This window comes from Bradyrhizobium sp. 170 (assembly GCF_023101085.1).
Lineage (GTDB): Bacteria > Pseudomonadota > Alphaproteobacteria > Rhizobiales > Xanthobacteraceae > Bradyrhizobium.
This window is the reverse complement of sequence record NZ_CP064703.1, coordinates 4,905,410-5,016,011: the sequence shown is the minus strand read 5'-3', so window position 1 is coordinate 5,016,011 and position 110,602 is coordinate 4,905,410. Positions and strand designations below refer to the sequence as shown.

At 63.1% G+C, this 110,602-nt stretch carries 120 protein-coding genes and 1 pseudogene (2 of these 121 cut by a window edge); 53 read left to right on the top strand and 68 right to left on the bottom strand.

The window, feature by feature from the left end:
* The 6 genes from rsmA to lptF form a co-directional block, all read right to left on the bottom strand.
* Positions 1-256, bottom strand: partial view of a 16S rRNA (adenine(1518)-N(6)/adenine(1519)-N(6))-dimethyltransferase RsmA gene (gene rsmA / locus IVB05_RS23440; RefSeq protein WP_247778274.1) — the 5' end (the start) only. It extends 611 nt beyond the left edge of the window; the window shows 256 of its 867 coding nt (coding positions 1-256); the start codon lies at positions 254-256; the stop codon falls past the left edge of the window.
* A complete protein-coding gene (gene pdxA, locus IVB05_RS23435; protein ID WP_247778273.1) occupies positions 253-1,332 on the bottom strand; it encodes a 4-hydroxythreonine-4-phosphate dehydrogenase PdxA in 1,080 nt (359 codons plus the stop codon). Before pdxA ends, rsmA begins: the two co-directional genes overlap by 4 nt.
* Before the next feature lie 13 nt (positions 1,333-1,345).
* Complete coding sequence (locus IVB05_RS23430; protein ID WP_247786860.1) at positions 1,346-2,287, bottom strand: SurA N-terminal domain-containing protein; 942 nt, start codon at positions 2,285-2,287, stop codon at positions 1,346-1,348.
* A gap of 72 nt (positions 2,288-2,359) precedes the next feature.
* Positions 2,360-4,777, bottom strand: a complete 2,418-nt coding sequence (locus IVB05_RS23425; protein WP_247778272.1) for an LPS-assembly protein LptD — start codon at positions 4,775-4,777, stop codon at positions 2,360-2,362.
* Positions 4,778-4,854: 77 nt separating this feature from the next.
* Positions 4,855-5,952, bottom strand: coding sequence for an LPS export ABC transporter permease LptG (lptG, locus tag IVB05_RS23420; protein ID WP_247778271.1), 1,098 nt, complete (start codon positions 5,950-5,952; stop codon positions 4,855-4,857).
* Positions 5,949-7,118: an LPS export ABC transporter permease LptF gene (gene lptF / locus IVB05_RS23415; RefSeq protein WP_247778270.1), complete on the bottom strand. Its 1,170-nt coding sequence runs from the start codon at positions 7,116-7,118 to the stop codon at positions 5,949-5,951. Before lptF ends, lptG begins: the two co-directional genes overlap by 4 nt.
* Before the next feature lie 348 nt (positions 7,119-7,466).
* On the opposite strand from lptF, the gene IVB05_RS23410 reads away from it, so the two are divergent.
* The 3 genes from IVB05_RS23410 to IVB05_RS23400 all read left to right on the top strand — a co-directional run bounded on the left by IVB05_RS23410 (position 7,467) and on the right by IVB05_RS23400 (position 10,100).
* Positions 7,467-8,969: a leucyl aminopeptidase gene (locus IVB05_RS23410; protein WP_247778269.1), complete on the top strand. Its 1,503-nt coding sequence runs from the start codon at positions 7,467-7,469 to the stop codon at positions 8,967-8,969.
* Between the two features lie 15 nt (positions 8,970-8,984).
* Positions 8,985-9,437: a DNA polymerase III subunit chi gene (locus tag IVB05_RS23405; protein ID WP_247778268.1), complete on the top strand. Its 453-nt coding sequence runs from the start codon at positions 8,985-8,987 to the stop codon at positions 9,435-9,437.
* Between the two features lie 168 nt (positions 9,438-9,605).
* On the top strand, positions 9,606-10,100 hold the full coding sequence (locus IVB05_RS23400; RefSeq protein ID WP_247786859.1) for a hypothetical protein: 495 nt from the start codon (positions 9,606-9,608) through the stop codon (positions 10,098-10,100).
* 320 nt (positions 10,101-10,420) lie between these two features.
* On the opposite strand, the gene IVB05_RS23395 is transcribed toward IVB05_RS23400, so the two are convergent.
* The 5 genes from IVB05_RS23395 to IVB05_RS23375 form a co-directional block, all read right to left on the bottom strand.
* Positions 10,421-10,858: an SgcJ/EcaC family oxidoreductase gene (locus IVB05_RS23395; RefSeq protein ID WP_247778267.1), complete on the bottom strand. Its 438-nt coding sequence runs from the start codon at positions 10,856-10,858 to the stop codon at positions 10,421-10,423.
* Positions 10,859-11,021: 163 nt separating this feature from the next.
* Positions 11,022-11,444 (bottom strand): hypothetical protein, encoded by a 423-nt coding sequence (locus IVB05_RS23390; protein ID WP_247778266.1) that lies wholly within the window; start codon positions 11,442-11,444, stop codon positions 11,022-11,024.
* Positions 11,445-11,612: 168 nt separating this feature from the next.
* Positions 11,613-13,487 (bottom strand): ABC-F family ATP-binding cassette domain-containing protein, encoded by a 1,875-nt coding sequence (locus IVB05_RS23385; protein WP_247778265.1) that lies wholly within the window; start codon positions 13,485-13,487, stop codon positions 11,613-11,615.
* Positions 13,488-13,601: 114 nt separating this feature from the next.
* Positions 13,602-13,775, bottom strand: a complete 174-nt coding sequence (locus tag IVB05_RS23380; RefSeq protein WP_247778264.1) for a hypothetical protein — start codon at positions 13,773-13,775, stop codon at positions 13,602-13,604.
* Positions 13,776-13,985: 210 nt separating this feature from the next.
* Complete coding sequence (locus IVB05_RS23375; RefSeq protein ID WP_247778263.1) at positions 13,986-14,237, bottom strand: sulfur globule protein precursor; 252 nt, start codon at positions 14,235-14,237, stop codon at positions 13,986-13,988.
* A gap of 327 nt (positions 14,238-14,564) precedes the next feature.
* On the opposite strand from IVB05_RS23375, the gene ndk reads away from it, so the two are divergent.
* The 3 genes from ndk (at position 14,565) to IVB05_RS23360 (ending at position 18,382) form a co-directional block, all read left to right on the top strand.
* Positions 14,565-14,987: a nucleoside-diphosphate kinase gene (ndk, locus tag IVB05_RS23370; protein ID WP_247778262.1), complete on the top strand. Its 423-nt coding sequence runs from the start codon at positions 14,565-14,567 to the stop codon at positions 14,985-14,987.
* 63 nt (positions 14,988-15,050) lie between these two features.
* Positions 15,051-15,887: a TerC family protein gene (locus IVB05_RS23365; RefSeq protein WP_247778261.1), complete on the top strand. Its 837-nt coding sequence runs from the start codon at positions 15,051-15,053 to the stop codon at positions 15,885-15,887.
* 167 nt (positions 15,888-16,054) lie between these two features.
* Positions 16,055-18,382 carry a xanthine dehydrogenase family protein molybdopterin-binding subunit gene (locus IVB05_RS23360; RefSeq protein ID WP_247778260.1) on the top strand — a complete coding sequence of 776 codons (2,328 nt, stop codon included), beginning with the start codon at positions 16,055-16,057 and terminating at the stop codon, positions 18,380-18,382.
* On the opposite strand, the gene IVB05_RS23355 is transcribed toward IVB05_RS23360, so the two are convergent.
* A complete protein-coding gene (locus tag IVB05_RS23355; protein ID WP_247778259.1) occupies positions 18,379-19,347 on the bottom strand; it encodes a LysR family transcriptional regulator in 969 nt (322 codons plus the stop codon). The two genes, IVB05_RS23360 and IVB05_RS23355, sit on opposite strands and share 4 nt — an antisense overlap.
* A gap of 124 nt (positions 19,348-19,471) precedes the next feature.
* Here IVB05_RS23355 and IVB05_RS23350 point away from each other — a divergent pair, with 124 nt between their 5' ends.
* The 3 genes from IVB05_RS23350 to IVB05_RS23340 all read left to right on the top strand — a co-directional run bounded on the left by IVB05_RS23350 (position 19,472) and on the right by IVB05_RS23340 (position 22,717).
* Positions 19,472-20,428 carry a hydroxymethylglutaryl-CoA lyase gene (locus IVB05_RS23350; protein ID WP_247778258.1) on the top strand — a complete coding sequence of 319 codons (957 nt, stop codon included), beginning with the start codon at positions 19,472-19,474 and terminating at the stop codon, positions 20,426-20,428.
* The gene (locus tag IVB05_RS23345) at positions 20,425-21,642 is read left to right on the top strand and encodes a CaiB/BaiF CoA-transferase family protein (protein ID WP_247778257.1); all 1,218 of its coding nucleotides are present in this window, start codon (positions 20,425-20,427) and stop codon (positions 21,640-21,642) included. Before IVB05_RS23350 ends, IVB05_RS23345 begins: the two co-directional genes overlap by 4 nt.
* Before the next feature lie 79 nt (positions 21,643-21,721).
* On the top strand, positions 21,722-22,717 hold the full coding sequence (locus IVB05_RS23340; protein WP_247778256.1) for a tripartite tricarboxylate transporter substrate binding protein: 996 nt from the start codon (positions 21,722-21,724) through the stop codon (positions 22,715-22,717).
* A gap of 22 nt (positions 22,718-22,739) precedes the next feature.
* Here the strand turns inward: IVB05_RS23340 and IVB05_RS23335 are convergent, their stop codons facing one another.
* The 6 genes from IVB05_RS23335 to IVB05_RS23310 are packed head-to-tail and all read right to left on the bottom strand — an operon-like array spanning position 22,740 to position 25,475.
* Positions 22,740-23,177, bottom strand: coding sequence for a DUF1801 domain-containing protein (locus IVB05_RS23335; protein WP_247778255.1), 438 nt, complete (start codon positions 23,175-23,177; stop codon positions 22,740-22,742).
* Positions 23,178-23,230: 53 nt separating this feature from the next.
* Positions 23,231-23,971, bottom strand: a complete 741-nt coding sequence (locus tag IVB05_RS23330) for a DUF695 domain-containing protein (protein ID WP_247778254.1) — start codon at positions 23,969-23,971, stop codon at positions 23,231-23,233.
* 7 nt (positions 23,972-23,978) lie between these two features.
* The gene (locus tag IVB05_RS23325) at positions 23,979-24,446 is read right to left on the bottom strand and encodes a DUF1801 domain-containing protein (RefSeq protein WP_247778253.1); all 468 of its coding nucleotides are present in this window, start codon (positions 24,444-24,446) and stop codon (positions 23,979-23,981) included.
* A 23-nt stretch (positions 24,447-24,469) separates the two neighbouring features.
* Positions 24,470-24,676 carry a hypothetical protein gene (locus IVB05_RS23320; protein WP_247778252.1) on the bottom strand — a complete coding sequence of 69 codons (207 nt, stop codon included), beginning with the start codon at positions 24,674-24,676 and terminating at the stop codon, positions 24,470-24,472.
* Positions 24,677-24,723: 47 nt separating this feature from the next.
* Complete coding sequence (locus tag IVB05_RS23315; protein WP_247778251.1) at positions 24,724-25,155, bottom strand: SRPBCC domain-containing protein; 432 nt, start codon at positions 25,153-25,155, stop codon at positions 24,724-24,726.
* Positions 25,152-25,475, bottom strand: a complete 324-nt coding sequence (locus IVB05_RS23310; RefSeq protein WP_247515881.1) for a metalloregulator ArsR/SmtB family transcription factor — start codon at positions 25,473-25,475, stop codon at positions 25,152-25,154. Before IVB05_RS23310 ends, IVB05_RS23315 begins: the two co-directional genes overlap by 4 nt.
* 265 nt (positions 25,476-25,740) lie before the next feature.
* Here IVB05_RS23310 and IVB05_RS23305 point away from each other — a divergent pair, with 265 nt between their 5' ends.
* Positions 25,741-26,364 (top strand): class I SAM-dependent methyltransferase, encoded by a 624-nt coding sequence (locus IVB05_RS23305; RefSeq protein ID WP_247778250.1) that lies wholly within the window; start codon positions 25,741-25,743, stop codon positions 26,362-26,364.
* A gap of 24 nt (positions 26,365-26,388) precedes the next feature.
* Here the strand turns inward: IVB05_RS23305 and IVB05_RS23300 are convergent, their stop codons facing one another.
* A complete protein-coding gene (locus tag IVB05_RS23300) occupies positions 26,389-26,793 on the bottom strand; it encodes a four-helix bundle copper-binding protein (protein WP_247778249.1) in 405 nt (134 codons plus the stop codon).
* A gap of 229 nt (positions 26,794-27,022) precedes the next feature.
* On the opposite strand from IVB05_RS23300, the gene IVB05_RS23295 reads away from it, so the two are divergent.
* The 8 genes from IVB05_RS23295 (at position 27,023) to IVB05_RS23260 (ending at position 35,645) form a co-directional block, all read left to right on the top strand.
* Entirely contained in the window at positions 27,023-27,397 is a 375-nt protein-coding gene (locus IVB05_RS23295) for a hypothetical protein (protein WP_247778248.1), read from the top strand.
* A gap of 78 nt (positions 27,398-27,475) precedes the next feature.
* Positions 27,476-27,883 carry a FixH family protein gene (locus tag IVB05_RS23290; RefSeq protein ID WP_247778247.1) on the top strand — a complete coding sequence of 136 codons (408 nt, stop codon included), beginning with the start codon at positions 27,476-27,478 and terminating at the stop codon, positions 27,881-27,883.
* On the top strand, positions 27,880-29,283 hold the full coding sequence (locus IVB05_RS23285; RefSeq protein WP_247778246.1) for an efflux RND transporter periplasmic adaptor subunit: 1,404 nt from the start codon (positions 27,880-27,882) through the stop codon (positions 29,281-29,283). Before IVB05_RS23290 ends, IVB05_RS23285 begins: the two co-directional genes overlap by 4 nt.
* Positions 29,280-32,504: an efflux RND transporter permease subunit gene (locus tag IVB05_RS23280; RefSeq protein WP_247778245.1), complete on the top strand. Its 3,225-nt coding sequence runs from the start codon at positions 29,280-29,282 to the stop codon at positions 32,502-32,504. The genes IVB05_RS23285 and IVB05_RS23280 overlap by 4 nt, the downstream gene beginning before the upstream one ends.
* A gap of 5 nt (positions 32,505-32,509) precedes the next feature.
* Positions 32,510-33,067: a sigma-70 family RNA polymerase sigma factor gene (locus tag IVB05_RS23275; RefSeq protein WP_247778244.1), complete on the top strand. Its 558-nt coding sequence runs from the start codon at positions 32,510-32,512 to the stop codon at positions 33,065-33,067.
* The gene (locus tag IVB05_RS23270) at positions 33,064-33,705 is read left to right on the top strand and encodes a DUF1109 domain-containing protein (protein ID WP_247778243.1); all 642 of its coding nucleotides are present in this window, start codon (positions 33,064-33,066) and stop codon (positions 33,703-33,705) included. The genes IVB05_RS23275 and IVB05_RS23270 overlap by 4 nt, the downstream gene beginning before the upstream one ends.
* A gap of 547 nt (positions 33,706-34,252) precedes the next feature.
* Entirely contained in the window at positions 34,253-34,969 is a 717-nt protein-coding gene (locus IVB05_RS23265; protein WP_247778242.1) for a cytochrome c family protein, read from the top strand.
* Between the two features lie 64 nt (positions 34,970-35,033).
* Positions 35,034-35,645, top strand: coding sequence for a class I SAM-dependent methyltransferase (locus IVB05_RS23260; RefSeq protein ID WP_247778241.1), 612 nt, complete (start codon positions 35,034-35,036; stop codon positions 35,643-35,645).
* A gap of 30 nt (positions 35,646-35,675) precedes the next feature.
* On the opposite strand, the gene IVB05_RS23255 is transcribed toward IVB05_RS23260, so the two are convergent.
* The 5 genes from IVB05_RS23255 to IVB05_RS23235 all read right to left on the bottom strand — a co-directional run bounded on the left by IVB05_RS23255 (position 35,676) and on the right by IVB05_RS23235 (position 43,161).
* Positions 35,676-37,784 (bottom strand): HAMP domain-containing methyl-accepting chemotaxis protein, encoded by a 2,109-nt coding sequence (locus tag IVB05_RS23255; protein ID WP_247778240.1) that lies wholly within the window; start codon positions 37,782-37,784, stop codon positions 35,676-35,678.
* Positions 37,785-37,984: 200 nt separating this feature from the next.
* Positions 37,985-39,487, bottom strand: a complete 1,503-nt coding sequence (ppx, locus tag IVB05_RS23250) for an exopolyphosphatase (protein ID WP_247778239.1) — start codon at positions 39,485-39,487, stop codon at positions 37,985-37,987.
* A 12-nt stretch (positions 39,488-39,499) separates the two neighbouring features.
* Positions 39,500-41,695 (bottom strand): RNA degradosome polyphosphate kinase, encoded by a 2,196-nt coding sequence (locus IVB05_RS23245; protein WP_247778238.1) that lies wholly within the window; start codon positions 41,693-41,695, stop codon positions 39,500-39,502.
* A gap of 147 nt (positions 41,696-41,842) precedes the next feature.
* Positions 41,843-42,520, bottom strand: a complete 678-nt coding sequence (locus IVB05_RS23240) for a DnaA/Hda family protein (RefSeq protein WP_247778237.1) — start codon at positions 42,518-42,520, stop codon at positions 41,843-41,845.
* Between the two features lie 98 nt (positions 42,521-42,618).
* The gene (locus IVB05_RS23235) at positions 42,619-43,161 is read right to left on the bottom strand and encodes a CDP-alcohol phosphatidyltransferase family protein (protein WP_108519281.1); all 543 of its coding nucleotides are present in this window, start codon (positions 43,159-43,161) and stop codon (positions 42,619-42,621) included.
* A 150-nt stretch (positions 43,162-43,311) separates the two neighbouring features.
* Here IVB05_RS23235 and purM point away from each other — a divergent pair, with 150 nt between their 5' ends.
* From purM to IVB05_RS23215, 4 genes are all read left to right on the top strand, one after another.
* Positions 43,312-44,385 carry a phosphoribosylformylglycinamidine cyclo-ligase gene (purM, locus tag IVB05_RS23230; RefSeq protein WP_247778236.1) on the top strand — a complete coding sequence of 358 codons (1,074 nt, stop codon included), beginning with the start codon at positions 43,312-43,314 and terminating at the stop codon, positions 44,383-44,385.
* On the top strand, positions 44,382-45,035 hold the full coding sequence (purN, locus tag IVB05_RS23225) for a phosphoribosylglycinamide formyltransferase (RefSeq protein ID WP_247778235.1): 654 nt from the start codon (positions 44,382-44,384) through the stop codon (positions 45,033-45,035). The genes purM and purN overlap by 4 nt, the downstream gene beginning before the upstream one ends.
* A 62-nt stretch (positions 45,036-45,097) precedes the next feature.
* The gene (locus IVB05_RS23220) at positions 45,098-45,829 is read left to right on the top strand and encodes a glutathione S-transferase family protein (protein WP_247778234.1); all 732 of its coding nucleotides are present in this window, start codon (positions 45,098-45,100) and stop codon (positions 45,827-45,829) included.
* A 216-nt stretch (positions 45,830-46,045) separates the two neighbouring features.
* Positions 46,046-47,185 (top strand): autotransporter outer membrane beta-barrel domain-containing protein, encoded by a 1,140-nt coding sequence (locus tag IVB05_RS23215; RefSeq protein ID WP_247778233.1) that lies wholly within the window; start codon positions 46,046-46,048, stop codon positions 47,183-47,185.
* A gap of 153 nt (positions 47,186-47,338) precedes the next feature.
* Here IVB05_RS23215 and rnd read toward each other — a convergent pair whose 3' ends face one another.
* Positions 47,339-48,487: a ribonuclease D gene (rnd, locus tag IVB05_RS23210; RefSeq protein ID WP_247778232.1), complete on the bottom strand. Its 1,149-nt coding sequence runs from the start codon at positions 48,485-48,487 to the stop codon at positions 47,339-47,341.
* 613 nt (positions 48,488-49,100) lie between these two features.
* Entirely contained in the window at positions 49,101-50,573 is a 1,473-nt protein-coding gene (locus tag IVB05_RS23205; protein ID WP_247778231.1) for a protein adenylyltransferase SelO, read from the bottom strand.
* Between the two features lie 190 nt (positions 50,574-50,763).
* On the opposite strand from IVB05_RS23205, the gene aspS reads away from it, so the two are divergent.
* Entirely contained in the window at positions 50,764-52,539 is a 1,776-nt protein-coding gene (gene aspS / locus IVB05_RS23200; protein ID WP_247778230.1) for an aspartate--tRNA ligase, read from the top strand.
* A 13-nt stretch (positions 52,540-52,552) separates the two neighbouring features.
* On the opposite strand, the gene IVB05_RS23195 is transcribed toward aspS, so the two are convergent.
* Positions 52,553-54,532, bottom strand: coding sequence for a hypothetical protein (locus IVB05_RS23195; RefSeq protein WP_247778229.1), 1,980 nt, complete (start codon positions 54,530-54,532; stop codon positions 52,553-52,555).
* Between the two features lie 259 nt (positions 54,533-54,791).
* Between IVB05_RS23195 and IVB05_RS23190 the strand changes: the two genes are divergently transcribed.
* Entirely contained in the window at positions 54,792-57,101 is a 2,310-nt protein-coding gene (locus tag IVB05_RS23190) for an NADP-dependent malic enzyme (RefSeq protein ID WP_247778228.1), read from the top strand.
* A gap of 236 nt (positions 57,102-57,337) precedes the next feature.
* Complete coding sequence (locus tag IVB05_RS23185) at positions 57,338-57,790, top strand: DoxX family protein (protein WP_247778227.1); 453 nt, start codon at positions 57,338-57,340, stop codon at positions 57,788-57,790.
* A gap of 69 nt (positions 57,791-57,859) precedes the next feature.
* Here IVB05_RS23185 and IVB05_RS23180 read toward each other — a convergent pair whose 3' ends face one another.
* From IVB05_RS23180 to IVB05_RS23145, 8 genes are all read right to left on the bottom strand, one after another.
* A complete protein-coding gene (locus tag IVB05_RS23180) occupies positions 57,860-58,303 on the bottom strand; it encodes a hypothetical protein (RefSeq protein ID WP_247778226.1) in 444 nt (147 codons plus the stop codon).
* Between the two features lie 130 nt (positions 58,304-58,433).
* Entirely contained in the window at positions 58,434-59,852 is a 1,419-nt protein-coding gene (locus IVB05_RS23175; RefSeq protein ID WP_247778225.1) for a TRAP transporter large permease subunit, read from the bottom strand.
* Entirely contained in the window at positions 59,849-60,442 is a 594-nt protein-coding gene (locus tag IVB05_RS23170) for a TRAP transporter small permease subunit (RefSeq protein WP_247778224.1), read from the bottom strand. Before IVB05_RS23170 ends, IVB05_RS23175 begins: the two co-directional genes overlap by 4 nt.
* A 66-nt stretch (positions 60,443-60,508) precedes the next feature.
* Positions 60,509-61,585, bottom strand: a complete 1,077-nt coding sequence (locus tag IVB05_RS23165; RefSeq protein ID WP_247778223.1) for a TRAP transporter substrate-binding protein — start codon at positions 61,583-61,585, stop codon at positions 60,509-60,511.
* A gap of 300 nt (positions 61,586-61,885) precedes the next feature.
* Entirely contained in the window at positions 61,886-62,395 is a 510-nt protein-coding gene (locus IVB05_RS23160; protein ID WP_247786857.1) for a dihydrofolate reductase, read from the bottom strand.
* 61 nt (positions 62,396-62,456) lie between these two features.
* A complete protein-coding gene (locus IVB05_RS23155; protein WP_247778222.1) occupies positions 62,457-63,401 on the bottom strand; it encodes a polysaccharide deacetylase family protein in 945 nt (314 codons plus the stop codon).
* Positions 63,402-63,557: 156 nt separating this feature from the next.
* Positions 63,558-64,130, bottom strand: a complete 573-nt coding sequence (locus tag IVB05_RS23150) for a glutathione peroxidase (RefSeq protein WP_247778221.1) — start codon at positions 64,128-64,130, stop codon at positions 63,558-63,560.
* Between the two features lie 184 nt (positions 64,131-64,314).
* Positions 64,315-66,078, bottom strand: a complete 1,764-nt coding sequence (locus tag IVB05_RS23145) for a L,D-transpeptidase family protein (RefSeq protein ID WP_247778220.1) — start codon at positions 66,076-66,078, stop codon at positions 64,315-64,317.
* 339 nt (positions 66,079-66,417) lie between these two features.
* Here IVB05_RS23145 and IVB05_RS23140 point away from each other — a divergent pair, with 339 nt between their 5' ends.
* Positions 66,418-66,966 carry a CreA family protein gene (locus IVB05_RS23140; protein WP_247778219.1) on the top strand — a complete coding sequence of 183 codons (549 nt, stop codon included), beginning with the start codon at positions 66,418-66,420 and terminating at the stop codon, positions 66,964-66,966.
* An 89-nt stretch (positions 66,967-67,055) separates the two neighbouring features.
* Here the strand turns inward: IVB05_RS23140 and IVB05_RS23135 are convergent, their stop codons facing one another.
* Positions 67,056-67,304, bottom strand: a complete 249-nt coding sequence (locus IVB05_RS23135) for a hypothetical protein (protein WP_247778218.1) — start codon at positions 67,302-67,304, stop codon at positions 67,056-67,058.
* A gap of 385 nt (positions 67,305-67,689) precedes the next feature.
* Here IVB05_RS23135 and IVB05_RS23130 point away from each other — a divergent pair, with 385 nt between their 5' ends.
* The 4 genes from IVB05_RS23130 to IVB05_RS23115 all read left to right on the top strand — a co-directional run bounded on the left by IVB05_RS23130 (position 67,690) and on the right by IVB05_RS23115 (position 70,096).
* Complete coding sequence (locus tag IVB05_RS23130; protein ID WP_247778217.1) at positions 67,690-67,845, top strand: hypothetical protein; 156 nt, start codon at positions 67,690-67,692, stop codon at positions 67,843-67,845.
* A gap of 44 nt (positions 67,846-67,889) precedes the next feature.
* A complete protein-coding gene (locus IVB05_RS23125; RefSeq protein WP_247778216.1) occupies positions 67,890-68,285 on the top strand; it encodes a hypothetical protein in 396 nt (131 codons plus the stop codon).
* Positions 68,286-68,382: 97 nt separating this feature from the next.
* Complete coding sequence (locus IVB05_RS23120) at positions 68,383-69,609, top strand: serine hydrolase (RefSeq protein ID WP_247778215.1); 1,227 nt, start codon at positions 68,383-68,385, stop codon at positions 69,607-69,609.
* Positions 69,610-69,646: 37 nt separating this feature from the next.
* Positions 69,647-70,096, top strand: coding sequence for an ester cyclase (locus IVB05_RS23115; protein ID WP_247778214.1), 450 nt, complete (start codon positions 69,647-69,649; stop codon positions 70,094-70,096).
* A 72-nt stretch (positions 70,097-70,168) separates the two neighbouring features.
* On the opposite strand, the gene IVB05_RS23110 is transcribed toward IVB05_RS23115, so the two are convergent.
* From IVB05_RS23110 to IVB05_RS23100, 3 genes are all read right to left on the bottom strand, one after another.
* Complete coding sequence (locus tag IVB05_RS23110) at positions 70,169-70,423, bottom strand: DUF6719 family protein (protein ID WP_247778213.1); 255 nt, start codon at positions 70,421-70,423, stop codon at positions 70,169-70,171.
* A gap of 11 nt (positions 70,424-70,434) precedes the next feature.
* Positions 70,435-70,587 carry a hypothetical protein gene (locus IVB05_RS23105; protein ID WP_247778212.1) on the bottom strand — a complete coding sequence of 51 codons (153 nt, stop codon included), beginning with the start codon at positions 70,585-70,587 and terminating at the stop codon, positions 70,435-70,437.
* 82 nt (positions 70,588-70,669) lie between these two features.
* The gene (locus IVB05_RS23100; RefSeq protein WP_247778211.1) at positions 70,670-72,175 is read right to left on the bottom strand and encodes a PLP-dependent aminotransferase family protein; all 1,506 of its coding nucleotides are present in this window, start codon (positions 72,173-72,175) and stop codon (positions 70,670-70,672) included.
* 77 nt (positions 72,176-72,252) lie between these two features.
* On the opposite strand from IVB05_RS23100, the gene IVB05_RS23095 reads away from it, so the two are divergent.
* Positions 72,253-72,978: a pyridoxamine 5'-phosphate oxidase family protein gene (locus IVB05_RS23095; protein WP_247786855.1), complete on the top strand. Its 726-nt coding sequence runs from the start codon at positions 72,253-72,255 to the stop codon at positions 72,976-72,978.
* 56 nt (positions 72,979-73,034) lie between these two features.
* Positions 73,035-74,312 carry an ArgE/DapE family deacylase gene (locus tag IVB05_RS23090; protein ID WP_247778210.1) on the top strand — a complete coding sequence of 426 codons (1,278 nt, stop codon included), beginning with the start codon at positions 73,035-73,037 and terminating at the stop codon, positions 74,310-74,312.
* Between the two features lie 97 nt (positions 74,313-74,409).
* Here the strand turns inward: IVB05_RS23090 and IVB05_RS23085 are convergent, their stop codons facing one another.
* Positions 74,410-75,201 (bottom strand): cobalamin-binding protein, encoded by a 792-nt coding sequence (locus IVB05_RS23085; RefSeq protein WP_247778209.1) that lies wholly within the window; start codon positions 75,199-75,201, stop codon positions 74,410-74,412.
* 165 nt (positions 75,202-75,366) lie between these two features.
* On the opposite strand from IVB05_RS23085, the gene IVB05_RS23080 reads away from it, so the two are divergent.
* The gene (locus IVB05_RS23080) at positions 75,367-75,765 is read left to right on the top strand and encodes a PaaI family thioesterase (protein ID WP_247778208.1); all 399 of its coding nucleotides are present in this window, start codon (positions 75,367-75,369) and stop codon (positions 75,763-75,765) included.
* Here IVB05_RS23080 and IVB05_RS23075 read toward each other — a convergent pair whose 3' ends face one another.
* The 3 genes from IVB05_RS23075 to IVB05_RS23065 all read right to left on the bottom strand — a co-directional run bounded on the left by IVB05_RS23075 (position 75,766) and on the right by IVB05_RS23065 (position 78,973).
* Entirely contained in the window at positions 75,766-76,815 is a 1,050-nt protein-coding gene (locus tag IVB05_RS23075) for a phenylacetaldoxime dehydratase family protein (protein WP_247778207.1), read from the bottom strand.
* Positions 76,816-76,841: 26 nt separating this feature from the next.
* Positions 76,842-77,855, bottom strand: a complete 1,014-nt coding sequence (locus tag IVB05_RS23070; RefSeq protein ID WP_247778206.1) for a carbon-nitrogen hydrolase family protein — start codon at positions 77,853-77,855, stop codon at positions 76,842-76,844.
* A 164-nt stretch (positions 77,856-78,019) separates the two neighbouring features.
* Complete coding sequence (locus tag IVB05_RS23065) at positions 78,020-78,973, bottom strand: helix-turn-helix domain-containing protein (protein WP_247778205.1); 954 nt, start codon at positions 78,971-78,973, stop codon at positions 78,020-78,022.
* Positions 78,974-79,232: 259 nt separating this feature from the next.
* Between IVB05_RS23065 and IVB05_RS23060 the strand changes: the two genes are divergently transcribed.
* Entirely contained in the window at positions 79,233-79,853 is a 621-nt protein-coding gene (locus IVB05_RS23060) for a GNAT family N-acetyltransferase (protein ID WP_247778204.1), read from the top strand.
* A 163-nt stretch (positions 79,854-80,016) separates the two neighbouring features.
* On the opposite strand, the gene IVB05_RS23055 is transcribed toward IVB05_RS23060, so the two are convergent.
* The 3 genes from IVB05_RS23055 to IVB05_RS23045 all read right to left on the bottom strand — a co-directional run bounded on the left by IVB05_RS23055 (position 80,017) and on the right by IVB05_RS23045 (position 81,406).
* Complete coding sequence (locus IVB05_RS23055; RefSeq protein ID WP_247778203.1) at positions 80,017-80,319, bottom strand: hypothetical protein; 303 nt, start codon at positions 80,317-80,319, stop codon at positions 80,017-80,019.
* An 88-nt stretch (positions 80,320-80,407) separates the two neighbouring features.
* Positions 80,408-80,707, bottom strand: a complete 300-nt coding sequence (locus IVB05_RS23050; protein ID WP_247778202.1) for a putative quinol monooxygenase — start codon at positions 80,705-80,707, stop codon at positions 80,408-80,410.
* Between the two features lie 21 nt (positions 80,708-80,728).
* The gene (locus tag IVB05_RS23045) at positions 80,729-81,406 is read right to left on the bottom strand and encodes a DUF2161 family putative PD-(D/E)XK-type phosphodiesterase (protein ID WP_247778201.1); all 678 of its coding nucleotides are present in this window, start codon (positions 81,404-81,406) and stop codon (positions 80,729-80,731) included.
* Positions 81,407-81,596: 190 nt separating this feature from the next.
* Between IVB05_RS23045 and IVB05_RS23040 the strand changes: the two genes are divergently transcribed.
* Positions 81,597-82,310, top strand: coding sequence for a GrlR family regulatory protein (locus tag IVB05_RS23040; RefSeq protein WP_247778200.1), 714 nt, complete (start codon positions 81,597-81,599; stop codon positions 82,308-82,310).
* Positions 82,311-82,349: 39 nt separating this feature from the next.
* Here the strand turns inward: IVB05_RS23040 and IVB05_RS23035 are convergent, their stop codons facing one another.
* From IVB05_RS23035 to fabG, 3 genes are read right to left on the bottom strand one after another with little or no spacing between them, the layout of a single operon-like run.
* Positions 82,350-82,658: a hypothetical protein gene (locus tag IVB05_RS23035; protein WP_247778199.1), complete on the bottom strand. Its 309-nt coding sequence runs from the start codon at positions 82,656-82,658 to the stop codon at positions 82,350-82,352.
* Entirely contained in the window at positions 82,655-82,864 is a 210-nt protein-coding gene (locus IVB05_RS23030; RefSeq protein WP_247778198.1) for a hypothetical protein, read from the bottom strand. The genes IVB05_RS23035 and IVB05_RS23030 overlap by 4 nt, the downstream gene beginning before the upstream one ends.
* Positions 82,865-82,912: 48 nt before the next feature.
* Positions 82,913-83,593: a 3-oxoacyl-ACP reductase FabG gene (fabG, locus tag IVB05_RS23025; RefSeq protein WP_247778197.1), complete on the bottom strand. Its 681-nt coding sequence runs from the start codon at positions 83,591-83,593 to the stop codon at positions 82,913-82,915.
* A gap of 135 nt (positions 83,594-83,728) precedes the next feature.
* Between fabG and IVB05_RS23020 the strand changes: the two genes are divergently transcribed.
* The 3 genes from IVB05_RS23020 (at position 83,729) to IVB05_RS23010 (ending at position 84,808) form a co-directional block, all read left to right on the top strand.
* Positions 83,729-84,043 carry a hypothetical protein gene (locus IVB05_RS23020; protein WP_247778196.1) on the top strand — a complete coding sequence of 105 codons (315 nt, stop codon included), beginning with the start codon at positions 83,729-83,731 and terminating at the stop codon, positions 84,041-84,043.
* 76 nt (positions 84,044-84,119) lie between these two features.
* A complete protein-coding gene (locus tag IVB05_RS23015) occupies positions 84,120-84,653 on the top strand; it encodes a hypothetical protein (RefSeq protein ID WP_247778195.1) in 534 nt (177 codons plus the stop codon).
* Positions 84,653-84,808 (top strand): hypothetical protein, encoded by a 156-nt coding sequence (locus IVB05_RS23010; protein WP_247778194.1) that lies wholly within the window; start codon positions 84,653-84,655, stop codon positions 84,806-84,808. The genes IVB05_RS23015 and IVB05_RS23010 overlap by 1 nt, the downstream gene beginning before the upstream one ends.
* A 20-nt stretch (positions 84,809-84,828) precedes the next feature.
* Here the strand turns inward: IVB05_RS23010 and IVB05_RS23005 are convergent, their stop codons facing one another.
* Positions 84,829-85,575, bottom strand: coding sequence for a tyrosine-protein phosphatase (locus IVB05_RS23005; protein WP_247778193.1), 747 nt, complete (start codon positions 85,573-85,575; stop codon positions 84,829-84,831).
* A 92-nt stretch (positions 85,576-85,667) separates the two neighbouring features.
* On the opposite strand from IVB05_RS23005, the gene IVB05_RS23000 reads away from it, so the two are divergent.
* Complete coding sequence (locus IVB05_RS23000) at positions 85,668-85,988, top strand: MliC family protein (protein ID WP_247778192.1); 321 nt, start codon at positions 85,668-85,670, stop codon at positions 85,986-85,988.
* Positions 85,989-86,080: 92 nt separating this feature from the next.
* Here IVB05_RS23000 and IVB05_RS22995 read toward each other — a convergent pair whose 3' ends face one another.
* Entirely contained in the window at positions 86,081-86,278 is a 198-nt protein-coding gene (locus IVB05_RS22995; RefSeq protein ID WP_247778191.1) for a DUF2735 domain-containing protein, read from the bottom strand.
* 570 nt (positions 86,279-86,848) lie between these two features.
* Here IVB05_RS22995 and IVB05_RS22990 point away from each other — a divergent pair.
* The 3 genes from IVB05_RS22990 (at position 86,849) to IVB05_RS22980 (ending at position 89,492) form a co-directional block, all read left to right on the top strand.
* Positions 86,849-87,886 carry a glutamine synthetase beta-grasp domain-containing protein gene (locus IVB05_RS22990; protein WP_214491259.1) on the top strand — a complete coding sequence of 346 codons (1,038 nt, stop codon included), beginning with the start codon at positions 86,849-86,851 and terminating at the stop codon, positions 87,884-87,886.
* A 209-nt stretch (positions 87,887-88,095) separates the two neighbouring features.
* Entirely contained in the window at positions 88,096-88,800 is a 705-nt protein-coding gene (locus tag IVB05_RS22985) for a hypothetical protein (protein ID WP_247778190.1), read from the top strand.
* A gap of 5 nt (positions 88,801-88,805) precedes the next feature.
* Positions 88,806-89,492 carry a substrate-binding domain-containing protein gene (locus IVB05_RS22980; RefSeq protein WP_247778189.1) on the top strand — a complete coding sequence of 229 codons (687 nt, stop codon included), beginning with the start codon at positions 88,806-88,808 and terminating at the stop codon, positions 89,490-89,492.
* 3 nt (positions 89,493-89,495) lie between these two features.
* Here the strand turns inward: IVB05_RS22980 and IVB05_RS22975 are convergent, their stop codons facing one another.
* Positions 89,496-89,951, bottom strand: a complete 456-nt coding sequence (locus IVB05_RS22975; RefSeq protein WP_247778188.1) for a DMT family transporter — start codon at positions 89,949-89,951, stop codon at positions 89,496-89,498.
* Between the two features lie 126 nt (positions 89,952-90,077).
* Between IVB05_RS22975 and IVB05_RS22970 the strand changes: the two genes are divergently transcribed.
* Both IVB05_RS22970 and IVB05_RS22965 read left to right on the top strand, forming a co-directional pair.
* Positions 90,078-90,227 carry a hypothetical protein gene (locus IVB05_RS22970; protein ID WP_141686549.1) on the top strand — a complete coding sequence of 50 codons (150 nt, stop codon included), beginning with the start codon at positions 90,078-90,080 and terminating at the stop codon, positions 90,225-90,227.
* 82 nt (positions 90,228-90,309) lie between these two features.
* Positions 90,310-91,014 carry a GrlR family regulatory protein gene (locus tag IVB05_RS22965; protein WP_247778187.1) on the top strand — a complete coding sequence of 235 codons (705 nt, stop codon included), beginning with the start codon at positions 90,310-90,312 and terminating at the stop codon, positions 91,012-91,014.
* Positions 91,015-91,134: 120 nt separating this feature from the next.
* Here IVB05_RS22965 and IVB05_RS22960 read toward each other — a convergent pair whose 3' ends face one another.
* The 4 genes from IVB05_RS22960 to IVB05_RS22945 all read right to left on the bottom strand — a co-directional run bounded on the left by IVB05_RS22960 (position 91,135) and on the right by IVB05_RS22945 (position 95,124).
* The gene (locus IVB05_RS22960; RefSeq protein ID WP_247778186.1) at positions 91,135-91,452 is read right to left on the bottom strand and encodes an avidin/streptavidin family protein; all 318 of its coding nucleotides are present in this window, start codon (positions 91,450-91,452) and stop codon (positions 91,135-91,137) included.
* A gap of 96 nt (positions 91,453-91,548) precedes the next feature.
* On the bottom strand, positions 91,549-91,749 hold the full coding sequence (locus IVB05_RS22955; RefSeq protein WP_247778185.1) for a hypothetical protein: 201 nt from the start codon (positions 91,747-91,749) through the stop codon (positions 91,549-91,551).
* On the bottom strand, positions 91,746-92,849 hold the full coding sequence (locus tag IVB05_RS22950) for a PepSY-associated TM helix domain-containing protein (RefSeq protein ID WP_247778184.1): 1,104 nt from the start codon (positions 92,847-92,849) through the stop codon (positions 91,746-91,748). Before IVB05_RS22950 ends, IVB05_RS22955 begins: the two co-directional genes overlap by 4 nt.
* 55 nt (positions 92,850-92,904) lie before the next feature.
* On the bottom strand, positions 92,905-95,124 hold the full coding sequence (locus IVB05_RS22945) for a TonB-dependent siderophore receptor (RefSeq protein WP_247786854.1): 2,220 nt from the start codon (positions 95,122-95,124) through the stop codon (positions 92,905-92,907).
* Positions 95,125-95,516: 392 nt separating this feature from the next.
* On the opposite strand from IVB05_RS22945, the gene IVB05_RS22940 reads away from it, so the two are divergent.
* Both IVB05_RS22940 and IVB05_RS22935 read left to right on the top strand, forming a co-directional pair.
* The gene (locus IVB05_RS22940) at positions 95,517-96,392 is read left to right on the top strand and encodes a S1C family serine protease (RefSeq protein WP_247778183.1); all 876 of its coding nucleotides are present in this window, start codon (positions 95,517-95,519) and stop codon (positions 96,390-96,392) included.
* On the top strand, positions 96,389-96,766 hold the full coding sequence (locus IVB05_RS22935) for a helix-turn-helix transcriptional regulator (protein ID WP_247778182.1): 378 nt from the start codon (positions 96,389-96,391) through the stop codon (positions 96,764-96,766). The genes IVB05_RS22940 and IVB05_RS22935 overlap by 4 nt, the downstream gene beginning before the upstream one ends.
* A 10-nt stretch (positions 96,767-96,776) precedes the next feature.
* On the opposite strand, the gene IVB05_RS22930 is transcribed toward IVB05_RS22935, so the two are convergent.
* The 5 genes from IVB05_RS22930 to IVB05_RS22910 form a co-directional block, all read right to left on the bottom strand.
* The gene (locus tag IVB05_RS22930; protein ID WP_247778181.1) at positions 96,777-96,926 is read right to left on the bottom strand and encodes a hypothetical protein; all 150 of its coding nucleotides are present in this window, start codon (positions 96,924-96,926) and stop codon (positions 96,777-96,779) included.
* Positions 96,927-97,013: 87 nt separating this feature from the next.
* On the bottom strand, positions 97,014-97,514 hold the full coding sequence (locus IVB05_RS22925) for a hypothetical protein (RefSeq protein WP_247778180.1): 501 nt from the start codon (positions 97,512-97,514) through the stop codon (positions 97,014-97,016).
* Positions 97,511-97,735, bottom strand: coding sequence for a hypothetical protein (locus IVB05_RS22920; protein ID WP_247778179.1), 225 nt, complete (start codon positions 97,733-97,735; stop codon positions 97,511-97,513). The genes IVB05_RS22925 and IVB05_RS22920 overlap by 4 nt, the downstream gene beginning before the upstream one ends.
* Before the next feature lie 15 nt (positions 97,736-97,750).
* Positions 97,751-97,924: a hypothetical protein gene (locus tag IVB05_RS22915; RefSeq protein ID WP_247778178.1), complete on the bottom strand. Its 174-nt coding sequence runs from the start codon at positions 97,922-97,924 to the stop codon at positions 97,751-97,753.
* A gap of 88 nt (positions 97,925-98,012) precedes the next feature.
* Entirely contained in the window at positions 98,013-98,462 is a 450-nt protein-coding gene (locus IVB05_RS22910; RefSeq protein ID WP_247778177.1) for a DUF2267 domain-containing protein, read from the bottom strand.
* Positions 98,463-98,699: 237 nt separating this feature from the next.
* Here IVB05_RS22910 and IVB05_RS22905 point away from each other — a divergent pair, with 237 nt between their 5' ends.
* Entirely contained in the window at positions 98,700-100,322 is a 1,623-nt protein-coding gene (locus IVB05_RS22905; protein WP_247778176.1) for an ABC-F family ATP-binding cassette domain-containing protein, read from the top strand.
* A gap of 91 nt (positions 100,323-100,413) precedes the next feature.
* Here IVB05_RS22905 and IVB05_RS22900 read toward each other — a convergent pair whose 3' ends face one another.
* Positions 100,414-101,388 carry a glycerophosphodiester phosphodiesterase family protein gene (locus tag IVB05_RS22900; RefSeq protein WP_247778175.1) on the bottom strand — a complete coding sequence of 325 codons (975 nt, stop codon included), beginning with the start codon at positions 101,386-101,388 and terminating at the stop codon, positions 100,414-100,416.
* A 160-nt stretch (positions 101,389-101,548) separates the two neighbouring features.
* Here IVB05_RS22900 and IVB05_RS22895 point away from each other — a divergent pair, with 160 nt between their 5' ends.
* Together IVB05_RS22895 and IVB05_RS22890 are read left to right on the top strand one after the other, a co-directional pair.
* The gene (locus tag IVB05_RS22895; protein ID WP_247778174.1) at positions 101,549-102,424 is read left to right on the top strand and encodes an MBL fold metallo-hydrolase; all 876 of its coding nucleotides are present in this window, start codon (positions 101,549-101,551) and stop codon (positions 102,422-102,424) included.
* A gap of 73 nt (positions 102,425-102,497) precedes the next feature.
* Positions 102,498-102,650: pseudogene (locus IVB05_RS22890) on the top strand (nitroreductase); the annotation flags it as partial.
* 94 nt (positions 102,651-102,744) lie between these two features.
* Here IVB05_RS22890 and IVB05_RS22885 read toward each other — a convergent pair.
* Positions 102,745-104,829: a HAMP domain-containing methyl-accepting chemotaxis protein gene (locus tag IVB05_RS22885; protein WP_247778172.1), complete on the bottom strand. Its 2,085-nt coding sequence runs from the start codon at positions 104,827-104,829 to the stop codon at positions 102,745-102,747.
* A gap of 161 nt (positions 104,830-104,990) precedes the next feature.
* On the opposite strand from IVB05_RS22885, the gene IVB05_RS22880 reads away from it, so the two are divergent.
* Entirely contained in the window at positions 104,991-105,740 is a 750-nt protein-coding gene (locus IVB05_RS22880) for an NAD(P)H-binding protein (protein ID WP_247778171.1), read from the top strand.
* Positions 105,741-106,603: 863 nt separating this feature from the next.
* On the opposite strand, the gene IVB05_RS22875 is transcribed toward IVB05_RS22880, so the two are convergent.
* Entirely contained in the window at positions 106,604-106,858 is a 255-nt protein-coding gene (locus IVB05_RS22875) for a hypothetical protein (protein WP_247778170.1), read from the bottom strand.
* Between the two features lie 218 nt (positions 106,859-107,076).
* Here IVB05_RS22875 and IVB05_RS22870 point away from each other — a divergent pair, with 218 nt between their 5' ends.
* Positions 107,077-107,316 carry a hypothetical protein gene (locus tag IVB05_RS22870; protein ID WP_247778169.1) on the top strand — a complete coding sequence of 80 codons (240 nt, stop codon included), beginning with the start codon at positions 107,077-107,079 and terminating at the stop codon, positions 107,314-107,316.
* 125 nt (positions 107,317-107,441) lie between these two features.
* On the opposite strand, the gene IVB05_RS22865 is transcribed toward IVB05_RS22870, so the two are convergent.
* Positions 107,442-107,864, bottom strand: a complete 423-nt coding sequence (locus IVB05_RS22865) for a hypothetical protein (RefSeq protein WP_247778168.1) — start codon at positions 107,862-107,864, stop codon at positions 107,442-107,444.
* A gap of 175 nt (positions 107,865-108,039) precedes the next feature.
* On the opposite strand from IVB05_RS22865, the gene IVB05_RS22860 reads away from it, so the two are divergent.
* Positions 108,040-108,828, top strand: coding sequence for an SDR family oxidoreductase (locus IVB05_RS22860; protein ID WP_247778167.1), 789 nt, complete (start codon positions 108,040-108,042; stop codon positions 108,826-108,828).
* 96 nt (positions 108,829-108,924) lie between these two features.
* Here IVB05_RS22860 and IVB05_RS22855 read toward each other — a convergent pair whose 3' ends face one another.
* Together IVB05_RS22855 and IVB05_RS22850 are read right to left on the bottom strand one after the other, a co-directional pair.
* A complete protein-coding gene (locus IVB05_RS22855) occupies positions 108,925-109,080 on the bottom strand; it encodes a hypothetical protein (RefSeq protein WP_247778166.1) in 156 nt (51 codons plus the stop codon).
* Positions 109,081-109,090: 10 nt separating this feature from the next.
* Positions 109,091-109,324, bottom strand: a complete 234-nt coding sequence (locus tag IVB05_RS22850; protein ID WP_247778165.1) for a hypothetical protein — start codon at positions 109,322-109,324, stop codon at positions 109,091-109,093.
* 239 nt (positions 109,325-109,563) lie between these two features.
* On the opposite strand from IVB05_RS22850, the gene IVB05_RS22845 reads away from it, so the two are divergent.
* Positions 109,564-109,749 (top strand): hypothetical protein, encoded by a 186-nt coding sequence (locus tag IVB05_RS22845; RefSeq protein WP_247522190.1) that lies wholly within the window; start codon positions 109,564-109,566, stop codon positions 109,747-109,749.
* A 197-nt stretch (positions 109,750-109,946) separates the two neighbouring features.
* On the opposite strand, the gene IVB05_RS22840 is transcribed toward IVB05_RS22845, so the two are convergent.
* Positions 109,947-110,602, bottom strand: the 3' portion of a protein-coding gene (locus IVB05_RS22840) for a hypothetical protein (RefSeq protein WP_247778164.1). Its footprint extends 355 nt past the window's final position; only the last 656 of its 1,011 coding nucleotides appear in the window; its start codon lies off the right edge, out of view — the gene reads right to left on this strand; its stop codon occupies positions 109,947-109,949.

Below are 110,602 nucleotides of genomic sequence, written 5' to 3'. Positions count from 1 at the left end.
GCGGGGCCAGCGCGCGCTCGTCGCGTTCTACCGCGATGACGCGCTTGGCGCCCAGCGCCAGCAGCGCGCGCGTCAGGCCGCCGGGGCCGGGGCCGACCTCGATGATCGTGGCGCCTTCGAGCGGGCCTGCGGCACGCGCGATCCGCGCGGTGAGGTTGAGGTCGAGCAGGAAATTCTGGCCGAGGGATTTCCGTGCCGACAGGGAATGTTCGCGAATGACGTCGCGCAGGGGCGGCAGATCGTCGATCGCGCTCATGAAGGTTTGGTCGTCGCCATGCGCGCGGCGAGCCGCAACGCCGCGGCGAGACTGGACGGGTTGGCCTTGCCGGTGCCGGCAATGTCGAAGGCCGTGCCGTGATCCGGCGAGGTGCGGATGAACGGCAATCCCAGCGTGACGTTGACGGCGTCCTCGAACGCAATCGTCTTGATCGGGATCAGCGCCTGGTCGTGATACATGCAGATAGCGCAGTCGTAGGTCTTGCGGGCCGCTGCGTGAAACATGGTATCCGCCGGCAAGGGGCCCCTGGCGTCGATGCCGTCCTTGCGCAGTATGTCGACGGCCGGCGCGACAATGTCGATGTCTTCGCTGCCAAGCGAGCCGTCTTCGCCGGCATGCGGATTGAGGCCCGATATCGCAAGCCGCGGTTGGGCCAGGGCGAAATGCGCTTTCAGGTCCGCGACCGCAATCCGCGCCGTTGTGACGATCAATTCGCTCGAGAGCTGGGCCAGCGCCTCGCGCAGTGAAAGATGGATGGTGACGGGAACGACGGCGAGCGCCGGCGACCACAGCATCATCACCGGCTGCGGCGCGCGGTCGCCATCAGCGGCAAGCTCGGCGAGAAACTCGGTGTGGCCGGGATGGCGGAATCCGGCGCGGTACAGCACGCTCTTGGCGATTGGGTTGGTGACGACGGCGCCGGCTCGCCCCGTCCTGACATGGTCGACGGCGTGGCGAATGGAGGCCAGCGCAGCGTTCGCGCTGGTCTGATCGGGCTGTCCGGGCCGTGCAGTGGCGATTTCGCCCGTCGCCACGATGGGCAAGGCTTTCGCAAATGCCGCGCTCGCTTCCTCAGGCACGGCATCGGCGAGGTCGACCTGCAATCCCAGGATTTTCGCCCGGTCGGCGAAGAACGCGCGATCGCCGAGCAGATAGAACGGCGGAAGATCCAGCTCACCGCGGCGCAGCCAGGCGGCGAGGGCGATGTCGGGGCCGATGCCCGCGGGCTCGCCGGATGTCAGCGCGAGAGCCTTGGTCCTCAGAGCCTCGGAATTTAGAGACTCGTTCTTCAGAGCCTCGGTATTTAGAGACTTGGTATTCAGAGTCTTGGCCATCAGAGCCTGGCCATCAACGACATTCGATCATCGCGGCTTTGCGCAGGTCGTTCAGATAGGCCTTCGACTTCGCCTCGTATTTCTGGGCGTACATCTTTTCACGGATTTCCCGCTTCTTCGGCGTGTCGATCTTGGTGGGTTTCCGGTCGCACAATGCCACCATCTCGACGCCCTGTTTGGTGATCTCGGGCGGGGTCAAACGGCCGACCGGCGTCTTGTCCAGGAGCTCGCGAAGCGGGCCGGGAATGTCGGCCGAGGTCTTGGTGACCGTCTCGCGGATCGCGGCATTCTGCATCGACTTGAAGTAGGAGTTGGCCTGCTCGCAGGTCTGGACGCGCTCGCGCAAGGATTCCGCTTCCTTGCGCCGCTGGTCGACCGCCGCCGGCGCCGAACCGCGCGGCACGATCAGGACGATCGGCTGCAGCTTGTATTCGAACGCCTCGGTCTGGGTCGGTTCGCCGCTTTGCTCGGCGGCGGCCGCAACGTCTCGCTCGCCGACTTGCAGGCTCTCCTTGAAGCGGCCGCGCACCAGACTGCCCCAGACCATCTCGGCCTTGAGGCGGGCCTTCAGCGCTTCCGGCCGGACACCCTGGCTCTCCAGGGATTTGGTGAGCTGTTCGGGTGTGATGCGCATCCGCTGGCTCATTCCCGCAAAGGCTTGATCCATATCGCCAGCGGAAGGATCGACGCCGAATCGCTTGCCCTCCTTGATCTTCACCTTGTCGTTGGTCAGCTCTTCGAGCACTTCCTGCCGGGGCATCTGCTTGCGCGTGGTCAGGAAGTTGAGCTTGGTACGCTGCTCGATATCGAGACTGGTGATGGGTTCGCCGTTGACCATGCAGGCAATGGACTGCGCCGGCAGCGGTGAAACGCCGCCGGCCAGCACGGCCAGCGCGATGGCGCAGCCGGCGGCAAGGGACCAACGTCGGCGGGAAAGGAGCTTGATGGTCGTCATGGTCATGTCAGCCGTATCAACCAATTCGTACCGCGTTGCGCTGGGTACTTTCCGGCAAGGTCAGGCCTCACGCTACTGAATGCCGGTGCTGCCGGCGGATGAGGACGAGTTCGCGATGGTCCGCAGGCCGATCTGCAGCATGAACGCGTGGCTGAGCACCGGCGGCGTCGTCCCGGCGGAGTAGCTGTAGGACGTGACGTAATTGGCCGCCAGCACGAAGCAGTCATCCACATAGCCGGCGCCAACGATGTACTGGTTCAGCTTGTTGGCTTCAAGATCCCACCGCGCCGAGCCCGACACGACCCAGTTCGACGCCACCTTGACCGACGCGCTGCCGAGCAGGCCTTCGCGCCGGGTCAGATAGCCGAGTTCCGGCTGCGCGGCGTAATTGCCGTAAATCATGCTCACCGACCAGCGGTCGAACGCGGCGCGTCCTTCGGCCTCGAAGCGGTTGATGTTCTGCGTCGCTTCGTCCATGCGCGAGCGCACGCTGAACGTATAGGTCCGGTTCGGCGAATAATTGATGCGGGCGACGTAGTCGGACCGGGGGGTCTGCAGGCCGGAATCGAGCCCGGTATTGGTCACGTCGTGCACGGCGTACGAATTCAGCCCGAACAGCTGGTAGGATTGTCCGAACAGCACGTTGACGCTGCCGCCACGATCGAACTGCGTGGTCGCCTGGACGCCGACATTGGCGCGTCCGCCGCCTTCGATGCGGTCGTAGCCCGAGAACTTGTCGACCGCAAACAGGTTGCTGGCGTCGAACACCATGCTCTGGGCGTCTTCGTTGGGCAGCTTGCCGGCGTAGGTCTCGTTGGGACGAGCGATGATCTGCGCGATCGGCTCGATCGTGGTGGTGCCCCAGGGCTGAACGTTGATGAAGGGGTAGCGATATTCGAGGCCGACCGCCGGCATCAGGCGAACCGCCTGGGTGTCGCCCACGGGCAGGAAGTTCGAAACGCCGGGCTGGTTCGAGATCGAGGCGTCGATGGCGTCGGCGCGCATAATCGCAAACGGCGTCCAGATCTGGCCCATGGGATCGGTGAACGACTTCCGCCACTGCGCTTCAGCCGTCAGCCGCGTATAGGTGCCGGGGATGCCGCGCAGCAGGCACTGCGAGGGAATCCGCGCCAGCGGATCGGCCGTCGCGTTCAGGCACAGTCCATTGGTGTTTGCCAGCGTCGTGATCGGGTCGAACGCCGCGGTCGTACGCGACAGGCTGGTGAAGTTCGTCTTGTAGCTGACCTCACCGCCGAGGACCGGGTGGTTGATGACGTTGTTGTAGTCGATGACCGGATGAATCACCGGCACCTTGTCCTGGCTGCCGGAGAAGGAGAGGTAGTAGATCGTGCGCGCGTCGAAGTAGCTGCGGCTGCCGACGCCGGTCAGATAAAGCTGCGAGATCGCTTCCGTCGGCAGGCTCAGGAATGAGCCCAGCGGGTCCTTGTACTGGGCCAGCCGGTAGTCCGAGAAGAAGTAGTAGTCCGACAACAGAACGCCGTCCCAGCCCCAAACCCATTTGTCGTTGAGCGCGAACTGGCCCTTGGTGTCGACGCCGCCGCGGAACTGGCGGTCGCCGGGCTGACCGGCGTAGGCGCCCTGGTCGAGCTGATCGATGCCGTAGGCGCGGATCTGGTAGGAGCCGTTGATCAGGCGCTGGCGGAATTCGCCCTGGAACAGCACGCCCTGCCGGGTGGTGAAGCGCGGGTTGAAGGTCGCGTCATAGTCCGGCGCGATCGCCCAGTAGAACGGGGTTTCCACGCCGTACCCGTAACCGGTGACCGTCGTGTAGGACGGCATCAGGAAGCCGGTCTTGCGCTTGACGGTCGGATCGGGCGTCGAAAAATACGGCAGATACGCCATCGGCACGCCGAAGAACTCGAGCTGCGCGTTTTCGAAGTACAGCATCTTGTCGGTCTGGTCGTGGATGATGCGCGCACCCTTGACCTGCCACAGCGGCGGCTTCTTCGGATTGTCCTTGCAGGGCGCGCAGGCGGTATACACGCCGTTTTCGAACACGGTGTAATTGCCGGCGGAGCGGTCGGCGCGCGTCGCCGCCATCCGCGTGGCATCAGCGGTATCGACGCGGAGCGAATCGACGAACCCGTCACGGTAGTCGTCGCTCAGATCCATGATGTTGGCGTAGGTGACTTTGCCTTCCGCGTCGGTCAGGCGGATGTTGCCTTCCGCATGCAGCCGCTTGGTCTTCTGGTCATAGATGACCTTGTCGGCCTCCACGCTGGTGCCGTTGTAGAACATCTGCACGTTGCCGACCGCCGACACGCGCTGGTTGTTGTAGTCGTAGTCCACCTCGACCGCTTGCACGAGCATCCTGCCGTCGTTGTTGGCAGGCCGTGGCGGCGGCTTGGGCGGCCGCGGATTGTAGGTGAAGCTTTGCGCCGAGGCCGGCACCGTCAGGGCAAGCTCGATCGCGCCCGCGAAAACGAATCCCGCGAGCAGCGCAAACATAGAAACGCCAAAGGCAGCCATGCGGGCTCGACAGCGACGCACATCGGTGCGCCGCCTGAACGCAGGCGACCTCAATTGGCGGGCGGCGACAACGGCCACTACCCGTCCTCCTGGTACAACAAGGCCAAAAAGCCGGTGAGGCCACCCACACAGACGGGCAACCACGCCGCAGCGATCGGATGCATCAACTCAGCCTTGCTCAAATCCTCAGTAACTTTCGATAAAACGTAGAGCAGAAAGCCTGCGCCCACGCCACTCAAAACCATCTTTTGCACGCCGCCCATCCGGAAGAAGCGAAGGCTGACGGAAGCCGCCAGCATCACCATTGCAGCCAGCAAAAATGGCTGTGCGATGAGCTTATGGTACTGCAGACGGTAGCCTGCGGTCGCGAAGCCCGAGCTTTCGGAAGAGCGGATATAGCCGGGCAGTTGCCAAAAGGACACGGTTTCGGGGGTGGAGAAACTGTTGCGAACCTGGGCCGGGGTGAGGGTGGTCGTCAGGTAATAGTTGTCCTGATCAACCGGAGGTTTATCCAGGGAGTACCTGCGTACCGATTTGAAGGCCCAGCGGCCTTCCTCGAGGGTGGCTTCGCGGGCTTCGATTCGCTCCTTGAACTGCAGATCGGTATCGAACCGGAACACGGTCAGTCCCGTCAGCCGGACACCCTGCTGCTCGCTGCGCGCCGCATTGATGATCGACTGGCCGTCGCTGTTGATCTGGTTGAGCCAGAAACCGGATGCATCCTGGATGCCGCCGCCGGGCGCCGAGCCGAACAGTTCGGCCTCCATCCGTTTGGAGAGTTCGCGCAGGTTCGCTGACATCGGGTTGTAGGCAACGGTCGCCACAATGCCGAGGATGATCGAACTTGCCAGCGCAGGCGAGATGAACTGCCAGGCGGATACGCCGGCCGCACGTGCGACCACCAGTTCGAGCCGCCGCGACAGTGCGAGGTAGCAGGTCATCGCGCCGATCAGGACGCAGAACGGCATCAGCTTTTCGAGCAGTTGCGGCACCCGGTAAAGCGACGTCTGCGCCACCGTGATCGCCGATGCCGATGCCAGCCCGGAGGTCTTGCGGACCATTTCGATGTAGTCGACCAGCACGAGCAGCACGAAAATGCTCGCAAACACGCCCACCGCCGCGACCAGGAAGCGGCCGGCAAAGTATCGCCCGAGCGTGTTGGTCATCATGCTCATGCCGTGGCCGGCCGTCCAAAGAGCCGCGCAAGCCGCGCGTTCGACCGGTTGATGGCCTCCATCAGCGCCGCCGGCGGCTCCACCACGACGCCGCCGATGATCATCCACAGCCCGATGCCGATCGAAGCGAACAGCATCGAGTACTGAACCAGAGCCATGCCCGGCGTCTTCACCGTCATTACCGAGCAGGCGAATCCCGCCATGCGCAGGCCAAACACCGCAAAGATCGATCCGCCGATCGAAAAATTGCGGCTCTGGCGCGTGGTGCGCGGAGTGCCGAGGAAGGCAAAGGTCAGGACGGCGAACGCGAACGGATAAATCGGCGACATGAAGCGGTCATGCAGTTCGGCGCGAAACTGGCCGGACAGTTGCTTGAAGACCGGATCGTCCTCCGAGGGCGAAACCAGCTCCCAGAGATAGCGTTCGCGAATTCCCAGGGCGACGTCGCGGCCGCGATTGGAGAATTTAGACATGTCGAAGGCATAGCGGGCGAAAGCCACCAGCGCCGGATCGCGCTTTCCCGCCTCGAAACGTTCGAGGTTGCCGTCCTCCAGCACCAGATAAGAGCCGCTCTCGTTCTTCAGCACCGTGCCATGGTCGGCAATGATGGTGACGCGCTCCTTGGGATCGCGGCGGTCGTCGACGAAGATACCGGCGAGCACGCCGCCCGGCTGTCGTTCCCGGATGCGAATCGTCAGGTTCTGGTCGAGCTGGGCGAAACGCCCGGGCTGCAGGATGTTGGTCAGCACGTCGGCCGTGATCTCGGCGTCCCATTGCTTGATCCGGCGCAGGCCGTCGGGAGCGAGATAGGCGCCGATGAAGGTAACCAGCATCGCCACGACACAAGTGGCGAAGAAAAACGGGCGAAACAGCCGGTATGGGGAAAAGCCGGCGGCGTTCATCACGATGATTTCGGAATCGGTGGCGAGCTTGTTCAGCGTGTGGGAGATCGCGATCATCAGCGCGATCGGCGCGATGATCAAAACCAGCGCCGGAATCACCAGGCTGGTGATGCCGAGAAAGGTGATGATGGTCTGGCCCTGGCTCGTCATCAGGTCGATGCCGCGCAACGCCTGCGTAATCCAGATCACGCCCGTGAGGCTGACCAGAATCAGCGCAAACGACGCGAGCGTCGTGCGGAAAATGTACCTGTCGATCGACCCCATCGTTACCGCACGGTCCCACTTTGCACGCCCAAAGAGCGGCTTCCGACCAACCCTTGTTTGAGGGTTCCCCTTGGTCGGGCCGCCAATCGTCAGCCGTCTACACTCTCACCACCATCCCTTTGATCCGTCAACAAAATGGCCGGGCCGTGGCGTGCTTCCGATATGACTAATAATTCACTTCATGTGGCCTTCCGGCCACTGCGGCGCTTGGCAGCGCTGTGGCTGACAGGCCATAGTGGCCAAAGCATCAGGTCCCGAGCGATTTGGGCCGTTACTGAAGAGAAACATTCCATCGTACGGGCCGATCCCGCGCCCGCAAGACAGCCCTGAATTCTGGAGGATTTACCCATGTCCGACGCCGTCAAGGTCGGCTTTGTCGCTTTTTCCGCCGCACCCCGTGGCGTTCTCGTGGTGTTTTGCGATGACGCATTGAAGTTCGGCGAGGCGACGCGGAAGGCGCTGGGGAAGGCGGCGGATACGGTCAAGCGGGCGGCGGCCGCCAACCAGTTCAAGGGCAAGAGCGGATCGACGCTCGATATCCCGGCGCCGGACGGAATCAAGGCGGAGCGCCTGATCGTGGTCGGTGTCGGCAAGGCGTCCGACATCAAGGAGAAGGATTTTCTCAAATTCGGCGGAGTGACGGCGGGCAAGCTCAACGGCGCCAGCGAATCGGTCACCGTGATCGCCGAATTGCCTGAGGCGGCGATGCAGGACGATGCCGCCGCCGCCATCGCGTCGGGCCTCCGGCTGCGCGCGTATAAATTCGACCGCTACAAGACCAAGAAGAAAGACGGCGAGAACGGCGCGCTTCGCGCCGACGTTTCGATCGCCGTTGCGGATGTCGCCGCCGCGCGCAAGGCATTCGCGCCGGCATCCCATGTCGTGGACGGCGTGGTGATCGCGCGCGAACTCGTCAACGAGCCGCCGAACGTGCTGTACCCCGTGGAGTTCGCGCGCCGCGCGAGCCAGCTCAAGAAACTCGATGTCGAGGTCGAGGTGCTCGACGTCAAGGCGATGAAGAAGCTCGGCATGGGCGCATTACTCGGTGTCGCGCAGGGCTCGACGCAGCCCGGCCGCACCGTGATCATGCGCTGGAACGGCGGCAAGAAGGGCGATCAGCCGGTGGCCTTCGTCGGCAAGGGCGTTTGCTTCGATACCGGCGGTATTTCCATCAAGGGCGCCGCCAGCATGGAAGACATGAAGGGCGACATGGGCGGCGCGGCCTGCGTGGTCGGACTGATGCATGCGCTGGCTGCCCGTAAAGCAAAGGTCAACGCGGTCGGCGCCATCGGTCTGGTCGAGAACATGCCTGACGGCAACGCCCAGCGCCCCGGCGATATCGTCACTTCGATGTCGGGGCAGACCATCGAGATCATCAACACCGATGCTGAGGGCCGGCTCGTGCTCGCCGATGTGCTCTGGTATGTGGCCAAGAAGTTCAAGCCCAAATTCATGGTCGATCTTGCGACGCTCACTGGCGCGATCATGGTTGCACTCGGAACCGAATATGCCGGCATGTTCTCCAACAACGACGAACTGGCGGAACGGCTGAGCAAGATCGGAACCGAAACCGGTGAGCGCGTCTGGCGCATGCCGCTTGGTCCCGAATACGACAAGCAGATCGATTCGCAGTTTGCCGACATGAAGAATACCGGCGGACGCCATGGCGGTTCGATCACCGCCGCGCAGTTCCTGCAACGTTTCGTCGACGACACGCCGTGGGCGCATCTCGACGTCGCCGGAACCGCGATGGGCGCGCCGAAAACCGACATCAACCAGAGCTGGGGATCCGGTTACGGCGTTCGCCTTTTGGACCGGTTGGTCGCGGAATATTACGAAGCCACGAAGTAATCTGGTCGCAGCCGGATGACGGAAATCCTGTTCTATCATTTGCAGGGCATGTCGCTCGAAAGCGTATTGCCGCCGCTCCTGGAAAAATCGCTCGAGCGCGGCTGGCGCGTGGTCGTGCAATCGACTTCGCCGGAGCGTACCGAGGCGCTCGACGCGCATTTGTGGACCTACAGCGACGATTCGTTCCTGCCGCACGCCACATGGCGCGCCGGCGATGCGCAGGACCAGCCCATCATTCTCTCGATCGAGGAGGGCAACCCGAACCGGGCCAATGTCAGGTTCCTGATCGACAACGCGGCCTTGCCGGCCGATTGCGACAGCTACGAGCGGGTGGTGCTGGTCTTCAACGGCGACGATGACGACGCGCTGACCGCGGCGCGCGGTATTTGGACTGATTGCAAGGCGCGGGGATTCGAGCTGACGTATTGGCAGGCCGATGAGCGGGGCCGGTGGCAGCGGCGGCAATAGCGATTCATACGAATTAATGATAATCTGCGGATTCTTAGCCGGACCTTGCGGGCAGCCATGGTCGTGCCGCAAAGTGATGGTCGGACAAATAGTTACAGTAAGGGTGGGGAGCCGGGGTCTAGCGTGCGACGCGGAACGATCGATCGAAAGCCACTGCTGACGTTGTTGCTGCTCGGGCCTGCGCTTGCAGGCTGTTCCGGCGCGACGGACCTTATGTCGAAGGATGCGGACTGGTTTTCGCGCACCGGACGCGTGTTCATTCGAAACGTGTCGATCGAAACGCCTCCGCTCAGCCAGGAAAAGGCGGTTACGCCGGATGAACTGGTCAGCGCCGACGGCGGTTGTCCGGGAATGGCGGCGCCGGGGGCCGGTGCAAACGCGCTGGCGGACGGCGCTGCAGGCAGCCCGCCTCCCTCGACGACGGGAAGGGTGGCGCTTGGGCACACCGAATGCGACGTTGTGCGTGGCATTGGTGCACCCGACAACGTCAATTTTTCCAACAATGCCCGCGGCGACCGCGTGGCGGTCGTCAACTATTCACGTGGCCAGCGTGCCGGCATCTACACCTTCACCGCGGGACGCCTGACGTCGATCGAGCGTGCACCGGAGCCGGTGGCGCCGGCCAAGGGCGCCAAGCCGAAGAAGAAGCCGGCCGCGACGTAAGCCGTGCCACGCTTGCGCCTCGCGTCGGTCTATCGCGTTTTCGAGCGAAGTGGATGCCGGTTCGCGTTAAGGAAAACGCGTCAAAGCCCGCTAGACTGATGCTCTGAATTTACTTCCGCCTTCGGCGGCATAGCGGACATGGCCGGACTTGCAACTGGGTCGCCCCTGTAGCGATTGACCCACAACGGACCTCTCAGTTTGCTCTGCTAATTTGGACACTTACCGTTGCGGGCCAGGATGATCTTGCCAAACACGATTGCAACGGCGAGCCAAAACATCACGAGCGGCAGTGTTGTGATCGGCCAAAAACCGCGAGAAGCCTACTTACCATCGTTCCAAATATCGGTCGCGAGTTTCCAGTCATTTCCGACCTTTTCCCAAACCACAACATACTTCCCGCTCACTTCCTGTGGCGTCGGGCCCTTAGTCTTCAGGCTGAAAGTCCCGATCTCGCGTGCCGCGGAGGGGCCGAGCGGCTTGACGTCCAGGGTTGTGAGTTTTGGATCGCTAACTTGTTCGGCCATGCCTTTCCACATTGCCTCGATCGCCGCTCGGCCCTGCACCATCGCAGAACCGGGCGGAAGTGCGATGGCATCAGCAGTGTAGAATGACGCGATCCCGGCGAAATCGCCCTTGTTGAAGAATTCGGTCCATTTAGCGTTTGCCGCCTCAATCTCTGCCTTCTGTGCCGATGCCGGTCCGATCAACGCCAGCACGAATGCAATCACCAGTGCCATCCTGCTCATGATCAGCTCCATTTTTGAAATGCATCAAATGTCGAATGCTTGAAGTCTCAGCTTCAGTAAGCCATCCGCTTGGCGCTCGAATATGTGCATCGCGACACCGCTGAGAGGCGTCGGTTTGCAGTCTTTGTCCTTGCCCGTTTAGCGGACTTGGTCGTTCGCGTTTGCTCGGTGTGGATCATCCCCCCGGTCCCGGAATGAAGCAGCGCCACCTAGGGGTCATTCTTCCATCGATGCTGTCGTAGGACGGCCACCACCAAACCATCGCGATGCCGCTGAGGTTCGGCTGGTCGATCACGACGGAGTATGGCACGTCGAACCATTGCCCCCGTTCGGTTGGCCTGTGCGGATGCTTCAATAAGACCTTGTACCCGCCCTTTGCCATATCCCACTCGACTTCCGCGGGCTGGCCATCTCCGGTGTCACAGCACGGTTCGCCCGCCTTATTCTTGAGACTTTGGAACCACGCGCGGAGCTCTGGTCGCAGCGGGTCATGCGGATAGGCTGTGCCGATCCCGAGAAAAGTAACCGCACTCAATCCCATCATGCAGACGATCAACGGGTAAAGACGCGTCAGCCGGCTTCCATTGAGAATGGTCATGGGAACCTCCGTTCCCCCAAACCCACTTCTGTGGGTCATCGGAACTGCGAGGAGGTTCAACCGCCACTTCCGAATCTGGCACATCGCGTAGTTTCGCTGCACCGCGGAGCTATCGGGGCGCAGTGGAATCAAGCAAGCCGTCCACCCGGCGATCTATGGGTTCACGGCCTAACCCGCCGCTTCGTCAAATTCCGAACTGGCCTCAAGCCAAACTTCCTCCGCCCGGCGCAGCGCGCTTTCGGCGCCGGCCCGCGCCTTGCTGAGCTGGGCGGCCTGCTTCGGATCGCGCGTGAACAGATCCGGCAAGGCAAGCGCGGTGTCGATCTTGGCGATGATGCCGTTGATGCGCTCGATTTCGGCCTCGGCCACGGCGATCCGCTGCTTCAGCGGCGATCGCCTTTCGCTTTTGCCGCGCTCGGGCTTTGCGCTTTCCCTGACACGCTCGCTGCTGCGCTCGCGCGAACCGCCGCGTGCGTCGCCAATCGACAACACCATGCGCCTGTATTCGTCGAGGTCCCCGTCGTAGGTCGTCACCGTCTGATTGGCGACGACCCACAATTGATCGGCGCAGGCCTCGATCAAATAGCGGTCGTGCGAGACCATGATGACGGCGCCGGGAAAATCGTTGATTGCCTCCGCCAGCACGGCGCGGCTGTCGATATCCAGATGGTTGGTCGGCTCGTCGAGGATGATCATGTTCGGGCCGAAGAATGTGGCGAGCCCGAGCAACAGCCGCGCCTTCTCGCCGCCCGACAGGCTCTTGACCAGGGTATCGCCGGCCTTTCCGGAAAACCCGATCGCGCCGGTGCGGCCGCGCACCTTGGTTTCCGGCGCATCGAGCATCAGCTTGCGGACGTGATCGTAGGGCGAGCCGTCGAGGTTGAGTTCGTCGACCTGATGCTGCGCGAAATAGCCGACCGAGAGTTTTTCCGCCCGTGTGACCCGGCCGGAGAAAGGCTGCAGCTTGTTGGCCAACAGCTTGACCAGCGTCGACTTGCCGTTGCCGTTGGAGCCGAGCAGGGCGATGCGGTCTTCGGTGTCGATACGCAGCGTGACGCGATTGAGCACCGGTTTCTTCGGATCGTAGCCGACCGAGACGTCATCGACCGCGATGATCGGCGGCGACAGCATTTTCTCCGGCGTCGGAAACGAAATTTCGCGCACGTCCTGGGTCACCAGCGCGGTGACCGGTTTCATCCGCTCCAGCATTTTCACGCGGGATTGCGCCTGACGCGCCTTGGAAGCCTTGGCCTTGAAGCGATCGACGAACGCTTGCAGCCGCTTGCGTTCGTCGGCCTGGCGCTTGGCGTGCTTGGCGTCCAGCATTTCGCGCGTGGCGCGCTGTTCCTCGAACGAGGAATAGGTCCCCTTGTAGAGCGTCAGCTTGCCGCGATCGAGGTGCAGGATCTGGTCGACCGAGGTGTCGAGCAGATCGCGGTCGTGGCTGATGACGATCACGGTGCGCGGATAGTTGGCCAGATGGTCTTCCAGCCACAGCGTGCCTTCGAGATCGAGATAGTTGGTCGGTTCGTCCAGCAGCAGAAGGTCCGGCGCCGAGAACAGCGTCGCCGCCAGCGCCACCCGCATGCGCCAGCCGCCGGAGAATTCCGAGCACGGCCGCGCCTGGTCGGCGGTGGAAAATCCAAGGCCGCTCAGAATCGCGGCCGCACGCGCCGGCGCGGAGTGGGCGTCGATGTCGACCAGACGGGTCTGGATCTCGGCGATCCGGTGCGGATCGTCAGCGGTTTCGGCTTCATGGAGCAGCGCGTGGCGTTCGAGATCAGCCTTCAGCACGACGTTGATGAGACTTTCCGGGCCGTCCGGCGCTTCTTGCGCCAGGCTACCGATGCGCCAGCGCGGCGGTAGAGTAATGCTGCCGGCTTCGGTCGGCAGGTCGCCGCGGATCGCATGAAACAGCGTCGATTTGCCGACACCGTTGCGGCCGACGAACCCGACGCGCGCGCCGGGCACGATCTGCACGGTGCTGTCCTCGATCAAAAGCCGTCCGGCGATGCGGACCGAAATATCCGTTATTGAGAGCATGCGGCGTTGTCACCGGAGCGCCCGGCAAACGCAACCCCAAACGCAACTCATTATTGGTAAAATCTATCGGCGTATCGGCAAAATCTATCAGCAGAAGCCGACATCCGGTGGCGCTCAATGCAACTCGTTGTCGCGGCGGCGCAGCTCATCGAGGAGCTCGCGCAAACGCGGGGACAGCTCGGTTTCGGGGCACAGGCTGCGCTGCAGCCGTTCGCCGATGGCGTCGCAGATCGACACGCATGTCTTGTGATCGATATGTTCTAAATCGTTGTTGATTCGGCCATTCATGAGCGTCTCTACGAGTTCCACCTCGCAGCAGTCGCAAGGCTTGGTTATTATCGATGGGTCAAGTCACAACGTCGAAATTGGTTTCCGGGCATGGCGACATGCGTTCGCGTGCAAGTAGTCGAAGTACCTTCGGCAATCCGGTTCCACAGCCCAAAAAAAGCCCCGGCGCGGCGGCCGGGGCGTCAGTCTCAGGGGGAAGCTCGAATCAGCTCAGTAGCAGCGGTTCACCAACCGCCAGCGCGGACCCCAGGGGGTCGGAACCAGGCGCCGCGCGTAGCAACCGCCATATCCGCCGGCATAATAGGCCGGGCCGCCGATGAAGACGCGGGGACCACCCCAGCCGTGATGATGACGATGCCAGCCGCCATGGTGCCAGCCGCCGGCCGAGGCCGATGTCGGCGCCAGCGCGGCTGCACCCAGCGAAGCCGCGGCCGCTGCAACGAGCGAGAGTTTGCGTAACATGATCGTCTCCTCAAAGTTTCGGCGCCAGTTGGCACCATCAGTGAGATCGGGTCCCGTGACGCCCTAGGGCCGGCGGATGCACGTGCCCTGCGTTCGATCGTCCGTAAGTCTACGGCCGCGAAGCTGAATGAAGACGGCACGGCGGCTTCAGACAGGGTTCACCTCCGTGAAATTGCTGTAATCTTCGCCCCCGCGACGCGTGCGCGGCGCGAAAACACGCCAAAAAGGGGTGGCAGGGGCGCGTCACCGGGTCGCTTGCCGTGGCGAGATGGCGCCGATATAAGCCCCGCAACTCTCCAACCAGCGTTTTGCAAGGACGTAAGCACAATGGCGATTGAACGCACTTTCTCGATCATCAAACCGGACGCGACCGAGCGCAATCTGACTGGCGCCGTCAACGCGCTGATCGAGAAGGCCGGGCTCCGTGTCGTGGCCCAGAAGCGCATTCGCATGACCCGCGAACAGGCTGAGACCTTCTACGCCGTTCACAAGGCGCGCCCGTTCTTCGGTGAACTGGTCGACTTCATGACCTCGGGGCCGGTCGTGGTGCAGGTGCTGGAAGGCGAGGGCGCAGTTCTGAAATACCGCGACGTGATGGGCGCGACCGATCCGTCGAAGGCGGCGGACGGCACGATCCGCAAGGTCCATGCAAAGTCGATCGGCGAGAACTCGGTGCACGGTTCGGACGCACCGGAGACCGCCGCGATCGAAATCGCGCAGTTCTTTTCGGGCAACGAAATCGTAGGTTGATTTACTAGGACAGCGGCGATAGTCGCCGCGCGCAACGGCTGAAAGAGCCGAGGGGGAGACGCTGTGAACTGGATGTGGCAAATTTTCGATCCTGCGACGATCTCGGCGTTCTTCACCCAGTTCCAGGCCGAGATGCAGCAACCCGCTTTCTGGGTCGCGCTCGGCAAGATCATGTGGATCAACATCCTGCTGTCGGGTGACAACGCGCTTGTCATCGCGATGGCGTGCCGCGGGCTGCCGCCGCGCCAGCGGTTCTGGGGCATGATCCTTGGCGCCGGCGTCGCCGTTTTGCTGCGCATCATCTTCACCGGCATCGTCGTGACGTTGATGGGGCTGCCGTTCCTCAAGCTGGTCGGCGGATTGGCGCTGCTCGTGATCGCGGCAAAGTTGCTGGTGCCGGAACACGAGGGCGAAGGCGACGTGGACGCGGCTGCGCATCTGTGGGCGGCCGTGCAGATCGTGGCGATCGCCGACATCGTGATGAGCCTCGACAACGTCATCGCGGTTGCCGCGGCCGCCAATGGCAGCATTCCCCTGCTTGTCATCGGGCTTGCCATCAGCGTTCCCCTGATCGTCGCCGGAGCGGCGCTGATCATGGCGTTGCTGACGCGCCTTCCGGCACTGGTGTGGGCCGGCGCGGGCTTGCTCGGCTGGATCGCCGGCGAGGTGATGGCGACCGACCCCGTGGTGCAGCCGTCGCTGCACGCGTTCTTCAACGGCCCGGTCGGTGTCGGCCTCGATGGACTGCTCAAATCGCTCGGCATGGCGCCGCAGTTCGCCAATGGCGGGCATGGCGGCGAGGTGATCCTCGGCATCCTCGGCATCATCGTGGTGCTTGTCGCGGGATCGATCTGGCGCAAGCGCAAGCTGCAAGGCGCCGCGCATTCCGCCACGGCGTAGGGAATAAAACTCCCGGCCCGACGGAGGGTGGCGAACAGAAGCCCCGCATTCGCGGGGCTTTTGTCGTCAGAGGCCGATATGGTGAGCCGGCCTGCGGTCGTCCGTCCGTCCGGCCTTGACTATGGCGCTGCTTGCGTTTGAGGCCCCCTGGTTTCATACATCTACACATGACCGAGCCGCTATTGGGGCGCAGCATCGACCGCCTTGAAGACGAGCGCTTCGTGCGGGGGCGCGGGCGCTACGTCGCCGATCTCGTGGCGCCAAACGCGCTTCATGGCGTCGTCGTTCGCTCGCCACAAGCGCATGCGCGCATCGCCGCGATCAGCGTCGATGCAGCACGCAAGATGCCCGGCGTTGCGGCTGTGCTCACTGGACAAGAATTGGCTGCCGACGATATTGGCCCGCTGCCGTGCGCGGTGACCCATATCCCGATGACCACGCCGCTCGTGGTGCCGCCCTGTCACGCGCTGGCGCGCGACGTCGTTCGCTATGTCGGCGAGCCGGTCGCGTTCGTGGTTGCGGAAAGCGCCGAAGCCGCGCGCGACGCCGCCGAGGCCATCATGGTCGACTATGCGCCGCTGCCGCCGGTGGTCTCGATCGCGGATGCCGTTCTGCCGGAAGCGCCGTCGATCTGGCCGGAGGCGCGGGGCAATATCGCGTTCCAGTTCAACCGCGGCGAAATCGGCCCTGTGGAAGCTGCGATCCGCGATGCCGCCCATGTCGTGGAATGCGAACTGGTCAACAACCGCGTCGTCGCCGCGCCGATGGAGACGCGCGGTGCGCTGGGGGAGTTCGATGCCGCGAGCGGCCGCCTGCATCTGACCGCCTCGGCCGCCGGCGCGCACGCGATCCGCGACCTGCTCGCCGACGGTGTCTTTCGCATCGGCAGAGAAAAACTTCGCGTCAGCATTCCCGACGTCGGTGGTGGCTTCGGAATGAAGAACGTTCTCTATCCGGAATGGGTGCTGGTGCTGTGGGCAGCGCGCCGCCTCGGCCGCCCGGTCACCTGGATCGGGGATCGCAGCGAGGATTTTACCGGCTCCGCGCATGGCCGTGACAGCCTCATCCGGGCCCGCCTTGCGCTCGACCGGGATGGCCGCTTCCTCGCGCTCGACACCAAAGTCCTCGCCAATCTGGGCGCCTATGTCTCAACGGTGGCGCCGGCCGTGCCGACCATGGCGATGGCCAGCGCGATGGGCGGTGTCTACGACATTCCGCTGATCGCCTTTCAGACCAGCGGCGTGTTCACCAACACGACGCCGGTCGACGCCTATCGCGGCGCCGGCAAGCCCGAGGCGAATTATCTGATCGAGCGCTGCATCGACATCGCAGCCCAGCAGCTCGGGATGGATGCGCTGAAGCTGCGGCGCAAGAACATCTTTCGCCGCTTTCCCCATGCAAGCGCGATGGGGCTTACGGTCGAGCAGGGCAGCTTTGCGCACGCGATCGATCACGCGGTCAAGGCTTCCGCAGGATTCGATGCACGCCGGCGAAGCTCGCGCAAGCGGGGCAGGCTGCGCGGCCTGGGCTACGCCTGCTTTCTCGAAACGTCGCGTGGCCAGCCCAATGAAGTGGCGGAAGTCCGCGTCGGTGATGATGGCCGGATCGACCTGATGGTCGGCACGCATTCCAACGGTCAGGGCCACGAGACGACATTTGCCCAGATCGCGGCCGATGCGTTTGGCCTGTCGCTCGCGCGCTTCCGGTTTCGGCAGGGCGATACGGATGATCTCGACGCTGGCGGCGGGCATGGCGGGGCGCGGTCGATGCACCAGGGCGGCACCGCACTGTTAATGGCGGCCGAAGGCGTGATCGAGAATGCGCGACGGCTTGCCGCGCGCCTGCTGCAGGCCGGCGTGGATGCTGTCAACTATGAAGCCGGCATGTTGCGGGTGGCTGCGACCGGGCAGGAGATCAGCCTCGAGGAGGTGGCGCGTGCCTCGTACCAGACGCCCGGCGACGATGTCGCGCCCGGCCTTGCGCACAAGGCGACACATCTATGCGACCGCTACACCTTTCCCAACGGCTGCCATATCGCGGAAGTCGAGATCGACCCCGAGACCGGCGAGGTGAGGCTCGACCGCTATGTGATATCAGACGACTACGGCCGCCTGCTCGATCCTCGGTTGACGCTGGGGCAGGTCCATGGCGGCGTCGTGCAAGGCATCGGACAGGCGTTGTTCGAGCACGCGCTGTTCGATGCCGAAACCGGCCAGATCCTCTCCGGCTCGCTGATGGACTATGCGCTGCCGCGCGCGGACGATCTTCCCGCGTTCGAGGGCAGCCTGACGGGCGACTTTCCAAGCCGCGCCAACCGGCTGGGCGTGAAGGGAAGCGGTCAGGCCGGCGCCATCGCAGCCCCCGCCACCATCATGAACGCCGTGATGAACGCACTGACGCCGCTCGGCGTACGGCATCTCGACATGCCCGCAACGCCCTCCCGCATATGGCATGCGATCCGGGCGGCCGGCTCGCGAACGCCTGGACTGGACTAAGGCCGCCTCGGCGCGATGGTGCGTTTGCTCCGCCGCCCGTTTCCCTTCGCGGGCCAGCGCCCTTCGCTGACGGTCGCGCGGACGATCTCGACCACGGTGCTGCGAACCTCGAGGAACGCCTTGGTTTGCGGCCGGTCCGCGAGCGAAACCAGAGCGCAGGAGCGCGTCAGCGGCGGATCGATGATGCGCCGCGCGTGATATTTCCCCGCCGCCAGGTCGGAGAGCACGGTTGCTCGGGAGAGGATCGCGCATCCGAGGCCAGCCTCGAGCGCCATTCGCAGGGCCGACAATGAATCGACTTCGAGCGTCTCGCTCGGCGTGATCTGATTGCGCAGAACCTGGGTCTGGATGATGGCGCGCGAGGCCGGCATCGGCGTCAGCCCAACCACGCTTCGTTGCGGAATGGCAGAGAACGCGATCGGGCCGGATGAGCGGCCGATCAGGCTCGGATGCCCGACGAGATAGAGCTCTTCGTCATGCAGCGACTCGACATCCAGGCGGGCATCCCTGGGGGGATTGTAGGCCAGCGCGAGATCGACCGTGCCTGAGAAGACGCGCTCGACCAGCGCCGGCGACAGCGCCTCGACGACGGTCAGGTGTACGCCCGGCGAGTTCTTTCGCACCGCCTTCATGACATCGAGTGCGACCATCGAGAGCGCGGTATGGCTGAGGCCAAGGCTAACCGGACCGGTCGCGGCCTCGTTAAAGGTCCGTACATCCTCTTCCGCCTTGCCGAGCGCCGAAAGCACGGCGCTGGCATGCTCGTAGAGCCGCCGGCCGGCCGCGGTCAGTGCGATCCCGCGCGGCCTTCGTTCGAGCAGCTTGACGCCGAGATCGGTTTCGAGGGCGGCGACGTGATGGCTCAACGCCGACTGGGCGACGTTGAGCGTCTCCGCCGCCCGCGACAGCACACCGGCGTCGGCGATGGCGATGAAATACCGGAGCTGCCGCAATCCGAGCGCCACTGAAATCGCCCTCACATCTAATTATTAGAACAGAATGATCTTCATATTATATTTGTCAGATGTCTATGGGCGCGGCAAGGTGCCGTCACAAGCAATAACGACAAACCCAGGGGAGCGCCGGCGCATGGACCTGCCTGATAGCGTCGTCATCAGCGAGGAGGGGCCGCGCGAAGGCTTTCAGATCGAGCCGGGTCCAATCGCGACGGCGGACAAGATCGCGCTGATCGACGCGCTCTCCGCGTGCGGCCTCCGCCGCATTCAGATCGCCTCCTTCGTCAATCCCAAGCACGTTCCGGGCTGGGTCGACGCCGAGGCAGTCGTGGAAGGATTTTCTGCGCGCGAAGGCGTCGAATACTCGGCGGTGTGGTTCAATGAGGCCGGGATGCTGCGCGCGTCGGCGTTCAAGCAGAAACTCACCCTCGCCGGATTCATCTCACTGAGCGCGTCCGAACCGTTCGCCATCAGGAACCTCAATCGCGACCGTGCCGGACAGATCGAGGCGATGCGCAGATATGTGCGGGTGCATCGCGAAGCCGGCGTGCCGATTGCCAAGATCATCGTCATGGCCGCCTTCGGCTGCAATTTTGCGGGAGACGTTGCGCCGGCAAGAGTCGTCGAGACGGTGGCGGACGCGCTTGCCATCGCGCGCGAAGCCGGCGTGGCGGTGCAGGACGTCACGCTCGCGGACTCCATGGGCTGGGCCACGCCGAGGCGCGTCGCTGATACCATCGGCGCCGTTCGGGACCGTTTTGACGATTTGCGGATCGCGCTTCATCTGCACGACACGCGCGGGCAGGGCATCGCCTGCGCCTATGAGGGGCTGCGGCTCGGGGTCACGGCTTTCGATGCCGCGGTGGCGGGCCTCGGCGGCTGCCCGTTCGCCGGCCAGCCGGGGGCGCCGGGCAACATCGCCACCGAAGAACTCGCGCTGCTCTGCGAGGAGATGGGTATCGCCACCGGCCTGAACATCGAGGCCCTGATCGAGGCCGGGCGGCTTGCCGAGCGGATCGTCGGGCACAGGCTGCCGAGCGCCGCATTGCGATCGGGAACGCTCGCCGCATTCAGGAGACGGGCTGCATGACGACTTCCTCCAAACCGCTCGCGGGGCTGAAGGTGCTCGATTTCGGTCACACCATTATGGGGCCGTGCGCCGGCGTCGTCTTTGCCGATCTCGGCGCCGACGTCGTGAAGATCGAACCGATCGACGGCGATCCCACGCGGCGGTTGCCGGGTTTCGCCGCCGGATTCTTCGCGACCTACAACCGCAACAAGCGCTCGATCGCGATCGATCTGAAACGGCCCGAGGGACAGGCGATCGTGCATCGACTGGTCAGGGATGCCGACGTCGTGCTGGAGAACTTCGGCCCGGGCACGATCGCGCGGCTGAAATGCAGTTGGGAGGATCTGCGCCAGATCAACCCGCGCCTCGTCTACCTCTCGATGAAGGGTTTCCTTAAGGGTCCGTACGAGAACCGCGGCGCGCTCGACGAGGTGGTGCAGATGCAGTCCGGGCTCGCCTATATGACCGGGCCGCCGGGCCGACCGTTGCGTGCGGGGGCACCTGTCATCGACATTCTCGGCGGCGTGTTCGGCGTGGTGGCCGCACTGGCTGCGCTTCGCGAGCGCGACGCCACCGGCATCGGGCAGAAGGTCGCCAGCTCCCTTTTCGAAAGCGCGACGTTCATGCTCGGCGCGATCGTGGTGGGTAGCGCCGTGACCGGCGGACCGATTCCGCCGATGCCGGCACGCAAGAACGCCTGGGGCGTGTACGACGTTTTCACCGCGGCCGATGGCGGCCAGGTCTTCATCGGCTGCACGTCGGACGGACACTGGCAACGCTTCTGCGAAACTTTCGGCTTCGACGACTGGCGCGACGATCCACGGCTTGCAGGCAACGCCAATCGTTGCGAGGCGCGCGAGTGGATGCTGCCCGAACTGGAGCGGCGGATCACGAAATTGCCGCTCGATGAAATCCTTCAAAAGTGCGAGGCGGCGCGGGTGGCCTATTCGCGGGTCGGACGGCCCGATGAATTGTCGATCGATCCGCATCTGCTTGCCCATGGCGGCCTGCTTGCAACCGCCGTTTCCGGACTAGGCGGCGGACCGCTGGTCGGAATCCCGGCGTTGCCGGTGGAGTTCGGTGACGAGCGCGAGCGCGCTGGCCTCGAGCGCCAGCCGCCGAAGGTCGGCGAGCATGCCGACGAAATTTTGCGGGCGGCCGGATATTCGGAGCACGAAATTGCAGACTTGCACTCGGCCGGCGTACTGGGCGCGGCTGCGAGTGTGCCCGCATAGAAGCGAACAAGACGAAGCGAACAAGAAGAGCGGTCCAGCCGCCTCGCGCAACGCAACATGGTCAGGGAGGAGGCGGAACATGATTTCCGGCAAACTGGTTCGATCGAAAGCTCGCATCCTCGGTGTGGCGACCGCAACGCTTGTGCTGAGCGCGATCGCGTTGCCTGCAAAAGCGCAACCATATCCATCGCGATCGATCACGATGCTGGTCGGCTACTCCGCGGGAGGGCAGGCCGACGCCCTGGCCCGGATCGTGGGCAAGCAACTCGGCGAGAACCTCAAAGTATCCGTCGTCATCGAGAACAAGACGGGGGCGAACGGCATGATCGCGGCCCAGGCGGCCGCGCGCGCCGAGCCTGACGGTTACACCCTTCTTATGGTGACGGATGCGATGGTCACGATCGATCCGCACCTCGCCACCAGCAATCACTTCGACCTTTCGAAGGCAATGGAGCCGGTCGTCAACGTCGCATGGTCGCCGCTGCTGCTTGCCGCAGCCAACAATGTGCCGGCGAATTCGGTGGCCGAGCTCGTCGCGCTGGGCAAGCAAAAGTCGCAGAATTTGAGCTTTGGGAGCTCGGGCAGCTCGACGCCGCACCGCCTCGCCGGCGAGATGCTGCAGAAGTACGGCGGCTTCACCATGACCCACATTCCCTACAAGGGAACGGCGGCCTCGGTGAACGATCTCCTGGGCGGGCAGATACCGCTGCTGTTCGGCGCACCCACGGCGGTGGAGCCGCTGGCGACGGCGGGCAAGATCAAGGTGCTCGGCGTCACATCGGAAAAGCGATTCCCGTTGCTTCCCGACGTGCCGGCGATCAGCGAGACTTTTCCGCAGTTCAAGATCATCAGCTATATCGGGTTCATGCTCCCAAGGAATACGCCCAAACCGGTGATCGCTGCCTTGAACAAGGAAGTGAACCAGATACTTGCAACGGATTCGATGCGCGCCTGGCTGGACAAGCAGGGCATGGTCGCTGTCGGTGGCACGCCTGATGATTTCAGGCGCCAGATCGAGGTCGACTATCAGGCGCGCGGTGAGCTGGTCCGAGCTCTCGGCATTACCGGCGAGTGAGCGAGGGAGCGCCGTCGTTTCCTCAAGCGCTCTTTTTCTTCCGGGAGCGGGCAGCCCGCGCTGACATGTTCAGCGCCGCGGCCTCGCGAATGAGCGCCTTCAACGCCTTTTCATCGATCCTGTCGCCCTCGTGGAAATCGATGGCGCGCCTGGTGTTGCCTTCGAGGCTGGAGTTGAAGAGATCTGTCGGGTCGTCCAGCGAGGCGCCCCTGGCGAAGGTCATCTTCACGACAGCCTTGTAGGTCTCGCCAGTGCAGATGATGCCGTCGTGCTCCCATACCGGAACGCCGCGCCACTTCCACTCCTCGACCACTTCGGGGACGGCCTGCTTGATGATGCTCCTGATACGCGCGAGCGTCTCGCCGCGCCAATCACCCAGCTCCTTGATTCTCGCATCGATGTGCTGAGAGGGAGAGCTGCCGCCTTTTGCTTCGCTCGTGCCGCTCTTCTTTATCTTCATGGCTGTATTCTTCATGGTTGTTGCCGATAACTTTCCGCGACCTTCGCCGACATTCAGGGCGATACTTCGCAGCCCCAGCCGTCGTATTCGCCCGCTAGCTCAGCGACCTTCCGAAACAACGGAACGGCAATCTCGTCGATGCGCGCGGGCTGATCTACTCTGTAGAACTCGACGCGGAATTGACCATCGGCGTTCGGCTCGTCGGGGGCACTCTCGACGGTGTAACCCTCGCCCTGAACGTAATCTGTAAACGCAGTTTGCGCCTTCGGGTTCGGGAGGAAGGCAAGGTGATCAATCTTGCGCTCGTTGCTCGCGTTGTCGCCGTTCTTTTCCAGTTGCTGACGGACACGGCGGTTCATGATGCGCTGAAAGTCAATTTCTGATGGATACAAAAAGTCGAAATACGTTCGCCACTCCTGATCCGCGCGCGTGCCCGTTTCGTACTCGTAGGCAGGAAACTCGCGCATCGCGGCTTTGGCCGTCTTCTCGAAATTTGTGGAATCGGCAACATAGAAATAGAAATCCCTATTTCCGCTGGACGTGTTTCGACCAACGAAGACCGCCGCTCCATTCTCGATGACCTTTGCCGTTACGTGGTCTTCCAACGCAATGAGATCGTCGAATTCATCCTGGCTGGAGAGGCCGTCCTCTCGTGGGCGGAGCATCAGAACGCGGAGGTAACCCATCGTCGTATGACTTCTGATGGGAGCATCCTTGCTTATTCCCAAGTCGACAAAGATCGACGCCGGTTCACCGTCGACGCGGAGGGAGTAAAAGTCCCAGTCATCGCTCATGCATCACTCACAATCGTTCGCCGGGCAATTGGCTCGCCTGCTTCACCCAGGCAACGAACTGCGCTTCGTCAAGCTCACCCTCATGGATGTCGAGATAGCGCACTTCATTGTGCTTGGACTCGCCTGAAGGGACAGGGCGCAGCGATGTGCCGCGGAAGAATGTCACTTTGACGTATTTGGTGAAGCAATGAAAGCTGAGGAACCAGGGGCCCTGTTCCTCGACACCATAAAACGGCGAATTCCATTTGACCGCCTTGTGCACGCCGGGGACGGTGCGCACGATCAGCGCATCGAGCTGGCGCCCGAGGTCGCGCTTCCAGCCCGGCATGGCCGCGATGTAGGCCTGCACGGGCGCGTCGCCGTATCCCTTCGCGATCTGAGGATTGCCGCCCGAGAGCAACACGGGATTTGCGGCGGGCTGCTTGGCGGCGGCCTTGGCCGCCTTCGTCGGCCGTTTCGACGTCGTTTGCGCCATGGCGTTCACTCCCGTCCGGTGCTTCAACCGCTGCGCCATTTGGCGGCGTAGGGCAACGCGAACATGTACAAGCCAGTGAGCAGAAGCAAGATCAGCGGAAGCAGCGCCAGAAGGCCGACCCAGACGGCCTGCTTCTCCTGCACCATGGCGACGACGTTGACGATGACGGCCACCGTGAAGGCAATGGACAGCCAGCGGTGAATTTGCCGAATAGAAATATTCCAGTTCAATGAGACCTCCCTTGATTTGAAACGATCCGAAGCGCAACGCGGCGGTTTCAGTCCGCCCGCGCCACGAGCTCTTCCAGCTTCGCGAAGAATTGCTGCCATCCGGCGTGGGCGCCGCCGTAGGCCTGCTTCTGATCCGGCCGGAAGCCGGTCTGCTCCATGCGCAGCAGGGTCCCGGTGCGCGTTGGCGTGAGCGTAAAGGTCACCACGCTCTGCAGACTGAAGGCCGCATCCTCGTGCTTGAAATTCCAGGTGTAGGACAGCGCCTTGTCCGGCTCGATCGCGAGGACCTCGCAGTCCAGCACGCCGCCCCATTCGCCGCGAAGATTGAAATGATGACCCACGACTGGCTTGAAGTCGTTCTTCATCAGCCATTCCTCCATCAGGTGCGGTTGCGTGAGCGCGCGCCAGAGCTTTTCCGGGGGATGCGGCATTTCGCGCTCGACGACGACGGAGCGGGTTTCGGTCGCGGTGTTGGTCATTGGTCCATCCGTTTGAGTAGATCTTCGAGATCGTCGAATTTCCGCTGCCAGAACCCCGCCATCTCGCTCGTCCAGTCGATCAGCGGGGCCAGGGCGCCGAGCTGCGCGCTATAGTGCGTCTGCCGACCTTGATGGCGGTCGCGCACCAGCCCGGCCTGTTTGAGAACGCCGAGATGTTTTGAGACGGCCGGTTGCGAGATCCCGGCCCGCGCCGTCAGGGCTCCCACCGTCTGCTCTCCTTCGCGGCACAGCCGCTCGAAGATCGCCCGACGGGAAGGATCGGCGAGTGTTCTGAAGAGCACGTCGTGGGCGTTCGGCATCTGGGATCGATAACCTATGAGTTATTGATTTATCCATAACCGCGGAGATATGGGCTGGTCAAGTGGGAATTTGAAGCGCAATGGCAGGCCTCACTGAGGGAACCGCCGGTTCCTGAGCTTACTATATCCCGTTGGTTATGCATCACCGGCTGTCCCCGCGGCCATCCGCGCAGCAGAGCTGCGGGCGCGAACGCCGGCGACATGGTCGTTGGCTCGTTGTCGAAGACGGGCCGCATGACCATGTACGGACAGGGAGGTGAGGCTCATGGAAGATGCTGGCCGTCAGGCCCATTGGGAGAACGTCTACACGACGAAGCGCGAGAACGAGGTCAGCTGGTTTCAGCAAAGCCCGGCGCCTTCGCTCGAATTGATCGTGCAGGCAGGCGCTGTCAGCAATTCGGCCATCATCGACATCGGCGGCGGCGCTTCGCGGCTGGTGGACAATCTCGTCGAGCAGGGGTTTGAGGATGTCACCGTGCTCGATCTGTCGGGCGCGGCATTGGAGGCTGCCAAGGCTCGCCTCGGAGCGCGTGCCGACCGAGTTCACTGGCTGGTGGCGGACGCGACGATCTGGGAGCCGGAGAAGCGATACGACATCTGGCACGACCGGGCGGCGTTCCACTTTCTCACCGACGAGAAAGACCGCGCCGCCTATATCGAGCGCCTCGGACGAGGATTGAAAGCCGGAGGGCACGCCATCATCGCCACCTTCGCGCTCGACGGCCCTGAAAAGTGCAGCGGTCTGCCGGTCGCGCGTTACGACGCCGCAAGCCTCGGGCAGGCGCTCGGTTCGGGGTTTCACCTGGACCACACCCAACGGCACGAACACGCAACCCCCTGGGGCTCGCACCAGCTCTTCCAGTTCAGCGTTTTCAGGCGCGAGCGCTGATCCTGATCCACAGGCCTCAGCGCGCTAGTGCGCCATGCCACGTGCCACTTCCTGGCAGGCCTCCATGCAGCGGCGGCAGCTTTCCGCGCAGATCCGGCAATGTTCATGCACGGCGGCGTGCTTCTGGCACTCCTCCGCGCAAAGCCGGCAGGCGGCGGCGCAGACGCTGAGCATGCGGCGCATCACTTCGTCATCGGAACCGGTCCGGCGGGTCATGATGCGGCCGGTGATGTTGCAGATGTCGGCGCAATCCATATCCAGGCGGATACACTGGGTCAGCTCCTGCACCATGCGCTCCGACAGGCAGGCGTCGGCACAGGAGGTGCAGGTCTGGGCGCAGGAATAACATTCCTCGATGCAGCGGATCAGGGCGTCGTTGATCTGGCCCTGGACGGCCGGGTGGGTGCCGATCATTTCGCGGGCGTGCATGGTGGTGCTCCTGGCTGGAGGGCAGACCGCCACCGGGCGGTCGTTACCTTAAGTCGCGGCCCAGAAAAATGTTCTGGCTCTCCGGCAATACGAACCTGGCCCTGCCGGTGCGGATGGATTTGATTCATCGCAATGCGATCTTTCCCGACCGGGATATGTTAACGAAACCCGCGATTTCGTGATGGAACTTTGCTTCCCATCACGGGTCAGGTTGTGCGAAACTGGCCCCGTGAAACGCTCGATCCACCTTTGCCGGCTGCTGGCGGTCCTTGTGATCGTCGGCCTCGTCATCGCCCCGCTCACGGCGCGGGCGAATACGGGCGCGACGGCATCGATGGCGATGACGTCGATGTCCGACGACACGGCCGCCATGTCCGAAGACATGCCGTGTTGCCCGGACAAGTCGGCGCCTGTCGATTGCGGCCAGTGCCCGTTGATGGCGCTCTGCGTGTCGACGACGTTGCAGGCGCCGCTGCCGGCTGGTGTCGCTGAAATCCAGTCCGTTACGCTTCGGATGCTGCTTCCCGGCAGCGATCCAGAAGTGGAAAGCGTTGGATACTCACCCCCTCCAAAACCTCCCCGATCCCTGGTCCGTTCGGCGTAACGCCGGAGTCCCGCGGCGCTTTGTGGCGTCCGCGCCCATGCTGCGTTCGCAGCTGACCACGAGATCGAGGATATCACTATGAAGGCCATTCAATATTCGCGCACCCTTTGGGTTGCGTTGACCGGCGCTGCCCTGACCTGCGTCGCCACCGTCGCGCTCGCCGACATCAAGAACTACGAGTTCAGGCTGGTCGAGCCGACCGTCAAGACCGGTCCCGACAAAACTATCGCCGTGAAGCTCGTCGACAAGACGACGGGAAAGCCTGTTCCGGACGCGGTCATTTTCGCCACGCGCCTCGACATGGCTCCGGATGCCATGCAGGAGATGGTCACCAAGGTCACCCCGCTTCCGGGATCGGAGCCGGGCACCTACCGGTTCAAGGCCACCTTTGGCATGGCTGGCCGGTGGCAATTGTCGCTCGGCGCGAAGGTGCAGGGTGAAACCGGCACGGTCGAAAACAAACTCGTCATCCAGGCCGACCAATGAAACGGTCAGTCATGGTTGCGATCGCTGCTGCCGTCACGGCTGTGGCGATCGCTGGCGCCCTCTCGCGTCCATATCTCTGGCCGAGCAGAGAGACGAAGCACGCACACGTCATGGAGCAGGCGCGCGCCGAACCGGCTGTTGCTGCGATCTACTATCAGGATCCGGACGGCAAGACTTTGTATTCGCTGACGCCGAAGAAGACGCCTGACGGCCGCGACTACCGCGCCGTTCCCCGGGGCGCCGACATCAGTTTCGACGATCCGGCGGAAGTGGCGGCCGCGCCGCCCGCCGACCGCAAGATCAAGTATTACCGCAACCCGATGGGTCTGCCAGATGTTTCGCCGACGCCGAAGAAGGATTCGATGGGAATGGATTACATCCCCGTCTATGAAGGCGAGGACAGCGACGACGGATCGGTCAAGGTCTCGCCGGGAAAGATCCAGCGGACCGGCGTCAAATCGGAGCCCGCCGCCCGGCGCGTGATCCGTACCGCGATCCGCGCGCCGGGTACAGTGCAGCTCGATGAGCGCCGCGTCTCGGTGATCGCGATGCGCGCGGAAACCTACCTGCAATCGGTTGCCGACGTCACGACTGGCACCTTCGTCAAGAAGGGACAGCCTTTGATGCAGGTCTACAGTCCCGCAGTTTCCAGTGCGGCCGCCGAATATGTGACGACCTTGACGTCCAGGACTACGGCGGGCGAACCCTCCTACGGACGCGGCTCGCGGCAACGGTTGATGAATCTCGACGTGCCCGACGCGGTGATCACCGCGATCGAACGGACGCGGGTCGTTCCCGTGACCGTCGAGTGGTCGGCCCCGCGCGATGGCATCGTACTGGAACGCAACGCGGTCCAGGGCATGCGAGCTCAACCGGGCGACGTGCTCTTCCGCGTCGCCGACACCTCGGTTGTCTGGGCATTGATCGACGTGGCCGAGCGCGACCTCGGCTCGCTTGCGGTCGGACAGCCCGTAACCGTCCGGGCGCGCAGCTTCGCCGCGCGGGACTTCTCCGGAAAAATCGCGGTCGTCTACCCCCAGGTCAACCGCGAGACACGGACAGCCCGCGTTCGGATCGAACTCGACAATTCAGATCTGGCGTTACTGCCGGACATGTACGTCGATGCCGACATCGAGATTGGCGGCTCGGAGCCCGTTCTGGCGGTTCCCGACAGTTCGGTGCTCGATACGGGCTCTCGGCAGGTCGTTCTGGTCGACAAGGGCGAGGGCCGGTTCGAACCTCGCGACGTCCAGATCGGCCGCCGGGGCGGCAGCCTGATCGAAATCCGCAGCGGGGTGAAGGACGGAGAGCCCGTTGTCGTTGCGGCCAATTTTCTGATCGATGCGGAGAGTAACCTGAAGGCCGCTCTCAAGGGCTTTGCCGAGGGAGCTCAGCAATGATTGCCCGCTTGATCGCCTGGTCGGCCCGTAACCTGCTGCTGGTGCTGTTCGGCACCGGCTTCGCTGCTGCGGCGGGTATCTACGCGCTCGTCCATCTGCCGCTGGACGCCATCCCCGACCTCTCTGACACGCAGGTCATCGTCTACACGGAGTACCCCGGCCAGGCGCCCCAGGTCATCGAGGACCAGGTCACCTATCCCTTGACGACGGCGATGCTGACGGTACCGAAGTCGAAAGTCGTTCGCGGCTTCTCGTTCTTCGGCGTCTCGTTCGTCTACGTCATTTTTGAAGACGGGACCGACATCTATTGGGCGCGCTCGCGGGTGCTCGAATTCCTGAACGGCGCGACCTCACGCATTCCCGCCGGCGTGACGCCGACCATCGGCCCGGATGCGACCGGTGTCGGCTGGGTTTACCAATATGCTATCGTGTCGAAGGAGCTGAACCTTTCCGACACCCGCACGATTCAGGACTGGAATCTGAAGTTCGCGCTCGCCAAGGCCGAAGGCGTCGCGGAAGTGGCGAGCGTCGGCGGCTTCGTCAAGCAGTACAATGTGATCCTCGATCCGCAGCGCATGCGCGACCGCGGCATCACCATGCAGAAGATGCGCGAGGCGATCCGTGCCAGCAACGCTGACGTTGGCGGCCGCACCGTCGAGCTGTCCGAATTCGAATACGTCATCCGTGGCAAGGGCTATCTGAAGAGCATCAACGATCTCGGCAACGTCGTGCTGAAAGTGAGCAACGGCACGCCGGTGTTGCTGCGCGACGTCGCCCGGGTGGAGCTCGGCCCCGACGAGCGGCGCGGCATCACCGAACTGAACGGGGAGGGCGAGGTCGCGAGCGGTATCGTGCTGCAGCGCTTTGGCGTCAACGCACTCAACGTCATCGAGAACGTCAAGAAGCGTTTCCAGGAAATCGCAAGCAGCCTGCCGAAGTCGGTCGAGATTGTTCCGGTCTACGACCGCTCGAACCTGATATACGCAGCAATCGACACGCTCAAGCACACGCTGTTCGAGGAGAGCGTCGTCGTCGCATTGGTCTGCATCGTGTTCCTGCTGCACGTCCGCAGCGCGCTGGTCGCCATCCTGATGCTGCCGGTCGGCGTGCTGATGGCCTTCGGTGCGATGAAATTGCTGGGGATTGGCTCCAACATCATGAGCCTCGGCGGCATTGCGATCGCGATCGGCGCCATGGTGGATGCGGCGATCGTCATGATCGAGAATGCCCACAAGCACCTCGAACGGGCCGAGCCTGGACAGTCGCGGGTCGCGATCCTGATCGAGGCGGCCGCCCAGGTCGGGCCGGCGTTGTTCTTCAGCCTGCTGATTATCACCGTGTCATTCATGCCGATCTTCACGCTGGAGTCGCAGGAAGGACGGCTGTTCAGTCCACTGGCTTTCACAAAGACTTTCGCCATGGCTGCCGCCGCGCTTCTCTCGGTGACGCTTGTGCCGGCGCTAATGGTGATCTTCGTCCGCGGCAAGATCGTTCCCGAGCACAAAAACCCGATCAACCGCTTCTTGATCTGGATCTATCGGCCCGTCATCAAGAGCGTCATGCGCGCCAAGTCTCTCGTGATCCTGATCGCGCTCGCCGTTCTGGCCGTGACGGTGTGGCCAGCTCGGCAGCTCGGCACCGAGTTCATGCCCAATTTGAACGAGGGCACGCTGCTCTACATGCCGACAACATTGCCGGGCATCTCTGTCACCAAGTCCGCTGAACTGATGCAGACACAGGATCGGATCATCCGGTCTTTTCCGGAAGTCGAATCCGTCTACGGCAAGGCAGGCCGCGCCGCGACCGCAACCGATCCGGCGCCGTCGGAAATGTACGAGACCGTCGTCAATCTCAAGCCAAAGCAGGAGTGGCGGGCCGGCGTGACGATCGACAGCCTGATCGCGGAGATGGACAAGGCGCTACAGTTTCCCGGCGTCTCCAACGCCTGGACCATGCCGATCAAGGCTCGCATCGACATGCTGTCGACCGGCATCCGCACCCCGGTCGGGGTCAAGGTGATCGGCACCGATCTGGTCGAGATCGACAAGCTCGCCAAGCAAATCGAGCAAGTCCTGAAGGCTGTCCCCGGCACCTCGTCCGCCTACGCCGAGCGTGGCATCGGCGGCTATTATCTGGAGATCACGCCGGACCGCGAAGCGATGGCGCGCTACGGCATCATGGTCCAGGACGTCCAGGATACCATTGCAACGGCGCTTGGCGGACAGACGGTCACGACGACAGTCGAGGGACGCCAGCGCTTCTCCGTCAACATGCGCTACCCCCGGGATTTGCGCGACAATCCAAAGGCGATTGCAAGCGACGTGCTGGTGCCGATGCCGGCCGGCGGCGCCGTCCCGCTCGGCGAAGTCGCAAAGATTGCCCCCGCGCGCGGGCCGTCCTCGATCCGCACCGAGAACGGCCAGTTGGCGACCTACATCTATGTCGACATCCGCGACCGCGACCTCGGCGGCTATGTCGCCGAGGCGCAGCGCGCCGTGCAAGCCAGCATCCAGTTTCCACCCGGCTACTATGTGATGTGGAGCGGCCAGTACGAATATCTCGAACGCGCCACCGCACGGCTCAAAATCGTCGTTCCCGCGACGCTGCTCATCATCTTCCTGCTGTTGTATCTCAACTTCAGGTCCGTCACCGAGACGATGATCGTGATGCTGTCGCTGCCGTTCGCGCTAGTCGGCGGGTTCTGGCTGATGTGGTGGCTCGGCTTCAACCTTTCGGTGGCGGTCGCGGTCGGCTTCATCGCACTGGCCGGTGTCGCCGCCGAGACCGGTGTGGTGATGCTGATCTATCTCAACCAGGCATTGGCTGAGATCAAGGGCCGGCGCGAAGCCGAGGGCCGCGCCCTAACGCGTAGCGACCTCTACGATGCCATCATGGAGGGCGCGGTCGAGCGCGTGCGGCCGAAGATGATGACGGTGGTGGCCATCATGGCCGGGCTGCTCCCGATCATGTGGAGCAGCGGCACCGGCTCGGAGATCATGCAGCGCATCGCCGTGCCGATGATTGGCGGCATGATCTCCTCCACCTTGCTGACGCTGATCGTGATCCCGGCGATCTTCGGCCTGGTGAAGGGATTTGGGCTGAAAGATATGGAAGATTCTGCCGGGGCGCCGCCGTCGATCGCTTCCCCTGTCGGACCGCGAAAAGTTCCCGAGTCTGCCGACTGTAACCAAATCCGCCGGACCGTCGAACTAACGAGATAGCAGGCATGACGACCCTGGAAATCGAACTCAAGGCCCTCATGCTTGCGAGCCTGGACGGTAACGCGGCGTCGCACCGCTCGCTGCTCGACCGGTTGAGCCGTCGCCTGCGTGCCTATTACAAGACCAAACTCGTCGCAGTCGGCAGGGGAATAGCGGAGGCGGAAGATTTGGTGCAGGAAGCCATATTGGCGATACACCTCAAGCGGCATACCTATGATCCGCGGGAGCCACTCACGCCTTGGGTGCACGCCATCGCGCGCTACAAACTGATCGATTTTCTGCGCCGCAATCGCGCGTCGCTCGCCGAGATGCCGATCGACGCGGCCGATGAGGTCATGGCACATGATGACAATGCCGACGCCGAAAGCACGCATGATATCCGGCGGCTTATGCAGCGGCTGCCGGAAGGCATGCAATGTGCGATCGGGGCCGTAAAACTTGACGGGCTGAGCGTGGCCGAAGCCGCGAAACGATGCGGTCTCTCGGAGTCGGGCGTAAAGGTAAATATTCATCGCGGGCTCAAAGCGCTCGCTGCGTCGATTGCCCGGGAAACGCGAACATGAAGACGGATGATCTGGTTGCGCTTCTGAGTGCGAATCTTGAGCCGGTCGACCGCAACGCGGTTGTCCGAACGCTGCATGTCGCAATTGCCGCGGCGGCGATCGCGGCCCTCGGCATCGCTTTTGCAGGCCTGGGCCTCCGCCCCGATTTGACGACAACCCGCGCGCTGATCTATCTCACCATCAAGCTGGCGTTCGCGATTGGGATCGGCGGTCTCGCGATGGCCTACTTGATGAGGCTGGCGCGCCCCGGCGGTGAACGGAGGATGTCGCTCTTCCTTATCGCTGCGCCGTTTCTCATCGTCGTGATTCTTGCCTCAATCAGCCTTGGGTCCGCGCCCCCTGCGCATTGGGACCGGATGATCGTAGGCGATGAATGGCTGGAATGCCTCCTTTCCATTCCGGTCATTGCCATCGTGCCCTTTGCCGCTTCAATTTGGGCCGTGCGCCGAGCGGCGCCAACGAATCTCGTGCGCGCGGGCGCTTTCGCCGGTCTCGTCGCAGGAGGCGTGAGCGCGATGGCTTATGCGCTCCACTGCACCGACGATTCGCTGCCGTTTATTGCCGTCTGGTACGGTGGAACAATTGTGCTGTGCACCCTCGCGGGCGCGACATTGGGACCACGGCTGTTGAGTTGGTGAATGGCGTACCACGCGATGTCACGTCGGCGTGAGCGTGTAACCGGCTGACATTTGGCTCCGAACTCATGGTTAGAGGCGCACACCACGGCGCTTCCAACATCATGGAGCCGGGATATGTCGACCAAACACCTTCTCACAATTTCCCTCTTGTTGCCCCTTGTGGCGATCTCCGCGACAGCGCAAGCGGGTTCGACCATTACCGACAAGAGCTATTGGCCGAATGAGGCTAGGCGGAGCACGCCGATCGGAGCTGTCTCGCAAACCGGTCCGTATTCTGCGTTCGCCTACGATCGAGCAGCACTACGTTTGGCGCCCGCGACCGCCGGCGGCGGATCGGGGTTCCGCTACCAGGGCGGTCCGAAGGGCCGTTGACGTAGGTGGGCGCAACGGATCTCCCACAGCCGCAACCAGGCGTCGTTGACTAACGGCTGGCCACGCGGACTAAGTAGGGCATAGGGCTATCATGGTTGCCGATCGTGATCGTCTTAGTCCTCGCGGCTGCGGCGCCGATCAAGTATCTTCGCACTGCGAGCAAGGACGAGCGGCGATGAACAAGCTTGTCGCGATCGCACTTTCGACGTTGGCATGGTCTTCGCAGGCGATCGCCGAGCCAGGACAGCTTGCGCGGGGCCAGCGGGATTTTCGCATGTGCGCGCCGTGTCATTCGCTTGAACCGGATCGAAATATGACGGGGCCGAGCCTTGCCGGTCTGTGGGATCGGAAGGCCGGATCGTTGCCGAGCTTCGAACGCTACTCCGATGCTCTCAAATCGTCCGGCATCATCTGGGACGACCGCTCGCTGGATGCCTGGTTGACCGATCCCGATCGCATGGTGCCGGACAATGAAATGACGTTTAACGGCATCAAGGAGCCGCAGCACCGCGCAGACCTGCTCGCGTTTCTGAAGGAAGCAACAAAACCGGGAGCCGCGCCGGAGCGGTACGCTCAAGGGCAAATGGGAGGCATGGGCGGAATGATGGGTGGGATGATGGGCGGCGGCCGCGTTCCCAATTTGAAAAGCCTGGAATCGAACATGCAGGTGAAGACGATCACCTACTGTCGCGAGACCTATCGGGTGACCACGGCCGATGGCAAGACCCGCGCGTTTTGGGAGCGCAACCTGCGCCTGAAAACCGATTCCGGAAAAGATGGTCCGCAAAGCGGCGGACCAGCCCTTGTGCCTGCGGGAATGATGGGTGACCGGGCAGATGTGATTTTTGCCGCACCGGAAGAAATCAGCAAAGCGATCGAGGCGCGGTGCTGAGACCTGGCATGGGTGACTGGCGGCCCCCAAATACCATAGTCTCTCCAAACGCGAGTGTGCACCGATGGCCTTTTATAGTGACGTCGTCCTGCCAAGGCTCTGCGATCTCGCGATGCGCAACAAGCAGCTGCGGCCCTATCGCGCGCGAGTGATCGGCGCAGCCGAAGGCCGGGTGATCGAGATCGGCATCGGTTCAGGCCAGAATCTGCCCCTCTATCGGCCACCGGTGAAGGAGGTGTTGGCGCTGGAGCCGTCTGCGAAGCTGATCGCGATGGCTCGACGTGCGCTACGTCCGGGTATGCCGGTCAACTTCATCGAAGCTTCCGCGGAAGCCATTCCACTCGATGATCGCAGCGTTGATACCGTTGTCACCACCTGGACCTTGTGCAGCATTCCAGATGCCGCCATGGCGCTCACCGAAATGCGTCGCGTGCTTCGGCCGAGCGGGAAGCTCTTGTTCGTAGAGCACGGCATGGCGCCGGAAAAGAATGTGCGGCGATGGCAGGACTGGCTGACGCCTGCCTGGAAACGCATCAGTGGCGGCTGTCATCTCAATCGACCCATCAGCACGATGATCGAAAGTGCGGGCTTCAGGATTGATCGAGTGGAAACCGGTTATATGCCTGGACCCAAGGCGATGACCTTCATGTACGAAGGCAGCGCGCGGCCAAACTAGCGGGCCGCCGGCGAAGTTCCAATCCTTGCGCTACGCCGCGCGCACCTGACCGAGAAACGCGTCGACCTGCTCACGCAATTGCTGCGATTGCCGCGACAAATTGCCGGCGGCGGTCTCGACCTGGTTTGCCGCGATACCGGTGGCCGCGGCGCCCTCGGTCACGCCGCCGACATTGGCGGATACTTCCTGGGTGCCGGACGCGGCCTGCTGCACATTGCGCGCGATCTCCTGGGTCGCGGCGCCCTGCTGCTCGATGGCGGACGCAATCGTCGTTGCGATCTCGCTGATTTCGCCGATGGTCTTGCCGATCGCCTCGATCGAGACGACAGATTTCTGCGTGGCCCCCTGGATCGCGGCGATCTGGGAGGCGATCTCTTCGGTGGCTTTCGAGGTCTGCTCGGCGAGGCTCTTCACCTCGGCCGCGACGACGGCAAAGCCCCTGCCGCTGTCGCCGGCACGCGCCGCTTCGATGGTGGCATTGAGCGCCAGCAGATTGGTCTGCGAAGCGATGTTGTTGATCAGCTTGACGATGTCGCCGATCCGCTGGGCCATGGCCGCAAGTCCCTGAATCTCGGCGTTGGTGCCTTGCGCTTCCTGTACGGCTTTTGCCGCGATCGCCGCCGACTGGGTGACTTGCCGGCTGATCTCGCTGACGGAGGCCGACAGTTCTTCCGTGGCTGTTGCCACCGTCTGCACGTTGCTCGACGTTTCCTGCGCGCCTGAAGCCACGGCTGATGCCTTGTTGGTGTTCTCGGTCGCAACGGCTGCCATTCTTTCGGCGGTGGCGCGCATCTCGACAATCGATGCGGCAACTGCATCGAGCACGCTTGTGGCATTCCGGTCGAAGCCTTGCGTCAGCGCTTCCATCGCCTGCTGGCGATGTTCCTTCTTCTGCTGTTCGGCCCGTTGCTCGGTAGCCAGTGCGTTCGCCCCGATGGCGTTGTCGCGGAACACGGCGACCGATCGCGCCATCTCGCCGACCTCGTCGGCGCGCCCAAGCGCCGGAACGTCGATCGACATGTCGCCGCCGGCCAGACGTCGCATGGCAGCCGTCATCGCGGTCAAGGGACGGATGATGCGGCGCGACAGGATCCAGATCGAACCGATGCCGACACCGACGCCAAGCAGGGTGACGAGGGCGACCATGATGAGCTGGGTCCTGGCCGCCGCAGCCTTCGCGCCAGCGTGGCCATTGGTGACTTCGACCGCGGCATCCTTGATACGAACGATGGATTCGAGCGCCGGATTCGACGCGTCGTACCATTGCTGGACCGTCATCGGATAGGTGGTGCCCGCCGCGCCGGCCTTATAGACCGTATCGGTTTGAACCTTGAAATGGCCGAGGAAGTTTTGCTCCGCGGCGGCAACTGCAGAGACAAGCGGCGACACCGCACCGGCGGTCAGATCGCGTATCGTCTGCCAGTTCGACTGCACGTGCCCCCGCAAGTTGGCGATGTCACGCTGCTGCTCGGTCGATAGCGCGCGGCCGGCCGAGATGTTGCCGGCGTGGACGGCGCGTTCGCGGCCGGCATATTCGCGCATCAGGAACGCGCTTTGCTTGACCATCGTAACCTCGCCGACGATGGCATCTTCCTTGCTGATCTCGCGCGAGACGGAGGTCCAGAGCGATTGAATTCTGGTCAAGAACTCCGAGACGGTCGGATACCAGGATTTCAGCAGTTCGGCATCGCGCTGCTCCTTCGGAGACTGAAGGGCGGAATCCGCGCTGCGGCGAAGCTGCTTTACACGTTCGTAGGCCTGCTCGAGATCGGCAATCAGCTTCTTGCCCTCCGGCGTCGCGGTGGCGGCAATTTGCCTGAGCGCCGGAGCCAGGACAGCATCGCCCTGCGAGCGGCGCTTCTGAATCAGGTCGCGCGTTTCCGCGCTTGTCGGGAGAGGGGCCTGCAGCGCGGTGTTGGTCTGGCCGCGTTCGAGCTGAATGTTCTCCAGTCCCTTGAGCAGTTGATCGGCGTTTGCATTCACCTCGGCGACGCGGACGGCGGCCGCGTAGCTGCGCCAGGCGTCTGTTCCGGCAATGCCGCAGGAGATCAGTACCAGTGCCGCTAGCACGCCGACGATGACGGCGAGGGTGGTCTTGACGGTGAGGGTGCCCGAAAGGGCCTCGCGCTTCGGATGCATGGGGATACCTTCCGGTGGCTGCCCCTGACGACGGCCTCTTTGTTAGTACCAGCCGGCCGTTACCAAGCCGCTAATCGTGGTTGCCAAGGCTCTGTCTTAAAAGCCTTTTCGACATTTTCTGATATTCACGCGGACGCGCGGCATCCTTTAAGTTGCGGGGGCGCCGGCGGAATGATGGCGCGCGGCGTAGGGACGAAATATCACTTCCGCACGATCGAGCCGGCGCGCCCGACCAGCCGTGCCAGTTGCTTGAAGCGGCTGCCGACGCGGTCGGCGACGAGGTCGACCATGCGGTGTTCGAACACCAGCATCAGCTTGCGGCTGCCGCTGCGGAAATGCGTTGCGGGCAACACGCCGGTGCGCGCCGCCGAAATCAGATGCGCGACGCGGAAGGCCGCGCCGAGGATGCGGGCGCGCTCGTCCATCGCCGGCGGCACCAGCTCGCGGATTCGTGTCGGCGGTTCGTTTTCTTCGCTGAGGCCTGCGTAGCGGTAGAACACCGACAGCGCGACAAAGGCGCGGCCCTGATGGCTGATCGAGCCGAAATTGCCGTTGGTGATCAGGCTCAGCGTTTCTTCGCCGCGGTGGTCGGGATGCACGCGCCAGCCGACATCGGACAGCAGACAGGCGGCGTGGCGCAGGCGGCGGTCTTCCTCGGTCTCGCGCAGCTTCACGACCCGCACCAGCCGATCGGTCCATGCGACCAGTTCCTCGGCGTGGCGCGCGGAGCGCGACAGCAGCCCGTTCAGGGTTTGGGCGGCGCAGATGAAGCCGTCCTTGGCGCGTTCCTGCGGCGGCAGCATCTCGTAGAGCAGGCCCTCGCGCACGCCGAAGGTCGAAAACACGATCGTCTTCGGCTTGCCGACGCGGATGATGTATTCGAGCACCAGCGCCGCATAGGTGAGGAGCGGGCGCCGGGCGTCGGCGACCACCTCGATATCGGCGAGCATGTTGGCCGCCGCGAGCCGGCGCAGGCGCCGCGCGAAATCCAGCGCGTCGGCTGCCGGCAACTCATAGCCGTGCATCACCCGCAGCGGATAGCCGCTCTGGACGATGTGGATGCGCGCCAGCGCGCGCCAGGTGCCGCCGACCGCGTAGAAGGTGCGGCCGCTGCCGGCCTTGAGCTGGGCCACGCCGGACAGGTCGCTGCTGACGATGCGCTCGGCGCGCTTGAGCGATTTGTCCGACAGGTCCTGCAGCGCCAGGCTTCCGAGCGGCAGCGTAATGCCGCTGCTGACGCGGTTTTTCTGCACGTCGATCAGTTCGAGCGAGCCGCCGCCGAGATCGCCGACAATGCCGTCGGGATTGTGGATGCCGGAGACGACGCCGAGCGCGGAAAGCTTCGCCTCGCGCGGCCCCGACAGGATTTGAATCTCCGCGCCGCAGATGCGCTCGGCTTTGGCGATGAAGTCGGGACCGTTCCTGGCGTCGCGGCAGGCGGCAGTGGCGATGGCGAAGACGCGCCCCACCTGCTGGATGCGACACAGCGCCCGGAATCGCCGGAGCGCCGTCAGCGCCTTGGCAACTGCGTCCTCGGCCAAGAGACCGGTGCTCTGCACCTCGCGGCCGAGCCCGCACAGCGCCTTCTCGTTGAAGATGGTGACGAGGCTGCGTGCCATCGTCTCATAGACGACGAGACGAACCGAGTTCGAACCGATGTCGATGACGGCGACGCTGGAAGCGCGCTTGCGCGGCCGCTTCACAGCGGCGCTCCCTTATGACGATTGCTGACGCTCGTTACGGCGCGTGAGGCGGCGCGGCGAAGATTCCTTGAGAGACTTTCCACGGCCTGACAGACTCGGATTGGTCATGAAATAGTTGTGCAGATTGAATGGCTCTTCGCCTTTCGCGGCCTTCATACGCGTTGAGGACCCGTCCGGCAACAACTGCCAGCTCTGCTCGGTATCCTTCAGGTTCGCGACCATGATCTGTTCGAGAACCTGCTGATGTACCGTGGGATTTTGCAATGGACAGAGGATTTCGACGCGGCGGTCGAGGTTCCGCGGCATCATGTCGGCGGACGAGATATACACAGCCGCCTTCGGGCCGGGCAGGCCATGACCCATACCAAAGCAGTAGACGCGGCCGTGCTCGAGGAAGCGGCCGATGATGGATTTGACCCGGATGTTCTCGGAAAGGCCGGGAATGCCCGGGCGGAGGCAGCAGATGCCGCGCACCACCAGTTCGATCGACACGCCGGCCTGCGAGGCCTCGTACAGCGCGTCGATGACGTCAGGATCGACCAGCGAGTTCATCTTCATCCAGATCACGCCCGGCTTGCCGTGCCTGCTGTGATTGGTCTCGCCCTTGATGTGTTCGATGATGCGCTTGCGCAGCGTCAGCGGCGACACCGCCATCCGCTCGATGTCGCTCGGCTCGGCATAGCCGGTGATGTAGTTGAACACCCGCGCCGCGTCGCGGCCGATGATCGGGTCCGAGGTAAAGTATGAGAGATCGGTATAGATGCGCGCAGTGACCGGATGATAATTGCCGGTCCCGGTATGCACATAGGTCGTGAGATTGCCGCCCTCGCGCCGCACCACCATCGACAGCTTGGCGTGGGTCTTCAGTTCGAGAAAGCCGTACACCACCTGCACGCCGGCGCGTTCGAGGTCGCGCGCCCAGCGGATATTGGCTTCCTCGTCGAACCGCGCCTTCAACTCGATCAGCGCGGTCACCGATTTGCCGGCCTCGGCTGCTTCGGCAAGCGTGCGCACGATCGGCGAATTGTTCGAGGTGCGGTAGAGCGTCTGCTTGATGGCGACGACATCGGGATCGCGGGCGGCCTGCTGCAGGAACTGCACGACGACGTCGAAGGATTCGTAAGGATGGTGGACGATGAGGTCCTTTTGCCGGATCGCGGCGAAGATGTCGCCGCCGTGGTCGCGCACCCGTTCGGGGTGGCGCGGCACATAGGGCGTGAATTCGAGGTCGGGGCGGTCGAGCCGGGTGAGCTGCGAGAGCTCATTCATGGCCAGCACACCGTCGACCAGAAACACCTCATCGTCGGCCGCCGAAAGCGCCTGCCGCACGAAGGCGCACAGCGCTTCCGGCATCTTGGCTTCCATCTCGAGCCGGATCACCGAACCCCGTCGCCGCCGCTTCAGCGCGGTCTCGAACAGGCGAACCAGATCTTCGGCTTCTTCCTCGATTTCGAGTTCGGAGTCTCGGATGATGCGGAAGGCGCCCTGGCCCTTGACGGTGTAGCCGGGAAATAGTCGCCCGATGAACAGGCCGGTAGCCTGCTCGAGGGGGATCAGGTGCACCGCGCCGTCCTTGTGAGGCATGCGGATGAACCGGTCGATCTTGCCGGGCATGCGGATCAGCGCGTTCATCGGCTTGCCGTCGGACACCCGCGCCAACTGCAGCGCGATGGTGAAGCCGAGGCTCGGGATGAACGGGAACGGGTGCGCGGGATCGATCGCCAGCGGCGTCAGCAGCGGGAAGATGTTGCGCAGGAAGTGGTCCTCGAGCCAGCCGCGCTCCGCCTTGGTGAAGTCGTGGCCGTCGACCAGAATGATGCCGGCGTCCGACAGGGTGGCGCGCAGATCGCGCCAGATCGCCTGCTGGTCGGAGGCGAGTTCCGAAACCGTCTTGTTGATGAGGGTGAGCTGCTCGGCCGGCGTCAGGCCATCGGGGCTGCGTTCGGCGATGCCTTCACGGACCTGCGCCTTGATGCCGGCGACGCGGACCATGAAGAACTCATCAAGGTTATTGGCGGAAATCGATAGGAATCGGACCCGTTCCAGCACGGGATGACCAGGATTGACCGACTCCTCGAGCACCCGGCGGTTGAAATGCAGCCAGGACAGCTCCCGATTGATGAATCGTTCCGGGCTCGTGACAATCGTGGGGGGAGCCTCGGCAACTGGTTCTTTTTCTTTTATTTCAATGACTTGTGCCGATTCCATAAGGCTTTAATCCATCTCGGGAAGGCATGGGCTGGTTCAAGGGGGATGCCACCTACACCATGTGATACGCCGATGACGTTTCAATGACATTGATGTTCCGCCCACAGTCGGCGTCAAGGCGGCAGGAAGCAGCACGCAGCTGTCCGATCAGGCGTTGCGCAGCAGTTCCGCGGCCAACGCCCGGGTCACCGGCCGGCCGAGCCGCAGCGCCTCGGTATCCAGGAGGTCGACCGCCTGGCGGGCGGCGGAATAGGAGCGCTCGATCCGGGTGGCGAGGTAGCTCACGACGGTCTCGTCGATGCTCAACTGCCGGTCAGCGCAGAACTTGACGATCAGGCCGCGAAACAACAGGTCGTCGGGCGGCGATAGCGACACGACAGGGGCGGCGCGCAGCCGTGACCTGAGATCGCGCAGTTCGACCTCGAACGCCGCCGGCGGAACGCGGCCCGTGATCAGGACGAAGGCCTCGTCCTCGCGCGCCAGGTTCAGGAGGTGAAACATCGCGCGTTCATCGAAGTCGGCGGGTCTCAGGTCTTCAACCACCAGCGCGCCGGTGGCGAGCGCGCCGGGGACGGCAGCGGGGTCAAGCGCGTGCGCCGATGTCGCGCGCGCGCCGGCCTGTTCGGCCCAGATCGCGGCGAGATGGCTCTTGCCGGAGCCCTCCGGTCCTACCAGCAGCATGATGCGGTTCGGCCAGTCCGGCCAGCTTTCGATCAGCGAAAGCGCGGCTTCATTGGCTGGCCCTTCGAGGAAATTGTCGCGGGTCAGGCTCTCCGCATGCGGCAGCGCAAAGGCAAGCTGACGGGGTTGAACGCGGACTGCCACGCAAATCTCCAGGCCGGGATATTACAGCCTTCATAGCGCTTTCAAGCGAAGTGGGAACCGGTTGGCGTGAAGAAAACGCGTCAAAACAAAAAGGACGGTTAGCGCGCTTCGATCGTGCTCATGTGCCGCACCCACTCGACGAGATAGAGCGAGACGGAAACCAAAGTAAAGACCGTAACAAAACCCATCAGGATCACGTCATAGGGCGCCGGCTTGAAATTGAAACCGAGCGAAGCCAGCACCAGCGCGGCGAACGCCACCTGCGCCACCGTGTTGAGCTTCGACACCATCAGCGGTTTCATCGGAATCGGCTTGTCGAACAGCCATGACACGATCACGGCCGTGACGATCATGATGTCGCGCGACACCACGAGGATGACGATCCAGCGCGGAACCGCGCCCCAGATGCCGAGCGCGACATAGATCGAGACCAGCAGCGCCTTGTCGGCGAGCGGATCGAGCAGGGCGCCCAGTTCGCTCTGCATGTTGAAGCGTTTGGCCAGAAAGCCATCGACAGCGTCGCTGACGCCAGCAATCACGAAGATCGCGAACGCAATCTCCATCTGGCTGGAAACGATCGCCCAGACGATGACCGGCACCAGAATGATGCGGCCCAGCGTAATGATATTCGGAATACTCAACTCGGTCGCTTCCCGGCTCCCGGCCTAAAATCCGGCCCCTGGCGGGTTCTGCCGGTCCTTATCTACATAGTATATGCGCCAAGCGGTTGCGAGCCATTGCAGGATTGCGGAATTCCTCGTAACCAGCCGTCATCATACTGGAATTTGGGCATGATTGACCGCAAAAACGGGCTCACTTACGCCGATTCGGGCGTCGATATCGATGCGGGCAACCGCCTGGTCGATCTCATCAAGCCGATGGTCCGCGCCACCGCCCGGGCGGGCGCGGACGCTGAAATCGGCGGATTCGGCGGTCTGTTCGACCTCAAGGCGGCGGGTTTCAAGGACCCGGTGCTGGTGGCGGCGACCGACGGCGTCGGCACCAAGGTCAAGATCGCGATCGAGACCGGTCTGCACGGCGGCATCGGCATCGACCTGGTAGCGATGTCGGTCAACGACCTCGTGGTGCAGGGCGCGGAACCGCTGTTCTTCCTCGACTATTTTGCCTGCGGCAAGCTCGACCCCGAGGCGGCCGCAGCCATCGTGGCCGGCGTCGCCGAGGGGTGCCGGGAATCCGGCTGCGCCCTGATCGGCGGCGAAACCGCCGAGATGCCGGGGCTCTACAAGGACGGCGACTACGACCTCGCGGGCTTTGCGGTGGGGGCCGCCGAGCGCGGCACGCTGCTGCCGAGCGGGGATATCGCCGTGGGCGACGCGGTGATCGGATTGGCCTCGTCGGGGGTGCACTCCAACGGTTTTTCGCTGGTCCGCAAGATCGTCGAGCAATCCCGCGTGGCTTTCGACGCGCCGGCGCCGTTCTCGCCGGTCATGACGCTCGGCGGCGCGCTGCTGGCGCCGACGCGGCTCTATGTAAAATCCTGCCTGCGTGCGATCCGCGAGACCGGCGCCATCAAGGGGCTCGCGCATATCACCGGCGGCGGCTTCACCGACAACATTCCGCGCGTGCTGCCAAAGCATCTCGGCGTCGGCATCGATCTGGCGCGGCTGCCGGTGCTGCCGGTGTTCAAGTGGCTGGCGGCGCAGGGCGGCATCGCGGAACTCGAATTGTTGCGCACCTTCAACTGCGGCATCGGCATGATCGCGATCGTCAAGCCGGATGCGGTCGAGCAGGTGACGGAAATTTTGACCGCAAGCGGCGAGACCGTCGCCTTGCTCGGCGAAGTGATCCCGGCTGCGGGTGAACATCGCGTGGTCTACAACGGTCACCTTGATCTTTCGCAATGAAACGCCGTGTCGCCATACTGATCTCGGGGCGCGGATCGAACATGGCCGCGCTGATCGATGCGGCGAAGGCAGCGGATTTTCCGGCCGAGATCGTCGCCGTCATCTCCAACCGGGCCGATGCCCTCGGGCTGGAGAAGGCGGCCGCGAGCGGCATCACGACGACCGTCATCGAGAGCAAACCGTTCGGCAAGGATCGCGCCGGCTTCGAAGCCGTCCTGCAGCGGGCACTGGAGGAAAAGAAGGTCGAACTGATTTGTCTTGGCGGATTCATGCGGCTGTTTACCGCCGAATTCGTGCAGCGCTGGTACGGCAAGATGCTCAACATCCACCCTGCGCTGCTGCCGTCCTTTCCCGGCCTCGATCCACATGGCCAGGCGTTGCAGGCCGGGGTCAAGATCTCGGGTGCGACCGTGCACTTCGTGATCCCCGAAACCGACGCCGGCCCGATCATCATGCAGGGTGCGGTCACGGTGGCCGATGACGACACGGCCGAGACGCTGTCGCAGCGCATCCTCGGCATCGAGCATCGCATCTACCCGGAGGCGCTGCGGTTGCTTGCGAGCGGCAAGCTTCAACTCGAAGGCGACATCTGCAAGTTCGTTGACGGGGCCGATCGCGACGGCACCCTGATTTCGCCGCGGACGATCTGATACTATCCGCTCGTGTGCGAACGAGCGTGGCAATCGCGCTCCGCAAAATCCATCGAGGTTCCATGATCACGCTCTATGGCTCCGGGCCCAATTTCGGCCTTCCCGACGCAAGCCCGTTCGTGACCAAGGCCGAGACCTTGTTGCGGATGTCGAAACTCCCGTTCGAAAAGGCGCTGATGAGCTTTTCGAAGGCGCCCAAGGGCAAGATTCCCTACATCGAGGACGACGGCCAGCTGCTCGGCGACTCCACCCTGATCCGCTGGCACCTCGAGAAGAAATACGGCATCGATTTCGACCAGGGCCTGAGCGCCGAGCAGCTCGCCATCGCCTGGGCGTTCGAGAAGATGGCGGAGGATAATTTATACTGGGCCAGCGTCTATTTCCGCTGGATGATCGACGACAATTTCCGCAAAGGACCGGTCAATTTCTTCAAAGGCGTGCCTGCGCCGGTCCGGCCCGTCGTCGTGTCGATGATCCGCCGCCGCCTGCGCAAGACGTTGCAGGGCCAGGGAATCGGCCGTCACTCCGCCGACGAGATCACCGCGATCGGAATTCGCTCGATCGATGCGATGGCGGCCTATCTCGGCGACAAGCCGTTCTTCATGGGCACCGCGCCCGCTGGCATCGACGCCACGATGTTCGCCTTCGCGGTCAGTGCGATTTGTCCGGTGTTCGAATCGGATTTGCAGCGGGCGGCCGCAAGCCATGACAATTTGCGGCGGTATGTCGGGCGGATGACTGCGCGATTCTATCCGGAGCTCGGCGAGATCGCGGGTTGCCAAGCGGCGGCCTGAATGTCGGGGCAGGGCGTTCGCAAGGTTTGACGACTGCCGGAAACGTGGTCGCAGTGTCGCGCGAGCTGTGGCAGCCGAACAACAATGATGCGTATTCGGCGGCACGCCGGGGGGCTAACCGATTGACCCCTCCGGCGAACTGGGGGCAAATCGCTCCGGTTGATCGGGATTTGCGCATTTTTCGGGCCGGCGCTTTTGCCTTTGGGAATGGATTGCATGCGCTGCTCATCGCGGCTTTGGCGAGCGCGAAAAATCGGGACCGGTGGCGCGCTCGCGCGACTGGTCGCGATTGCGTTTGTTCTCATCGGCATCATGTCTGCCGCGCAGGCGCAATCGCCAACGCCGACACCCACCCCGACCCCCACGCCTTCACCGACGCCCAGTCCGACGCCTACGGTGATTAATTCGACGGTGTCGTCGGGCGCGGCGGTGACCAATCTCGGCAGCAATTTCCTGGAACGGCTGGGCAACCAGTCGAGCAACGGCTTCAATCGCCTGCAGCGGACCAATCCGGGCGGCGGCGGTGCCTCCGAGAACACCGAAGCGCCACGCTACCGGACCTGGTTCGAAGGCTACGGGAACCATATGAAGACCGGCGCGATCGGCGATTTCGTCGGCGATAGCAGAAAGACCTGGGGCGGTGTGGCCGGGATCGGCGCGCGGGTGGCGCCGGGCATCAATATCGGCTTTTCCGTCGACCAGAGCCGCTCCGCGATCGATATTCCGCTGGCGCTGCAATCGGCGACGATCGACCTGACCCAGATCGGTTTCACGGCCTCTGTCGACAGCGGGCCGTGGACCTGGGCCAGCGCGGTGGTGCACGGTTTCGGCAACATCAATTCGCTCCGCGACACCGGGCTTGGAATTGCGACCGCCGGATACAGCGCGAAGCTTGACGGCGTCCTGAGCGAGATCAGCTATTACTGGACCAGGGACCAGGGCCGCATCGTGCCCAAGGCCGCGTTCGAATATGTCCGCGCCCAGACCGGCTCGCTGCAGGAGATCGGCGGCCTCGATCCCGTGACGGCGACGGGCGCGACCGTGCAGCGCGGGCGTCTCTTGATCGGCGCGGAGCTCGGCCATTACTGGATATTCGACGGCAAGATTTTCGACCTGTCGGGCTACGGCAAGTTCGTCGACAATGTCGTGCAGAATTTCTCCGACATCACCGTCAGCCAGGGCGTGCAGAGCATTACGTTCCAGGGTATCGGCGAGAGCCGGTACGGCCTCGATACCGGCGCGTCCGCATCGCTGAGCCTCACCAATACCGCGCGGCTCTACGTCAATTACGACGCCAAATTACGCGCCGCGATGCAGTCGCATCAGGGCACCGTGGGGCTGGAGTTCAAGTGGTAGTTTGCTCCCTCGCCCCGCTCTTGCGGGGAGAGGGTTGGGGTGAGGGGCTCTATCCGCGAAGGTGGTGTTCGTTGATCGACCTGTACCCCCTCACCCGGATCGCGAGAGCGATCCGACCTCTCCCCGCAAGCGGGGCGAGGTAAGGGGGGCGCCCTACGCCCGATCCACCCTGACGACGCGGCCTTTTTCGATCGCGAGCGCCAGCCGGCCGTGTTTCAGCGCCAGGGCTGCTTCGCCGAACAATTCGCGGCGCCAGCCGTGGAGCGCGGCGACGTCGGCCTGGTCGTCGGCGGCGATCTGGTCGAGATCGTCGACGGTGGCAATGACCTTGCTGGCGACGGCGTGGCGTTCCGACGTCATCCGCAGCAGCACTTTCAGGAGCTCGACTGTCGCAGCGCCATTCGAATTGCCGCGCGGCTTTTCGATCTTCGGCAGGGTATGCGGATCGCGGGCGAGGCCGCGCTGCACGGCGGCGATGATGTCGGTGCCCCATTTGGAGCGGTCAAAACCTTTTGGCAGCGAGCGCAGGCTGGCGAGGCGCTCCAGTGAGGTCGGGGCGTGGGTGGCGATGTCGCCGACCGCATCGTCCTTCAGCACGCGCGAGCGCGGCACGTCGCGGCTTTGCGCTTCCTGCTCGCGCCAGGCCGCGACTTCCATCAGCACCGCGAGCTCCTTCGGCTTGCGCACGCGTGTCTTGAGCCGCTCCCAGGCGCGCTCCGGGTGGAAATCGTAGGTCCGGGGCGAGGTCAGGACTTCCATCTCCTCGCTGACCCAGTCGCTGCGGCCGCGCTTCTTCAGGTCGGCATCGAGCGCCGCAAACACGTCGCGCAAATGGGTGACGTCGGAGACCGCGTAATGCATCTGCTCCGGCGTCAGCGGCCGGCGCGACCAGTCGGTGAAGCGATGGGTCTTGTCCGGCCGGTGACCGGTGACGCGCTCGACGAGCTGGTCATAGGCGATGCTGTCGCCATAACCCAGCACCATGGCCGCGACCTGGGTATCGAAGATCGGGTGCGGAATGGTGCCGGACTGGTGCCAGACGATTTCGATGTCCTGGCGGGCGGCGTGAAACACCTTCAGCACCGCCTCGTTGCCCATCAGTTCGAAGAACGGCTTGAGGTCGATGCCGGGCGCCAGCGTGTCGATCACGACGGCCTCGTCCGCGCTCGCCATCTGCACGACGCAGAGCAGGGGATAGTAGGTCGTCTCCCGCAGGAACTCGGTGTCGACGGTGATGACCTTGTGCTGGGCGAGCCGGGAGCAGGCAGCGGCGAGGTCGGAAGTGGTGGTAATCAGATCCATGAACAATCCATGACGCGTCGGACAGGCGTTCTGCCGAAAACGCTGATATGTCAAGGGTGTTGGGCGGGATTTGAGCGCTGCATTTGAGCCTGAGCACGGCTTTTTTGCGTCGTTTGGCGGGCGGATTGCCATAGGCGGCAGGCGCGCGTGGGGGCGATTTTCGGTCAGGCGCCCGGACATCCGGTTTCCGGAGGCGGCCGGCGACCAATCGCCAGGCGCCGCACACGGGATTGCAAGCCTTTTTGGGTACGGAGGCAGGGCTACTCGTACCGGACGCGCCGCGACCGTCGACGGCCTGACGGGATCGCGAGCACGACGAGACAGAGCCCAATCATCACCATTCCCATGAATTCGAAGGCAAAGGCGTCCACGGCAATTCTCCCCGAGTAAACCAATAGAATTGCGGGGAGCGCGTTGACCGTTTCTTAATCTGAGGAACTTGGCGAGGTGCGCATGCGCGGATGGTGGACGGGCGCTTAAGGATTGCGGTTAACGGGACCGGGAGACACCCCAAAACGTCATTGCGAGGAGCGAAGCGGACGAAGCAATCCACACTTCACCTCCTGGGCGGCATGGATTGCTTCGCTACGCTCGACGTGGAAGGGTTAGTGACTCACGTCCCGCAAAACGTCTGCAGCACGCGCTGTTCCGGCAGCGGCGGCTCTGTGTAGGCCGCGTACGTCGGCTGGTCCTCGAACGGCATCGACAGCACCGTCAGCAATTCCTCGAACGGCGCGTAGTCGTTGTTCACGGCCGCCGCGATCACGGCTTCGACGCGGTGGTTGCGCGGGATGAAGGCCGGGTTGACCGCGCGCATTGCGGCCTGTCGCTCGGCGGCGGATTGCGACTCGTCCGCGAGGCGCTGGCGCCATCGCGCGGCCCATTCGTCGAAGGCTGTGGGATCGGTGAACTGAGCCCTGACGCTGTCGTTGTCGGCACCCGCAGCGGCATCGCTCAGGCGGCGGAAGGTGAGGGTGAAGTCGGCCTGGTTCTTCGCCATCGCATCCAAAAGGTCCTGCACCAGAGCTTCGTCGCCGTCGCGCGCGGTGAACAAGCCGATCTTTTTGCGCAGGCCTGACTGATAGGCGGCGGTGAATTTCTCGGCGAATTCGCCGAGGATGAATTGCGCCTGTTCGATCGCCTTGTCCTGCTCGTCCGAAAACAGCGGCAGCAGGCATTCGGCGAGCCGCGTCAGATTCCACAGCGCGATGCGCGGCTGGTTGGCGTAGGCGTAGCGGCCCATTTCGTCGATCGAGGAGAACACCTGCGCCGGGTTGTATTCGTCCATGAACGCGCAGGGGCCGTAATCGATGGTCTCGCCCGATATGGACGTGTTGTCGGTGTTCATGACGCCGTGGATGAAGCCGACCAGGAGCCAGCGCGCGACCAGATCGGCCTGGCGGGCGACGACGCCTTCGAGCAGCGCGTGATAGGGGCGCTCGGCCTTGGCGATGTCCGGGTAATGCCTGGCGATGACGTGGTCGGCGAGTTGGCGCACGCCATCGGTGTCACCGCGCGCGGCGAAGAACTGGAAGGTGCCGACGCGGATATGGCTTGCGGCAACGCGGGTGAGCACCGCGCCGGGCAGCATGGTCTCGCGCATCACGTTCTCGCCGGAGGTCACGGCGGCCAGTGAGCGGGTGGTGGGGATGCCTAATGCAAACATCGCCTCGCTGACGATGTATTCGCGCAAGACCGGGCCGAGCGCGGCGCGGCCGTCGCCCCGGCGCGAGAATGGCGTAGGCCCGCTTCCCTTGAGCTGGATATCGCGGCGGATGCCGTCCTTGTCGATGACCTCGCCGAGCAGGATAGCGCGGCCGTCGCCGAGCTGGGGCACAAACTGCCCGAACTGGTGGCCGGCATAGGCCATCGCGATCGGGTCGGCGCCGTCGGGCAGCCGTTTTCCGGCGAGGATTTCCGCCCCTTCCGGGGTCGCCAGCACGTCGGGATCAAGCCCGAGATGGACGGCCAGGGCCCGGTTCAACTTGATCAGCCGCGGGGCGGCGACCGGGGTAGGGGCCACGCGGGCGAAAAAGCTCGCCGGCAGCGCCGAATAGGTGTTTTGGAACGGGAAATGGACGGTCATGACCCAAAGATAGGCGCGGGCACGGAATAGGCAAACAGTTCGGGCCGGTGCGGGCGGAAATCTCGCGTTTCGGGCCCAAAACAAGCCCCGCCATTGGTTGCCGCACCTCGCGCCGTCGGGTAAACCCTCCCGCAATTCGCGCGGCCTTTGGCCCCGATTCTGACCTCCGACATCTGTTTTTGGGAATTCCATGCATCGCTACCGGTCACATACATGCGGTGCGCTCCGCGAGAGCGACATCGGCCAAACCATCCGCCTTTCCGGCTGGTGCCATCGCATCCGCGACCATGGCGGCGTGCTGTTCATCGATCTGCGCGATCATTACGGGCTGACCCAATGCGTGGCCGACCCGGATTCGCCGGCGTTCAAGGACGTCGAAAAGTTCCGCTCGGAATGGGTGGTGCGGATCGACGGCAAGCTTCGCCGCCGCCCCGAAGGCACCGACAATCCGGAACTGCCGACTGGCATGGTCGAAGTCTATGTCAGCGAGATCGAGGTGCTGGGACCAGCGGCCGAGCTGCCGCTGCCGGTGTTCGGCGAGCAGGAATATCCTGAAGACATCAGGCTTAAGTACCGTTTCCTCGACCTCCGTCGCGAGAAGCTGCACCAGAACATCATGACCCGCGGCGCGATCGTCGATTCCATGCGCAAGCGGATGAAGGAGCAGGGCTTCTTCGAGTTCCAGACCCCGATCCTGACGGCGTCCTCGCCGGAAGGAGCGCGGGATTTTCTGGTGCCGTCACGCATCCATCCCGGAAAATTCTACGCGCTGCCGCAGGCGCCGCAGCAGTACAAGCAGCTCCTGATGATGAGTGGCTTCGACCGCTACTTCCAGATCGCGCCATGCTTCCGCGACGAGGACCCGCGCGCCGACCGCCTGCCGGGCGAGTTTTATCAGCTCGACGTCGAGATGAGCTTTGTCACGCAAGAAGATGTTTTTGCGGCGATGGAGCCTGTCATCACGGGCGTGTTCGAGGATTTCGCCAAGGGCAAGCCGGTGACAAAAGGCTGGCCGCGCATTCCGTTCGCCGAAGCGCTGAAGAAATACGGCAGCGACAAGCCCGACCTGCGTAACCCGATCATCATGCAGGACGTCTCCGAGCACTTCCGCGGCTCCGGCTTCAAGGTGTTCGCGCGGATGCTGGAAGATCCGAAGAACCAGGTCTGGGCGATCCCGGGCACGGGCGGTGGATCACGCGCGTTCTGCGACCGCATGAATTCGTGGGCGCAAGGCGAAGGCCAGCCTGGCCTCGGCTACATCATGTGGCGCGAAGGCGGCGAGGGCGCGGGTCCCTTGGCCAACAACATCGGCGCGGAGCGGACGGCTGCGATCCGCACGCAACTCGGCTTGAAGGAGGGCGATGCGGCTTTCTTCGTCGCAGGCGATCCGGAAAAATTCTGGAAGTTTTCAGGGTTGGCCCGCACCAAGCTCGGTGAGGAATTGAACCTGATCGACAAGGATCGGTTCGAACTCGCCTGGGTCGTCGACTTCCCGATGTACGAGTACAACGAGGAAGACAAGAAGGTCGATTTCTCGCACAACCCGTTCTCGATGCCGCAGGGCGGCCTCGATGCGCTCAACGGGCAGGATCCGCTGACTATCAAGGCGTTCCAGTACGACATCACCTGCAACGGCTACGAGATCGCTTCCGGCGGTATTCGTAACCACCGCCCCGAGGCGATGGTGAAGGCGTTCGAGATCGCGGGCTATGGCGAGAAGGATGTCGTCGAGCGTTTCGGCGGCATGTATCGCGCGTTCCAGTACGGCGCCCCGCCGCATGGCGGCATGGCGGCCGGCGTCGACCGCATCGTGATGCTGCTATGCGGCACCACGAACCTGCGTGAAATCTCGCTGTTCCCGATGAACCAGCAGGCCGTGGACCTGCTGATGGGCGCGCCATCGGAGGTCACGACCAAGCAGCTCCGCGAGCTCCATGTCCGGCTCAATTTGCCGGACAAGACATAGGACTCGCGGTAGCTCACAGTCCCGTCGAAGTCTCGATCCGGAATTGCGACAGCGCAATGACCGGATCAGTCTTCAACAGCTGGATGAGCTGCAGCGCCGGCACTTTGGCGCGCGGTGTCAGCTTGATGATCAGCGTTTGCCCCGGGCCCTCGAGAAAGCGGGCCAGCGCATGCACGGCAGCCACCATGTCAGGATTGTCGGCCGCTGCTTTTTCGCCGTTGGCCCTCATTTCATCGACAAACCTCCGCCGTGCGGCATCGCGACTGACGGCCAGCGTCCGGGCATATTGCGCGAACGCGAGATCGACGCCGCCGGTATCGCGTACCGTGAGTTCGACAGCGCCAGCTTCGAGTTGCGCCGCCGCGGCTATCGCCTTGGCCGGGTCGGCCGAGAATACCCCCTTTGGCACATTGGCGAGCGAAACCCGCGCCGATGCCTTCAGGAGGCCGCCGATTTCGAGTGCCACTGGCTCCAGCGCGAATGCGCCGGAGGCTTCCGTCCAGGCTGCGCCGAGATCGAGGTCGACCGCCGCCCTGTCCAGGCCGCCTGCAACCAGCACCTTCTGTCCGGGATCGCTCGCATCGAACGGGGCCGACATTTTCATCGTCAGTCGTGCCTTGCTCGGGATCGGACCGACGAACTGGCCCCAGTCCAGGCTGAAAGCATCGATGTTGACCGGCTTGCCCGTGTTCTTGAACGGCGCCATGAGGCCCTTGAGTTCGACGCCCTCGATCAGCGGAATCAGCGCCAGCGCCTTGTCGGGTGACGGCGGTTGTCCCGGGTTGGAGAATTGCGCCACCATTCGCAGCAGACCAGCGATATCGAGGGATTTGAGCGCGAAGCGTCCGACCTTGACGGGCCCCTTCGGCGAGCGTCCATCGAGTCCTTCAATCGCGAATTCGCCGACCTTGCCGTTTTCCAGATTGAACCTGACCGCGGCGAGCTTGAACGGGCCCTCCGGCGTGTCCGCCGAGATGTCGCGCATCTCGGCTGTTCCGACCCGCATGCCCTCATAGATATTCGCCATCTTGTCCATCATCTCGCGCGCCTGTGCCGGCGTCGGAGTGGCGCCGGCCGCCGGCATCAGCGCGAGCAGGGCCGGGAGTTGCAGGCGCGACGGCCGCACGCTGATATCGTCGACGGTCATCCCGTCGATGCGCATGCGCAAGCCTTGCCCCGACGTAATGGTGTAGGGCCCAGCCGTCGTTTGACCGTAGACGCGGTAGTATTTGTCGTCGTTCGCCTTTTGCGGATCGAGGATGGCGGCAATGGCGGCGGCATCGAAATCCCGCGAAGCGAAATTGACGATTTCGCCGCTCAATTTGTCGGCCTTGCCCGCCTGTTGGGTGTTGGCGGTGAAAGCGTTATGCTCGATCTGCATGGACGCGATCTTGCCGTTCCTGATCTCCCGCAGCGCAATGCCCGTATAGGTGAAATCAGCCGACGTAACCGTGCCGAAGTTATTGATGGTACCCACCATGGTGGGCGCCGTAATTGAAGATGCGGAGACGGTGGCAAACTGCTCCAGCGCGGACCGATACGCCTCGACGAGGGAGGCCGAAGCAGGCCGTACCGGCAGGCTGGCGGGGCCGGAATAGTCTTTCACGACGATCTGCGGCGTCTTGTAGGTGACGCGCCCGCCAGTCGGACCAGCGATGTCGACGCTGACCTCCGTGCCGGTGGCCTCAATGCTGTCAGCCGAAAAACGCGCGGTATCGGGCTGGCTGACACCTGCCGCCGTCACACCGGCAATCTTGACGCTCACGGGAGGCTGCGTGGCCGATTCAGTCGCGATGTCGGCAATCCGGACGGTACGGCTGCGCAGGTCGAACGACACCTTGCCGTGGCTTGCCTTGCCGCCGCCGGCTCTGATCTGCTCGAACGCGGCCTCGACTTCGCCGGCAATCCGGTGCTGCGTATAAAACTCGAAGCCGAAGAAGCCGCCCACCGCGATCACGACCACGGCGGCCAAGCCCATCAGTGTCTTTACCATTAGTTGTGCTCCGGACGCCGACATTCGCGGGAGGCAAAATTGCCATATGTCGGTCAAGGGGATGGGGTAGGGAGGAAAATATGCTACCGGCTTTGGCGCTTTCCGTCGATGCCCCCTGTTGATGGGGACGCTTTCGGATGTTGCATCCAAGCGGTTGCCCGTGCTTCACATCCGGCTCAATCTGCCGCAAAACTAACGGTTCGAATGAAGACCGGCCGCCGGAAGTAATTCGGGGTCGAGAAAGCCCGTGGGGGAGTGCATGTCGTCCTATTCTGAAGATCTCCGCTCCGCGGCGCTTGCGTATCACCGGCTGCCGCGCCCGGGTAAACTCGAGATCCAGGCCACCAAACCGCTCGCCAACCAGCGCGACCTCGCGCTGGCCTATTCGCCGGGTGTCGCTGCGGCCTGCACCGAAATCGCCAACAATCCCGCCGAAGCGGCGTCGCTGACTTCCCGGGCCAATCTGGTCGCCGTGGTCTCCAACGGTACCGCGGTGTTGGGGCTTGGCAATATCGGCCCGCTGGCCTCCAAGCCCGTCATGGAAGGCAAGGCGGTCCTGTTCAAGAAATTCGCCGGGATCGACGTCTTCGACATCGAAATCGCTGCCGACACCATCGAGCGCGTGGTCGAGACGGTGGCGGCGCTGGAACCGACCTTCGGTGGCATCAATCTCGAGGACATCAAGGGACCGGAATGCTTCGAGATCGAGGCCCAGCTCAAGGCGCGCATGAAGATCCCGGTGTTCCACGACGACCAGCATGGCACCGCCATCATCGTCGGAGCCGCCATCGTCAATGCGCTGCTGCTGAACGGCAAGAAGCTGCCGGATGTGAAGATCGTCTGTTCGGGCGCCGGTGCAGCGGCGATCGCGTGCCTGAATCTCCTGGTCTCGCTGGGCGCGCAGCGCAAGAACATCTGGGTCTGCGACATCGACGGCGTGGTGCATGAGGGCCGCAATACGCTGATGGACCGCTGGAAGGCGGTCTATGCGCAGAAGACCAATGCCCGCGTGCTGGCGGATGTGATCGGCGGCGCGGATATTTTCTTAGGCTTGTCCGCGCCCAACGTATTGACGCCTGACATGGTCAAGTCGATGGCGGACCAGCCGCTGGTGATGGCGCTGGCCAATCCGAACCCGGAAATCATGCCGGACGAGGCGCGCAAGGCGCGCCCCGACGCTATGATCTGCACCGGGCGCTCCGACTTCCCGAACCAGGTCAACAACGTCCTGTGTTTCCCGTTCATCTTCCGCGGCGCGCTCGACGTCGGCGCCACCGGGATCAACGAGGAAATGAAGCACGCCGCGGTCGACGCGATTGCGCAGCTCGCGCGCGATCCGCCGTCGGATGCAGTGGCCCAGGGTTTTGACAGCGGCGAGACGCAAGGATTCGGCCCGGGCTCGCTGATCCCGAGCCCGTTCGATCCGCGGCTGATCCTGCGCATCGCGCCGGCGGTGGCGAAGGCCGCGATGGACTCCGGCGTGGCCACGCGCCCGATCAAGAATTTCGAGGAATATAAAGCGCTCCTGGAACGCTTTGCCTTCCGCTCCGGCCTCGTGATGAAGCCGGTGTTTGCCAAGGCCAAGACCCAGCCGGTTCGCGTGATCTACGCCGAGGGCGAGGACCAGCGTGTGCTGCGCGCCACGCAGGTCGTTCTGGAAGAGAAACTGGCGCGGCCGATCCTGGTCGGGCGTCCCTCCGTCGTCGAGGCGCGGATCAAGCGGTTCGGCCTCTCGATCAAGGCCGGGCAGGATTTTGATCTCGTCAATCCCGAGGACGATCCGCGCTATCGTTCCTATGTGCAGACCTATATCGACATGGCCGGAAGGCGCGGCGTCACGCCTGAGGCCGCGCGCACCGTGGTTCGCACCAACAACACCGTGATCGCAGCGCTTGCGGTGGTGCGCGGCGAAGCCGATGCCATGATCTGCGGCGTCGAAGGCCGCTATATGAGCCATCTGCGCCATGTCCGCGAGATCATCGGCTTCCTGCCCGGCGTCAGCGATTTCGCGGCGCTGGCGATGATGATCACCAGCAAGGGTTCCTATTTCATCGCCGATACGCAGGTGCGGCCCAATCCGAGCGCCGAGGAACTCGCGGAGGTGGCGTCGCTGGCGGCAATCCATGTGCAGCGGTTCAACATGAAGCCGCGCGTCGCCTTCGTGTCACATTCCGACTTCGGCAGTTATGATACGGATTCCTCGCGCAAGATGCGCCGCGCCACCGCGCTGCTGAAGGAAAAGCATCCGGAGATCGAGGCCGACGGCGAGATGCAGGGCGATACCGCGCTCTCGGCCGCGGCGCGCAAGCTCGTGCTGCCGCATTCCAACCTGGAAGGCGATGCCAACATCCTGATCATGCCGAACCTCGACACCGCCAACGTCGCCTACCAGATGATCAAGACGCTGGCGGATGCGCTGCCGGTCGGGCCGATCCTGATCGGGCCGGCGCGTCCGGCGCATATCCTCACCCCGGGGGTGACGGCGCGCGGCGTCCTCAACATGACTGCGGTTGCCGCCGTCGAAGCCCAGGAGCGTGCCGGCCGCCAGCAGCCGACGTTGTTTGGATAGCGCGGGGTTCTGATTGAATCGGAACGCGTTTTCCCTGCGCGGAATGTATCCGCGCTCGAAAGCGCCATGGCCAAAAAAGGGCCTTGGTTCTGCTTCTATCAGTAGGTCTGGTTAGGTCCAGCGCAGGCTCCTGCGCGGACGGTTTCGATTTGAGCGTTTGAAAAGCGGAGGCGAAACGCCCATAATCGTTTCGCGCCGCCTGCTATCTTTGCATGCCATTCAGTGAGGCCGATCCCATGCCAGCGTTAGTTACCTTCGGGCGAGTCCTGTTCGCCGTACTCTTCATGTACACGGGAGCGACCAAGCTCTTCGCTATACAGACGACGGCAGACTTCATCGCGACCAAGGTGACCATCCCGGCGATGCTTGCGCCCTATACCTCGCAGCTCGAAACCATGACGGGCATGCCGATGCCGCAACTACTGGCGTGGAGCGTCGGCGGCTTCGAGATCCTCGCCGGCCTGATGATCGCGGTCAATTTCGGCGCGCGCTTCTTCGCGATCCTGCTGATCTTCTTCGTCATCGCGACGACCTTCTACTTTCACGATTTCTGGAACCAGCCGGCGCCTCAAAATGAAAAGATGCTGATCGACGCCTTGAAGAACCTGTCGCTCATCGGCGCACTGTTCATGATCGCCGGTTATGGCCGCGGGCCGCGGCCGAATGAGCCGGCTTACGGGGACGTGTAGTCCAGAGGCATTCAAGGCGTGGACTCATCGGCACGTAGCCAGGTGCGTCCACGCGTGACCGCACCAAGTTCAGAAGTGCGGCCCCCAAACAGGTATGCTTTCAAACTTGTCGAGGCGGATCATCTTCTGGCCCCTCAGCGGTGGGGCATAACTGGCAAATCTAAAAAAGGTCGGCTGGTCCGTGTCCTCACTGCTTATGCGCAGTTCGAGTTCGCTCGGACAGTCTTTGGGCGAATCGATGTCCAATGCGAACGGAATAGGAAGCGTGGTGCTCGTATTCGGGACCACGAAGGACTGAAAGCGCTGCTCTGAACCCGTTGCGCTAGCCGGCGTCATTTCGGCGAGATCGAAAAACAGGAACTTCTTAGGAAAAGCTCGGCCGGGAACTGGCGCTTGCACAAGCTCTCCGCGCAGCGTGGTCTTGCATGCGCCGAGTGCGCTGGTCGACGTTACCATTGCCAGCGACACCGCAACGGCCGCCGCCGCCGATGAGAAGGTCTTCGTGCGGTCCATGGCAAGCCCTTCCGGATCGACGCTGCGCTATCACGGCAGCCCACGCTGCGAGGGGCGGGCCGCTGTAGGAACGACGGCCACAGTCCGGGCCGCCCATCTCCGAATTAGCATACTGGGAAGTCTGAAGACGTCAGAAATTCCGGATCGCCACGCGTGGACCGTCAAGCACCGCGGCGGCGCTCTGCGGCGGCGCGACGTATTCGATTTGCGCGGTACGTGCCGCCATCCTGCGCGCCTGCAGCCATTGCGGGAACCACATGGCGATGGCGGGGAAGACCAGCACCAGGACCACGCAGACGCACTGGAGGACCATGAAGTCGGCCATGCCGCGGTAGATCAATCTCAGGTTCCATTCCTTGACGACCTGCTTGAGATAATAGGCCGACATGGCCACCGGCGGCGACAGGAAGGCGGTTTGCAGGACGACCGCGACGATGCAGCCGAACCAGACCATGTCGTAGCCGAGGCCCTTGGCCACCGGCGCGAGCATCGGCAGGAATATGAAGACGATGGCCGGCCATTCGAATGGCCAGCCGAGCAGGAATATCAGGCCCAGCAGCAGGGACATCGTGCCCCAGGCGGGCAACGGCGAGGCCAGCAGGGCATTGGTCATCCAGGTTGCCGTGCCGAGCCACGCGAAGACAGCGCCGAACACGTTGGAGGCTACCGCCAGCAGCAGCACCATGCTGGTCGTTGCCAGTGTGGAGTAGCAGGCGTCCAGCAGGCCTTTCCATGTGAACCGGCCGTAGGCAATGACAAGGAAGATCGCCCCCAAGGCGCCGAACGCCGCCGCCTCCGCGGCCGTCGTGATTCCGGCGAGGATGGCGCCGAGGGTAACGATCGTCAGCACGGTAACCGGCACGAGGCCGACCAGGCATTCCCACAGCACGATCCGCATCGACTCGGGACGTTCCTCGATCGGCACCGGCGGGCCGAGCTTGGGATTGAAGTGACAGCGGACCAGCGTGTAGGCGATGAACATCGCGGACAGCAGGAAGCCCGGGCCGAAGGCGGCCGCATAGAGATCGATAATCGAGATATCGAGCACGGGCGCCATCACGACCAGCATCACCGACGGCGGGATCAGGATGCCGAGCGTGCCGCCGGCGGCGATTGCGCCGGCCGACATGCGGACATCGTAGCCCGAGCGGATCATCATCGGCCCGGCCATGATGCCCAGCAGTGCGACCGTCGCGCCGACGGTTCCGGCGGCGATGCCGAACAGCGTCGCCGTGAGGATGACCACCACGTAGAGCGCGCCCTTGAGCGGCGCAAACAGGTCGCGGAACGCCCTGAACAGCCGCTCCATGAGTCCGGCCTGATCGCAGACGAATCCCATCAGAATGAACATCGGCACCGCGACGAGCTCGTCCTGCTTCATCAGGCCGATGGTCTGCAGGTAGGCGAGGTTGAATACGCGCTCTCCCATGCCGACGTAACCGAACATCAGCGCCAGAAACAGCAGCGTGAAGCTGATCGGCAGGCCGATGAAGATCGCTCCCAGCATCACGAGGAGCATGACAAGTCCGAGCAGCTCGAGTCCCGTCATATCTCGATCTTTTCCTTGTGCTCGAACTCGCGCCCGAACTGGACCTGGTACCAGCACTTCAGGACCTCGGACACGCCCTGAATCATGAGAAGGAGGGCCGCCAGCGGGATCGTTGCCCGGAACGGCCACATGATCGCGCGCCACACGCTTTCCTGCGACCGTTCGCCGGTGTCATAGGAGTGCAAGGTGTCGTCAATGCTGATCAGCATGAACGTGATCATCGCCGGATAGAAAAACAGCAGATAGGAGATCAGGTCGACGACGCCCTTCTTCCGCTCCGAGTAATTCTCCCAATAGATGTCGGTGCGGACATGCGCGCCCTTCAACAGCGCATATCCGGATCCGAGCATGAAGGCCGCGCCATTAACCATGAAGCTCGATTCGTAGACCCAAACGGTCGGCGCGCCGAAGCCATAGCGCATGACGACCTCGTAGGAGATCGTCACCACCAGGAACAACATCGACAGTGCGATGAGTTTGCCGGTCACGTCGGTGAAGCGGTCGATCGCACGTATGATCGGGTAAAAAGCGCGCGGGAATTCTCCGCCCGGATTGCTGGCGACAGAAGCACTACTGGTGTCCGCGGACATGATCGCTCCCTTCAGACAGTGCTGGCGTCCGGCGGTTCGGACGCCAGCAGCTCCGCTACGGAGAGATCACTTCTTGGTCAGGTAGATCTTGCTCTTCCAGTAGTACTCGCCGGCAAAGTTGTACGGCGGGAACCATGAGAGCTTGAAAGGCACGATCTGTTCGGCATAGGCCTTCTGACTGTCGATGACTTTCCTGTAGAAGGGGTTCTTTGCCGCGTGCTCGGCCTGGATCTTCTCCCACTCGTCGAGGAAGTTCTTCAGGATCTCGTCGGGTGTGCGATGCATCTGCACGCCCATCTTGATCAGGTCCTGGCAAGCTTGCGCCGTCTCGCGATTGAAGGCGAAGTTGCGCGTGGTCGTGGCGTAGACGCTCGCCACCTTGATGATCTCCTGCAAGTCCGGCGTGAGCTTCTTCCAGACGTCGCCGTTGATCATCAACTGGCCGCCAGTGACGGGCTCGTGCATGCCTGGCGTGTAATAGTGCTTGGCGACCTGATGCAGACCGAGCTTCTTGTCTTCCTCGCAGTTGATCCACTCGGCGCCCTCGATCACGCCGCGCTCCATCGCCGGCACGATCTCGCCGCCGGGAATGGTGACGACCGACACGCCGAGCCGGCCATAGGTTTCCGCACCGATTCCGTAGATCCGGTACTTCATGCCCTTGAGGTCGGCGAGGCTGTTGATCTCCTTCTTGAACCAGCCCATTCCCTGCGGGTAGTCGGTCGGGATCGGGAAGCCGACGACGTTGAGCTTGAGAACGTCGCGATAGAACTCTTCGAGCAGCTTCATGCCGCCGCCGTCATAGTACCAGGCCCAATAGTCCGAGCCGTCCATGCCGTACAGCGGACCGTGCGACATCGGTATCGTCGCGGTGTTGCGGCCGAGGATGTAGCCGAACGGTCCCATGCCGACGTCGAGAACGTTCTTGGAAGTCGCGTCGAAAACCTCGAACGCAGGCACGATCGCTCCCGCCGGAAGCGTTTCGATCTTGAGACGTCCGGCCGTCATTTTTTCGACGGTCTCGGCCCATAATTTGAAGATCAGGTGGAAATTCGAGGATGCTGGGTGGGTCGACTGACCCTTTAGAACTAGCGGTTTTTCTGTCGTCTGAGCATTAACCGGCTGAGCAAAGACGGTGACCATTGCAAGAGTCACCGCTGCAACGATAGTTGAAGCGTACCTCAACATGTTGTGGTCCTCCCGATGATGACATGTGTCTTTTTTTTCTTTTCAGGGTGGAACTGCGTCCGCGTGCTGTCAAGCGATCTCTGGCCGTGGCTGGCTTACGGCGAGGCTGATTGTACGAAAGGATGACGCCGTAATAGCGTTTTCGAGCGAAGCATGCCCTCGGACTTGATCCGTGGGTGGACGCCCGGTTCGGGTCAAGAAAACGCGTCAAAACCAGAATCTAGAGCCCGGCTCTGATTCAATCAGGACCGGGCTCTAGGCGCTGCGCCGCCACGGTGTGACGGTGACATCATGCACCGCATCAAGCGTCTGCACGTCGCCGGCATGCAGCCCGTGCGCGGCGAGGATTTCCTGCGGCGTGCGGGCAGGGACACCGGGAAAGCAAGGCTCGCCACCGGGCAGGCGAACATGCGGCGCGACCGAGAGCCAGAACGCGTCGTAGCGGTCCATGAACATGCCGAACACGCCGGGGCCGCCAATGATCGCAACAGTGCCATCGCGCACGCCTGCATGTGCGCAGGCAGCTTCGAAGGTCGCGCCCGCGGGATTCCACAACGTAGCGTTCGGATTGGACGGATCGGGCGCGATCGCGTCGACCGTCCGCGTCAGGATGACGCGCCTGCGCCGCGGCGAGTTCGGCTGGTCCTCGTAGGAATTGCGGCCGTGCAGGATCAGATCGGAGCTGTCGAGGGCGGCGGTGAAAAACGCCTTGTCGCCCTCGAACTTCAATTCGTCCGGCATGACATTGCGCGCGTCGGCCAGCATGCCGTCCGCGGAGACGATGACATAACCTTCGATACGCAGCGCCGGCACGGGACGTGTCGCGTTATTCCGAGATCGTCTGCACGACGCTGGAAACCGGGCGCGAGCTCACGGTCGGCAGTTTCAGATCCTTGACGATGTCTTCGTCATACTGGGCGATGGTCTGCACCGGCGTCTTGGCGCGCATCGCAACCACCTTGTAGCCGCCGGCCTTCAGCTTCTTCAGGAGCTCGGGCAGGGCTTCGGCGGTATGCTTCTGGAAGTCATGCATCAGGATGATGCCCTTGCCGTTCTTCTCGACCTTGCGCATCACGTTGTCGATGATGGTCTGCGCCTTGCTCGCCTTGAAGTCGAAGGAATCGAGGTCGCAGGAGAAGATGCCGATGTTGCGGGCGCCGAGATAGGTCACCATCTCCGGCGGGTGTTGCAGCGCGGGGAAGCGGAAGAACGGCGCTGGCGCCTTGCCGCCGAGCGCCCATTTCACGGCGCTGAATCCCTTTTCGATTTCATCCTTGCGCTGCTGCTCGTTCAGCTTCTTGTTGACGAGGGCTGCATGCGACCAGGTGTGCGATCCGATGGAATGGCCGGCCGCCATCACCTGCTTGAGGATTTCGGGATAATAAGTGGCGTGCTTTCCGATCGGGAAGAAGATGCCGGTGGTGCATTCCTCCGCCAGCGCCTTCAAGACCGCAGGCGTATTCACCGGCCATGGGCCGTCGTCAAAGGTCAACACCACTTCCTTGTCGCGAAGGAAGTCGAGATCCTTGAAATGTTCGAAGCCGAAACCGGGACCGCCCGTGGTGTCGATCTCGACAGTGCGGCCAATACCGAGCGCGTTGGGATTGTTGCAAGGGGGGCGGGTCGAGACAGGCGCCGGCGGCGGGGCTGGCGCCGGAGCAGCCTGAGGAGCGGCCGCCGCGCCCCTGGCGGGTGGTACCTGCGACCACGCCGCGCTTGATGCCAACAGCGAAACCGCGCCTGCAAAGATCAGCCCTGCCGCAATACGCATCTTGTTTTCCCTAAATTTGAATCCCGCACCCGGTCACGGCGCCGCCGTCGTCCGGTCTGCCTCCATTCCCCGAAGCACATAGTAGCCTAGTTGGAGCAGGCGCGCCAACGCAACCGCTGCGGTTACGCCCAGCGATTTGTCACCGGGCAGGTTAATTCAGGAAGCGGCGAGTGCCCGCGCGATGGCGGTTTTCACCCGTGTATCCACGGGGGCGACGGATTCCGGGAACACGTCGGCGATATAGCCGTCACGGCCGATCAGGTATTTGTGGAAGTTCCAGCGTGGAACATCCTTCGGTCGCGCTTCCGCCGCCCACTTGTAGAACGGATGCGCGTTCGATCCCTTGACGACGGCCTTCGCGGCGATCGGAAAGGTGACGTGGTGGCTCTGCGCGGTCGCGGTGATTTCGGCCGCGCCGCCCGGTTCCTGGCTGCCGAAATCGTTGGAGGGGATGCCGACGATCATCAGGCCGCGATCGCTGAACTCGGTCCACAATTCCTGCAGTCCGCCATATTGCGGGGTGAAGCCGCAGAGCGAAGCGGTGTTGACGATCAGGACCGGCCGGCCGGCAAATTCGGCGAGCCTGATATCGCCGCCGGCCAATCCCGGAAACGAAAACGCGTAAGCCGTGATCCGGCTCATGCCGGCCTGCGCCAGGGATTGCCTGGTCGAGGTGACGGCTGCGATCGCGGCCAGCGCCGCTGATATCACGCTCCTGCGGTCGATCATGAAGAGCCTCGATGAAAAGATTCGGACTGCGGTTCGGCAGCGCAAAGCATAGCGCAACCCGCGGCCCGCTGCGCCTCAACAAGCCGTTATGGGAAACCAGAGCGCTTTCGAAGCGAAGCATGCCCTCGGACTTGATCCGGGGGCGGGTACCGGTTCGCGTAACGAAACGCGTCAGAAGAAGAGATTACCGCAGCGGGACGATGAAGTCGGTGCCTTCGCCGGTTTCGCCGCCATGGTTGATGCCGTGATCGGACACCACGATCGAGCTGCCGGTGGTCAGCACCTCGGCGATCCGCGCCAGCGCTTCGGGAGCGACGGTGATGCGGTCCAGCGCCTCGGCGGGGCTGTTCGGCGCCGGCAACGGCTTCGTCGCGGCAGCGGCTCCGCCGGCCATCTTGCGCCGCCGGGCAGAGTGATCGTCCTCGTCGGTCCGGGCCGCGTTGCGGGCCGTGACCGGCAGCGAGACCACCGACCAGCGCAACAGGTTGGGATCTTTCTTGTCGGCTTCGGCGGTGAAGACGTGCGTACCCAGCGCCCGATCGCTCGGCGCGATGGTTATCGGAACGTCGAACTGCGGCTTGAAGTTCTCGCGGACGTACAGCTTGGAATCCTTGCGGCTCACGAGCACCGCGATCTGGCCGGGGCGCCTGGGCGGTTCGGCCTTAACAGCCTTTTCGGCGCCGGGCAGACGCGCCGTATCTTTCTTCGCGTCAGGCGCAACGGCCGGCGCTGCCGGAGTATCGGCGACCGCCTTGACGGGCTCGGCGGGCTTTTCGGCGGCCTTGGATTCGTTAGTCTTGGATTCGTTCGTCTTGGCTTCGTCAGTCTTGGCTTCCTCGGCCTTCGGCGCTTCCGCCCTGGCAGGCCCCGCATTGGCAATCGCAGCGGTGGGAGCCTCGGCGTTCACCTCTTCCGATTTCATTTCCGAGCTGACGTCGATTTTCGCCTCGCCGGGCTTGTCCTCGGTCTTCGCGCCCTCGCTTGCAGCGATATCGGTCTTTGTGGGTTCGCTGCTGTCAGCCGAGTTAGCGCCCGGCTCGGAGTTCGGTGCATCCGCTTTGACTTCCGCGTTCGACGTGTCGCTGACAGGCTGGATCCTTGCTGCAGACGACGTTGCATCCGATACGACGGCATTGATCGCCGGCAGCGCGCCGCGGGCATCCGCCGTGTGGGTCTGTTCGCGCAACGGCGCCGGGTGACCAACAGTCGATCGGAGATCCAGGCTCGCCTCCGAATTCGCTATACCCGAATTCGCAAGACTGGAATTCGCAGGCTTGGTCGCATGGCCTGCGTCCGCGCCCTTGTCGCTCTTCACCGCGGGCGCGTCGGTCGCCGGATCGTTGGCGATGAGGGGTTGCGGCACGACCTTCTGCGCCACCAGCAATGGGTGCGAGAAACTGGCAGGCGTGATCTGGCCTGGCGTGATGATGACGCGCGCGCCCATCCTGGTCCAGTTCCACATCTTCATGGCGAATGCCGTCGGCATGCGGATGCAGCCGTGCGATGCCGGATAGCCGGGCAATACCCCGGCATGCATCGCGACGCCCGACCAGGTGATGCGCTGCATGTAAGGCATCGGCGCGCCGCTGTAGATGTTGGAGCGGTGCATCTTGTGCTTCTGGATGACGCTGAACACGCCCATCGGGGTCGAATGACCCTTCATGCCCGTCGACACCGGGCTTTCGGCGAACAAGCCGTTGGCGTCGTAGACGCGCACCTTCTGCTGCTCGATCGAGACCGTGATGATCAGCGGTCCCTGCGGCTTGGCGTTGGTTTCCTTGACGGCGGCTTCGGTCTTGGCGGACGGACGGCGGACCTTCGGCTTGCGCGGCTGCGCCATCGGTGCCGGCCGGTAATAGCCGGGATCGGAGTCCTGCCAGTAGAACAGGGCGGCAGCGTCTGCCTGGGGGGCGGCAATCAGGGTGCCGGTCGCCGTCAACATCGCCATCTGCCAAAATCGCTGCTTCGAAATGGTCGCGCCCGCAACACTCGCATTGAAAAACCGATGCCCGCTCACGCGCATAATCCTCAAATCCAGATACTCGAATCTACCGTCCTGCTAATCCGTTTGTTGTCGCAGACACGAAAAGCGTTCACCAGCGTAGGCCTTCTAATTCCAGCGCTTTTCGCCCCAATCGTAGCAAAAAAGCCTCACATTCCGTTAAACGGCGCCAGCTCAATCTGACCCCATCCATAAGGCGGTACTACGGCCCTCCAATTCCTCCTGAGCCTTCCTGTGCGGCTTTCTGCCACTACATAGGCGGCGAGCCCTTCAGCGGAGATATCAATGACATCCAAGGCCATCGTTAAGTACGACAAGAACTGGAGAACCCTGGCTTTGGGGGTGCTGGCGCTGATGCTTTGGCAGGCTGGCCCGGCGTTGGCCGCCGACGAGCCCGACCTGATTTTTCGCCGCTCGACGGTCTTCAAGTGGCTAAGTCCCAACGACAAGCTCGCCACCTACGCCGTCGATGACCCCGAGGTCGAGGGGGTGGCCTGTCACTTCACGGTGCCGGAAAAGGGCGGCTTCAAAGGCTGGCTCGGCCTCGCCGAGGAGGTCTCGGATATCTCGCTGGCGTGCCGCCAGATCGGCCCCATCAAGTTCAAGCACAAGTTCGAGCAGGGCGACGACATGTTCCGGCAGCGCCGCTCGCTGTTCTTCAAGAAGATGCAGATCGTTCGCGGCTGCGACACCAAACGCAACGTGCTGGTCTACATGGTCTATTCGGACAGGCTGATCGAAGGCTCACCCAAAAACTCGACGTCCTCGGTGCCGATCATGCCCTGGGGGGCCGCCGACGCCGCGGTTCAGAAATGCGGTGAATTCATCCAGTAAATCCGATGCCATCCAGCATCCGAGATCGGATCCGGGATCCGAGGTCGGATCCGGGATCCGAGATCGGATCCGGGATGAGGGTTTTGGGCTTACCGTTTGACCGGATTGGAATATTGGCGGGCCTCCAGGCCGGGCCCGGCCTTGCGGTCACGGCAGCCGACCAGATGGACGAATTTTTGCGGCGCCGACACATTGCCGCGAAATTCGCTGCCTTGCTGAGACATCGCGCCACAAGGGCTCACAGGATGCTCTGAACTGCCAGACACATTTTCAACCGCCGGCCGGCCGGGTTTGCGGGTCGGGGTGTCATTGCCAACATCGATGTTGCCACTGCCCACGACGGCTATCCTTTGTTGAAGAAGGGGTGACCAACGCACAAGCACACGCAAAGTTGCACGGTGTTCGTTGAATCGGCCGGACCGAGGTTTCGGTTCATCCGATCAGCCAGTGAACGAGGCCGTCCGTGTCGATGAGAGGAGGGCAAAAGCGGCACGAATAGCTGCTTTCCAGCGTTCAGCCTGATCGTCTGAAGTGGGGGTGTCGCACCTGAATTCATTGGATTTTTCCGGCTATTGTTTCGTCCGCTCGAACCGACGAAACAATTCTCCTGCGCGATGAAACCATTTTCCGTTTTTGGCGCAGATGTCCGGAAACAGCCGATGGTTATCAGATGGCCAACGAGACGCCGGGCGCTGCCGGCCACGGACAACCGGAGACAGTCAGATGCGGACCCTCAGCTTCATCCTCGCCTTTGCCTTCGTCCTGGCTGGTCCCTCGATGGCTGGTTCCTCTGACCAGGGTCTGCCGGGCGTCGGTACCTTCGCCTATAATGGCTCGCCGGTTGCGACGACCCAGCCGATGGTCGTGGCCGTCAACTGAGCGTGGCGGATCCTTTGCAAGAAGTTCGCCGATAAAGGCCCTGCATGTTCGTACGTATCTGTTCTGCTATCCTCGCATCCGTCCTTCTCAGCGGCGCGGCGCAGGCTCAGGTCCAGTTTCAGCCGCCGCAGACCTCGTTCCGTTCCCTGTTCAAGATGCCTGATCCGCGCGGCGAGTTCGTTCGCCTCTGCATGCCCCATATGGTCGGACGCTGGGCGCACCCTGAAAGGGTTTGCGGCTGTCTGCACGACTACGCCGCCGCGACCGTGGAAGATGTCGACCTGCGCGAAGCGCTGCTGCGCGGCATCAGCGAGACCGGGGTGCCGACGATCGAGACCGCGTGGGTGCCGCCGTCGAAGCAGTCCGAGATCGGCCCGACCTTCACCAAGATCGCAAAGCCTACGCTGCAATGCATGTTCGAGCCGGCGCCGAACCAGTAAATTCGGCGCGGCTTAGCTCCACATTCCCCGCAGGCTCGACACGCCGGTAACGGCCATTGTAAGCAATGGCCGGTCGACGATCTCTGTGAGCCAGCCAATGCAGCCGGGACTACTCCTGCTCTCCTGCGCGGTGCTTGTCGCGCTGGGCTTGCCAGCCCGCGCTGCGCCCGACGAGGACCTGTTGGGGAAGGCGGCCGGCTACCCGATCGGCTCGCGCACCAACTGGTTTTATGACGAGCACGTTCGGGTCGGATCGTTCAGCCACCTCGACAGCATCCTGCAGCACTACACGCTGAAGAAGGCGGCCTCTCCGCGGCCATTGCCGAAAATTTCCACCGCGCCCAAGATCGAGTATCGGTTCGAACAGCAGACCCGCACGCTTGGCGACTTTCTCGACCATCAACGCGTGACCGGCTTCCTTCTCATCAGGAACGGCGAGGTGCTGGCCGAACACTATCAGTACGATCGCAATGCCGAACATCGTTTCGTTTCGCATTCGATGGCAAAATCCATCGTCAGCATCGCCGTCGGGATGGCGCTGGCCGAAAAGAAGATCGCTTCGCTCGACGATACCATCGCCAGATACGTGCCTGGCCTTGCCGGCAATCCCTATGGCGAGACGACGATCCGCAACATGCTGCGGATGGCGTCCGGCGTGCCGTTTCAGGAAGTCTACGACGGCAAGGACGATCTGGCGAAATTCAACAAGATCCGCTTCTCGCAGGACTCGGTCACGGCGCTGCGCGCCTTCACGACGCGCGAGGCCGGTCAGGGGACGCGTTTTCACTATGCGTCCAACCAGACCGTGGCTTTGACGCTGTTACTGCGCGCGGTGACCGGCACTTCACTGAGCGACTATCTGACGACGCGGCTGTGGCAGCCGATGGGTGCGGAGGCCGATGCGACCTGGATCAGGACAAAGGACGGCACCGAAAGCGGGTCGGGGAATTTCAATGCGGTCGTGCGCGACTATGGCCGGCTTGGAATCCTGCTGGCGAACGACGGGGTCCTCGACGGCAGGCAGATCGTGCCGAAGGACTATCTGCTCGACGCCACCGACTGGCGCCGCCAGCCCGAGGCGTTCGCGCCGCGCAAGGCGACGCCCTATTTCGGCTATGGCTACCAGTTCTGGCTGTTTCCGGGCGAGAAGCGGCGGTTCGCGCTGCTCGGCGTCTACGGACAGTCGATCTTCGTCGACCCCGAGCTCAAGCTGGTGATGGTCATTACCGCCGCGGCGAAGAACGCCAGCGTCGGCAAGGAGCCGCTCGCGCGCGAACGCGATGCGCTGTGGCGCGGGGTCGTCGGCAAATACGGAAGCTGGTAGGATGGGCTCAACGAAACAGATTGCACAGGGGACAACCATGCGCTTCATCATCATCGGCCTCATCGGCATATTGCCGTTCGTTGCTTCCCCGGTTCTCGCCGCCGATGCGGCGACGCAGGAAGCTAACAAGAAGGCCGTGCTCGAATTCTACGATGCGGCGCTCAACCGGAAGGACTTTGACGCCGCCGCGAAGTTTTTCGGGCCGCACTACATCCAGCACAACCCGACGGCGCCGGACGGTATCGAAGGCTTCAAGGCGTTCCTCGGATTCCTGCGGGAAAAATTTCCGGACTCCCGCAGCGAGATCAAGCGCGCCTTTGCGGACGGCGATTACGTGATTGTCCACGTCCACAGCGTACGCGAGAAGGGCACGCGCGGCCGCGCCATCGTCGACATTTTCAGACTGGAAAACGGCAAGATTGTCGAACACTGGGACGTCGTGCAGGAGATTCCGGAGAAGGCCGCGAACACCAACGGCATGTTCTAGGGCATAATCCGGAAAGTGGGTCCCTGTTTTCCCTCGCGACAAACGCGGAACGCGTTTGCGCGGAGATCGCCGCTAGCGCTTCTTAGTCCCCAGCCGCGGAATGCATTTCCGGGTGCGCAGCACGCCGCTCGCAGTCATTTGCGAGCCCATGACTTCCTTGATCTGTCCGGCCGGGCAGGATCCATCGTCGACCAGGGCCCGCTGGCCGAGCCGGAGATCGACGATGTCTTGCTCGCGCGAGAACGTCTGCGCGATGGCGGGCGTTGCGATCAGCCACAGGGCGAGGGCGGCGGGCAGGCATCGGGATTCGGCCTTTGTGAGCGTCAAAGCGGCCTCCCTCACTTGGTCTTGATCTTCAGCCCATCGGGCCCGACATTGATCTGCAGGCCCTCGGGTTCTTGCTTGGCTTTGTAGAGATTGTAGCCGAGCAGACCGACCGCGACGATCAACACGCCGATGACGAGATACAGAACGTTGCGATTGCCGGGCATCCGGTGTTTCCGCCGTGATATTGAATCAGGCATTGAGCTTAGTGACGCGGCGGCGATTCTGATAGGGCGGCCGGCCCGACGGCTAGGTCGACGACTTCAACCGCTTGATCCTGCCGGTTCCGCCGGCGTTCGACGTGCGATTCGCCCGCAATGCCGCCAGCGATGACTTCGCCAGCCGTTCGGCGGACGCGATCAGTTGCGGCAGCGGGTGGCCGGCAAAGCCGAGGACGAAACCGGGAAGGGGGCGCGCGCGAAAATAGGTTTCCGCCAGTAGCCAGCCCGCGACGCCGGCCTCCGTCTTTGCCTTGGCGGCAATCAGCGGATCGGTCGATGGATCGAACCGCGCGACCAGATGCAGGCCCTGCGAGGGCACCGGCACCGTGAGAAGCCCGTCCGATGCCGTCGACAAGGTCGAAGCCAGGACGTCGCGCGCTTCGCGATAGATCCCGCGCACCTTGCGCAGGTTTGCTGCGAACGCTCCGGAATTGAGCATGTCCGCCACCGCGCCTTCCAGCAGCGTGCCGGGGAAGCGGTCGAGCGCGGCGCGGGCCGTCGTCACCGGTCCGACCAGCCGCTCGGGCAGCGCGCAGTAGCCGATGCGCAATCCGGGAAACAGTGTCTTTGCAAACGTGCCCATGTAGATGACGCGCGAGAGGTGATCGATACCGGCGAGCGACAGCAATGGCGCACCGTCGTATCGAAACTCGCTGTCGTAATCGTCCTCGATCACGAAGGCGCCGGCATCCCTTGCCCAGTCGAGCAATTCCAGCCGCCGCGTCATCGACATCTGCACGCCGAGCGGAAACTGGTGCGACGGCGTCACATAGGCCGCGCCTGCCGACGGCGCCAGCGTCCGGCCTTTGGCGACGATCATGCCTGATGCATCGACTGGGACAGAGACGGGGCGCAGGCCGCAATGCCCGATCGCTCTTCGCGCGGCGGGATAGCCGGGATCTTCGCACCATATGTGATCGCCGGGCTTGAGGATCGCGCCCAGCACGATCCGCAATGCGTGCTGCGTTCCCGACGCCAGCATGATCTGGTCCGGATCGCAGCGCAGCCCGCGCGCCGACAACAAATGATCGGCAATCGCGGCGCGCAACTCGCGGCTGCCCCTGGGGTCGCCGTAATGCAGATGCTCGGTGCCGAAAGCGCGCATGCGCCGGCCGGCAAACGACCTGAAGCGCTGCAGCGCCCTTTCATCGATATGCGTGCAGCCTAGCGCCAGCGGGCCTTGTTGCGGCGCCTCGATCGCGATTCTGGTCTTGCGCGCGTCGCTGGCGCGGGTCGGGATGCGTGCGGCGACGAACGTGCCGGAGCCTGTGGTGGCGACCGCAAACCCGTCCGCGATCAGCCGCTCATAGGCCGAGGTGACGGCATTGCGGCGAAAGCCGGTCTGTTTGGCCAGCGTTCGCTGCGGCGGCAGCGGCTCGCCGGGTTTGGCGATCCCGCCTGTGATGGCGTGGCAGAGTGCCTGATAGAGCCGGTGCTGCGAGGAGGCATCCGGCGTCACGTGGGGCCCGGCAAGGTCGAGCGGAAGCTCGGCCTTGCGCCGCACAGCCTGAGAATTGGTCGGAATTTTTCGCATCGAATTGGCACTATCGCAGACCAAATTCGCCGGTACAACTTTCTTCGACTGGGCCAATCCCGACAGGAGCTACCGTGATAACCGAAGGCGAGACCACCACTTCCTACCCGTTGTCACCACGCAACCGGGTCAAGCGCCTGCATGAGCGCGGCTCTTACGACCGAACGACGATTCACAGCCTGCTCGATGCCTCGATGCTCTGCCACGTTTCCTACGTGATCGACGGCCAGCCCTATTGCACGCCGACCTTCTTCTGGCGGGAGGGAAGTAGGCTGTACTGGCATGGCAGCAGCGCCAGCCGCATGTTGCGGAACCAGTCCGACGGTCAGCAGGTCTGCCTCACGGTTGCGCAACTCGACAGTCTCGTGCTGGCGCGCTGCGGCTTCAATCATTCGGCGGATTATCGCGCCGTGATGGCCTTCGGTACCGCCTACCTCGTCACCGATCCGGCCGAGAAGGAGCGCGCGCTGGTCGCTATGGTCGACCGCTTCTTTCCCGATCGGACCGCGACCTTAAGGCAAAGCACGGCGCAGGAGATCAAGGCGACGTCAGTGATTGCGATGGAAATCGAGCAGGCGTCCGCCAAGATCAGGTCGAAGGGCGTCGCCGACGACGACGAGGACTACGAACTGCCGATCTATGCCGAGCGCATTCCGGTGCGCACGGTGCTGGGCGCGCCGGAACCTTGTCCGCGGCTGCTCGACGGCGTCGAGCGCCCAGCGTCGCTGCGTGGCTATTCAGAAGGCCGCCTGCTCGAAGATGCATTGCGGGATGCGCATTTTGCGCATTACGCCGGCGGCTGAGATCGGGGTAGGGTGCGCGCTCCCGACCTCTTCGAATTCCCGACTGGAGCCGCCGCATGACGACCGATACGCAACAAAAAATCCTCGACGCCGTTGACGCCGGCTTTGATGCGCAACTGGCGACGACAAGGGATTTCGTTGCTATCCCCTCGACCCGCGGCGCCGAAGGGCCGTGCCAGGACATGATCGGCGACCTCCTGCGTCAGCGCGGCTATGAGGTCGACGACTGGCATATCGACGTCGAGGATTTGAAGGATCTGCGCGGTTTTGGGCCGATCGAGCATGATTTCTCCAAAGCGCGCACCGTGGTCGGCACTTACCGTCCCGCGAACAATGCCGGCAAATCGCTGATCCTGCAGGGCCACTGCGACGTCGTTCCGGCAGGACCCCTCGATATGTGGGAGACGCCGCCGTTCTCGCCGGTCATCAAGGACGGCAAAATGTACGGCCGTGGCGCCTGCGACATGAAATCCGGCACTATCGGCGCGCTCTATGCGCTGGATGCGATCAAGGCCGCAGGGCTGAAGCCGACGGCGCGCATCCACTTCCAGTCGGTGATCGAGGAAGAGTCCACCGGCGTCGGCGCGCTCTCGACCTTGCAGCGCGGCTACCGCGCGGACGCCTGCTTCATCCCGGAGCCGACCGGCGAGACGATGGTGCGCTCGCAGGTCGGCGTGATCTGGTTTCGGCTGAAGGTGCGCGGTTTCCCCGTGCATGTCTTCGAGGCCGGCGCCGGTGCCAACGCCATCATGGCGGCCTATCATCTGATTCATTCGCTGCAGAAGCTCGAGGCCGACTGGAACGAGCGCGCCAAGGCGGATCGCCATTTCAACGCGGTCGCCCATCCATTGAACTTCAACCCCGGCATCATCAAGGGTGGCGACTGGGCCTCCAGCGTGCCGGCCTGGTGCGACGTCGATTGCCGGATCGCGGTACTGCCGGGCTGGTCGATCGCCGAATGCCAGAAGGAGATTTTGGCCTGCGTGTCGGTGGCTGCACGCGATCATCGTTTTCTCTCCAACAACCCGCCGCAGGTCGAGTGGTCGGGCTTTCTGTCCGAGGGTTATGAGCTGACGAATTCCGCCGAGCCGGAAGCCGCGTTTGCAAAGGCATTTGGCGCGGTCTATGGCGGCACGGTGCCGGACCGCGCGTTCACCGCGCTGACCGATACGCGGTTCTACGGCCTGAACTACAACATCCCGAGCCTTTGCTTCGGCGCGACGGGGGCGGCGATGCACGGCTTCAACGAATATGTCGATCTGGAGTCGCTGCGGAAGTCGACCAAGGCGACCGCGCTGTTCATCGCGGAATGGTGCGGGGTGGAGAAGGTGTAGCAGCCGCTGCCGTAGGGTGGGCAAAGCGAAGCGTGCCCACCATTGCTTGCTGCGGACGCCAGAATGGTGGGCACGGCGCTTTGCGCCTTTGCCCACCCTACGAATTCGTCTCCGGCCACAACGCCTTCACGATCGCATCCAGCCCGTCCGTCAGCGCGGCCGGTCCCGGCTGCAGAATGATCGTCGACTTGATCTCCACAATGCGGTTGTTGCGCACCGCAGGGATCTGGCTCCAGCCCGGACGCTGCTTTATGCGATCCGGCACGACCTTCTTGCCGCACCAGGAGGCGAGGATCACATCCGGGGCGGCTTCGCGCACCACGTCGGGTGCAATGATCCGATCCTTGGCCGCCTGCTGAAAGCGCAGCTTCGGCAACGCGTCCTCGCCGCCGGCGATCTCGATCAGTTCGGATACCCAGCCGATGCCGGAAATCAGCGGATCATCCCATTCCTCGAAATAGACTTTTGGCTTGGGCGAGGGGCGGGGCATTGCCGCGATACGCGCGAGGCGCTCTTCGAAGTTCGTCGCGAGTTGATCAGCACGTTCCGCCGCGCCGACCATGGCGCCAAGTGTGCGGATCATCGCGAAAATGCCGGCGATGTCGCGTTGATTGAAGACATGGACGGCGACGCCCGCCCGCACCAGGTCGGCGACGATATTCGCCTGCAGGTCGGAGAAGGCCAGCACGAGATCGGGCTCAAGCGCCAGAATCTTCGGAATGTCCGCGGAGATGAAGGCGGAAACCCGCGGCTTCTCGCGGCGGACCTGCGGCGGCCGCACCGCATAGCCGGAGACGCCGACGATGCGGTCCTGCTCGCCGAGCAGATACAGTGTCTCCACGGTCTCTTCGGTCAGGCAGACGATCCGGCGGGGTGGGAACTGGCGCATGGCGACGATATGCCGAATTAACAGGGCATTGTCACGGCAGCCATTACCTCGGAAGTCATTGCCTGGCTTACGTGCACCGTCCATGCTTCGATCGGGATCGATGGATCGGCCGCTCGATCCTGTGTATCAGAAGTGCCTTGCAAGAAACGGGAGGACTGCCGGACCATGTCGCTGCTCGACAAAGTCAATGCGATGAAGATGCCGTTCGCGGAGCTGAAGGGCGTGAAATTCACTGAAGTCGAAAAGGATCGCGTGGTCGCGCGTATGCTGGTGCGGCCGGACCTTTGCACGCTGCGGAATACGATTCACGGCGGCGCGGTGATGGCGTTCGCGGATTCGGTTGGGGCTGCGGCGACCGTCATCAACCTGCCTGAGGACGCCAAGGGCACCACGACGATCGAGAGCAAGACCAATTTCATCGGCGGCGCCAAGGAAGGGTCGACGGTGATCGCCACCGCCACGCCGGTGCACCGGGGACGCCGCACCCAGGTCTGGCAGACCCGGCTGGAGACCGAGGACGGCAAACTCGTGGCGATTGTTACCCAGACCCAGATGGTGTTGTAGTCAGGCCGCCTCCACCGTCTGCACGGCGTTCAGCATTCCGGTTTGCGGATGACAATCCACATATTCGAAAAGCTGCTCATCGGTGCGGGCGACGGTGACCTCGTGGTAGAGCCGCAGCTTTGCGGCCGGCCCGAGCGTCGACAGATATTTCATGGCGGCGCCGAATATCCTGACATGGGTCGGGTGCGATTCAGCCCAGCGTTCGAGCGCTGAAAGGCTTTTCCACCAGCTCATGCCGTAGGACTTTTCGGCCGCCGCGCCATCGGCGCCGACGACCGTCATGTAACGGTTGGCATAGCAGCCGATCGAACGACCCTGGTCGCGGAGGAAATCCATGCCTTCCCGCAACACCGGCTCGACATCGCGGAGGTACATCTTGCGTTCGGCGGCTTCGGTATCGCCCCAATCCTGGCCCGACCGGATCAGGCAGAGGTTGTCATGCGGGATGATCCGGATGCGCGCGCCGTCGCGAATCGCGCGGGGCGTGCCTGAAGGCGCCATCTCGCTGGTTTGGGACAACGGGATGCGGTCGCGCATGCCGCCCCAATAGGCGTGCTCCAAAACCTCGCCGCTCATGCCATCGGCGAGAACGGCGACGCCTTCGGGCCTTCCGAGGGATGAGAACAGCGTCTCATAGCCTTGCACGGAGGGGTAAAGCGCCTCGATGAAGGTCCCGAACCCGTTGTTGGTCCGCTGATCGCCGGTCCAGCGCTCGCGTGCGGCCGGAAACCAGCGATCGAATTTTTGCCGGTCATCCCAGTAGGCCACCGAGACAAGGTTGGTGAAACCAGCCTCGTCGACATAGCTCGCGCGGTCCCAATGCGTCGGGCCGTCGACGGTTGCGAAATCCGAAGCGAGCCGCGCCAACGCCTGCTCCGCGGCGGCCGGGGGTGCGCCGCGGGATTGGAGGCCGAAATAGGCCATCACTACCCGCGTCACGCTTGGCTTGTGCCGCGCCACGAAGGACGGGTAGGGCGGCGCATAATCGTCGCCGACGCGGCGGTGACGCGTTCGCGCGGTTTGCAGATGGTCGGGGATCGCGGATTCCATCGGCCTGCTCCTCTCGAAATGAACTGTCAGGCCTGCAGCCTGATTTCGCTCATGACCTCGGCATCGACGGGAAGCGAGAAATGTTCGACGCGGTTGGCGCGTGTGGTGTTGAGCAACAGCCGCGTGACGTCGGGCCGCGAGTAATGCCCGGCCGGATCGGCGGCGTTCTTCGCTACCCCAATCATGCCGAGATCGATATCGGCATATAGAATGCCCTCCTGGTCGGGCGGGAGTTTTTCAGCAAGCGAACTGCCGTCGGGTCCGTAGATCACCGCGTGGCCGCCGCCGGTATGCAGGAAGGCGTGCTTTTCGGGGGAGTCGCAGAGCTCTTCGATCATCGCCTGCGAGACGACCGCGCAGGGGCCTAAGAAGAAGCAGGAGCCTTCGACTGCATAGACCTTGCTGGCGGCGTTGTTGACCTCATGGCCGAGCGCGTGCGCGAACGGATCGTACAGCGAAAAACTCGGCCAGGCGCCGACATGCACCTGTTCGTTCTGGGCATACATCGCGTATTTCGACAGCGGCTGCAGATGCTCCCAGCAGCACAGCGCGCCGAGCCGTCCGACGTCGGCGCGATCATGCACCGCGAGGTCGCTGCCGTCGCCTTCGCCGAACACGGTGCGCTCGGCATGGGTCGGACGCAGTTTCCGGCGCTTGGCGATGGTTTCGCCGTCGGGCCCGATCAGCCATTGCGCGATATAGAGACTGCCTCCGTCGCGCTCGGATAGTCCGAGCACGGCGGTTAGCTTGGCGCGCTTTACGGCGTTGCGGATCTTTTCTGCCTGCGGGCCGTCGAAGGCGAGCGAATTGTCAAAATAGCGCTGCACAAAGCCGCGGCCGATCGCCCAGGCGGGGGCGCCAAGCCATATCTGCCACGGATATCCGGGAATGAAGGTCTCGGGAAATGCGATCAGCTTGGCGCCTTGCGCGGAAGCTTCCTCGATCAGCGCGATGGTCTTGTCCACGGTGGCATCGAGATCGAGAAAGACCGGCGCCGCCTGAACCACCGCCACCTTGTATTTCTGATGAACCAGACCCATCGCACCATCCTTTTCGCGTTGGCGACCAACAATCGCTCGGTCCAAAGCCTACAGCCATGGCAACGCGCGCCGCTTGTCTGCAGCGGAACGAAAACTTGTCTTAACGCGCAGATGGATGCCGAATGCCTGTGGCGTGGCAGGAAGGGCGGGCCGAGTGGAAGGCGTTACTGGCGCGGCTGCTCGCGCCATTCGCGCGGCGAGACGCCGAACCGCTGCTTGAAGATGCGGCTGAAATGCGCGAGGTCGTTAAAGCCCCATGCGAACGCGATCTCGCCGATGTGCCGGGCAAGGTAGGCGGGGTCGGCAAGATCGCGCTTGCAGCGCTCCAGCCGTTGCGTCTGGACGTAGGTGCGGAACGAGGTCTGTTCGGCGGCCATCAAATCGCTGGCGTAACGCGGCGAGATTCCTGTCGCCGCCGCAGCGCGCGGCAGCGATAATTCGGGATCGGCGAGATGCGTCAGGATATGATTCTTGAGGCGATAGAGCAGCGCCGACCGGTGGACCGACTGGTCCGGCAGGCGCGCGTGCAGCCTGTCGGCAAGCGTCATCGCGAGCAGGTCGAGTGTCTGGTCGAGCAGGCGGCTTGCCGCCGCGGCATCGACCTGCTCGATCGTCCGGCTCACATTGCGCGCGAAATCATAGGTCAGCCGTTCGAGCGGACGATCGCCCGCAAACGTGGTCGCCGTCAAACCATTGAACGAACCGACGCGCTGTTGCAGCAGCTTGCGCGGCATCTGGAAGATCGTCTGCGAAAAACTGTCGTCAAAGCGCAATTCGTAGGGGCGGGTGGTGTCGTAAAGGACGAATTGCCCGGCGGAGACGACAGCCTCGCGGCCGTCCTGGAAGACGCCGTTCACGCCGTGGTTGCCCAGCGCCATCAGCACGTAATCTTCGCTGGAGCGGGCTATTCGCGACGGCGTGCGGAAGACCCGCTGGGCGGTGGAATCGACCTGCGTAAGCGCCACCGGTCCGATTCTGCATTGCGACACCGCCCCCCAGAACCCGCCGCGCATGTCCGATTTGCAGTCGAGGCCGACGAACGTGTCGCAGACGATGTCTTGCCACACCGCCAGCCGGCGTTCCGGAAGGCAAGAACTGGTGTCGAGCACGACAGCCACGACGGACCTCCGCGAACCATCCGAGTGCGTTGTGTAAGCCAAGCCTGTTCAGAAATAAGCAATCCCCGTGCCCAGTCTGCGCCGGGTGCCCAGCCTTCACAATTGGTTAATAGAGATGTCACTAAGCCGCTGGAATGATTGCCATTATTTAAGGCAGTACACGGACAATCCGGGCTTGAATTTCATGCTGCGATGCACAATATAGATGGTCTAGGGATTCGACGCCTCCTCGAGGGCTTCTCTCAGAGGAGTTTAGGATATGTACCTCACCCATATCGCGGCCGCGCTCGCCAACTCTAGCGTGCGTACGCTGAGCCAGCAGGAAGAATTGCCGCTGTTGCGCGATCACCTGCTGCGGCTCGACCGCACCAGCCGCCGCGACCGTTTCCATGGCTTCATGGACGACGGCTTCATCGAGCGCTACGCCGAGAAATGCGCCAATGACGGCACGACCATCATCGCCTTCTTTGAAAACGGCGTGGTTCGGGGCGCGGCGGAACTGCATCCGCCGGACCAGTCACCTGATTCGCTTCCCGAGATCGCGTTCAGCGTCGAAGCGTCAGTGCGTCGGCGGGGCGTCGGCAGCATCCTGTTTCGCAAGCTGATCACGGTGGCGCGCGCCAAGGGCTACAAGAGCCTGCGGATCACGACCGGCGCGCAGAACGAGCCGATGCGGGCGCTCGCCAACAAGTTCGGCGCGCAGCTGGTGTTCCGCCACGGCGAATCCACCGGCACCATCGACCTGACGAAACAGGATCACACGGAGCTTGCGACCACCTGGACGGACAGCACGCTGAATGCCGCGCGCACGGTCGCGAATATGAACCGTGCCTATTGGCGGATGCTGCTTCGGATGTATGGCTGGGGTCGCGCCGCCTGAGCGGGGCGTTCAATCAGGGCAATTCGCTGAAGTTTAGTCCCGCAAATTGCCCAAAACTTTTTGAGCCCGGTTCTGATTGAATCAGAACCGGGCTCAATTTTTTCGTCTTGACGCGTTTCTTTACGCGAACCGGTATCTAGTTCGCTCAAAAACGCTCCGGGCTTCAGGTGCCGGTGCGCTTGTCGTTGCCGAATCGTCTGACAACGCGGCGCTCGACCACGACGGCGCGCTGGGCACCTTGCTCGCCCGCGATGATGCGGGTGGCCGATCGCGCTACCGCGCGGCCGGTCTTCTTCACTTCAGCCAGCACTTCCTCAAAGGGCAGGCCCATCAGCGCGGCGGCGATTTCCGCCTGCTGCTGCTGATCGTCGGTGATCCCGACCGCGGCGAAGATTGCCTCCTCCAGCGTCGGCGGATCCCGCCGCACGCGCCGTGTGCCGTATTTCGTGTTCCAGTCTTCGCTCATCGGGGCCTCGCAATCTGATTGCGGAGATACCTAGGTGCCCGCATGCTGCATTGCAATATGAATTTCGCATGGCAATACAGCCATGCATCTACAATCTCTCAAGTCTGGTAGCGTCATACAGTTCGATGGTGGTGGCCTGATCCGCGAGCGATTGCAGCGCGCGGACGAAATCGCGCGAGGCGGGGACCGCAAAATGGGTCAATAGGGCGGCGCGATCGGCCCATTGCTCGAAAAACACCAGCCGCAACGGATTTTCGCAATCGACACTCACGGCGTGGGAAATGCAGCCGGGCTCGGTGCGCGAGCGGTGGACGTGCTCGAGGCTCAATCGGCGGACTTCGTCAAAACTGTCCGCACGCGCGGTTACGCTGCCGGTCACCACGATCATGATACCCTCCTGTTCTCGCCGTCATGGCGCGGCGGCGGTCAGTTCAAGCGGCTGCTGCGGCCAGCGTTTCAGGGCGGCATGTCCGGCATCGGTCAGCACATAGATGCCGCGCTCGGCGCGGTCGAACCAGCCATAGACGTTGTGCAGGAGGATCTTTCCGGCGTCGGGAATCTCGCTCCGCAGATCCCTGACGCGTCGCGGCCCGCCAGACAGGGCCGAGGCGCAGGCCAGCGCCTGCTGCCGGTAGGCCGTCATGATCGGCGCGCGCGTCGAGCCGCCCAGGACAGGATCGCCCTTGCGCTTCTGATGCTCGGCGACCAGCCGCGACCGCTTTTTGGGATTGCGGCGAGGGGCTGTCGTCGCGGGCTGGACGATCACCTCGACATCGCCGGTATTGGTGACCGCCAGCATGCCGAAACCGAGCCGGCGGCAGAGATTGCGATAACGCGCGTCGCTCTCGCGGCCCTTGCCGCGGGCAGATAATTTGGCCGCAAGCCAGACCTCGTCGGCAGCGCCGGCGCGATCGACCGCCTGCAGGATCAGTTCCAGGTTGAAGGAAAGCTTCAGTTCGCCGATCACCACGATCGGCGGATCGTCACCGCTCAGCGCCACCAGATCGCAGCCCCCGACCTCGCCCTTGACGGTGAAGCCGAGCTTTTCGAGGAAGCGTTTGACGGGCAGATACAGCGCGGTTTCCAAATTTCGCTCCGGCGGCGCAGGCAGCCGCGACTCAATCCCGCGGACTCTAGCCGAATTCCGGCAAAGCGTTTGATCGGATACCACGGCAGCGGCTATTGTCGGCGCGGGACAAGACCAACGGCAATTGAGGGAACCTGCGATCGATCGTTCGCGGGTCACTGGCTTTTGTCGATTCCGGAGTGAGCAGGGCGTGCTGCAAGGATTGTACAAATTCCGTTTCACGACGGAGCGCGGGGAAGGTTCCGGCGTGATGTTCGCCACGGCGGGCGGCAGGCTCTATGGCGGCGATTCCGGCTCTTCATTCGTCGGCCATTTCACCGAGGCCGACGGCGTCATCTCCGCCGAATGCGTGATGTCGCGCCATTACCACGATCCCGGATATGTCCCGATGTTCGACGCCGACAATATCGCGATGAATTTCACAGGCGAGCGTCGCGGGGAGGAAGTTCACTTCGAGGGCGGCAGCGCAGCCTTGCCGGGAGTCCGGTTCACGACTGTCCTGACCCCGATCAACGATTCCGACGCACCGCCGCCCGGTGCGGTCGGCCCCGACGGGATCGGTAACGGGCTCTACTCCATCCACATCCGCATGCTCGACGGCATCGACGCCGGTAACACCGGTGTCATGATGCTGCACGACGGCCGCATCCGAGGCGGCGACGCGTTCTTCGACTATGTCGGGGCGTACACGGCGGCGAACGGCAGATGGAAAGGCGAACTCGTCAATCGCGAGCATACGCCCTCCAGAAGCGAGCGGCCGGTGTTCGGCGGCCATGAAGTCGGTATCGGCTTTTCCGGCACGTATGACGGCAATGGCGCGGAAGGCGAAGCCACCGCGCTCGCCGGCAAGCGCAGCATCCGCTTCAAGGCGGTGCTACGAAAGCTGGTGGATGTAGAGGGTTAGCCGATCAAGCGATCGTAATCGGGCTTCTCGGAATTGGGACTAGTACTCGGGTGGAAGCGGCGGCTTTGGTCGGTTCAACATCCTGTTCAGCTCGCCCGAAAAAACGAGACAGATAATCATCAACGCGCCCGAGACGATCATCGTCCGTATCAAATGTCGGCTAAATTCCGCGTCCTTTGGTGAAGTGTAGACAACGATGCCGTTCACTGTGAGCCCTATTTCGAACTGCGGGAAGTTGGGCCATCCCACATAGTTCATCTGTAGTTCAGCCCACCAGAAAAAACCGATGACCAGCACGATGCCGGACGCTTGCCCGATCCGATAGAAGGCCCTTTGGTATGTTGTCATGTTGATCCCGCCTTGAGGAACGTTCTTGCGCGATAGGCTGCAATAGCTTCCTCTGCAACGGCGTCGAGTTGGCCGCTTTGGGCATCCCGCCCAATGGCCGCATCGAAGTTTTCGGCGTCGAACGCCTCAAACCATTCGCGGAACCGTGCCAGTTCCCAGGCAGGCAATTGCGTAATGGCTTCTTGAATGTTCTCAACGGTTGTCATTGCTAAAATATAACACCGATAGGCGAAGCGAAAAGGTGTGTAAGCCCTCTAAACCCTACCGCTCACCGGCAGCAGCGCGCCGGTGACGGCGCTGGCCGCGTCGCTGGCGAGGAACAGGATCACGTCGGCCAACTCTTTCGGCGTCACCCATTTGGTGAAATCGGCTTTCGGCATGCTGGCGCGGTTGGCCGCGGTGTCGATGATCGACGGCAGCACGGCGTTGACCGTGATCTTGCCTTTGAGTTCGGCGGCGAGCGCCTCGGTGAGGCGATGCACGCCGGCCTTGGAGGCGGCGTAGGCGCCCATGCCACTGCCCGCCTGCAGCGCGCCCATCGCGCCGATATTGACGATGCGTCCAGTGCCCGACGAGATGAGATGCGGAATCGCCGCGCGCGATGCGTTGAGCGCGGTCATGACGTTGAGCGCGTACATCCGCTGCCACGTTTTGGGATCGCCGTCGGTCACTGTCTCGAATGCGAAGCCGCCGGCGATATTGATCAGCGCGTCGAGCTTGCCGAAATGCGCCGCGGCGGCCGCGATCGCCTTGCCGGCCTGGGCTGTATCGGTGAGGTCGACGCCGCCGAGCTCGAACAGATCGGCCGTGGCCGGGGCTTGCGTCGGCGCATGATCGACGCTTGCAATCCGGGCGCCCCGCGCCAGCGCTTCGTCCACGACCACCCGGCCGAGCGCACCCAGCGCGCCCGTCACGACAATGACTTTTCCGTCCATGAGGGCCTCCGCCTGCCGGGAAACGGGAGCGCACCATATCAGGAGTTTTTCACTGGCATGCGGCGAATTCTGCATGGAACGATCTGTCTCACGCGCCCAAATTGCCGCGAGCCGCGCCCATCCGGAGGAAGCGAATTGCGTAAGACTACGGAATGGGGCGGAATCGATAAAATTTGCCGGAGTTCTGTAAGCCGTTTTCAGAATCCGTTCGGTACAACCGGATACCAACAAAAGGCAGGGGGATTTGTCATGGGTTTGCCGGATCACGGTTTACCGCTTGTTCAGCTTAAGGAGCAGCGGCGCGACCTGGTCGTAGCGCTGCAAAATCGCAGCGGTCCGGTTTCGAGCTGGGAATTGATGCAGATCGCAGCGATCCAGCAGGCGATCTCGGCGTTCGAGGACGTCATCGCCGACCTCGATGCCGAAATGGAAATGGAAGCAGCGGCCTAAAGCCGTAGCGAGCCGCACGGCCGCCAAATCCGTCCGCCGCTTTACGGAGCAGGCGGCCGGAGCTTAGGATCGAACCGTGCGCAACGCTTTGAGATTTGCGGTCGTCCTCCTCGCATTGTACGCGTCGCAAACGGCCGCGGTGCGGGGTGAGGCCTGCATCGCCGATCAACGTGGCAGCCTCGTCTGCGGTGCAGGCAAGGGCGCGTTGCGGGTGTTCGCCAACACCACCTCGCCATCCAAAAATTATGCGTTCGCCTGGCGGACCGCGCAGGGCCTGCCGTCCGGCGACGATGTTCCCAACGACGTCGAAAATGTCCTGGTCCGTGTCACCGATGGCGCGGTGCTTGCCACGCTTGGCGGCACCTATTGGGAGACCGGCGGGACGCGGGCGAACCGCTACGATCTGCTCGCGGCCTGGTCTCCGGACAGCCGGGCGGTGATCGAGGTCGCGAACAGCCGCTGGGACAGCGATTCCTTTGCCTATTACCGGATTGATGGTGCGACGGCGACCAGGCTCGATCTACGTGCGCTGGTCGAGCCTGTCATGACGGCCAGGTTGCCGCCGCGAAATCGCCAGGGTAATTCCTTCCGCGCGAGGATCTGCCGGTGATGCTCGATGCGCGCGGCCGCGTGCGCTTTACCGCGATGCTCTATGTGCCCAAGGGCGAAACCAGCAACGACTACAAGGTGCAGGTCAACGTCAGGACGACAGGTGGCAAGCCGTCCGCGCAGGTCGTATCGTTGCGGCGGGTGAAGGCGGATTAGGTCAGCGCTGCAGATCAGTCTCAGTCTTGCAGATAGCGCGCTTCGAGATGGGCACGTTCGGCTTTGCCGAGACCGAGGCCATCGCGGAGATAGCTTTCGAGATCGCCATAGTCGGCGTCGATGGCCTCGAACGCGGCGGCGAGGAACGATGCCTGCACCGAGCCGAGCACCTGCCTGATATCGTCGGGCAGATCGGTGCTGTGATTGGGATCCCTGCGGTAGAAGCGGTTGGTCAGGAGATAGTCTTCCGAGATGATGTCGTCGGCAACGCCAAGCGTATGCAGGATCAGCGCGCACGCAAAACCGGTGCGGTCCTTGCCGGCGGTGCAATGGATCACCAGCGGCGCGCGATCTTCCAGCAGATGGGCAAACAGCGTGCGGAAATGCTGCGTGTTGTTCTGTACGTAGCCGCTGTAGGAATCGCGCATCACCTCGACGGCGTGGTCCGTCGACAGCGGCGTGCCGCTGGCCGCGATGGCGCGCAGCGCCGCGACGACAGTGGGTTCGACCGGCAGCGAATGGACGGTGATTTCAGGCATGCCGCACAGGGCGGCGGCGCGTTCCTCGGTGCCGCGAAAGTCGAACGCGCTGCGGACGCCCAGCTCCCGCAGGACGGAGACATCATCGTCGGTGAGATGGCCGAGATGGTTGGAGCGGAAGATCTGCCGCCAGCGCACGGTCCGGCCGTCGCGCGTGGGATAGCCACCGAGATCACGGAAATTGCTGGCGCCGGAGAGATTGAGATGGCGGGCGGGGGAGGCTGACATTGGCTGGTTCGAATGATCTTGAGTGGCGGAGGGGGGAAGGGCATGTCGTCCGCTCCCGTCTCGTCTATACTGAACCATGCAGGGGGCCAAACATGAATTGTCGCAGGAATACGATTTTTGGCGCTGCGCTATGCGTCGCGGCGCTGGCGACCGCACCGACGGCCGCGTTCGCACAGTCGACGTTTCGGAACTATCGCTGCGCCGACGGGGCGCAATTCATTGTCGGTTTTTTCCAGTACGATTCCCGCGCCCATCTGCAGCTCGACGGCAAGGCGCTGACTCTGCCCAAGCGCGTGGCGCTGTCGGGATCGCGCTACCAGGCGAAGGGCGTGACCCTGAGGATCACCAAGGCCGGGGTCACAACGCTCAAGCATGCCAAGCGGCCGGTCACCACATGCGAGCAGCAGACATGAAAAAGGGCCGAAACGGCGTTGTTCCGACCCTTTTTAGTTCACCGATCGCGCCTCACTGATCGGGCGCGTCCCTGCCAAACACCTCCCGGACATCAATGGTCGCGCCCGCTCTTTTCGTCCTCGATGGCGGCGGCGTGGTACCAGCTGTCGCTGCAAGCCGCGAGGTTGGCCGGCGGGGCGGCAAACTCGGTCTTGGCCTCGCCATAGCGACGCCCGCCGAGAGCTGCACGGCCCCCGGTTGGGAATTGATAGATCCTTGCGGATCCCTGATTCAAACCTGGATTCATCATTTCGGTCTCTCCTTTGTCGACGCGACAGCCTCCATGGTGCGCCCGACTCGTTCTCTACTGGTTACATAAGTCGATATTGTCGGTGCCCCGAGTGGGTGCAAGGTGATCAAGAGAACGCCACTTTCTGTCTAATTCGTAGGCATTTCTGGCGTTGCTTCCTGCAAGGCAACGGGCGGATGACCAACGTGTGAGCCGGCGACGTGGTTGCCCGGATGGGTCGGCGTCCTCCGTGGATCCCTCGAAGGGGTGCCGCAGCTTTAATCGCGGAGCGGTTCGGAAGCGAAAATGCCGGAGAAATAGGCTGGATTCGGACTGCAAACCCGCCGCTGCGCCGCCCGATTTGCGGGCCTGCCGCGCTCCTATGTCGCAGCTTTTATTTTGGCCTGCAGCCAAGTCGCCCTGTGGATAGCCTCTCCCGCAGTGCAGCGATTGGCACGCAAAATGCTTAGTAAGGCGTGGCCTGACGTGGCCGGGTACACGTATGCGGAGACTTCCAGGGGGCTGGGCGTCAAAATCCAGATTTCAAGGCTTCGGTCTTCCGCATTCCACTAGCAACTCAAGAGAGGCTCAATGACCAAGTACAAGCTCGAGTATATTTGGCTCGACGGCTATACGCCGACGCCGAATCTGCGCGGCAAAACGCAGATCAAGGAATTCGACAAGTTTCCGACGCTGGAACAGCTTCCGCTGTGGGGCTTTGACGGCTCGTCGACCATGCAGGCCGAAGGCCACAGCTCCGATTGCGTGCTGAAGCCGGTCGCCGTCTATCCGGACGCCGCGCGGGAAAACGGCGCGCTCGTGATGTGCGAAGTCATGATGCCCGATGGCAAGACCCCGCACGCCTCGAACAAGCGCGCAACGATTCTCGACGATGAAGGCGCCTGGTTCGGCTTCGAGCAGGAATACTTCTTCTACAAGGACGGCCGTCCGCTCGGCTTTCCGTCCGATGGCTATCCGGCACCGCAGGGCCCGTACTACACCGGCGTCGGTTACTCGAACGTCGGTAGCGTCGCGCGCAAGATCGTCGAAGAGCACCTCAACCTCTGCCTCGCCGCCGGCATCAACCACGAAGGCATCAACGCCGAAGTGGCGAAAGGCCAGTGGGAATTCCAGATCTTCGGCAAGGGCTCCAAGAAGGCCGCTGACGAAATGTGGATGGCGCGCTACCTGATGCTGCGTCTCACCGAATCTTACGGCATCGACATCGAGTTCCACTGCAAGCCGCTCGGCGACACCGACTGGAACGGCTCGGGCATGCACGCCAACTTCTCGACCAAGTTCATGCGCGAAGTCGGCGGCAAGGAATACTTCGAGAAGCTGATGGCGGCCTTTGACAAGAATCTCATGGACCACATTGCCGTCTATGGGCCGGACAACGACAAGCGCCTGACGGGCAAGCACGAGACCGCCCCCTGGAACAAGTTCAGCTACGGCATTGCCGATCGCGGCGCCTCGATCCGCGTTCCGCACTCCTTCGCCAATAACGGATACAAGGGCTATCTGGAAGACCGCCGTCCGAACTCGCAGGGCGACCCATACCAGATCGCTTCCCAGATCCTGAAGACCATCGCTGAAGTCCCGACCGGCGCCAAGGCGGCTGCGGCCTAAGGGGACCTACGACCTAAGGACCGACGATATGACCCGGGGGTGCCCGGGCTGCAAAGCTGATCCGCCAAGGCGAAACCGCCTTGGCGGATCATTGCGTTTTGATGACACAGCGTCTTGATGAGATTGATTCAAATACGCCGGTTCAAGGCCGTTTCCCTGCGTTGTGAAGCGCGCTAGACAACGGCGGTGGGCTTGCCGGGGACACGGCATTGTTTGAGGGATTTTACAAAGTCAGGTTTCAGCTTGGCGCTGCGGTCGGCCGCAGCGTGATGTATGCGCGCGACGGCAGGATGCTCGGCGGCAATTCGGCCTTTGCCCATATCGGCACGTACGAAAAGCGGGACGACGGCGTCGACATCGTGATCCAGACCGTCCGCCATAACCCGGACCCGGCTTATCGCGCGATGGCCGGCACCGACGATGCCACCCTGCTGGCGAAGGGCAGGGCTGACGGAGACCTCTATCGTTTTGAAGGGGGCTTGAAGGAACTGCCCGGCGTGGGGTTCCACTCGGTGATGACGCCGATCGAGCAGGACGCCATACCGATCGCCGGTGGCGTCGGCGAGGGGGGCGTCGTCAATGGCCTCTATTCCATCCACGTTCGCCTGCTCGACGGCGTCGAAGGCGGCCTGACCGGTGTGATGCTGCTCAATGAGGGGCGCATCCTCGGCGGCGACGCATCCTTCTACTACGTCGGCACGTACACCTCGGAGAATGGCCGCTGGAAAGGCCAGATCCTCAATCAGGAGCATACGCCCGCGATGGGTGAGAACCCCGTCTTCGGCGGCCATGAAGTCGGCATCGGCTTTTCCGGTACCTGCGACAAGGGGGGCGCGCTACTCGAGGCGACCGCGCTCGCCGGCAAGCGCAGCCTCCGCATGACCGCGGTGCTCAAGCTGATGCACCGGGTGTAGCGACGATGAACGATACCGTGCGCGTGCTCTCGACGCTGGCGTTGAAGGGCGCCATCCACGGTCTGGCCGGCCAGTATCAGGCGGCCGGCGGCGCACGCATCGACGCCGATTTCGCTCCGACATTGGCGCTGTTGGAGCGGTTGCGCGCCGGTGAGGCCGCCGACGTCGTCATCCTGACCCGCGAGGGGCTCGACGAGGTCGCACGCGAGGGGCGCGTGGCGGCGGAAAGCTGCGTGGATCTCGCGCGATCGTTTGTCGGCATCGCTGTGAAAGCCGGCGCGGCCCATCCCGATCTCTCGACCGAGGCTGCACTGCGCGCGGCGTTGCTCGGCGCGCGCTCGGTGGCCTATTCGCGGCTCGGCGCCAGCGGCATTCTGTTTGCAAAGCTGATCGAGCGGCTCGGCATTGCCGTTGAGATCGATGCAAAGGCGCAGATCATCCAGCAGGGTTTTACCGCCGAGAAGCTCCTAACCGGCGAGGCCGATCTCGCGGTCCAGCAGATCAGTGAGTTGAAGCAGGTGGGAGGGATCGAGGTCGTCGGTCCCATTCCACACGCGTTGCAAACGCCCGCGGTGTTTTCGGCGGGACGTATGGCGGCGGCGAACAAGCCGGCCGAAGCAGACCGGTTGCTGCGGTTTCTTGCGTCGCTCGAGGTCGCACCGGCGTTGCGCGAGAGTGGCCTGGAGCCTTGATTTTCACTCCCTGATCAAGACGACGCCGGCAATCAGGAGAGCCGCGCCTGCGAGCCGCGCGGCGCCGATCGGATGAGGCGTCAAGCCGAACGCGCCGAAATGATCCAGCGTCACCGCAGCGAGCACCTGGCCGGCGACGACCAGCGCAAACAGTGTCGCCGCGCCGAGCGAGGGCAACAGCAGGATTGCCAGCAGGATGAAAGCGCCGCCGAATACGCCGCCCGACCACGCGTACCACGGCACATCGACGACAGTCTTCCACGACGGCACCCGTTCGCGAAGCGCGATCACCGCGACGATCATGGTGATGAGGCCGCCGGCATAACTGACCAACCCCGCCCAGGCCGGCGAGCCCAGCGCCGTGCGCAGGCTGCCATTGAGAACCTGTTGCGTCACGACGCTGACGCCGGCGCCGAGCGCGAGGAGGTAGAGGAAGAAATGTTGCACCGAGGCCCCCATTCATTCCGCGCCGGCAGAGCGATCCGGCATTGCAAGACCTGAGACAACGCCAATAGCCGGCCCGGAACAAGAGGCCCCGCGGCGCAATTATTGCGGACGGGGGCTCGCTAACAAGCGGTGCTTTCGATGATCCGAAAACTGCAATCGGGCGAATACCGGCTCTATTCCCGCAAAATCAACCCGAAAACGGGAAAACGCCGTAACCTTGGAACCTTCAAATCCCGCGCGGCGGCGGAAAAGCACGAGCGCGCCGTGCAGTATTTCAAACGGCATTGAATCTGTGTGAAAACGCGGCTGGTTCCGGGCTTCCGGCGGTGCTATGCCCCGCGAGACAATTCCATAACGCGGGACATCTTCGTTGCTGAACGGGCTCTACAAGGCTGAGTATGGCGTGAACGACGCGTTCGGCCGCAGCATCATGTGCATGCACAATGGCAAGCTGCTGGGCGGCAATTCAGCTTTTGCCCATCTCGGCACCTATCAGGAGAGCGGCGGGGAGATTGTCGGCGAAGTCATCACCCAGCGTCACAATGACGATCCCTACTACAAGCCGCTGATGGACACCGACGTTGCTGCGATCAGCGTGCGGGGCAGGCTGCAAGGCAACAGGATTCGTTTTGAAGGCAGCGCCGCGCCGCGGCCCGGCGCTCTGTTCTGGGCCGAGCTGACGCGGCTCGACGACGAGGGGTTGCCGCCGGTCGGCACCGTCGGGCAGGGCGGGATTATCAACGGGCTCTATTCCCTCCAGCTTCGCGCACTCGACGGCGTCAAGGCCGGCTTGTCGGGCGTCATGCTGCTGCTGGACGGCCGCATCCTCGGCGGCGACGCTTTCTTCTATTACCTCGGCGCCTATTCCTCGGCCGACGGCCGCTGGAAGGGCGAGATCCTCAATCAGGAGCACACGCCGGCGAAAGGCGAAAACCCCGTGTTCGGCGGCCATGAGGTGGGCATCGGCTTTACCGGAACCTGCGACGAGGCCGGCGCAGAACTCGAAGCCATTGCGCTGGCGGGCAAGCGCAGCCTGCGGCTGGCCGCCACGCTGAAGCTGATGCGGCCGGCTTAGCGCATTTTCCGGGATGGGCTGCCAGAGAAGTGGCGCCGATCGACGATCCGAAAACGAAAACAAGTCATCATACCACGCGCTCAAACGTATCGGCACTGGTGATGATCGAGCGCCACCAGCTCAGCTTTTCGATTTTGCCGGGCGCGCCTTCCTCCGCCGCCTTGATCGCGGCATCCGCGACCACGAACCACATCGTCTCCATTTTCCGTCACGCGCGAGTCCGGTATAGGAGACCGCGGCATCGCCCGCAGCCGTCTTGCCGCCCGCGACGAAGCTGATGCAATCGCCCTGGTGAATTCCGACGACCGGGATTTCCTGCCCGTAGAAGCCGCTGTCCCCGAGCGCCGTCTTGAACGTCCCGGCAATCCGGTTGTTGGCATCGTCGGTAATATCGACGGTTGAACCGTATTGATTGCGCCACTTGCCTTTCCAGTTCATTGGGAACTCCCTCAGAGCTTGTCGCGGCTAACGGCTGCACGCCCGGAGATGTTCCCGATCGAAGGGGACGCAAAGTTGACACGGCGCGCGCAGATTTCAGGTGCGCTTTCGCCGCGCGAAAAACCATGCGGTGAGGGCGACGGGCGCGCCAAGGGCGAGCCAGGAAAAATAGCGCCCGGGACCTTCGGACAACAGCGCACTCAATAGCCCCGCAATCGAGAGCACGCCGAGCACGAGCGGGCCACCATACACGGTCCACCAGTTGCCACTCGATCGGGATTTGCGTGCAGCGGTCATTCGGACGGCTGCAACAAGGGCTGGCCCGCGATGGCGTGGCTGCGGTGCTTGCGGCGTTTGACGATCCATAGATAGAGCCCGCTGCCGATCACGACGATGGTCATGACGTCGAGCAACGCCCAGATGATCTTCAGCGGCATGCCGCCATAGTCGCCGAAATGCAGCGGCTGCGAGACCAGGAGCGCCTTGAGATAGACGGGAAGGTCGCGCGCATCGGACACTTCTCCGGTTTCGCCATCCAGCAGCACCGGCTTGAGCAGCCGCGACGTCAGCGGCGTGTCGCCGCGCATGAAGACCGCGAAATGGTGCGAGCTCGTGAACGGCGTGCCCGGGAAGGCGACGAACGAGACATTCATGTCGGGCGCGGTCTTGCGCGCTTTCTCGAGCGTCGCGTCGAGCGAGGCGAGGTGCACCGGCGGCGGCTTGCCAGCATAGGGCTTGACCATGTCAGCGAGTTCGGTGGCCTTCCACTGGCTCAGCATCACCTCGGCGAGCGTATTGATGACGCCGGTGGCGCCGACCACCAGCGCCCAGGCGATGGTTATGGCGCCGAGCAGATTATGCCAGTCGAACCAGGCAATACGGCGCGACTTGTCTCTCAGCGTGCCAAAGCTCATGCGGCGCGTGAACGGCCAGTACAGCACCACGCCGGAGATGATCGCGACCAGGAACAGGAATCCCATCGCGCCGAGGAACAGCTTACCGAGCTGGCCCGCAAACATATCGACGTGGAGTTTCAAGAATATCAGCATTGGGCCGCCACCGACCGAGCCGAGCGGCTTGGCGGAGTGTGCGTCGTACGCCCTGAGCGTCGCCGCATCCGGATCGCCATCGACCTTGTTGTTGGTAAAGGCGATCACCGTGTTAGGTTCGTCCTTGTCCCACAAGATGTACTGCAGGACGCGGCCGGGATCGTGCGCGAGCGCCGTGCGGGCGATCTCGTCGATGCTTCGTTTCACCGCGCCCGGCTGGGCGATCTCGGGCTTCGGATCATAGCCGAGCAGCTCATCGATCTCGTGATGGAAGATCAGCGGCAGGCCGGTGACGCACAACAACAGCATGAACAGCGTCGATATCAGGCTGCTCCAGGTGTGGACCACCGACCAGATGCGAACGGTTCTGGCTTTCAGTGCTGCCTCCTTACGATCGCATGCACTACCACTTGTAGGCGAGGCTCGCCGTCACGCGGCGGCGATCGCCGTAGAAGCAGGAGGTGTCCGATGCACAGCTTGCGACATAGATCTTGTCGGCGATGTTGATAACGTTCAACGCCGCACGCCAGTTTTGCCATTCGTAATGGATCGTCGCATCGCCGAGTACGACCGAAGGAACCAGGTGCGTATTCGCTATATCGGCAAAGGACTTTCCAACGTAGCGCACGCCGCCCCCAAAGCCAAAGCCCCTCAGCGGCCCGTCCTGGAAGGTGTGGTCCACCCAGGCCGAGCCTACCTGCTGCGGCGTGTTGGTGGGTGTGAAGCCGAGCAGCGCGGGATTTGCGTCCTTGCTGGTAAACAGATCGTAGGTGGTGAACGCGCCAACCACCTTCAGGCCAGGCGCAACATTGGCCACGGCTTCCAGTTCGAGACCACGAGAGGTAACCTCACCAGTCTGGCTTTGCAGGTTCGGCGGCACACTGTTGGGATCGGTGGTGAGCACGTTTTGCCGCTTCAGATCGAACACAGCGATGCCGAAATGGCCGTTGAATCCATTGGGCTGAAACTTCAGTCCCACCTCGGCCTGCTTACCGGTTTCCGGCAAAAGCAGCTGGTTCGAAGAGTTGAGGCCGATGACCGGGTTATAGCTCGTCGCATAGGCGATATAGGGCGCCAAGCCGTTGTCGAAATTGTAGATCAGGCCGGCGCGTCCGGAGAACTTGCTGTCTTCCCGGTTGACCAGCGTGGCGCCGGTCGGTCGGTCGCCTTGGCTCGTCGATACCCAATCGTTGCGGCCGCTCAAGACCAACGTGAATCGGCCGAACTTCATCTGGTCCTGAACATAGGTGCCGAGTTGATTCTGAGTCAGGAGGAAATTGCGGAACGGCGCGCGCGAGAACGGAATGTCGCCCAAGCCGTAAACGGGATTCAAGGCGTTGATCGGTGGGACCATCCCATCATCTTGAAAGTTCTGATAATCGTCGATCCGGTAGCTCTTCAGGTCAAGCCCGAACAGCATCGTGTGCTGCACCGGGCCGGTATCGAAACGATACTCCAACTGATTGTCCAGATCGCCTTGGTTGGCAGTGTTCTTCGCGTACCAATTGTAGCGGCCGAGGTCGCCGGTGGCGAGACCGGCGCCGAGGTTGGCATAGCCGTTGCCCACAAAGCCGCGATAGGTGATGTCGACGTGCGCGTAGCGGGCATTCTGCCGGAATGTGACGCTGTCGGAGACGTTGCGCTCGAACTGATAGCCGATCATCTCCTGTTCGCGCTTGAACGTATCGACGCTGGGGTCGCCGACGAAAAGTTTGGTTGGGATACGGCCGAACGGAGCATTCGTCACGGTGCCAACATAGGGCAGGAAATTGATGCCGCGGGTATCCTGCTTAGATGCCGATGCCAGCACAGTGAACGTCGTATCAGCATCCGGTTTGTAGGTTACCGACGGCGCGATGAAGTAGTTGTTGTCCGGCGTGAAGTCGACTTGGGTGCCGCCGTTCTGAACCTGTCCGACCACGCGGTAGAACAGCTTACCGTTTTCCGGCGAGGTCGCGACCGGACCACCGAAATCGAACGACAGATAGGCATTGCCGAAATTGTTGACGCCGGTCTCCAGATAGCGGATCGGCTCCGCCGGAGGCAGCTTGCTGACCGCGTTGACGATGCCGCTCGGGCTGGAGCCGCCATACAGCACGGCGGAGGGGCCGCGCAACACCTCGACGCGCTCCATATTGAACGGCTGCAGCTTCCAGCTCGCATAGGAGGTGTAGAAGAGCTGGAGGCCATCGAGGAACAGACCAATGTCGTCGGACTTGAAGCCGCGGATCAGGAACCAGTCGTTGCGCGTGTCGGCGCCGAACGTTCCGGCAACGACGCCCGGCGAGTAGCGCAGGATCTCGTCGAATTTGCCGGGCTTCTGGTCGCGAATTTGCTCGCTGCCGACCACCGAGATCGCCTGCGGCGTCTCCATGATCGGCGTGTTGGTCTTGGTGCCCGCCATCGAGCGGCCGGCGACGTAACCCTGGACCGCGCCGCGCGGATTCTCGACGACGGTGGCAGCCTCGCGTTTCGGTTGGGGTTTTCGGGAAGCGGCCGCGCTTTGCGCCGCCGGGCGCGCGCTGCGCCGGGTTGTCGTGGCCGCGGTGCGTTTCTCAGGTGAGGTGACGACGACTGACGGGAGTGATTGCGACGCGGAGCCGGAGCTCGACTGCGCCAACATCACCTGTGGCCACAACACCAATACGGACGCGGTCGCCGACGCGGCGACCCCTAACAAATCACGAGACTTCAAAGCGTCACCCAACCTGCGAGCACTTGTCGCGCTCTCAGGAAATTTGGCAGCGCAACTCCAGTGGGACGCATAACGCGAGCGAAGTTGATTCCTCTAATGGAAAGGTTCTTAGAGTCGCTCTTAGAAAACTTCTAATAACTAGTGCGGAAAATTGCTCGGCGTCGCAATCACACGCGTTAGCTGAGAAGTCGGAACGTCACCGCGATGTTGGTTCCGTGGTGATGCGCTCGACGTCAAAAGCATTGCGCCTCCCCATCAGGCTAGTTCCCGAACGCAATCAGAACTCCCAGATTGGATCAAACAATCCAGGAGTTCCCGCCATGACCGACCCGAGCGCAGCCATCCTTTCCTTGTTCTCGTCCGCCCTTGCCGGGCTCGTCGCCCGAACAAAGCCCGCGATCGTCTCGGTGCATTCGCACCGCTTGCGGGCCTCGGGCTTCGTCTGGAAGCCCGGCCTGATCGTGACGGCCGACGAGGCATTGGCCGACGAGGGCGAAGTCTCGGTCAAGCTTGCCGACGGAACGACGCGGCCGGCCAGTATCGCGGGACGCGATCACACGACCGACATCGCGCTGTTGCGATTTGATACGCAGAATATTGCGCCGGTCGTGCTTTCACCTGTCGTTCCGGATCTCGGCTCGCTGTCGGTCGTGGTCGCCGCCGAGCACGGCGTTCCCACCGCGGCGCTGGGTGCGGTATCGCTGATTGGCGACCGCTGGCGCAGCCTTCGCGGCGGCGAGATCGACTCCCGGATCGAACTCGGCCTGCGGCTGCGACCCAGCCACGAGGGGGGCCTCGCGCTCACCGCCTCGGGCGAAGCGATTGGCATGGCTGTCCAGGGGGTGCGACGTGTTCTTGTCATTCCGAGCGCGACGATCGGCCGGGTCGCAGGAAGACTAGAAACCCATGGCCGGATCGCGCGGGGCTATCTCGGGGTTGGGTTGCAGCCCGTCAAGCTCGACGATGGCGTTGGCGCGATGGTGATGAGTGTCGATAGATCGGGCCCCTCGGCCGCCGCCGGCATCCGGCAAGGCGATATTATCGTCGGCTGGAACGACGAGAAGCTCTCCGGCGTGCGTTCGTTGTTAAGAGCGCTCGGGCCGGACAGCGTCGGCTCGGTCGTTGACGTCGAGATTCGGCGCGGCGGCGAACCGGTGCGGATCAAGCTCACGATCGGCGAAAGGGCGGACGCGTGAGCGAGGAGGTTGCACCGGTCGTTGTCGTCGCCATCGAGATTTCCGATCCTGCGCTGGCGGACCGGCTAGCGTCGCTGCTCGGCGGCGTTAGCGGCATCCGCCTGGCGACAGCGGGGGAGGCAGCCGCGGTCGCGCTCGTGTCGCGTGAGGCTCAATCTGCTCCTGAGCCGGCTGACATCGAGCTAACGCCGCGCGAACGCGACGTGCTGGTGCTGATGGCCGAAGGCGCATCGAACAAGGCCATTGCGAGACAGCTTGGAATATCCGTTCACACGGCCAAATTCCACGTCGGATCGTTGCTCGACAAGCTCGACGCCACCGGCCGCACCGACGCCGTGGCACATGCCGCGCGACGCGGCGTGATCCATTTGTAACGGCGTCCTTTTATCCGCGGCCCTTGTTGGCGGCGTGATCTTTCAACTGTTCGGTTTGGGTCCACTTGCTGTCTTGACCTCGATCGCGGGAATGCTCGGTTTTGTCGCGGTTGGAAAGCACCATGTTGTCGCCGATCAGGTCGTTCTGAACGTCAGTCATGCCGCCGGTTCCCGCGCCTTTGCCTTTCGCTCCAGGCCCGAGATGCTTGCCGTCTCCATGTGCTCCACGTGTCATGATTTCTAATCCCTATGGCTTTTGAGGCTTATGGCCTGACTGCCCTGGATGGTTGTGCTTGTTGTGCTGGCTTTCCTGGTTGAGACCGCCGCGGCTCACCGGAAATTCCGATTGGCGTCCACCACGCTTCGCAGTCTTTGCGCCGCCGTCGTGCTGCCTGCGTGCGATTTCCTCCTCGATCTGCCTCGCATCGGGAACATCAGGCTTCCTTTCGAGAATGCGCAGTTGCTGCTCGTGCGTCTTCTTTCCCTGCAGCGCCATTTTTCGGGGGCCGCTATCCCGATCGTCTTGCGGCGGGCCGCGGCGCCTGTCACGAACCTCTGCCTTATCGATGCCGCCCTGTGGATTGGTATCGTTCTCGATGTCGCCTTCGAAGGTGTTGGCGCCTTCGAACTCCTCCAACTCGTCCGGCGAGACTCCCGCCATCGTCACGCCCTTCGATCCGCCAATCAGCGGGTTGCGGGCGAGATCGACGTTGGTCGGCCTGTTCAGTTTCACATGCTTAGTGGTCATGATGCGTCCCTCGAAGCTGGATGGGTCCCTCCGCCCTTCCTTTCGGGATGATGAGTATGATGGCTGTCGTGTTCGCCGCCGCCGCCAGACACTTTGCTGTGCCGGCGTTGTGGATCATCGGCCGGTGGCTTGTTGACGCGAAGCGGCGCCTTGGCATTCTCATGCGATGCGCCGGGGCCGCCTTGGCGGATGCTGGCCGGCGTCTTTTTCGAAGTCGACATCGTGCTCGCTCCTGACTAGCGATCCTGCTGATAGCCCTGATGGGTGGTGTTCTGCGCGGTATTGCCCTGCTGCTCGGGATTTTCAACCTGGCCGCGGCGCTTTTGGACCTCGTGGGCATTACCGGACTTGCGATCACCGGGGCCCTTGTGGCTTTGGTTGTCCGGCGGCACAGGCGGAGGCTTGGTCATGGTCAGCTCCGTTGTTGCTTGCAGCAAGACAACGCGCGGTGAACACGAGGGTTCTTCTCGATTTGCGGAACCGCGGTCACATGCCGCATCAGGCGGCCGAGGAAACCTGATTATCGGCGGGCCACAACTTTTGGACCTCTTCGGGAAGCGCGTGTCGGACCTTCTCGACCTGATGAGGATCTACATGGTGGTTCAGAACCCGAAACACCGCTCGCGCCGCATCATCGGCCCCGACCGGTTTCACGGAACTCAGTTCTGCAGCGACGATCGAGAGAAATTCATCTGCCGATCGCCATGCCTTCGGCGTTTCACTCGGCCGCCATTGGTCATAGTAGGTGCCGCGCACCAACAGCGGGAGCTGCGCGCCAAGATGTGCGGCGAGATTAACCGGAACCCGGTCGCGAATAGTTCGCAGCACAGTGCCCAATACATGCCATGCCAGCTTCCGATCGCGCGGCAGCGTTGCCATCATTTCGTCCAACCACGTGTTGGTGATCTGGAGCGTCCTGTCGAATACTTCGAGACCTGTTGCGCTCATGGAACTACTCCGTCCTTCAAGTGGAGATGACGGAGTAACGAGGTTTCCTCTGATCGGTTCGCGACGCCAAAAGGTTTGCCGCGATCGCTTCTGCATCGTGAGCTGAAGTTGCGGGTATGGTAGCCCACGCCTACCGGTAGAACGATCGGTCCGAATGGTGCTGTTCGGAACCGCTTCCACCAGCGCGCCAGATGTCCTAAGCAGCGGGCCGCAGCGATTTCCTCACTTCAGGCCCCAATGATCCGTCTCGATAACGTCAGCAAGCAAGTCGGCCACCAGATCCTCTTCATCGAAGCTTCCGCGGCCCTCCAGAAGGGCGAGAAGATCGGCCTTGTCGGGCCGAACGGGGCCGGCAAAACCACGCTTTTCCGGATGATTTCGGGTCAGGAACCGCCCGACGAGGGCCAGGTCTCGCTCGATCGTGGCATTACTATTGGCTATTTCAGCCAGGACGTCGGCGAGATGTCGGGCCGCAGCGCCGTGGCCGAGGTCATGGACGGAGCGGGGCCCGTGAGCGTCGTGGCGGGCGAGCTCCGGGAACTCGAGGCCGCGATGGCCGATCCTGATCGTGCCGACGAGATGGAAGACATCATCGCGCGCTATGGCGAGGTGCAGCACCGTTTTGAGGAGCTCGACGGCTATGCCCTCGATGGCCGCGCGCGCGAGGCGCTGGCGGGCCTCGGCTTCAGCCAGGAAATGATGGAAGGCGACGTCGGCGCGCTGTCAGGCGGCTGGAAGATGCGGGTGGCGCTGGCGCGCATTCTTCTGATGCGGCCCGACGTGATGCTGCTGGACGAGCCGAGCAACCATCTCGACCTGGAAAGCCTGATCTGGCTGGAACAGTTTTTGAAGGGATACGAGGGTGCACTGTTGATGACATCGCATGACCGCGAGTTCATCAACCGCATCATCAACAAGGTGGTCGAGATCGACGGCGGCACGCTTTCGACCTATTCCGGCAACTACGAATTCTATGAACAGCAGCGCGCGCTGAACGAAAAGCAACAACAAGCCCAGTTCGAGCGCCAGCAGGCGATGCTGGCCAAGGAAATCAAATTCATCGAGCGCTTCAAGGCGCGCGCCTCGCACGCGGCGCAGGTGCAGAGCCGGGTTAAGAAGCTCGACAAGATCGAGCGCGTCGAGCCGCCGAAGCGCCGCCAGACGGTGGCGTTCGAATTCATGCCGGCGCCGCGCTCGGGCGAGGATGTCGTCAGCCTGAAGAACGTCCACAAGGGCTATGGCAGCCGTAGCATCTATCAGGGGCTCGACTTCATGATCCGCCGCAGGGAGCGGTGGTGCGTGATGGGCGTCAATGGCGCCGGCAAGTCAACGCTGTTGAAGCTGGTGGCCGGCTCGACCGAGCCCGACGACGGCACGGTGGCGATCGGCGGCAGCGTCAAGATGGGCTACTTCGCCCAACATGCCATGGATCTGCTCGACGGTGAGCGCACGGTGTTCCAGTCGCTGGAAGATTCCTTCCCGCAGGCAGGGCAAGGCTCGCTGCGCGCACTGGCGGGCTGCTTCGGCTTCTCCGGCGATGATGTCGAGAAAAAATGCCGCGTGCTCTCAGGCGGCGAGAAGGCGCGGCTGGTGATGGCAAAAATGCTCTATGATCCGCCGAATTTTCTGGTGCTGGACGAGCCGACCAACCATCTGGACCTCGCGACCAAGGAAATGCTGATCAACGCGCTTTCCGAATTCGAGGGCACCATGTTGTTCGTCTCCCATGACCGGCATTTTCTGGCCGCGCTCTCCAATCGCTTGCTCGAGTTGACGCCGGAGGGCATCCACCAGTTTGGCGGCGGCTACACCCAATATGTCGCGCGCACCGGGCAGGAAGCGCCGGGGTTACGGAGCTGAAGTCGTAGCCCGGATGAAGCGAAGCGCAATCCGGGACACTCTCTCCGTTGAACTGTTCCCGGATTGCGCTTCGCTTCATCCGGGCTACGAACTACTTGCGTGTCAGCGGAGCGATCGCCTCGATCTCGTTGGTCCAGATGCCGCCGGAATAGTTTTGCGGCAGACGTGCAAGCTGCTCAGGCGTATCGATGCCGGTCGAGAACTCGCCGCCGCGGTATGGGCCGAGCACGAATACCTCGCTGTTGGCGGATTTCATGCGGTTCAGGAAACGGTCGGGCCAGCCCCATAGCCAGGGCGCCGCATTGACTGGAACCAGTACCATCGCGTTGTGGCAGGCTCCCGGCACGATGCCGCTCCAGCCGTAGCCGATGTAACCGAGCAGGCAGCGCTTGATCGCGCCACGCGAGATCGTCCTGATGTCGCTCGCGCGCTGGCGCACGATCTCGATCGGCTCGTCGCCGCCATAGACCATGATCTGGGCCCGGCGTTCGGCGGGCAGCTTGTTCAGCACGGCTGCGAGCTTCTCTCCCTCGGACGGGTCGCGGCTCTTCACATTGATCAGCAGCCGCGCTTGCGGAAAGGCCGCCAGCACCTCGGCGAGCGTCGGCATCTGGCCGATGCCCTTGCCGCGAAAGGGAAAGGTCTTGCCACCATCGGCGGTATAGCCATGGCCGATGTCGAGCTTTTTCAAATAGACCATGGAGTGTTCGCGCGCGACGCCGCGCCCGTCGGTGCGGCAATCCAGCGTCCAGTCGTGAAACACCGCGAATTCGCCATCGGTGGTGGGATGAACGTCGAGCTCGACGATATCGGCCCCGGCCACAAAACCGGCCCGCATCGATTCGATCGTGTTCTCCAGATACTGGTGGCTGGACGGCAGCATTCGCGCCGCGGTGCAGGTGTCGTTCTTCAGCTCGCGTTCGTCGAAGCGCTGGGCAATGCCGCGATGCGCGAGCAGGACTGGGTTGCCCTCCCGATGGGTGGCGAGATGATTGGTGTTGTTGATGTAGACGGCTGCGGCGAAGACGACGATCGCCGCCGCGGAATATTTGAGTTTCTTGTTCAAGGCTTGCCCCGCGCAGACGACGCATTCGCTAGGCGGCATTTCTGTTCGATTTGCGGCGGAGGGCAGGAAAAGCCGAAACGCATGGCGCTACAACTTGCGCGCGGCTTGTCGGTGCTGAACTCGCCCGTTACGCTGGCGCAAAAACGGGGAGCGAACGACGATGAAGCAGCTCAGGATCGGCGACATCACCATCGACGCGGTGATTGAGCGCGAGGGGCCGTGGCGGCGGCCGCAGGATTTCTTCCCGGCTTATGACGATGCCGTCTTCAAGCATCACCTGGCCGACATGGAGCCCGAGGTGTTCGATACGGCGCTGGGGCTGATGGTGATCACCTATCAGACGTTTGTGGTCCGCACGCCGCGCTACACCATCCTGGTCGATACCTGCACCGGCGAGGACAAGGGGCACCCGCCGCCGTTCGATTTTCCCGGCAAGGAGCGCTGGCGCAACGAGCTGTTTGCGCTCGGCATCGCCTACGAGGAGGTCGACTACGTCTTCTGCACCCATCTGCACATCGACCATACCGGCTGGAACACCACGCTGCGCGACGGGAGCTGGGTGCCGACGTTTCCCAATGCCAAGTACATATTCCATAAGCGGGAATATGCGGCGTGGGAGGCGGAGAATGCTGAGGGAGCCAACCCGCCCGGGACGGTCTTTCGCGACAATTGCCTGCCGATCGTCGAGGCCGGACAGGCCGTTCTGGTTGACGACGATTACGCGCTCGACGATACCGTTACGCTGACACCGACGCCGGGGCATTCGCCCTGTCACTGCTGCGTCAACATCTTCTCAAAGGGCAAGCGCGCGGTGGTGGCCGGCGATCTCATGCATCACGTCATCCAGTGCCGTGAGCCGGAATGGTCGGCGAAGCCGGACTGGGATCCGAAACAGTCGTCGATCTCGCGGCGGAAGTTCTTGGCTTCCGTCGCCGGCACCGACACGCTGATCCTGCCTGTCCATTTCCCGGCGCCCACCGTCGGGCTGATTACGGCGGACGGCGACCGCTTCGATTATTGTTTCAAAAGGGATTGACCATGGGAATGCAACGGACGGACGGAATGCAACGGATGGATTTCGAGACGCTGGTTCAGACCCGCAAGAGCACATCGTGCGCGAGGTCGCCAATATCCCCGAGGACGAGGTCATCATGACCTGCGTCGCCCTGGGTTATCCCGACGACAGCTTTCCCGCCAATGCGGTGCGATCGGACCGTGAGCCGAATGGTGATTTCGTGCGTTATGTCGGGTTTGCCGACTGACGGGATGATTTTGATTTGAGCATGATCTCCGCGCAAACGCGTTCCGCGTTTGTCGCGAGGGAAAACCGGTGCCCACTTTTCCGGATCATGCTCTTTACGCCGCACGCACCTCCGAGAGGAAGCGGTTGACCTGTCCGGCGAGATCCTTGGACTGCGAGGACAATTGCTCGGCCGCGCCGAGCACCTGATTGGCGGCCGAGCCGGTATCGTCGGCGGCCTTCTGCACGCCCGTGATGTTGGAATTGACCTCCTGGGTGCCGCGCGCAGCTTCCTGCACGCTGCGCGAGATTTCCTTGGTCGCGGAGCCCTGTTCCTCGATCGCGGCCGCAATCGCGGTGCCGATCTGGTCGATCTCGGCGATCACGTTGGCGACGTTCTGAATCGCCGTGACGGTCTGGTCGCTCGCCGCCTGAATCGAGGCGATCTGCTCGGAGATTTCGGTGGTGGCCTTTGCGGTCTGGCCGGCCAGCGATTTGACTTCGGAGGCGACGACGGCAAAACCGCGGCCGGCATCGCCGGCGCGCGCGGCTTCGATGGTCGCGTTCAGCGCCAGGAGGTTGGTCTGCGCGGCAATGCTCTGGATCAGCGTCACGACGTCGCCGATCTTCTGCGCGCCCTCGGCGAGCGAGCGGGCGCTGTCGCCGGTGCGCCGCGCATTGTCGACCGCGCGGGCGGCGATTTCGGTCGATTGCGCGACCTGGCGGCCGATTTCCGAGATCGAAGAGGCCAGTTCCTCGGTGGCGCTTGCCACCGTCTGCACGTTGGCGGAGGTCTGTTCGGAAGCGGCGGCGACGATCGCCGCCTGACGATTGGTGAGGGTTGCGGTCGATGACATCGACTGTGCAGTGTCTTCCATGATGGACGATGCCGACGACAGTCCGCCGACGAGCTCGGTGACCTTGGCTTCGAACACGCGGGTGAGTTGGTCGAGCACCTGGGCGCGGCGCATCTTGCCGTCGCTCTCGGCGGCCTTCTCGGCGGCGAGCCGTTCCGCCTCGACCATGCTGTCCTTGAAGACGCGTACCGCCGATGCCATCGCGCCGATCTCGTCGCCGCGCTCGGCGCCGGCGATTTCACCTGAGACGTCGCCGCTGGCCAGCCGCGACATGGTGGCGGTGAGGTCGACGATCGGCCCGCAGACGCGGCGGCGCACCATCACCACCAGCGCAGCGCTGGCGGTGACAACCGTAATCAGACCCGCGAGCGCAAGCAGGAAGCTGAAGCGCGCGGAGGAATAGTTGGTGCCGAGGATGTGCTCGGCGTTGTCGTAGAAGGCGTTGCGCAGATCGACCACGGCGCCGAGGCCCTTCTGGGATTCTGCGTAGAAGAAGTCGACATCGTGCTCGTATTTGCCTGAAGCGGCGCCGTCCTTGACGAGCTTCAACTCGTTACCGAAACGGCCGACATAGGCTTCGTTCATCTTTTCCAGCGCGGCCGCCACATTGGCCGGCGTCGCCGGGTTGCCGCGCAGTTCCTGCAACGACATCAGGATCTGATCGGCGCGGCCCTGCGAGCGGCTGAACTCCATCTTTTCGGCTTCGGTGGCGGCGCGCTTGGCGCCGACGAGGTTTTTATGGATGCTGGCGTTGTAACCGCCGACGTCGCGCAGGTTCCAGGTGATGTTGGCATAGACAGCCTGCCGGTAGGCATCGCCGTCAAGCTGCGCCATGCGGCGCACCTGCTCGTCGAGCAGCTTGGTGACCGCGGCGTTGAACACGGCATTGTCGGCGACGATTTTTCTGGCGGCGTCCTTGCGCGCTTCGGCCGGGCCGTCGATCGCCTTGTCCATGGCCTCGCGCAATGCGTTGAATTTCAGATTCAGATCGTCCATGCCGGGGCCGATCGCCGCGGCATCGTCGAGCCCGCCGGACAGGTTCTTGCGGATCGCATTCATCTTGTCGCGCGCGCCGTCGGTGTTCTTGCGGAGTTTTTCGTTGAGTTCCTTCCGCACCGCCGGATCGACTGCAGGCGGCCCATAGAGGATGTTGGTGGCAAAACCGCGCTCGGAATTCATATAGCGCGGGATGTCGCCGACTGCGCGCACCACCTCCAGCCGGCTCTGCGCGACCGAGACCTTTTCCATGGTCTGATATTTTGAAACTGCCACATAGACGGCGAGGCCGCCACCGACGGCGGAAAGCGAGACAATGGCAGCGGTGAGGAGGGTGCCGATTTTCATGGGATTTTAGGCCATTTGCGCTGGTGCGGGGCGTTCGGGCCACCAGTATAGGTGGTGCAACTTAATCCGGGGTTTACAGTGGGGCTTGTCACACCGGCGCCTTGCCGTGCGTCTTGGATGCAGCGCGGGGTTGCCGCGGCTTCAGGGAGAGGAGCGAGGTAATGAAGATCGTTATCATCGGCGGCACGGGCCTTATCGGCTCGAAATTGGCCCCGTTGCTCCGGTCGCGCGGCCATGAGGTGCTGCAGGCGTCGCCGAGCAGGGGCGTCAACGCCGTGACCGGGGAGGGCCTGCAAGGAGCGCTTGCGGGCGCCGACATCGTCGTCGACGTGTCGAATTCGCCCTCGTTCGAGGACAAGGCGGTGCTGAACTTCTTCGAGACGGGGACGCGCAACCTGATCGCGGCTGCGAAGCAGGCCGGTGTACGGCATTGCGTCGCGCTGTCGATCGTCGGCACCGACCGGCTCGAGAGCAGCGGCTATTTCCGTGCCAAGCTGGCACAGGAGCGGCTGATCGCGAATTCCGGCCTGGCTTATACGATCCTGCGCGCCACCCAGTTCTTCGAATTCGTTGGCGGGATCGCGGATTCCGGGCGGAGGGATGGCGCGGTTCATGTTTCCAGCCAGTTGATGCAGCCGTTGCTTTCCGACGATGTCGCCGCTGCTCTCGCCGACGTGACCCTCGGCGAGCCCGCCAATGGCATACGCGAGGTCGCAGGTCCCGAAGCGGCGCCGCTTGCGGACTTCGTCGGCCGCTGGCTCCGCAAGCAGGGCGACACCAGCCGGATCGTGGCGGGGGCCGACGTGCCGTATTTCGGCGCGCCGCTCGCGTTGCGCACGCTGGTGCCGGACGACGGCGCGCGGATCATGCCGACGCGTTTTGATGATTGGCTGGGCAGGACCGCCGCGTAGGCAGAGGCGATCCTCATCGTCATTGCGAGCCAACCCGTTGGCTCGCAATGACGATGAATTATTGAAGCGCCACACGACCGTCATGCCCCGCGAAGGCGGGGCATCCAGTACGCTGCGGCTTCTCGATTCAATCACTGCTGTCTCTGAATACTGGATCGTCCGCCCCAGTGCGCAATTGCGCACAAGGCGGACGATGACACCGAACGTGCGTCCGCTATCTCGCGGCACGTTGTGCCCGAGGTTTGCATCTTCTTGTGTCCCTCCAGAGTTTAGAGGGCGCAGGGAAGACCGGGTGCTTGCTGCACCCGCGGTCTCGCGTGCGATTTGCGCAAACAAAACTGCACACGAGCATACAGGGCAGCGGGAACACTCCGGCCTTCCCTGCGCAATGGCTTTACGGCTTATAGCGAGCTCTCCCCGGTGAACGGCTCTTTTGCCACCGTCGCTCCTCAAGAAGCTTGCTTCTCAAAGAACTTGACGCCAGCACCGCGGCGTCAGGACCACACGACTTCGCCGTACGCTCGAGCCACACACGTCAGTCGCAGCTCTCGCGTCCATCGCATCTCACCGCACGTTCGTGACGATGGCCAACGCCCCTCAATCGGGTGAGACGGGCGGAGTTATGCGGCTGATTTGGCCTGCGGCGGAAGCGGAATATTTTTGCAAAAGGGACTCGACAGACTTTTGGTGATTTGCCCGTCGTGTTGATCTGTCGCAGTTGTGCATCAAGATTGCGCTTGCGTGCGAAGCAAATCAGTTCGCAGTCCGTAGGGTTGGCAAAGCGAAGCGTGCCCACCATCATGAGCGGAATGCTTGATGGTGGGCACGTCGCTAACGCTCCTTTGCCCGCCCTACGGACTGTGTCACTGCGTTTCTTCGGTCGCGCCCTTTGCGGCGGAGCGGGGCTGGGCCGGCGCCTTGGCGCCCGTCTCCCGACAGGGCAGTTGCGCCCACGAACCGTCGGCCGCCTGCTGGTAGGCCTGGCAGGAGGAGGCCGCAGGCGCCTCGGTTGCTTTCGCCGTATGCGAATGCGCGCTGGAATTTCTGGCGAGCGTCGGCGCTGCCAGCGTAAGGAGGGCGGCCGCCGAACCGAAGAAGATCGCTTGTCCTAACCGCATGGGAAATTCTCCATTCTCGAAAGCGAAATGCCTTCTTCTTCCTAAAGAGGATTGTGGAAAATTTTTGGAAATGCCGGGGAGTGTTGCCAGCGTTTGCTTAACGCTTTGCAAACGGCCGGGGCCGCTGATGCCCCGCAGCAGGGACGAATTCTGTCTCTCGATGGAACCAGTTCCCTCGCCGTGCGTTGGCTTGGCATCATGCCGAAGGCAGGGCGTCCATGCGTCCGGAAAAGTCACTCTTCAATGCCGTGCTTACCCATTTCCTGATGGGCGTGACGCTTGGGCTGTCGCTGGTGCTGTTGCTCGGCCTGATCGATGCTTTTCACGTCAGGGACCTGGTTGCCAAAAGCAGTGCACCTGTTCAGACCACGGTGATGCTGGTCACGACCTACGGCCTGATGTTTGGCATCGGCGCGGCGCTGACCGGTCTGGTGCTGACACTTGAGGACGATAGCTGACGGCGAATGCAGGGCTACTTGCTGCCGAGCGTGATGACTTTTCTTCGAATCGTCATCCCGCTCTATCTCTTTGATTTGAGCATGATCTCTTCGGAAAACCGGTACCCACTTTTCCGGATCATGCTCTAGCGGCGCAGGCGGGCGATCGTGCCGGCGATGATCTGCATGGAGACGCCGACCACCCATCCGGCCATGATCATCGATATCCATACCAAATGCGGATCGTGGCGCAGCACGATCACGCCGACGCAGGCGAACGCCGAGAACGCCGCGAGGAAGGTGCCGATCGCGCTGAGCAGTTCCGGCGTGTCGATTTTGCCAACCCAGGCGCCATCCTTCGATGCGGTGAGGGGGTGGGGCGGCGTGTCGATGCCGAGATAAAAGCCGACGGCGCCGCCGATCATCATCAGGAGCAGGAAGGCCTGATTGGTGAGTGCGGAATGGCTCGTTCCCACCAGCGCCGCCACAAACAACCCGCTCGCCGCGCCTGCCATGGCAAGCCCAAGGCGTTCCAGAACGTGGGCGACTTTTCGAACGCGGGTTTGCATGGTGGTGAGCCCACCGGTTACAGAGTGGAGACTAGGACGGTTTCCAGCAAGGTGGAAGCAACCTAGCGGTGCAGATGGTGCGCCGATTGATACAGCGCAAGATGCTGCCAGCCATGCGGTGAGTAGGGGTGCAAGAGCGAGCGTATTGAAATTTGTTTCGATGGGAGACGCGAACATGAGCCTGCTGAGTACGCCATTCGATGCCACGCGCGAGGCGGCGCTCGTCACCGGCGCGGGCAACGGGATCGGCCGCGCGATCGCGCAAGCCCTGATCGGCGAGGGTGTGCGCACGGTGTTTGCCGACGTGAACCGGGACACGGTGACGGCGGCCATCAAGGCCTCGGCCCGGCCGGAACTGGCGGTGCCCTGGGTCGGCGATCTCGCCGATGCCGCGGCGCGCGATGCGCTGCTGGCGGACGCTGCCGCCGCCCTGGGACGCGTGACGCATTTTGTGCACAGCGCCTCGCCGCCGCGGCGCGAAGCCGATCATGCGCTTGGCGTCAGCACCGAGACCTGGGCGCAGATGCATGCGGTGAATCTTGAAGCCGGATTCCATCTCTCGCGCGAACTGGCGCGAAAGCTGATCGCCGACAAACAGTCCGGCTCGTTCCTGCTGCTGACCTCGCTGCATGCCGGCACGCCGCGCAACCTGCCGCACTACTCGACGTCGAAGGCGGGGCTTTCGATGCTGGTGAAGGAATTGGCCAAGACGTTTGGCCGCTTCGGCATCCGCGTCAATGCACTGGTGCCCGGCGCGATCGCAGCCGGCGGCTTCGTCGCCGATCCCGCGCTCGCAAGACACATTCCGCTCGGCCGGCTCGGGCAGGCCGGCGATCTTGCGCCGCTGGCGCTGGCGGTGCTGTCGAACCGGATATCGGCCTACGTCACGGGCGCCGCGATCGTGATCGACGGCGGCCTGTCGCTGACGAACTGGTTCGAGCCGCCGGAGTTGGGAGATCTGTAGGATGGGTGGAGCGAAGCGATACCCATCGTGCTTGTGGACCGCGAGTGATGGGTTTCGCTTCGCTCTACCCATCCTACGGGAGCGCGGGCTACAGGGCTACTGAATGCCCTGATGCTTCGCGTGCCATTTCGGGCCGGGGCCGCGCATGTAGTGCAGCTCGGGGCGGTAGGGGTTGCGGGCAAGATCGATCAGCCTGTGCCAACGGATCGCGATTTCTGCCAGGCGTCGGAGAAGCGGTTGCGTGGCCAACATGGCGGACCTCTCAATGCAGCTTGCCGAGCATGGAGGAAAACGGCAGCTCGAAGATTTCGTCGTTGAGATCGTCGCTGACATGCAGCGTCCAGTCGCGCCAGTCTTCCGGACCCTGCGCCGTAATCAGCGACTGCACGACGCGGGCGGCGTGATCGCGCACTTCGGCCAGGTTTCCGACGGCGGTGCCGCGCCGGTCGATGCATACGCCCTCGGAATTGGAGTAGTGGAAATAGACTCTTGCCATGTCCGACTCCCGCGATTGCGATTCACGCTGAAAAATACCAGTCGAAAGACCGACTTGATATTCGGGGAGATTGCGGACGGGATATTACGGGGACCGCAGGTGGAACCGCACGATCCCTGAACTCGTCCGAAAATTATCTGTCGCAGCGGGAGGAACGAGACTTTCGGTTCGGCCGTTTCACGAGCAAGCCGCGACGAAGCGAAATGCGGCGTGGACTGGTGGAACCCTGGGAGAGCGACATGATGTCGGAAATGCAGATCCACACGATTGCGCGCCAGATGATGGAGAAGCACGGCCTCACCGCGATCGCGCAAGCCGCACACAATGCGCTGGCTTGCGAGAGCAAGGGCGATGCCGAGGAAGCCAGGGAGTGGCGTCATATCGAGGACGCCATGAAGATGATGCGGGGACCGCACCAGAGCTAGCCGATTGGCGTGGTCACTTGTCCCGGACGCGGTGCGGCCCAGGCGATGCGGAGGATCGTCCGGTAGCGCTGCTCTGCTGAGCCGGGACCCATCTCTAACATGGACCCCCGGATCAGCAGCGCATCATGCCGCAAACATAGCGAAGACGCGCGTGAACGCGCTGTTGGCGCCGCGCAGCATCCGGGGAACGCAGCTACCTACCGCATCGGCATCGGCGGGCGTACCACCGGCTCGCCGTCATCGGCTATCGTTTGCTGAGGCGGTAACGGTGCGGCGGCCTGCGCCGGCCGGAGCGGCGTTGCGGGAGCGGCCGCAATCGGTGCGGGCGAATAGGACGGCGAATAGGAATAGGCCGGTTTCGGCTTGCGCGCGGGTGGCGGGGCGGCCGGCCGCGGCGCAGGCGGCGTCAGCGCCGACACCCTCGGCCGCAGGTTCTGCTCGGCTGGTCTGGTTTCGGCCGCTCTGGCCTCTGAAGCTTTGGCAAGTTCACGCGCCATTTGGGCCTGGCTCGCCCTGAGCTGCGCGATGGTGGTTTTCAGCTCCTCGACCTGCTGGCCCATCGTGGCGAGATCCCGCGCCATCGATTGCAACTGGGACGATTCCGCAGAAGGAGCGGCGGCGGCAGTGGCAGCTGGTTCGGGCTGAGCCGGCGCTGCCGTTGTCGCTGCTGCCGGTTGCGCAGCGGCCTGCTCTGTCGCGGCGGATTCGGTGGCCGGCGCCACGCTCGGCTCCTCAGCGACGGCAGGCCTGGTTGCCGAAGGCAATGCCGCCAGCACGAAGGGTGGCGCCCACTCGGCGGCCACCGCCTTGGCCTGATCGCCATAATGCTGCCAGGCCGCGGCAGCCATCGCGC

Coding starts and splice junctions, on each gene's coding strand:
- aspS (WP_247778230.1), top strand. CDS start 50,764: ATGCATCGCTACCGGTCACATACATGCGGTGCGCTCCGCGAGAGCGAC.
- IVB05_RS23055 (WP_247778203.1), bottom strand. CDS start 80,319: ATGAGCGAAGACTGGAACACGAAATACGGCACACGGCGCGTGCGGCGG.
- purN (WP_247778235.1), top strand. CDS start 44,382: ATGAAACGCCGTGTCGCCATACTGATCTCGGGGCGCGGATCGAACATG.
- IVB05_RS22930 (WP_247778181.1), bottom strand. CDS start 96,926: ATGACTGACGTTCAGAACGACCTGATCGGCGACAACATGGTGCTTTCC.
- IVB05_RS22990 (WP_214491259.1), top strand. CDS start 86,849: ATGACCAAGTACAAGCTCGAGTATATTTGGCTCGACGGCTATACGCCG.
- IVB05_RS23190 (WP_247778228.1), top strand. CDS start 54,792: ATGTCGTCCTATTCTGAAGATCTCCGCTCCGCGGCGCTTGCGTATCAC.
- IVB05_RS23350 (WP_247778258.1), top strand. CDS start 19,472: ATGGACCTGCCTGATAGCGTCGTCATCAGCGAGGAGGGGCCGCGCGAA.
- IVB05_RS23090 (WP_247778210.1), top strand. CDS start 73,035: ATGACGACCGATACGCAACAAAAAATCCTCGACGCCGTTGACGCCGGC.
- IVB05_RS22845 (WP_247522190.1), top strand. CDS start 109,564: ATGATGTCGGAAATGCAGATCCACACGATTGCGCGCCAGATGATGGAG.
- IVB05_RS23315 (WP_247778251.1), bottom strand. CDS start 25,155: ATGACCAACACCGCGACCGAAACCCGCTCCGTCGTCGTCGAGCGCGAA.
- IVB05_RS23155 (WP_247778222.1), bottom strand. CDS start 63,401: ATGCGTATTGCGGCAGGGCTGATCTTTGCAGGCGCGGTTTCGCTGTTG.
- IVB05_RS23115 (WP_247778214.1), top strand. CDS start 69,647: ATGCGCTTCATCATCATCGGCCTCATCGGCATATTGCCGTTCGTTGCT.
- IVB05_RS23000 (WP_247778192.1), top strand. CDS start 85,668: ATGAATTGTCGCAGGAATACGATTTTTGGCGCTGCGCTATGCGTCGCG.
- IVB05_RS22970 (WP_141686549.1), top strand. CDS start 90,078: ATGATCCGAAAACTGCAATCGGGCGAATACCGGCTCTATTCCCGCAAA.
- IVB05_RS23160 (WP_247786857.1), bottom strand. CDS start 62,395: ATGCTGGCCGACGCGCGCAATGTCATGCCGGACGAATTGAAGTTCGAG.
- IVB05_RS23360 (WP_247778260.1), top strand. CDS start 16,055: ATGACCGAGCCGCTATTGGGGCGCAGCATCGACCGCCTTGAAGACGAG.
- rnd (WP_247778232.1), bottom strand. CDS start 48,487: ATGGATCTGATTACCACCACTTCCGACCTCGCCGCTGCCTGCTCCCGG.
- IVB05_RS23010 (WP_247778194.1), top strand. CDS start 84,653: ATGCTCGATGCGCGCGGCCGCGTGCGCTTTACCGCGATGCTCTATGTG.
- IVB05_RS23165 (WP_247778223.1), bottom strand. CDS start 61,585: ATGGTCACCGTCTTTGCTCAGCCGGTTAATGCTCAGACGACAGAAAAA.
- IVB05_RS22975 (WP_247778188.1), bottom strand. CDS start 89,951: ATGGGGGCCTCGGTGCAACATTTCTTCCTCTACCTCCTCGCGCTCGGC.
- IVB05_RS23215 (WP_247778233.1), top strand. CDS start 46,046: ATGCGCTGCTCATCGCGGCTTTGGCGAGCGCGAAAAATCGGGACCGGT.
- IVB05_RS23030 (WP_247778198.1), bottom strand. CDS start 82,864: ATGACAACCGTTGAGAACATTCAAGAAGCCATTACGCAATTGCCTGCC.
- IVB05_RS23270 (WP_247778243.1), top strand. CDS start 33,064: ATGAAGACGGATGATCTGGTTGCGCTTCTGAGTGCGAATCTTGAGCCG.
- IVB05_RS23075 (WP_247778207.1), bottom strand. CDS start 76,815: ATGGAATCCGCGATCCCCGACCATCTGCAAACCGCGCGAACGCGTCAC.
- IVB05_RS22915 (WP_247778178.1), bottom strand. CDS start 97,924: ATGACCAAGCCTCCGCCTGTGCCGCCGGACAACCAAAGCCACAAGGGC.
- IVB05_RS23335 (WP_247778255.1), bottom strand. CDS start 23,177: ATGAAGATAAAGAAGAGCGGCACGAGCGAAGCAAAAGGCGGCAGCTCT.
- IVB05_RS23120 (WP_247778215.1), top strand. CDS start 68,383: ATGCAGCCGGGACTACTCCTGCTCTCCTGCGCGGTGCTTGTCGCGCTG.
- IVB05_RS23150 (WP_247778221.1), bottom strand. CDS start 64,130: ATGATCGACCGCAGGAGCGTGATATCAGCGGCGCTGGCCGCGATCGCA.
- IVB05_RS22940 (WP_247778183.1), top strand. CDS start 95,517: ATGACCGACCCGAGCGCAGCCATCCTTTCCTTGTTCTCGTCCGCCCTT.
- IVB05_RS23175 (WP_247778225.1), bottom strand. CDS start 59,852: ATGACGGGACTCGAGCTGCTCGGACTTGTCATGCTCCTCGTGATGCTG.
- IVB05_RS22895 (WP_247778174.1), top strand. CDS start 101,549: ATGAAGCAGCTCAGGATCGGCGACATCACCATCGACGCGGTGATTGAG.
- fabG (WP_247778197.1), bottom strand. CDS start 83,593: ATGGACGGAAAAGTCATTGTCGTGACGGGCGCGCTGGGTGCGCTCGGC.
- lptF (WP_247778270.1), bottom strand. CDS start 7,118: ATGGGGTCGATCGACAGGTACATTTTCCGCACGACGCTCGCGTCGTTT.
- IVB05_RS23220 (WP_247778234.1), top strand. CDS start 45,098: ATGATCACGCTCTATGGCTCCGGGCCCAATTTCGGCCTTCCCGACGCA.
- pdxA (WP_247778273.1), bottom strand. CDS start 1,332: ATGGCCAAGACTCTGAATACCAAGTCTCTAAATACCGAGGCTCTGAAG.
- IVB05_RS22885 (WP_247778172.1), bottom strand. CDS start 104,829: ATGAAAATCGGCACCCTCCTCACCGCTGCCATTGTCTCGCTTTCCGCC.
- IVB05_RS23145 (WP_247778220.1), bottom strand. CDS start 66,078: ATGGCGATGTTGACGGCGACCGGCACCCTGATTGCCGCCCCCCAGGCA.
- IVB05_RS22855 (WP_247778166.1), bottom strand. CDS start 109,080: ATGTTGGCCACGCAACCGCTTCTCCGACGCCTGGCAGAAATCGCGATC.
- IVB05_RS23305 (WP_247778250.1), top strand. CDS start 25,741: ATGGAAGATGCTGGCCGTCAGGCCCATTGGGAGAACGTCTACACGACG.
- IVB05_RS23265 (WP_247778242.1), top strand. CDS start 34,253: ATGAACAAGCTTGTCGCGATCGCACTTTCGACGTTGGCATGGTCTTCG.
- IVB05_RS23195 (WP_247778229.1), bottom strand. CDS start 54,532: ATGGTAAAGACACTGATGGGCTTGGCCGCCGTGGTCGTGATCGCGGTG.
- IVB05_RS23290 (WP_247778247.1), top strand. CDS start 27,476: ATGAAGGCCATTCAATATTCGCGCACCCTTTGGGTTGCGTTGACCGGC.
- IVB05_RS22905 (WP_247778176.1), top strand. CDS start 98,700: ATGATCCGTCTCGATAACGTCAGCAAGCAAGTCGGCCACCAGATCCTC.
- IVB05_RS23140 (WP_247778219.1), top strand. CDS start 66,418: ATGACATCCAAGGCCATCGTTAAGTACGACAAGAACTGGAGAACCCTG.
- IVB05_RS23390 (WP_247778266.1), bottom strand. CDS start 11,444: ATGACCATTCTCAATGGAAGCCGGCTGACGCGTCTTTACCCGTTGATC.
- IVB05_RS23425 (WP_247778272.1), bottom strand. CDS start 4,777: ATGGCTGCCTTTGGCGTTTCTATGTTTGCGCTGCTCGCGGGATTCGTT.
- lptG (WP_247778271.1), bottom strand. CDS start 5,952: ATGAGCATGATGACCAACACGCTCGGGCGATACTTTGCCGGCCGCTTC.
- IVB05_RS22980 (WP_247778189.1), top strand. CDS start 88,806: ATGAACGATACCGTGCGCGTGCTCTCGACGCTGGCGTTGAAGGGCGCC.
- IVB05_RS23255 (WP_247778240.1), bottom strand. CDS start 37,784: ATGCATCCGAAGCGCGAGGCCCTTTCGGGCACCCTCACCGTCAAGACC.
- IVB05_RS23130 (WP_247778217.1), top strand. CDS start 67,690: ATGCGGACCCTCAGCTTCATCCTCGCCTTTGCCTTCGTCCTGGCTGGT.
- ndk (WP_247778262.1), top strand. CDS start 14,565: ATGGCGATTGAACGCACTTTCTCGATCATCAAACCGGACGCGACCGAG.
- IVB05_RS22910 (WP_247778177.1), bottom strand. CDS start 98,462: ATGAGCGCAACAGGTCTCGAAGTATTCGACAGGACGCTCCAGATCACC.
- IVB05_RS22870 (WP_247778169.1), top strand. CDS start 107,077: ATGCGTCCGGAAAAGTCACTCTTCAATGCCGTGCTTACCCATTTCCTG.
- IVB05_RS23060 (WP_247778204.1), top strand. CDS start 79,233: ATGTACCTCACCCATATCGCGGCCGCGCTCGCCAACTCTAGCGTGCGT.
- IVB05_RS22860 (WP_247778167.1), top strand. CDS start 108,040: ATGAGCCTGCTGAGTACGCCATTCGATGCCACGCGCGAGGCGGCGCTC.
- IVB05_RS22875 (WP_247778170.1), bottom strand. CDS start 106,858: ATGCGGTTAGGACAAGCGATCTTCTTCGGTTCGGCGGCCGCCCTCCTT.
- IVB05_RS23330 (WP_247778254.1), bottom strand. CDS start 23,971: ATGAGCGATGACTGGGACTTTTACTCCCTCCGCGTCGACGGTGAACCG.
- IVB05_RS23260 (WP_247778241.1), top strand. CDS start 35,034: ATGGCCTTTTATAGTGACGTCGTCCTGCCAAGGCTCTGCGATCTCGCG.
- IVB05_RS23300 (WP_247778249.1), bottom strand. CDS start 26,793: ATGCACGCCCGCGAAATGATCGGCACCCACCCGGCCGTCCAGGGCCAG.
- IVB05_RS23380 (WP_247778264.1), bottom strand. CDS start 13,775: ATGAATGGCCGAATCAACAACGATTTAGAACATATCGATCACAAGACA.
- IVB05_RS23080 (WP_247778208.1), top strand. CDS start 75,367: ATGTCGCTGCTCGACAAAGTCAATGCGATGAAGATGCCGTTCGCGGAG.
- IVB05_RS22945 (WP_247786854.1), bottom strand. CDS start 95,124: ATGTTGGCGCAGTCGAGCTCCGGCTCCGCGTCGCAATCACTCCCGTCA.
- IVB05_RS23170 (WP_247778224.1), bottom strand. CDS start 60,442: ATGTCCGCGGACACCAGTAGTGCTTCTGTCGCCAGCAATCCGGGCGGA.
- IVB05_RS23310 (WP_247515881.1), bottom strand. CDS start 25,475: ATGCCGAACGCCCACGACGTGCTCTTCAGAACACTCGCCGATCCTTCC.
- IVB05_RS23100 (WP_247778211.1), bottom strand. CDS start 72,175: ATGCGAAAAATTCCGACCAATTCTCAGGCTGTGCGGCGCAAGGCCGAG.
- IVB05_RS22865 (WP_247778168.1), bottom strand. CDS start 107,864: ATGCAAACCCGCGTTCGAAAAGTCGCCCACGTTCTGGAACGCCTTGGG.
- IVB05_RS22960 (WP_247778186.1), bottom strand. CDS start 91,452: ATGAACTGGAAAGGCAAGTGGCGCAATCAATACGGTTCAACCGTCGAT.
- IVB05_RS23205 (WP_247778231.1), bottom strand. CDS start 50,573: ATGACCGTCCATTTCCCGTTCCAAAACACCTATTCGGCGCTGCCGGCG.
- IVB05_RS23070 (WP_247778206.1), bottom strand. CDS start 77,855: ATGGGTCTGGTTCATCAGAAATACAAGGTGGCGGTGGTTCAGGCGGCG.
- IVB05_RS23180 (WP_247778226.1), bottom strand. CDS start 58,303: ATGGACCGCACGAAGACCTTCTCATCGGCGGCGGCGGCCGTTGCGGTG.
- purM (WP_247778236.1), top strand. CDS start 43,312: ATGATTGACCGCAAAAACGGGCTCACTTACGCCGATTCGGGCGTCGAT.
- IVB05_RS23385 (WP_247778265.1), bottom strand. CDS start 13,487: ATGCTCTCAATAACGGATATTTCGGTCCGCATCGCCGGACGGCTTTTG.
- IVB05_RS23280 (WP_247778245.1), top strand. CDS start 29,280: ATGATTGCCCGCTTGATCGCCTGGTCGGCCCGTAACCTGCTGCTGGTG.
- IVB05_RS23430 (WP_247786860.1), bottom strand. CDS start 2,287: ATGACGACCATCAAGCTCCTTTCCCGCCGACGTTGGTCCCTTGCCGCC.
- IVB05_RS23410 (WP_247778269.1), top strand. CDS start 7,467: ATGTCCGACGCCGTCAAGGTCGGCTTTGTCGCTTTTTCCGCCGCACCC.
- IVB05_RS23085 (WP_247778209.1), bottom strand. CDS start 75,201: ATGCGCCAGTTCCCACCCCGCCGGATCGTCTGCCTGACCGAAGAGACC.
- IVB05_RS23345 (WP_247778257.1), top strand. CDS start 20,425: ATGACGACTTCCTCCAAACCGCTCGCGGGGCTGAAGGTGCTCGATTTC.
- IVB05_RS22995 (WP_247778191.1), bottom strand. CDS start 86,278: ATGATGAATCCAGGTTTGAATCAGGGATCCGCAAGGATCTATCAATTC.
- IVB05_RS23375 (WP_247778263.1), bottom strand. CDS start 14,237: ATGTTACGCAAACTCTCGCTCGTTGCAGCGGCCGCGGCTTCGCTGGGT.
- IVB05_RS23340 (WP_247778256.1), top strand. CDS start 21,722: ATGATTTCCGGCAAACTGGTTCGATCGAAAGCTCGCATCCTCGGTGTG.
- IVB05_RS23035 (WP_247778199.1), bottom strand. CDS start 82,658: ATGACAACATACCAAAGGGCCTTCTATCGGATCGGGCAAGCGTCCGGC.
- IVB05_RS22850 (WP_247778165.1), bottom strand. CDS start 109,324: ATGGCAAGAGTCTATTTCCACTACTCCAATTCCGAGGGCGTATGCATC.
- IVB05_RS23105 (WP_247778212.1), bottom strand. CDS start 70,587: ATGCCCGGCAATCGCAACGTTCTGTATCTCGTCATCGGCGTGTTGATC.
- IVB05_RS22925 (WP_247778180.1), bottom strand. CDS start 97,514: ATGACCACTAAGCATGTGAAACTGAACAGGCCGACCAACGTCGATCTC.
- IVB05_RS23005 (WP_247778193.1), bottom strand. CDS start 85,575: ATGTCAGCCTCCCCCGCCCGCCATCTCAATCTCTCCGGCGCCAGCAAT.
- IVB05_RS23050 (WP_247778202.1), bottom strand. CDS start 80,707: ATGATCGTGGTGACCGGCAGCGTAACCGCGCGTGCGGACAGTTTTGAC.
- IVB05_RS22920 (WP_247778179.1), bottom strand. CDS start 97,735: ATGTCGACTTCGAAAAAGACGCCGGCCAGCATCCGCCAAGGCGGCCCC.
- IVB05_RS23275 (WP_247778244.1), top strand. CDS start 32,510: ATGACGACCCTGGAAATCGAACTCAAGGCCCTCATGCTTGCGAGCCTG.
- IVB05_RS23185 (WP_247778227.1), top strand. CDS start 57,338: ATGCCAGCGTTAGTTACCTTCGGGCGAGTCCTGTTCGCCGTACTCTTC.
- IVB05_RS23325 (WP_247778253.1), bottom strand. CDS start 24,446: ATGGCGCAAACGACGTCGAAACGGCCGACGAAGGCGGCCAAGGCCGCC.
- IVB05_RS23245 (WP_247778238.1), bottom strand. CDS start 41,695: ATGGAATCGGCACAAGTCATTGAAATAAAAGAAAAAGAACCAGTTGCC.
- IVB05_RS23405 (WP_247778268.1), top strand. CDS start 8,985: ATGACGGAAATCCTGTTCTATCATTTGCAGGGCATGTCGCTCGAAAGC.
- IVB05_RS22880 (WP_247778171.1), top strand. CDS start 104,991: ATGAAGATCGTTATCATCGGCGGCACGGGCCTTATCGGCTCGAAATTG.
- IVB05_RS23395 (WP_247778267.1), bottom strand. CDS start 10,858: ATGGAGCTGATCATGAGCAGGATGGCACTGGTGATTGCATTCGTGCTG.
- IVB05_RS23125 (WP_247778216.1), top strand. CDS start 67,890: ATGTTCGTACGTATCTGTTCTGCTATCCTCGCATCCGTCCTTCTCAGC.
- IVB05_RS22955 (WP_247778185.1), bottom strand. CDS start 91,749: ATGACCGCTGCACGCAAATCCCGATCGAGTGGCAACTGGTGGACCGTG.
- IVB05_RS23285 (WP_247778246.1), top strand. CDS start 27,880: ATGAAACGGTCAGTCATGGTTGCGATCGCTGCTGCCGTCACGGCTGTG.